This window comes from Oceanobacillus sp. FSL K6-0118, assembly GCF_038006665.1.
GTDB lineage: Bacteria > Bacillota > Bacilli > Bacillales > Amphibacillaceae > Oceanobacillus > Oceanobacillus caeni.
The window spans coordinates 1869900-1985242 of sequence record NZ_JBBOVR010000001.1 but is presented as its reverse complement, the minus strand read 5'-3'; the positions used below and the strand labels follow the sequence as shown (position 1 = coordinate 1985242).

Here is a 115343-nt window from a genome sequence, read left to right as displayed (position 1 = left end):
AGCTAACAAATGTGGTATTCCATTATATACGTTCAATTCCACTTTCTTCGGATCAATCATCATCATTTTAACCTCATGTGGTTTCGCCCGCATTAAAATGGTAGTAATAATACCATTTACGCAAACACTTTTACCACTTCCGGTAGCACCTGCGATGAGTAGGTGCGGCATCTTATTTAGTTCAGCAACAACAGCATCCCCTGAAATATCTCTTCCTAATGCAACTAGTAGTTTAGAAGATTTGTTGTTCCATGTACTATCTAACACTTCTCTAATCGACACCATTGCAACTTCTTGATTAGGAACTTCAATTCCGACAGCTGATTTTCCGGGAATTGGAGCTTCAATCCGTAAATCCTTAGCGGCTAGTGCTAGTGCTAAATCATCATGTAAACTTACAATCTTACTAACCTTTACACCTGCTTCAGGTGATATTTCATATTTTGTAACCGCAGGACCTACATTTACCTTCGTAACTCTTGCCCGAACTCCGAAGCTTTTAAATGTACGATCTAACTTTCTTACCGTTGCTTGGATTTGTGATTTTTCTTGATACTGCGAATTATGAGCAGGTTCCGCTAGTAAATCTGGAGATGGTAAAATATATTCATGGTTTTCCGTCTCAGTCATCGGTATCGACATGGAGTAATCCATTTCTTCTTCATCTGTATGGTTAAGTTGAGTCTCTTCTTTTTTACTCGGTTGATTTACTATTTCATCATTTGTTTCTTGGGGTTGATAAGCAACATCTGTAAAATCTGTTATTTCAGGTTCCTCTGTATTTACCTGTTGATTATCTACTATTTCTGCCTCTGTTACACTATCTTCTGCCTTCACTTCATCTCTTTTCAATTTAACATTTTTTATTCCTTCACCAAAACGTACAAACATATTCTTACATTTTCCTATTAATTTAGAAAAAATATCTCCTAAAGATATATCCGTTAAGAATACAATACCAATGATGATAGAGAAGACAGCAACAATTTTCGCCCCTACTAATGAAAATAAATAGTTTGTAAAAGTAAAGAGCAATCCACCTATCATTCCCCCACCTGTTTGCACGGCAGTCCCATTACCATTAATAAATTGTAAAAAATGATTCCAGGTTGAGCCAATTATAGAGACATTTTGCAGCATTAACTGCTCAAAAGTTTGTATATGCGTTATTAACAAGACCCCTGCAAATAAAATATAAAATCCAACGAATTTTTTATGAAATAAATATGGATACCTTCTTTTTACCATAAGAAAAATACCAATTATCAGTAAAAATACCGAAGCTAAAAAATACCAGATTCCTAGAAAGAATCGGAATAAATATTCTAATCCACCAGGAATGGCCCCATCACTAATTGCACTTGCTCCACTTCCGAAGATTGCTAAAGCAATAAACAATAATCCTAGCAACTCATTTTGCAATTTCTTTTTGCGATTTGAATTTTTCCGTTTCTTTCCCTTCTTTTTTTTCATTCTTTCACCTCACTATTTCCACCATACCAACTTCTCTAAAAAGAAGACTAACCATCAGTGGGGGATTTTCCTTCATCCCCCACTGATGGTTAGTCGCACTTATCGGACTTTTACAGGCAGTTGATCTCCCACCTACCTTCTTTGTTTCCCCAGAAGCTTGAGGTGGGAGCCTTATTGCCCGTTTAGGTGGGATAAAGGAAAACCTTGCCAAATTTGGCAAGGATTATATTAACTATATTATAACATAAAGTCTATTATCAGTGGAAAATTGAAAAACATGCTTTAAAAGGCTAGTGTAGAATAGATCCGGGTGAATATTTAAGGAAATCTTGCGGATCAGTGGATAACAATTGTACTAGTTGATAGGAACCATCCACGTTCTTTTCGGCTATCATCATTTTTCCTTCATATGAAATGCATTCCCTATTCTTAAAACTCTCATCTGAAGGTGGAAAGATGTCTGATTGCGATAAAGGTGTATACAAAATCACTGTATCACCTGACTTTCATTTCCCCGATTATTGTCGATGAGCTCGTTTAATTTTCTCATTGCGTTACTGACTCCTCCAACTTCATCAATCAACCCATATTCTACTGCATCAGCTCCAACAACGTTTGTTCCAATATCTCGAGTTAAATTCCCCTTGGCAAACATAAGATCTTTGAACACCTCTTCTTTAATATTAGAATGATTAACAACAAACTGAATCACTCTATCTTGCATTTTATCTAAGTATTCAAATGTTTGCGGAACACCGATAACGAGACCAGTCAACCTTACCGGATGGATAGTCATGGTTGCTGTTGGCACGATAAAGGTATAATCCGTGGAAACCGCAATTGGCACACCAATGGAATGACCGCCGCCCAAAACGATTGAAACGGTTGGTTTTGACATAGATGCTATCATTTCAGATAATGCCAAACCCGCTTCTACATCTCCTCCTACCGTATTCAATAAGATTACGACACCTTCTATCTTCGGATTTTGTTCAATCGCAATCAATTGGGGGATAATATGTTCATACTTCGTTGTTTTATTTTGTGGTGGAAGTTGAACATGACCTTCTATTTGACCAATAATAGATAAAACATGAATATTCGAATCAGGAGCCTGTGGAACGTTTGTTTGTCCTAATGACTGGATTTTTTGTACTAAAGACGAGGCATTCGATTGCTCATCCTTTTTTTCTTCTTGTTCTTTACTCATCTGTCAATCACTCCCTAAAGCTTATATTAACTTTAGTATGAACGAATTTTGTATTACAATGCAGAAATTTATAAGATAGAAAGTTTATGTACATATGCAAAAAAATATCGGCTTTTTATAAGCCGATATTTTCTATTCGTGTATTTAGTTCGTTTCTTTCTTCTTCATTTAATGGGACTAATGGTAATCGAACGCCACCAACCTCTATGTTTTTCATTTGTAAGGCTGCTTTAACCGGGGCTGGGGATGGAGACGTAAATAATCCATTCATTACCGACAATAATTTACGGTGCATGGTAGCTGCATGTGTTATATCACCATTAAAAAACCGATTAATCATTTCTTTCATTTCATTTCCTATAATATGGGATGCAACGGAAACAACACCAGTTGCCCCAATAGACAACATAGGTAAAGTTAAACTATCATTACCACTATAAACAGTAAAGTCATCATTTGTTTTTTCAATAATTTCGGAGATTTGATCTAAATCAGTTCCTGCTTCCTTAATGGAAACGATATTATCTATTTCACTTAACCTTACAACTGTATCTACGTCCATATTTACGATAGAACGTCCCGGAATATTATACAGCATGATAGGCAGTGTTGTTTCTTTTGCAATTTGGGAAAAGTGTTGAAACATACCTTCTTGGTTAGGTTTATTATAATACGGTGCTACAAGCAAGAAACCGTCAACCCCTAATGCTTCTGTTCGCTTCGTTAATTCGACTGATTCCTTCGTATTATAACTTCCGGTACCCGCAATAACAGGAACTCTTTTATTAACTATTTTTACTACATGACGAAATAATTTCATCTTTTCATCTACGGATAACGTAGGTGATTCACCAGTAGTTCCGCCAACAACCAATCCATCAGTACCATTTTCTAATAAATAGTTAATTAAATCCTCTAATTGGCCATAATCTAATTTACCATCCTTATCGAATGGCGTAACCATAGCAGTTAACACTTGACCGAAATTCATTTTTTCACCTTCTTAATAATATTGAAGAAGATCCTGTTGACTTTTACATATTATTAAAGACTAAAAACATCGTGTAAGGCATTCACAGCAGTTTTTAAATCTTTCTCATGAACAAGAACCCAAATTGTTGTGTAACTATCGGCAGACTGTAAAATCTGTACACCTGCATTGGTTAATGCTTGAACGATTTCAGCTGCAACCCCAGGTACTCCAGTCATGCCCGCGCCCACAGCCGAAACTTTGGCACAATTTCTTGTGATTTCCGGTTTAAACCCTAATGTTTCAAGTACATAAACTGCCTTATCTGCTAAATCATTTGGCACTGTATAAATTACCCCTGCTGGTGAAATATTGATGAAATCGACTGAGATTCCCGCTTCAGCCATCGCTTTAAATACATCCGATTGAAGTCTATATGCCTCTTCTTTGGTTTGAACCTTTAATTGAGTAATGGAAGACATATGGGCTATCCCTGTTACTAAACGATCTTGAATATCAACACCCATTTCCTTCACTCTAGATGAGGTTACTAATGTCCCAGGTTCAAGCGAGTAAGTTGATCTAACACGTAATGGGATTTTTGCTTGCATGGCGATTTCTACCGCCCTAGGATGAATTACTTTCGCACCTTGATAGGCAAGATTACAAATTTCTGAATAAGTAACGACATCTAAAGAATGTGCATTTTCAACTATTCTTGGATCTGCTGTCATAATACCCTCAACATCCGTAAATATTTCAACCATCTCTGCCTGTAATGCCGCTCCAAGGGCAGCCGCAGAAGTATCACTACCTCCACGGCCAATGGTAGTAATTTCTCCCATTTCTGTTTGTCCCTGAAAGCCTGCCACTACAACGACATCATTATTTTCTAACTCTTTATAAATTCTTTCTGGTTTTACTTCTTTAATCTTTGCTTGTGTAAAGTCCTCACTCGTAATAAAACCTGCTTGTGCGCCCGTTAATGCAATTGCATTAATATGTTGTTTTTTTAATTCATTGGATAAGACAACAGAAGAAATAATTTCCCCACAGGACATAAGTAAATCAATTTCACGATCTGAACTATTCGTTGCTGGAAAACCCACTAACTCTAAAAGTGAATCTGTTGCATATGGATCTGGCTTCCTTCCTAATGCAGAAACAACAACTACTAGTTTATAGTCTTTCACTAATGCATTTTTAATATGCTTGATAACATGTTTCCTATTTTCTTCAGACTGTACAGAAGTACCGCCAAATTTTTGTACTAAAATCTGCATCTTAACACCTCTAATAAACTACTTATAGCCAGTTATTTTTCACTAATGTTTGAGCTATTTGTACCGTATTCCAAGCAGCACCTTTAAGAAGATTGTCAGATACAATCCATAAATGGAATCCTTTATCATTGTCTAAGTCTTTTCTTACTCGACCAACGAAAACCTCTTCTTTATTTGCTGAACTTAAAGGAGTAGGATACGTTTGTGTAGAGGGATCATCTTGTAAAATAATTCCTTCTGCATTCTCAAAAGTTCTCCAAATATCTTGGACAGTTACTCCATCTTTTTCTACCTCAATATATACACTTTCGGCATGAGACGTGAAAAATGGTAATCGCACGCATGTAGCTGCTACTGATAAGTTAGGTTCATGCATAATTTTTTTAGTTTCATTTATCATTTTCATCTCTTCAAATGTATATCCATTATCTTGGAAAAGGTCTATTTGTGGTAATGCATTAAATGCGATTGGATAGTGCTTTTTGTCACTACCAGCAGGTAATATATTTGCTTCCATTTCTTCATTGTTCAGATATTGTTTTGCTTGATGTTCTAATTCAGCCACTGCTTTTGCACCTGCTCCAGAAACAGCTTGATAGGTGGAAACAATAACTCTAGATAATCCAAAATGGTCTTTAATTGGTTTCAAACCTGCTACCATTTGAATAGTGGAGCAGTTCGGATTTGCGATAATTCCTTTGTGTTCTTTAATGTCTTCTGCATTCACCTCTGGTACAACTAGTGGTACATTTTCGTCCATGCGGTATGCACTAGTATTGTCTACTACCACTGCTCCTCTTTTAACAGCTTCTGGAGCTAATTGTTTCGAAACAGATCCCCCTGCAGAGAATAACGCTATATCTATTCCTTCAAAGCTCTCCGGTTTTGCCTCTTCTACTATAATTGTTTTACCAGCAAATGTAAGTTCTTTCCCAGCTGAGTTTTTGGAAGACAAAAGCTTTAATTTATTTAAAGGAAACTTTTTTTCTTCTAATATTTTCATTATTTTTTGACCTACTGCACCGGTTGCTCCAACTACTGCTACATTATATGCTGTTTTTTCTGACATTTAAAACTCTCCCCTTAATCTTATTAGAAAACTCGGCACGACAAGATTTTGGCGATGCCTTCGTTATACTCATGAAGATAAAAAGTTTGCAGTTTTTTTACTGCTAAAAATTAAATCTCTTAATTTATTATTTTAACATATTTTTTTATTAAAAAGGAATAATAATAGGTTGAAGTTGTTCACGATCTAAAGCGGATTTGATTGTATCCTCTAATAAGTCAAGGTTCGCTACTAAGGAGTTTGGTTTTTTCATAGGATTATCTTGACCAAATGGCACAAAATAAATAAATTTACTATTTAATAATCGCGCCAAATTGATACCATTTAATCCGAGGGCATCATTTGTAGTAACGGATAGAACGACAGGATTTTGATTTCTGATAGTGGATTTTGCTGCCATTAATACGGGATTATCAGTAATCCCATTCGCAAGTTTTGCCATGGAGTTTCCGGTAAGTGGTGCAATCACCATACAATCTAGTGGTTTATCCGGTCCTAATGGCTCTGCATCGGGCATAGAAGTAATTACTTTTTGACCAGTTAATTCCTCTAATTTATTTAAATGGTCCTCTCCTCTACCAAATTTAGTTTCAGTACTCTGTACGGTATAGGATGCAATTGGAATGACTTCAACACCTTTATTTACTAAGTTTTCAATTTGCAAAAACACTTTACTAAATGTGTGATGTGAACCAGTTAATCCAATACCGATACGTTTCCCTTTTAAATTCATGATAAACTCCCCTCGTTTAATAATATTTGTTTAATAACATCTGCCAGAATTCTTCCAGCTGTTTTCGGAGCTACAATACTAGGCAAACTTCCAGTTAAAATTGCTTGAATACCACGTTTTGTTGCATATTCAAAATCTGTTCCTCCTGGATTTGACGCAAGATCTATAATAATTGCATGAGAAGGTAATTGCTGTATTACCTTTTGATCAACGACCAATGCCGGTACAGTATTTATTATTATGTCACAATTATTAGTGTGTTCATGGAGTTTATCAATTGGAATTGCCGTTAAGCCCATTTCTGTTATTCTTGCTAATTCTCTAATATTATTGGCACTAACCGAAACTTTCGCACCAAATGCAGAAAATCGATTTGCTACAGTTTGACCAACCCTACCAAACCCTGTTACGAGTACACGTGAGGAATGAATCGTATAGTCTGTATTCTCAATCGCCATCATGATTGCACCTTCTGCTGTAGGTATTGAATTATAGATAGCGACATCATCTCTATTAAACAATGGAAAAAGCTCTATCCCAGCTTCTTTTGTAACATGATTCAAATATTCATTTGTAATTCCGGTAAATACTTTTGTTGTTTTTTGTAGCTGTCCGAACCATTCAGGAGTTAACTTTATTTTTTGATCAGAAAAAACTGTTTCAATGTTTCCTTTAGAATCCGTTCCAGTTATTGGTAAAATAACACTATCCAATGTATTTAATTCTAATTCATCAAATTGAGTTTGTTTTAAGCCTGTGAAACTTTGATTTAAATTATCGAAACCCACAAGAATAATAGTTGTTTCTGGCATTAGTTCTAATTGCCTAATTAATTCTATATATCTTGCATCCCCACCAATTACAGCAATTATTCGACTCATGATTATTTCTACCCTCCATACATAACTAATCCTAAATCTGTTCTTTATAGCTTATGTCTTTCTGCAATGAGAGTGATTCGTCCATAGCTAAAAAACCAAAAAAAGACCATAATCTCCTTTTGATTATGGACCATAACAATTATATTTTTATTTTCCATTAAAACTTATCATTTTTCATTTCAACCATGATCATATCTTCGCCAATTTTTTTTACTTCATTCCAATGAATTTTTGTTGTTTCCCCTTCTTTTTTCAATCCAAACCATTTATAAGTTGGTATAATGAAAGCTTCAATCTGACCGGTTTTTTCATTGATTTCCAAATCAGTTTGCCCAAGTATTCCTAACCTTTCCCCTTCGTTAATACTAACTATTTCCTTACTGCTAATATCTTTAAAGCGCATATAAATAACCTCCATACGATGATATATAGTAAATTTATATGTATCATCGGATGGTCGTATGTCCTTTTTATGTAAGCAAAACACATATTATAAGGCTGAATGAATCCATTTCCACATAAATACAACGAAGGCATTCGCAGCCTAATAGCGAATGCCTTCGTTTTCTATGAAATTTCCGGTGCAATTAATGCGACTGATTGAGAATTACGAAACGTATAATCAATCACTTTTCTTATCGACTCATGACTTACTGCATCAATTTCTTTAATCATGTCGTCTAAACTTCTATGTCTTCCAAGTAATAATTCATTTCTTCCATTTCTACTCATTTTGCTATTGGTACTTTCTAAACTTAACATTAAGCTTCCTTTTAGCTGCTCTTTACTATTTCTTAACTCTTTATCAGTTAAACCATCTTTAATTAATAACTCTAACGTATTATTGATTGTATCTTGCAGTAATGGTAGCTGTTCTTTTCCAGTACCTGCATAAATGGTTAGAAGTCCATTATCTAAATAGGTTGAATGGTAAGAGAAGACAGAATAAGCAAGACCTTGTTTTTCTCTAACATCTTGGAATAGCCTAGAACTCATACTACCACCAAGAACATTATTCATGACAACTAAGCTGTACGTATTTTCATCACCTAATTTTAATCCATTAAATCCTAAGCATAAATGTGCCTGCTCCGTATCTTTATTTCTTTCAATCCGATTAGCTAAAAAAGTTGGTGTTTCAAGCGATTCTTTCCCTACATTACGTTCAAATTTACCAAAATAAGAAGCTATATTGTTAATAAAGCTTTCATCCACATTACCGGCTACAGAAATTACTACATTATCAGGTGTATATCGTTGTTCTACATAATTTCGTAAATCTTCAGGTGAAAAAGATTTTAAATGCTCCTCTGTACCAAGAATAGGGTACCCTAATGAGTGGTCTCCAAATGACGCTCGAGCTAATAAATCATGTACGATATCATCGGGAGTATCCTCATACATTTTTATTTCTTCATAAACGACTTTCTTTTCCCTTTCCATTTCTTCTTCATCAAATGAAGAATTGAAGAACATATCCGCTAATATTTCTAATGCGTAATCCTTATGTGTGTCTAGAACCTTCGCATAAAAGCAAGTATATTCTTTAGAAGTAAAGGCATTGATTTGACCGCCTATAGAGTCAAAAGCTTCTGCTATTTCTTGCGCAGATCTTGTATCCGTTCCTTTAAAAAACATATGTTCCAAGAAATGTGAGATGCCATTATTCATCTTCGTTTCATTTCTCGAACCAGTTAATACCCATATTCCAATTGTCACAGAACGTACGGAAGGTATATTTTCTAGAACAATTCTTAATCCATTTCTACATGTATGTCTTTGTATCAAAGTTCGTCCTCCTAATGCGTTTTGATTACCTTTCTTCACTTAATAATTTCTCAATAGTACCTATACGATACTCTTTCTCTTTAATCACTTTAATTAAATCATCTAGTCCATTTGCGATTACAGATGTCGGATGCATCAAAATGGTTGCCCCTGGATGAATTTTACTATTTACTCGGTTAATCATAACATTTACAGAAGGATTCTTCCAATCAATCGTATCTACTGTCCATAGAATTGTTTCCATTTTTAGGTTAAAGGCACTTTGTACAACTTGATCATTAAAGCTTCCACTTGGTGGGGCGAACCATTTTGGTGTTTTATCTGTGATTGCTGTTAGGATTTCATTTGTTTGTGTTATTTGCTCCACTATTTTCTGATTAGACAGTGTCGCCATATCTGGATGATTATAGGCATGATTACCAATGATATGTCCCTGCTCATCAATCATTTTAACCAATTCAGGGTTTTCTTTTGCCCACTTTCCTTCAATAAAAAAGGTTGCTTTCACTTTATGATCATTTAACGTTTTTAAAATATCTGGAATATATTCCGTTCCCCATGAAACATTTATCAAAAATGAGACCATTTCTTTCTCAGGATGGCCTCTATAAATTGGAGATGCTTGTAAATCTGCCAATTTAACTTTAGGAGGAATTTCTTTATAAACCAAAAGTGATTCATCGAAGACACCTTTATCCTTCATTTTTTCATATGATTTATCTATATTCACCTTAATCCCGTTTCTACCTGGGGTCTTTTTCCACACGTCATCTATATATGCATCAACTGGTGGTTGCTCAAATTCTTTGCTTTTTTCTTCAATCTCCATATATAAGGAATCTTCTTTTTTTATTGCATGAGAGAGAGTTGTTGTCACCTCTTCATTTATTTCAATTGGATTATTAATGCTGTTGTAAGATAACGCCACTATAATAATGAATAGACATAAATTTATGTATTTTCGGTATCGGTACATCGTCCTTGCCCTCCTTCTTATACAAATGTATGCATAAGGGGGACAAGGTATGATTAAGTTACAAGATGATATTTAAAGCATAAAAAAAGAAACTGCTCATACAGCTTCTTTCTCTTACTATTATTGATTCGCCTTTTCTTTTCTTTCCCTTTCTTCTTTTAAAACTGCTTTCCTGGAAAGATTAATTCTGCCTTGACGATCAATTTCTTTTACTTTTACTAATATTTTATCACCAACGGACACTGCATCCTCTACCTTATTCGTTCTTTCTTCCGCAAGTTCGGATATATGAACCAATCCATCTTTTCCTTTGAATAGTTCAACAAACGCACCGAATTTCTCAATTCGTCTTACAGTTCCTAAATAAATTTGTCCGACTTCAACTTCTCGAACTAAATCTTCTATAATTTTCTTAGCTTTTTCATTCATTTCAGGATCAGTAGAGGAAATAAAGATATTTCCATCTTGCTCAATATCAATCTTAACACCTGTTTCATCAATGATTTCATTGATTTGTTTTCCGCTAGGACCTATAACCGTACGAATTTTATCCGGATTGATAGACATAGTAAGAATTTTAGGTGCATATCGAGAAAGTCCTTCTCTTGGTTGATTAATAGTGGCGAGCATAGATTCTAGAATCTGCATTCTACCCTTTTTAGCTTGAGTTAAAGCTTCTTCCAAGATTTCTTTGGACAATCCGTCAATCTTAATATCCATTTGTAATGCAGTTACACCATCTTTTGTTCCTGCTACTTTAAAATCCATATCTCCAAGTGCATCTTCCATCCCTTGAATATCAGTAAGAATCGTATAATCCTCACCTGATTTCACGAGCCCCATAGCAATACCTGCAACTGGTGATTTGATTGGTACACCTGCATCCATCATCGCTAATGTACTTGCACAAATACTCGCTTGTGACGTAGAACCATTGGATTCAAGTACTTCCGATACTAAACGAATCGTATAAGGAAATTCTTTTTCAGATGGGACAACTTTCTCCAATGCTCTTTCACCTAATGCACCATGTCCAATTTCACGACGACCTGGTCCACGAATTGGTCCTGTTTCCCCTACACTATATTGTGGGAAATTATAATGATGCATAAAGCGTTTGGATTCTTCCAAATCCAACCCATCTAATATTTGAACATCACCTAAAGCCCCAAGAGTACATACACTTAGCGCCTGTGTTTGTCCACGTGTAAATAATCCAGAACCATGCGTTCTAGGTAAAACACCAACACGTGAAGAAAGTGGACGAATTTCATCAATCATTCTTCCATCTGGTCGAACTTTTTCAACCGTAATTAGGCGTCTAACTTCAGCTTTAACTAATTTATCTAGAATTGTTTTAACTTGATTATAAATTTCAGGTTCATCTTCATCATAACCCTCAAGAATACTATCTTTAACCTGTTTTATTGCTTCTTCTCGAGCATGTTTTTCTTTTACTTGAATTGCTTGTAATAGGCTTTCCTTTGCTTCTGCCTCTACTTTAGCACTTAGTTCTTCATCGGTATCAAATAATTTAACCTCAAATTTTTCTGTACCAACTGCTTGAATAATTTCTTCTTGAAATGCAACTAATCGTTTGATTTCTTCATGACCAAACATAATTGCATCTAGCATTACTTCTTCTGGTACTTCATCTGCACCAGCTTCTACCATATTAATCGCGTCTTTTGTTCCCGCAACTGTTAAATCTATATCGCTCTTCGCATCTTGTTCTACTGTTGGGTTAATAATGAATTCACCATCGACACGTCCAACATGGACACCAGCGATTGGTTGTTCAAATGGGATATCGGAAACACATAGTGCAATAGATGACCCTAACATAGCTGCAATCTCTGATGAACAATCTTGATCAACACTCATAACCGTACTTATTACCTGTACCTCGTTCCTAAAACCATCAGGAAACATAGGGCGGATTGGACGATCAATTAGTCTAGAAGCAAGAATTGCCTTTTCACTCGGTCTTCCTTCACGTTTGATAAAACCACCTGGAATTTTACCGACTGCATATAAACGTTCCTCATAGTTAACCGTTAATGGAAAGAACGGTAAATCTTTTGGTTCATTTGATGCTGTAGCAACAGCTAATACGGAAGTATCGCCATAATGAACCATACAAGCTCCATTTGCTTGTTTCGCCAGTTCTCCTACTTCAACGGTAAACTTTTTACCCGAAATTTCAGTGGAGAACACATATTTTTCATCTGTCATTTCATATAGTACTCCTTTCATTGCTCATTCTACCTTCATTTTATAGTTTATAAACATAAATGTAAATTTTATCCCCTATTAAAAGTTGTTCAAAAAAGTCTGATGAAAATAACACTTTGACGTTTCTAGTTCGTAATAGTGTCGGTGTTGCAACAAGTGTTTTTACAGTAGGGGCGAGTAATCGGAGCCCCAGGACGTTGCACTCTTGGCCGACTTTGGTCCTTTTATCTTCCTTTTTGAACGCATTATTAAATAATAGGCGTTTACAGGTTCTGTTTATATTATGTAAATGTTAGAAAACTTGGCGTTCGACAAGCTTTTGGTCGACGCCTTAGTTGCACTTATGCAAACGGGAAAGATTTTATACTTTCCTACTTGCTAAAAAAGTCGTGGATAATAGAAGAAGCAGGATTGCTCCTGCTTCTGTAAATTCATTATCGACGTAAACCGAGTCTTTTAATTAATTCACGGTAACGAGTAACGTCTTTATTTCTTAGGTAGTTTAATAAATTACGACGTTTACCAACCATTTTAAGTAAACCACGACGTGAATGGTGATCTTTTTTATGAATACGTAAATGTTCGTTTAACGTGTTAATTTCTTCAGTTAGTACAGCGATTTGCACTTCTGGAGATCCTGTATCAGTTTCATGAACTTTGTATTCATTGATGATCTCATTTTTACGAGCTTGTGTAATTGCCATTTGGGCACCTCCTAAATATTTATTTCATATCCCCAATCTCCTAGCAAACGTCGGAGTTACGATTTGCCAAGGGATGGTTCACGTTCTTAAGCATAACGTCTTTCATTAAAAATTGCAAGGGAAAAAATCATTAAATAGAGAAAAAACGTCGAATATTAACCTCATCCAATTTGATTTGTTCTATTAACGCTTCTACACTATCGAATTTCTCTTCCTCCCGCATATACTTGTACCATTCTACTGTTAATTCTTGACCGTATAAATTATTATTATAATCTAAAATATTAACTTCTATAGACAAATCTTCCCTTTCAGCTGTAAACGTTGGGTTTGTGCCTATACTAGCCATGCCAAAATAGGTTTCATTCTTATATAGCACCTTTACAGCATAAATGCCCGGTTTAGGCAACAATGCTTGCTTATCAACTTGTAAATTCGCTGTAGGAAAGCCAATTTCCCTACCACGTTGATCTCCCCTAATTACAATCCCTCTTAATTTAAAAGGACGTGTAAGTAATTCATTAGCCTCTTCAATATTGCCTTCTCTTAACAGTTTTCTAATTCTAGTAGAACTGACTTTTTCATGATCTAAAGAAACTTTTTCCACAGTAGTATAGGAAAATTTATCCCGCGTATATTCCGAAATATTCTCCATATTCCCTTTACCCTTATGGCCAAAAGTATAATCAAATCCTGCTACAAGATGTTTAATATTTAAACCAATAATAAACTGATCGACAAACTCTTGTGGCGATAACTTGGAAAACTCCTTATTAAAATCGATAATATATAATCGATCCACACCTAACCCTTTCATAATTTCAATTTTTTCTTTCAATGGTGTTATATAGTTAACATGATGTTCACCTTTTAAAACAACTAAAGGATGTGGATGAAACGTTATAACAGCGCTTTCCATATTATTTTCTTCTGCTCGCCTGATTGCTTCATTTATTACTTTTTGATGTCCCCTATGTATACCATCAAAAAAGCCAATCGCAGATACTGTATCTGGAATATCATCCTTTATTAAAGAATGGGGAAAACTCAATTCATAGATATTCATATTCTTCACCTGCACTTATTACCCATTAAAAACACGGATGGGTTTAATTTGATTTTTGTTTTCAGGGTGTATTTGATAGATTGCGAGTAATTTATTCTTATGTATTACCATAAAAGGATTGGTCTTTGGTAGGACTTCCGGAATCGGAAGTTTTTGTCCATTTTTCACTTTATTCTCCAACGTTTCATCCACATAAAGTGTGTCTAGGTGATCTAATCCCTTTACTATTGGAAATAGTAGATTACTTTCTTCATTTTTCATTACTGCTTCTTCTATAATAGCAAAATCAACTGAATTTTTCTCTGAAAAAGATCCCGTTTTTATTCTAGTTAAATCTGACATATGTGCAGGGTATCCTAATTTCTTACCTATATCAACACATAAAGTACGGATATATGTACCTTTTGAACAAATTACTTTTATTTTAAAAGAGTCATGCTTCTTGTCTAATAATTCAATATCAAATATGGTGATCTTTCTCTTAGGTCGTTCCACCGTCTTGTTTTCTCTTGCATATTCGTATAGCTTTTTTCCGTTTACCTTAACTGCTGAATACATTGGAGGAACTTGTGTAATAGAACCTTGAAATGAAAGCAAGACATTACGAACGCTTTCTGTACTTGGTGATTCGGATACTTCCATTTCTTCCAGTACTGTTCCTTGGGCATCTTCTGTATCCGTGGCTATTCCTAACTTTACTTCAGCTATGTATGTTTTCTTTGTATCGGTTAAAAAAGGCACAATTTTTGTAGCGTTGCCAATACATATGGGTAAAACACCATCCACCTCCGGATCCAAAGTCCCAGTATGTCCTACTTTTTTTGTTTTAAAAAGTTTTCTGCATCTCATGACACAATCATGTGATGTCATTCCTCGCGGTTTCCATAATGATAAGATACCATCCACGTCATCAACTCCATTCATGTTGAATATCAAAGGTTTTGTTATTGGGTAAAAATTAAAATTTATCTTATTAAATCTTGTCATAAGGAAGGCCACGTCCAGCTCCAGCACCCAGCGACTAGCGAGACTTCCTTCACCTCATGACACGATAAAGAAGACTTGCCGATGGATGAAACCAGAGGCTTAGTCGCACTTATACCCTTGTGGTGAAAGTCAACATCGACTCAAAGTATTAAAGGAAGGCCGACTAAGTGCGGCCTTTGCGGCCAACGTCGGCATACCCCTATGAAGGGGCATGTTTCCTTTATCTCCTACGGCTCAGTCCAGTCCGTACGTCGCTAAACTGGCGCTTTCGCTTTTGATCTTCCTATGGAAAAATCTGACTCATTTCCCGAGTCAGATTTCCAATAGTTAAAAATCTACTATTTATTTAAATCACGTAATAATTTTTCAATATGATTACCATAGGCGTATGCTTCATCGAATTCAAAAGAAATTTCCGGTGTTTTTCTTAATCGAATTCGTTTACCGATTTCAGAACGAATAAATCCTTTCGCCTTAGCAAGTCCTAGTAAAGTATCTTTTTTTTGTTTTTCGTCCCCTAAAACAGATATATATACTTTTGCCTGCTGAAGATCTCCGGTTACTTCTACATCGGTCACTGTAACAAAACCTACTCTTGGGTCTTTAATTTTCCTTGTAAGAATTTCACCTAATTCTTTTTTCATTTGTTCCGCAATACGATTTGCTCGTAATTCAGCCATTAAATTCACCTCGTGAAAAACCCATTATTAAAGAAGTGACTTAAAAGAGATTGTTCCAAAAGTCAGGTAAAAATGACATGCCACTAAAAAGGGGGAGGCGTAAGTTGGACGCAAAGCTCATCTTTAGTCGGCCTTCCTTTAAAGAAAATCATTGGCAATAGTGGAGTCGGTGTTGCAACAAATCTTTACGGTAGGGCTAATCATCGAAGCTCCAGAAAGTTGCAACTTTTATCCGACTCGGTCCTTTTGCCCTCCTTTTGAACACATACTTAAACTCTTTCTACATTCGTAATCGTTCGTTCCAACTCTGGAAACGTGTCAATTACACGTAGCACTTCTTGAATGATTTGTTCCGCGTTTGTCAAACTTGTTGAAATAGTAACTATTCCTAATTTAGTGCGCTGCCACAAATCATGATAATCTAATTCTGTAACAGCGACATTAAAATCTTTTTTAAGTTTAGCAATTATTTTTTTAATAATTGACCGTTTATGTTTCAGTGAATGTCCGTCATACATGATACATTCGACTTCCGCATATAAAATCATGAACGTTTAATTTCCTCCATTACAAAAGCTTCCATAGTATCCCCAACCTTAATATCGTTAAAATTGGTGACTGTTATTCCACATTCATAATTTTTTGCAACTTCTTTAACATCATCTTTAAATCGTCTTAATGTATCAATTTCACCTTCATATAGGACAACTCCATCACGAATAATTCGAACACCAGCATCTCTAGTAACTTTACCATCTGTCACGTAACATCCTGCAATTGTTCCAACTTTTGAAACCTTATATGTTTCTCGGACTTCTACTTGGCCAATTATTTTCTCTTCAAATTCTGGATCGAGTAAACCTTTCATAGCAGATTCAATTTCTTCGATTGCTTTGTAAATGACGCGATGCAATCGAACATCCACTTTTTCTCTTTCCGCTGAGCCTTTTGCGTTCGCGTCAGGACGAACATTAAAACCAATTACAATCGCATTCGATGCTGAAGCTAAGATGATATCTGATTCCGTAATAGCACCAACACCAGTATGGATGATATTAATTTTAACACCTTCTACATCAATTTTTTGTAGTGAAGAAGAAAGTGCTTCTGCAGAACCCTGAACATCAGCTTTTATAATGATATTCAATTCTTTCATTTCACCTTGTTTGATTTGTTCAAACAAGTCATCTAGACTAACTTTAGTCTGTTCATTACGGTTAGCTGCAATAGCTTCCTGTTGACGCGCTTCTCCAATTTGACGAGATTTTTTCTCATCATCAAATACTACGAATCTGTCCCCAGCTTGTGGTACATCTTGTAAACCTGTAATTTCTACCGGCATAGAAGGACCAGCTACTTCTACACGTTTACCAGTATCGTTAATCATGGCACGAACTCTACCAAAAGTATTCCCTACAACTAGTGAATCTCCAACATGGAGGGTACCATTTTGAACAAGTAAAGTTGCAACACTTCCACGACCTTTATCTAGCTCCGCTTCGATTACCGTTCCTGTAGCATTAGCTTTCGGATTAGCCTTTAATTCTTCAACTTCCGATACTAAAAGAACCATCTCTAACAAATCATCGATACCCTCATTCTTCAACGCAGAGATATTAACAAAGATCGTACTACCGCCCCAGTCTTCAGGTATTAATTCATACTCTGTTAATTCTTGCATGACACGATCAGGGTTTGCTGATTCCTTATCCATTTTATTAACTGCAACAATAATTGGTACTTCGGCTGCCTTGGCATGATTAATTGCTTCTACCGTTTGTGGCATGACACCATCATCTGCAGCTACAACCAAAATAGCGATATCCGTAACCTGTGCACCTCTTGAACGCATGCTAGTAAAGGCGGCATGACCAGGTGTATCTAAAAATGTTATCTTTTTACCCCCAACCTCTACTTGGTATGCACCAATATGTTGTGTAATACCCCCAGCTTCTCCAGCGGTCACTTTTGTATTTCGTATGGAATCTAGTGTTGTTGTTTTTCCGTGGTCAACATGTCCCATAATTGTAACAACAGGAGGCCTTTCCATTAAATCTTCTTCTTTATCTTCCATGATGTATTTATCAAGATCTGTATCTTCTAAAATAACTACCTTTTCAGCTTCAACATTAAATTCACTACAAATAAGTTCTACTGCATCATCATCTAAATCTTGATTTTTAGTCGCCATTACACCTAAAAACATTAATTTTTTAATGATTTCCGCTGGTTCTTTATTAAGCTTATCAGCTAAATCACTTACAGTTAACGTGTCACTATAAGTAATTTTTTCAGGAGTTTCCTTTTTGACAGGTTCCTGATAATTTGCTGGCTTATTGTTCTTATTCCCCTTCTTAGGACCTTTAAAATTCTTATTTTTAGGCTTATTATTATGATGATTTTTGGCTTTCTGTTTGTCTGACTTATTATGATCAGATTGTTTTTTATTTCCTGAATTCATTCCTTCAGATTTTTGCTTAGGAGCTTCCTTTTGTTGTTTCCCTTGATTTTGTTTCGATCCAAATTTCTTATCCAATTGTGTCACAGTATCTAGCGAAATAGTAGACATATGGTTCGTTACGTCCACATTTAACTCTTTTAGATAATTGATAACATCCTTACTAGTTGTATTATTTTGTTTAGCATATTCATATACACGAATTTTGCTCATACGTTCACCCCCGAAATTAATTACCCGAGCAACGATTTAATTTTATTGGCAAAACCTTTATCTAAAATTGCAATTGCTACTCTTTGGGATTTTCCAATTGCATTGGATAATGTTTCTCGATTATCCACCAATTCATATGGTACCTTGTAAAATTTACATTTATCTGTTATTTTTTTCCTCGTTTGGGGACCGATATCATTTGCAAGTAAAACTAACTTTACCCGATTGCTTTGAATATCTTTAATAATTGTTTCCTCACCTATTGATAATTTCCTTGCACGATATGCTAGCCCAAGTATGTTTAAATAATTACTTTTCATTGCTCTTTACCATTTTTTTAAGTTCTACAAACACAGATGAATCTACTTCTGCGTTTAAGTGTCTGTTTAAAACATTTGATTTTTCTGCCTCTATAATCACATCTAAATCCTTTGTTAAGTAAGCTCCTCGGCCATTCTTTTTCCCTGTAGGATCCACAAAAACTTCCCCATCTTTATTTCGAACGACACGAATGAGTTCCTTCTTTGGCTTCATTTCATTAGTTACAACACATTTTCTTTCTGGTATTTTTCTTTTTTTCACCGAGTGTCCCCTCCTTATTCAAACAAATCTTCATCATCGTTGGAATAAGCGTCTTCTACTTCCGACAAAATACCTTCTTCTCTAGCCTCTGATTCACTCTTAATATCGATTTTCCAACCGGTTAATTTAGCTGCAAGCCTTGCGTTTTGGCCACGTTTCCCTATAGCTAGTGACAATTGATAATCGGGAACAATCACTGTCGTGGCTTTTTCCTCTTCGTCAACTAACACTTCTATCACTTTGGAAGGACTTAATGCATTTGATACATACACCTTAGGATCTTCTGACCATTGCACAATATCAATCTTTTCACCTTTTAATTCGTCAACGATTGCTTGAACACGTTGCCCTTTTTGACCTACACATGACCCTACAGGATCTACTTCCGGATCTTGTGCATGAACTGATATTTTCGATCTGTCTCCTGCTTCTCTAGCTACAGACTTAATTTCAACCGTTCCATCGTATATTTCGGGCACTTCCATCTCAAATAACCTTTTTAATAGCCCGGGATGAGATCTAGAAATAAAAATTTGTGGACCTTTACTTGTATTTTCAACTTTTGTCACAAACACTTTTATCCGATCGTGAATATTATATTCCTCGTTAGGTATCTGTTCCGTTTCAGCCAATTTAGCTTCAATCTTACCCAAATTCACATAAATAAAGCGTGAATCTTTTCTTTGTATAATACCTGTCATAACATCCTCTTCACGATCGACAAATTCAGAAAAGATGACACCACGTTCTGCTTCTCTTACTCTTTGTGTAACAACTTGTTTTGCTGCCTGTGCCGCGATTCTGCCAAAATCTTTTGGAGTAACTTCAACTTCGATAATATCGTCCACTTCATGATTAGGATCGATTTCTCTGGCAACCTCTAATGAAACTTCTTGTTGTGGGTCTTCAACCTCTTCTACAACTGTTTTCCTAGAGAAAACGGCCATTTTTCCTGTATTTTCATTTAGTTCGACTCTCACATTGGAAGCGGATTTGAAATTTTTCTTATATGCAGAAATAAGAGCAGCTTCTAGTGCTTCTAACAGAATTTCTTTATCAATTCCTTTTTCCTCGGACAAACTATTCAATGCGTCAAACAATTGACTGCTCACTTTACTAATCCCCCTTTAAAAAACTACTGCAAGCCTAGCTTTAGCAACTTTTTCATATGGTATTTCTACCTGTTTTTTTCTTGTCTTTACTTTGTACTCAATGGTTAAAATATCATTAGTGAAAGCTTTTAAGGTGCCTTCATATTCTTTCTCTCCATCAATCTGTTCATAAAGTTTAACATTTATATTTTGATTAATGTTGTTCTCAAAGTCCTCTTTCTTCTTTAATGGTCTTTCTACACCTGGAGAAGAAACTTCTAAGAAATAAGGATCTTTTATAGGATCTACTTCATCCAATTTCTCACTTAATTGTTCAGATACTTCTCCACATTCAGTAATGTCTACCCCACCAGGTTTATCAACATATATGCGAAGGAACCAATTCTTTCCCTCTTTGACGTATTCTATATCAACTAATTCTAAACCCTTATTACGGAGAATTGGCAATACTAATTCTTCTGTTGTTTGAATGACCTTTGAACTCATCGTAATCCTCCTTTACGCTGAACTGTTTATTTCTTATTATGAACGATTCACCCGAATACTATCTATTCAATATAAAACCCCTGCCCAAAAGTGCTTGGCAAGGGGGAATCGAGTTCATGTGGAATGGGTATGAAGAAAGAGTGAGCATTCGCCCACTCTTTTAACATTTCGTATCATTACTTACCAATAAAAATATATCATAAAAATAACATTCATGCAAGAATTAGCATTTCCTTACATTTTTTGGTACTTTTACACCAACTGTAAATATCTTTAGAATAAGGATAATTGGTTTTTTTCTGCCATACCTTCTAAACATCCTTGATTATCAAGATATTCCAAAACCGTTTTAGAGATTTTACTCCTTTCCCTAAGGTCTTCTTTAGAAAGAAACTCTCCCTCTTCTCTTGCTTTAACGATATTAATTGCTGCGTTGGTTCCTAAACCGTCAACCGCATTAAATGGAGGAATTAAACTATCCCCGTCTACTAAAAAGTCTGTAGCACTAGATTTATACAAATCTACCTTCTTAAAGGATAATCCTCTTTCACACATTTCAAGCGCCACTTCCAGTACTGTCATTAAGTTTTTCTCTTTCGGGGATGCGTCATTGCCCTTTGCAGCAATTTCATCAATTCTACTTTTAATAGCAGTTGATCCTTTGGCCATCGTTTCTAAATCAAAATCATCTGCTCTAACCGTAAAATAAGCAGCATAAAATAAAATCGGATGGTGTACTTTAAAATAGGCAATTCGAATCGCCATTAAAACATAAGCTGCCGCATGGGCTTTCGGGAACATATATTTTATCTTTTTACAAGAATCAATATACCAATCCGGCACATTATGTTTTTTCATTTCAACAATCCAATCATCCTGCAAACCTTTCCCTTTACGAACAAATTCCATAATTTTAAACGCTAAAGAAGGCTCTAACCCTTTGTGCATTAAATAAACCATGATGTCATCACGACATCCTATTACGTCAGATAGTTCACAAATACCTTCATTAATTAAATCTTGCGCATTACCTAACCACACGTCTGTACCATGGGATAAACCAGATATAATTAATAGTTCTGAGAAAGTAGATGGTTTCGTATCTTCAAGCATTTGTCGAACAAATTTTGTACCAAATTCGGGAACACCTAGTGTACCAGTTTTACAATTAATCTGTTCAGGAGTAACCCCTAATGATTCTGTACCTGAGAATATTTTCATTACTTCCTTATCATCAGTTGGGATTGTTTTCGGATCAATTCCACTTAAGTCCTGCAGCATTCTGATAACGGTCGGATCATCGTGCCCTAGTATATCTAATTTTAATAAGTTATCATGAATGGAATGGAAATCAAAGTGTGTCGTCCTCCATTCACTATTTCGGTCATCTGCCGGATATTGAATAGGCGTAAAATCATAAATCTCTTTATCATCAGGAACTACGATAATCCCACCTGGATGCTGTCCAGTTGTTCGTTTTACACCTGTACAGCCTTTAACAAGACGATCGACTTCCGTATTCTTATAAACAATATTATTATCTGAAGCATAACCTTTCACATATCCATAGGCAGTTTTTTCTGCTACCGTTCCTATTGTCCCCGCACGATAAACATAATCTACACCAAATAATTCTTTTGTATAGTTATGTGCCCTTGGTTGATAATCACCTGAGAAGTTCAAATCAATATCTGGAACTTTATCCCCTTTGAAACCTAAAAATGTCTCAAATGGAATATCTTGTCCATCTTTTGTTAAAGAACGTCCACAGTTTGGGCAAGCTTTATCCGGTAGGTCAAAACCACTACCAACGGTTCCGTCATTAATAAATTCGTTGTAATGACATTCCAAACAAACATAATGTGGAGGAAGTGGATTAACTTCAGTAATTTCAGTCATAGTTGCTACGAAAGAAGACCCTACAGACCCACGGGAACCTACTAAATATCCATCTTCCAAGGATTTTTTAACTAGCTTTTGAGAAATCAAATAAATAACAGCAAATCCGTTACCAATAATACTATCCAATTCTTTTTCTAATCGATCACTAACAATTTTTGGAACCGGATCGCCGTATATTTTCTTTGCACGCCCATAGGAAAGTTCTCTTATTTCTTCTTCCGCTCCTTGAATAGTTGGTGTAAATAAACCATCTTTTATAGGAGAAATTTCTTCAATAAGATCCGCAATCGCGTTCGTATTTGTTATAACGATTTCTTTCGCTTTTTCCTCCCCTAAAAATCGAAAACAATCTAACATTTCGACGGTTGTACGGAAAGGAGTATCTGGCAGTGTTTGCCTATTAAGGGGATTTCCCGCTTGGGCTTTAATTAAAATTTGTCTATATATTTTATCATGCTCATCCATATAATGAACGTTCCCTGTTGCAACAACAGGTTTATCCATTCGTTCTCCTAATTTTACTAACTTCGATATAATATCGAGAATTTGTGCCTCGTTTTGTACTAATTCTTTTTCAATTAGATGAATATAATTCGTAGGTGGTTGAACTTCTATATAATCATAAAACTTAGCAACATTTTCTGCCTCTTCTTCTGATTTCTGCATCATGGTTTCAAAGACTTCCCCTTTATCACATGCAGTTCCAATTAAAAGGCCTTCCCGATATTTTTGTAACACAGATCTAGGTATTCTAGGAACACGATAGAAATAATCAATGTGAGCGAATGAAACTAATTTATAAAGATTTTTTAACCCTAACTCATTTTTAGCTAAAATCGTGCAGTGAAATGGCCTTGAACGTTGATAAGCATTTCCTTCACCCATATGGTTATTTAACTGATTATGATTAACAATCTCTTTATTAAGTAATTTTTTAACTAGTTTCCAAAGAATGTAGCCTGTTGCTTCAGCATCATAAATTGCTCGGTGATGCTGTGTTAATTCAACATCTAAATGTTTACTAATCGTGTTTAACCGGTGATTCTTTAATTCCGGTAATAGAAATCTAGCAAGTTCTAATGTATCTATAACAGGGTTTTCTGCTTCATCATATCCGATCTTTTTAAGTCCTTGATTTAAAAAGCCCATATCGAAGCTAGCATTGTGCGCAACTAAAATGGCATCACCCATCCATTCATAATAGTCTTTCAATACTTCATCAATATCAGGAGCGTTTTGAACCATTTCATCTGTGATACCTGTTAGATTTATGGTCGTTTCGGATAAAGGATGATGTGGATTTGCAAAAGCTTCAAAACGATCTATAACTTCCCCGTCTTTTATTTTCACCGCTGCAAGCTCTATAATAGTGTCATAGACCGCCGAGAGTCCTGTTGTTTCTACGTCAAAAACTACATAAGTTGCTGATTCTAAGTCAATATCTTTCTCGTTATATGCAATTGGAACCCCATCATCAACTAAATTAGCTTCTACCCCATATAATACTTTTATATTATTTTTCTTTCCGGCTGCGAATGCTTCTGGGAATCCTTGTACACCGGCATGGTCTGTTATAGCTACCGCTTTATGACCCCATTTAGCCGCTTGAGATATTAAGGCTTGCGGTGAAACAACAGCATCCATTTGACTCATCATCGTATGAGCATGAAGTTCAACACGTTTCTCTCCTTCAGCAGATAAATCCTTCCTCGGTTCTACCGTAATTTCATGTATATCATTTGCCATCATCCCTAGCTCATTTGTATACATATCCGTTTGAATACTACCTCTTGCTTTAACCCACATTCCCTCTTTTACAGTTTTAAACTTATCTACATCTTCGTCCCCTTTAGAAAACATTTTAATCGTTAGAGAATCTGTATAATCAGTCGCTTTAACAATTAAAAGACTTCGTCCTGAACGTAATTCACGTATTTCGGTTGAAAAGATATACCCTTGAACAGCTACCCTGCGCTCCTCTTCAAGAATACTTTCCATTGGAATAGGGTCGTCTTGAATTTTATACCCAATCATTAAAGGTAAAGCTTCCTCTTGATTTCCCTTTTCTTTATCCCGCTTTTCTTTTTCTTTTACGGTTTTTAAAACTAACTGCTGATCTTCTAATGCTTTTTGCTCTTTAAATTTTTCAATGTCGGCCAAATTCGTTTTTACTTCTATTTCAATTGTATACATGGCCATTCCTATTTTTTTACAATAAGATTTGAAACTATCATCTAATCGTTTTTTTAATGCGTGAGCTTCCGCATCATTCCTTGCAGTTAACATAATCTTATTATTGTTTACTGTTGGCGTTTGATTTTGGACTAGGTCTTTGTAAGCAGGAGATAAATTCGTTATAGATGTAATGAAATATTCCCAGTAGCCAATAACTATATTTTCATCACAAGTTTTGTTTTCTGTATTAATTGATAATTCGACTTCAGCTATTGGTTGGAATGTTTGTTTTAGTTTTGCAATAAATACTTGATATATATAAGGAGGCAAAATATGATTTAAATGAACATAGAAATGCCATATTTTTGACTTTTTATATACTTCTAATTTCTCTAAATAACTATTAGAGAAATAATTTAACATTTTCTCATCAGTTATCTGTATTTGCTTTAATAATAAGTTCATTTTTTCTTGTTTGGATATATCCATTTTTATCCCCCTAAAAACAGGTGTTGGTAAGAAGTTGTACAAATTTAAACTGGTGATTTATTCCAAAATAGCTTGTAAATTATGCGGAACCCTTGCCAAATTCTAGACAAGGGTTCCGTTCACCATTTATTAAAGATGTCTAGCTCCAGCGCTAAAGCCGTAGTGAGACTTCCTTCACCTTATTATACGATAAAGAAGACTTGCCGACTGGTGTAACCATCGACTACCTAGCATGACCAGGCGCAGTCCATACGCTCGCTATGAAAGGACGTCGCGTTCTTAGCCTTTATGGGCGCTTACGCTTTTAAAGAAATAATCGTTGTATATCGTTCCAGGTTACTACAATCATTAGTAACATTAAGAGAGCAAATCCAATAAAGTGGAAAACTCCTTCTTTCTCCGGTGGAACAGGCTTCCCTCGAAGTTTTTCGATTCCTACAAACAATAAACGTCCACCATCAAGTGCTGGAAGTGGAACTAAGTTAACAATACCTAAGTTCACACTTAGCATAGCTGTCCACATAATTAAACTGATAAATCCACTTTGAACAACTTGATCTGTAGCGTCATAGATTCCTACCGGCCCTGAAAGAATTTCTAAAGGAACTTGACCAGTAATTAACATACCTAAATTGGTTAATACCATTTTAGTAATTGTATATGTTTGTTCAAAGCCATATTTAACCGTTCCAATCATGGATTTCTCAAAAGCTTGACGAACCCCTATTTGACCTATAGTGATAGTTTCACCTTTTTCATTTATGGCCTCTCCTTCTTTAGGTACAATATTAAGAGTCTTTTCTTCTCCATTACGAAGAACAGTCATAGATAGTTCTTCACCAGGATTTTCTCTAACTATAGTTGTAAACTCTTCCCATGTAGTAATCGTGGTATCTTCAATTTTAATAATTTCATCATTGGCCATTAAGCCCGCCTGTTCCGCGGGTGTATTAGGCTGGATTTCACCCATTTTGGCTTCGTCTACCGGAACACCATGAACTAGTCCGATGATTAAGAAAAGAATAATGGCAAGTATAAAGTTCATCATTGGACCAGCAAATAATTGCATCGCTTTTTGACCAGCACTTTTTGAAGCAAACTGGCGATCATAAGGTGCAATCTGCGTTTTTCTTTCATCCATGATAAAAAATGCCTTCCGATCAACCTTAAATACAAGTCTTTCGTCCTCGTCCATTTCGTAACCTTCGATAATTAATTCATGGTCTAGATCAATACGCTCAACTTCAATAACTCGCGCATTGGGGTGCTTTGATTTATTGTTAACGATTATTTTGTCAACTTTACCATACTCATTAAATTCAAGTCCTATATGGTGACCTGGTTTTAATTCAATAATTTCTGGATCTTCTCCAGCAACACGTACATATCCACCTGCTGGAATCAAACGGATTGTATATAATGTTTCATTTTTTGTAAATGAAAATATTTTTGGACCAAAACCGATTGCAAATTCTCGAACAAGCATTCCTGCACGCTTAGCAAAAATCATATGTCCCCACTCATGTACAAACACAAGTAAGCCAAACATAAAGATAAACGCAATAACAGTGGTCAAAAAAAGCACATCCTTTTCCAGTCTAAATGACTTATCTTTATCTAAATAAGTTTAACTGTTTATAGAGGTTTGTTCAAGTTTAAGAAAGAGCAAAGGCGTAAGCGCCCGTTTAGCGACGTACGGACTGGACTGAGCCGTAGGAGATAAAGGAAACATGCCCCTTCATAGGGGTATGCCGACGTTGGCCGCAAAGGCCGCACTTAGTCGGCCTTCCTTTAATACTTTGAGTCGATGTTGACTTATCGTACGGAGGTGAAGGAAGTCTCGCTAGTCGCTGGGCGCTGGAGCCGGACGTGGCCTATTCTGAATAATTATCCACATGCAGCAAATTTTGTAATTTCCTAAACCATGAAACAAGCAATTTGTTGAATCTTTTGCCCTTAAAAAAATTGGATGATATGTAACAGAGGAATAACAAAAAGTAAGCTATCAAAACGATCTAATATTCCACCATGCCCTGGTAAAATTTTACCGGAATCTTTTACTCCATAAATTCGTTTCAAGGCCGATTCAACTAAATCCCCAATTTGACCGAAAATAGAAGCGATAATGGTTACCAAAATAACAGCAAGTAATGAATGTGGAAATGGTGTTATTAGGTGAAAAATAACGGAAATCACAATAGCAAGTACGATTCCTCCAAGTGCACCTTCAATAGTCTTATTCGGGCTAATGGTTGGCCATAACTTTCTTTTACCAAATGCTCGTCCAAATAAATAAGCTCCAGTATCTGTAGACCAAACAATTAAAAAGGCATAGAAAATATTTTTTAATCCAACTATACCAGAACCGTCCCTAGTTTCAATCAAGTAGTAGAATCCAATTCCAACATAGAAAGTGGCCAAAAGAATAAAGCCTGCATGATCAAATGTAAATTTATTCTTTACTAATACAGTATAAGCAAGTAATAGTAAAATAATGATTGTTACCCATTCAAATTTCGAAAAATCTGTTAACAAAAAGAGGGAGTCGCGTAATAATAAGATCCATAATAGTAGCACTGCTAATATGGATGGAACCATATATCCCCCAATTTTTCGCATTCTTACTAATTCAAACAATGCAATTGTAGCGAGTAGATAAACAAAAAGTTCGAATGCGAAACCACCTATAATAATAAATGGGATAAAAACTATTAGTGCTAATATTGCTGTAATTGTTCGTTGCTTCATCTATTAGTCACCATCCTACAATCCACCGTATCTTCTTTGACGCTGTCGGTATTCATTTAACGCTTCGTGAAAAACTTGCTCATCAAAGTCTGGCCAAAGTACATCAGTAAACCAAAGTTCAGTGTATGCACACTGCCATAATAAGAAATTACTCAAACGTTTTTCTCCGCTAGTTCTAATTAATAAATCAGGATCACGAAAATCATTTGTGTATAAGTATCGTGAAAATATTTTTTCGTCTAAAGCTTCACTTGAGATTTTAGAAGTTTCCATATCATTTACTAAATGTTTGATTGCTTGAAGAATTTCAAACCGGCCACCATAATTTAATGCAAAATTTAATATCATGCCATCATTATTTTTTGTTTTCTCCATTGCATACTCAAAAGCATTTTTTGCATGCTTAGGTAATTCTTCTATATCGCCAATTGTGTTAATTTTCACGTTATTCTCCATAATTTCAGGTAAATATACATGTAAAAATTCTTTTGGAAGCTTCATTAAGAAATCAACTTCGCTTTTTGGTCTTTTCCAGTTTTCAGTAGAAAATGCAAATAAGGTAAGAACTTCTATGTTTGCATTTGATGCAGCCCTTACTATTTTATTAACTACATGTACGCCTTCTTTATGACCGGCAACACGCGGAAGACCTTTTTTTTCAGCCCAACGACCATTCCCATCCATAATTATAGCAACATGTTTTGGTACATTTTCTATTTTATCCTGTTTTTCATTTTTTTGTTTCTTTTTTAAAAAAGGAATTCTCATAGACATGGTTAGTCCTCCGAATATTGTTATTGCATACATCCCTTTTACTATTGTTATGAGGAAAAAAGGAAATATATTACGTACCATTAGGATATAAAATATGATAAAGGAGACTACTTCCATCAGTGGCGGTTTCCTTCATCCCCACTGATGGTTAGTCGCACTTATCGGACCTTTCCAGGCAGTAAGACTCTCACCTACCTTCTTTGTTTCCCCAGAAGCTTGAGGCGAGAGTCTTACTGCCCGTTTAGGTGGGGTAAATGGATAGTAGCTATAACTTTCTATAGTATTAACCAAAAGCAACTCGAATACAAAAGCCCCCTTATAAAAGAGGGCTTTAATTTATTTTACACTTTTTTACAAGGTTATGAAAGATTCATAACGAAAGATTTAAACTTCCATTATTTCATCTTCTTTTTCTTTAGTAAGCTGATCTATTCGTTTGATTTGATTATCTGTTTCTTTTTGAACATTATCTTGTAGACCTCTTAATTCGTCTTCAGTAAGTTCACCATTTTTTTCAAGCTTTTTCAATTGATCGTTCGTATCTCTACGTATATTTCTTACTTGAATACGGTATTCTTCTGCGTATTTTCCAACTACTTTCACTAAGTCCTTACGACGTTCTTCCGTTAATGGCGGGATACTAATTCGAATAATATTTCCATCATTTGATGGAGATAAACCTAAATCAGCTTTTTGAATAGCTTTTTCAATATCGGATAGTGCAGATTTATCATATGGAGTAATAACAAGCATTCTTGCTTCAGGTGCCGATATATTTGCTAGCTGATTAAGTGGTGTTGAGGCACCATAATAATCAACAAAAACATTGTCAAGTAGACTTGGGTTTGCTCTCCCTGCTCTTACTGTAGCTAAGCTTTTTGAGTAAGATTGAACTGCTTGATTCATTTTTTCACGCATTGTGCTCATAATCGTATCTGACATACTTATTTCCCCCTTATTATTGTTCCGATTGTTTCACCTTGAACAACTTTTTTAATATTTCCTTCTTCCGTAATAGAAAATACAATTAATGGGATATCGTTATCCATACATAATGAAGAAGCTGTAGAGTCCATTACCCCAAGGCCTTCATTTAACATTTCTAAATAAGAAAGGGTGTCATATTTCTTTGCATCCTTATTAATTTTAGGATCATCTGTGTATACACCATCAACATTGTTTTTTGCCATTAAAATAACTTCTGCTTCAACTTCTGCAGCTCTAAGTGCTGCAGTAGTATCTGTTGAAAAATAAGGATTTCCGGTACCTGCCGCAAAAATGACAACACGTTTTTTCTCGAGATGGCGAATTGCTTTTCTTCGTATGTATGGTTCAGCGACTTGACGCATTTCAATGGATGTTTGTACGCGGGTTGGAATTCCAATTGTTTCTAATCCATCCTGTAATGCAAGTGAATTCATTACTGTAGCTAACATTCCCATATAATCAGCAGTAGCACGATCCATTCCCATTTCACTACCTACTTTTCCACGCCAAATGTTTCCACCACCAACAACAACAACTACTTCTACACCTAATTCAACCACATCTTTGACTTGGCTAGCAATAGATTGAATTACTTTAGGATCTATTCCATACCCCTGTTCTCCACTTAATGCTTCACCACTCAGTTTTAATACTATTCTTCGGTATCGTGCTGTTGTCATAATAACCTCCAAGAAAACATTTATTATATTTTATTAAACATGGTGAAATAGGGAACTTCTAAGTTCCCTATTTTTATTTTATTTTAGATGATAATCATTAACTTTGTTATTAGTCACGTCCAGCTCCAGCGCCCAGGGACTAGCGGACTTCCCTCACCTTCGTACGATAAAGAAGACTTGCCGATTGGTGAAACCAGAGGCTTAGTCGCACTTATACCCTTGCGGTGAAAGTCAACATCGGCTCAGTCCAGTCCGTACGTCCCTAACCGGGCGCTTGCGCTTTTGTTCATTATTTTTTCATTTGATTCATTACTTCTTCAGCGAAGTTTTCTTCACGTTTTTCAATACCTTCGCCCACTTCGTAACGTACAAACTCTTTAACGGTAGCACCTTTGTCAGCAACATATTTCTTCACTTTTTGATCTGGGTCTTTAACAAAATCTTGTTCTAACAAGCAAATTTCTTGGAAGAATTTGCCAAGGCGTCCTTCTACCATCTTTTCAACAATGTTTTCTGGTTTTCCTTCATTTAATGCTTGTTGTTTTAATACTTCGCGTTCATGATTAACTTCTTCTTTGTTAACATCATCACGTGATACATAACGAGGGCTAACCGCCGCAACGTGCATAGCGATGTCTTTCCCTACTTGTTCATCATTTGTTCCTTCAAGAACAGTTAATACACCGATGCGTCCACCCATATGTAGATATGCACCAAATACATCATTATCTGATTTAGTAAAGATAGTGAAGCGTCTTAGAGTAATCTTCTCACCAATTTTAGATACTGCAGTATTGATATAAGTTTCTAAAGTTTCGCCTTCACCATGAAGTTTTTGTCCAAGTGCTTCTTCAACACTAGATGGTTGTTGTTTAACTATATGTTTACCAAGTTCTGATAAAAGATCTTTGAATTGATCGTTTTTTGTAACGAAGTCTGTTTCACAGTTCACTTCTAGAAGAACTGCGGTATTATTTTCCACTTCAATATGTGTTAACCCTTCAGCAGCAATACGGTCTGACTTTTTAGCAGCTTTAGCAATCCCTTTTTCACGTAGAAAGTCAATTGCTTTATCCATATTTCCATCTGTTTCTTGTAGTGCTTTTTTACAATCCATCATGCCAGCACCAGTTTTTTCACGTAATTCTTTAACCATTTTCGCAGTAATTGCCATGATTATTCCTCCATAATTATATTATTTTTTCTTTTAAGTGCATGTTCAAAAAGGTGGATGAAAAGGGCCGAGGCCAGCTAAGAGCGCAACGTCCTAAGAAAGGCCGAAGTGTCATTTTCACCGGACTTTTTGAACAACCTTTTTAAAAAAGGTGATAAAAGGCTCTTATTCCTCTTATCACCCTCACCTTTTAAAATTACTCTTGATTTGCTACAGCTTCTTCTGCCTTTTCAACAGTTTCCGCTACTTCTGCTTCCTCTGTAACTTCACCTTGTTTCACTTCTAAGATAGCATCAGCCATTTTTGAAGTTAATAGTTTTACAGCACGGATTGCATCATCGTTTGCTGGAATTACATAATCAATTTCATCAGGATCACAGTTAGTATCTACAATTCCGATAATTGGAATGTTTAACTTATGTGCTTCAGCGATTGCAATACGTTCTTTACGAGGATCGATTACAAATAGAGCGTCTGGAAGACTCTTCATCTCTTTAATTCCACCTAGGAATTTAACAAGACGTTCTTTTTCTTTTAATAAATTTACAACTTCTTTTTTAGGTAGTACTTCAAATGTACCATCTTCTTCCATTTTCTCAATATCTTTCAAACGGTTAATACGTTTGCGGATTGTTTGGAAGTTAGTAAGCGTTCCACCTAACCAACGGTGGTTAACATAGAACATTCCTGAGCGAATAGCTTCATCGCGTACAGAATCTTGAGCTTGTTTTTTCGTACCAACAAATAAAATTGTACCGCCATTTGCTGCGATATCTTTTACGAAATTGTAAGCTTCATCAACCTTTTTAACAGTTTTTTGTAGGTCAATGATATAAATACCGTTACGTTCTGTGAAAATGTATTTTTTCATTTTCGGGTTCCAACGGCGTGTCTGATGTCCGAAATGTACACCAGCTTCTAATAATTGCTTCATAGATATTGCTGACATATAAATTTCCTCCTAATGGTTTTTTCCTCCGTTTAGATCATCTTCACATAAACACCACACAGTTGATGTGGCACCATTTATATGAATTACTAAACGTGTGTTTTTTTACTCAATATTTTTTCAACAAAACATGAGCATTTACACCAAAAATTAATATACCATATCATTCCTGCGTTATCAAGACTAATCCTATTTTTTTCGTTAGAAAGTATAAAGAAGACTTCCATCAATGGGGTTTTCCTTCATCCCACACTGATAGTTAGTCGCACTTATCGGATCTTTACGGGCAGTTTCCTCAGAAGCTTTGAGCTGGGATATAAGTCTTTTCCACCTGTATAAGTGAACTAAGGCATTCTAGGGGAAGCCATTTTTTCTAATCGTGAAAACGAATAATAAGTTCAGCCTCTGTTATCCCACAATCCAATTTTTTGGCTATATCGGCTATCGATAAACCTTGGTGATACAACTGTAATACTTTACCTTCCAATGAAGACTCTACAGAATCATTTACCTCATTAACATTCTTCAGCCATTTATCTTCTGCATCGTTCATTACAAGATTACCAACCTTTTTTTCTTTCTCAACTGTTTCAATCGGTTTATCACTCTTATTATGAGTGTACCTTATTAGATCATTTTGTAAACGGTCATTTTCCTTTTTTATCTCTTGTAAATACTCTTCAAATAATTGTGCAATTTCAATTGTATCTTCTTTTTTTTGTAACTGTTTATTTAACATATAAATTGCATAGATTGATATGATATGAAGTAAAAAGCTAATAATTAGCAAAAATGAAACCATAAAAATCCCTTTCTATTAACACATTTTGAGTCAATTCAAGAACCTATTACAATAAAGCAGACTTCCATCAGTGCAATCTTCCACCTATCTTCCTTACTTCCCTAGAAACTTTTTTGGGGGAAGTCTTACTGCCCATTTACATGGGATAAATATTTTAATTTATTTAACGTTTTTCGTAATTTAACTATTGCTTTTTTGTGAATTTGGGATATACGAGAAGTCGTTAACTCAAGAACCTGTCCGATTTCAGTTAATGATAATTCGTCAAAATAAAATAGACTAATTACTAGCTGCTCTTTTTCATTTAATTCTTTTATTCCTTCTTTTAACTCTTTTTCTAATTCCTTTTGTAAAATTTTAGACTCGGGTGATTGTGAAGAATCATCTGCAATTGAATACCCAATCCCCGTTTCTTGAACATAATCTGTTTTTGATTTTTCCTCAATAGATAAAATATTAGAAAACAGTGAGTCTTTTATCGTATTTTCTACTTCCTCAACAGTTAATCCTGAATACTTAGCAATTTCCTCTGGATTCGGAGATCGTTGGTACTTTTGTTCGAGACTTTGAGTAGCTTGATCTACTTTCTTAACTTTATCTCTTAACGATCTAGGTAGCCAGTCCTCTTTTCTTAATCCATCGATAATAGATCCGCGAATCCGAATAGAGGCATATGTATCGAATTTCAAATCCCGATTTGGTTCAAACTTCTTTAAAGCATCGTATAATCCAATGAAACCAAGGCTTTTAATATCTTCTTTATTAATACTTTTAGGAAGATGAATACACATTCTCTCAACATGAAAATGAACTAAATACTCGTAGTGATGAATCAACTCATTTGCGTTCTTACTATTTTTATCGTTTATCCAGTTATTCCATAAATCTTGTTCAAGAGAAGATGGATTATGATACATAGTTTTAAACTCCCCTTTTACGAGTTCCCCTTTATCTTTTAATTATATAAACACTGTTTCCTGATTCACTTTTCGGACTTTCAACTGACAACTAACTAGGTCAAACTCTATCGTTCTTCCAACATTTCCACCAACATCAGATGAAATAATGGGTATGTTAAAATGAGTAAGTTGTTCTTTAACCGCTTCGATATTTCGTGCGCCAATCCTCATTGTTTTGGAATTACTTGCGAATTGAAACATTTGTGCTCCTCCGGCCATTTTTGCTTTAAGGGCATATTTTCGAGCCCCATTAGCTAGTAATTTCTCAATTAATATAGGAACAGCAGTATCTGCATACTTATATTTATTGAAATCACTTTGCTGCGTTAAACTTGATTCTGGCAACAGTACGTGTGCAAGACCGGCTATTTTTTTAGAACTATCATATATAACGACACCAACACAAGAACCTAATCCAGCTGTACGGATAATATCCGGTGGTGTGACGATATTTAAATCAGCAATCCCAACTTTAACTATTTTCTTCTCTTTAATCATTTTCAATACCTAAAGCTTCGAATAATTTACTTAATGATTCGGGTTCTGGTAATAGAAAAAAATGACCCTGAATATTTTCTGAAGCATCACTTAAAATGCTAGTATTAATGACAATGGCATAATCAGAAACCTCAGAAATCTCTAGTAATCCTGCGGTTAATACTGCACCAGCCATATCGAAACTTAAATAAGGGATGGAGGGATGCATGTTATATTTAATAAAGTCTGATAATGCGGATAGATAAGAACCGATTACAATATTTCCAGTTTCTTTAAGTGCAGACATCGCTAATTCATTATGATACAGGTCGTTCATTAGGGTGAAATCCTTGTTACCTGTCAAATCTTGAATTAAATGTTCCGCTTCATCGACAGAAAGTATAAAATAAACTGTACACGGAAATTCATCCTTAATTTGAAAAACAATCGCAACTATTAATTCCTCTGGGCCGCCTATTATTTCCATCATGTCATTGTAATCCACTATGCTAACTGATGGAACATTCATATCAATTTTTCTATCAAGTAAGATAGACATAGATGTAGCAGCATTTCCAGCTCCTATATTTCCAACTTCACGTAGAGCGTCTAATTGCATTCCTGATAAATTTGAATACTCCATACTTACTACCCTTCCACTATTTCTTCTAGTGCTTCAAGACTTAATACTTTATGTAAATCCAATAATATAAATAAACGATTATCTATTTTTGCTACTCCTTCAATATAATTCACATCAATAGAACCAATAACCTCTGGATTTACCTCTATCATATTTTCAGGAATGTCTATTACATCATTTGCAGAATCCACAATTAGACCTACTTCCATTCCGTTTATGTAAACTATAAGAATCCGAGTCGCATCAGTGATTTCTGCCTCTTCAAAACCAAATCTTAAACGCAAATCTATAATTGGAGTAACGACACCTCGTAAATTGATAACACCTTTCACATGTTCGGGAGTTTGTGGAACTCTAGTAATAGGAATCATCCTTTCAATCGAACCTATCCCTTGAACACTAACCGCATATTCCTCTTCTTTTAACTGAAATACAATCATTTTTCTTACCTTTGAATTAGTCACGCTAAATTTCCCCTTTTATACATATATAATTTTATATAAAACTAGCAAACTTCCTAAAGGCTGCTTTATTCCATTCCATTTTGTAAGTCTAGTAATTTCTTCCCAATTTCATTTATTGGTAAAATAAAATTCGCCTTTTTCGAATGGACAACCGCTTTTGGCATTCCATAAATAATTGCTGTTTCTTCTGATTCTGCAATAACTACAGTATTTTCGTTCACTTCTTTTAATTTTAGAATTCCTTTCGTTCCGTCACTTCCCATCCCAGTCAAAATAACTGCAATTTTAGCGATATCTTCTATTTCAGCAAGTGATTCAAATAAAATATCAACGGATGGGCGATGTCCATTTCTTGGAGAATCCTCAGACAATTGAATAGTTAATATTTCTCCTCTTTTTCTGATTCTCATATGTTGGTTACCAGGTGCAATATATACTGTTTTTGACCTTACTTGTTCCCCATCTTCTGCTTCTTTGACATAGATATCGTTATTCATATTAAGTCTATTAGCAAGCGACTTAGTAAAACCCGCTGGCATATGCTGTACAATAAAAATAGGAAAAGAATAATTACCTGGTAGATTACTTATTACTTGCGCCAATGCCCTTGGACCCCCGGTAGATGAACCGATAGCAACAACGGTCTTTTTATCAAAGTACTTATTTGGTTTTTTTTCTATAGTTGGAACCTTTTTTTCAATTTCTATTTTCTTAATATCTATTTTTCTGATGGATGCAGCAGCAACTACTTTCGAGATTATTTCATTTTTGATAGAGTCCATATTTAAAGAAATAGGACCTGAGGGCTTTGTAATGAAATCCACAGCACCTTTTGCCATTGCCTCTAAGACGCGAGATCGATTATCTTCTGTCTCCCCACTTAACATAATGACTGGTATGGGTTTTTTTTCCATTAATACTTCCAAAGTCTGAATTCCATCCATGATTGGCATTTGGACATCCATTGTGACAACATCTGGAGAAAATTGTTCAATTTTCTTAATCCCATCTGTACCGTTCCTTGCAGTAGATATAACATCGATTCTTTCATCACTTGATAAAATATCTGTAATCATTTTTCTCATAAATGCAGAATCATCAATAACAATGACTCGAATCTGCTCCATTTATTCTACCTCTCTATCAGTAGTTGTTTTAACTTTTGTATAAATTTTGGTTGTATCGAATTTAATGTAAAAGTGTTATTTAAATAATTAGCCGTTATTTGCTTTAATGCTTTCGTAATTGGTAATTTTTCATTAAAAATATAAGGCTCTTGATGGAATACAGCTAATGTCACAGCTTTATCTTCTGGTAGAATCCCCATTTTTGAGATGTCTACTTGCAAAAATTGTTGAATTACTTTCCTAAATTGCTCTAACATTTGTTCTCCATTTTTTTGCGATGGACATCGATTCATAATAACTCTTATTGGCATCCTACCCCGATTATTGATGATTTGTTTAACCATACTGTAAGCATCCGTAATAGAGGTGGGCTCGGGAGTTGTAACAACAATACACTCATCCGCTGCCAAAATAAAAAACAAACTATCTGAATGTATTCCTGCCCCCATATCAAAAATGATATAATCATAACTATGAATAAGTTCGTTATATTGATTAATAAAAAATTGTTTCTTTTGATCGTTTAATGTGAAAAGCTCATTTAATCCAGATCCCCCTGCAATAAATGCTAGACCATTTTTGTAGACCTCGATAATACTATGAATGGAGTCATTTCCATTAAACATATCATTGATATTCTTTTTTGCTGATTTTCCCAATAATATTTCAATATTTCCCATGCCTACATCTAAATCAAATATTAATACTTTTTTTCCGTTATAAATTAAATCCAATGCAAAGTTAACAGCAAAATTAGATTTGCCTACTCCACCTTTACCACTTATGATACAAATAGTCTTTGCCTGCCTAGGATTATTTAACTTTTCTATTTTTCTTCTTAGTTGAGTAGCTTGGTCATTCTTCATTGTATTCTCCAACAATCCATTCAGCTATTCTTTGCGGTTTTCCTTCTAAAATATCATTTGGAACATCCTGACCATTCGTCATGTATGCAATCCCAACTTCTTTTTCCATACAAATATTCAAAAGACTTCCAAATTGCCTTGTCTCGTCTAATTTTGTGAAAATGACTTCTTTCATTGGTATATGTTGAAATTGATCATATATTTCTAATATATCCTTTGGTTTAGCCGTTAACGACAAGACTAAAAAAGTATCCATTTCTATATTGGCATCTAGATTATTTAATAAATCCTTCACATATTTTTCTTCTCTGAAATTTCTACCAGCTGTATCGACTAGAATCGTATCATAAGAATCAAACTTATTAATTGCATGTTTATAATCTTCCGCTGTATAAGCTACCTCTAAAGGAACATGAAGAATTTGTGCATATGTTTTTAATTGTTCTACTGCCGCAATCCGATACGTATCCATCGTAATGAATGCAACCTTTTTCTTTTCCTTTAAAACGAGGTTGGAGGCAATCTTAGCTAAGGTTGTAGTCTTACCTACACCGGTTGGGCCAATAAATTGAATTATTTTTTTACCTGTAGTTATCCCATTAAATGAATACTTTTGAAGTGACTTCGTTATGATTCTTTTAAACTCTTCTAAGATTTGGTTATTTGTTAAGTTTTTATCTTGATGTTGATCTAACATGGTATTGATTATATTTTTTGCAAATTGGGCCTTGACCTCTTGATTAAGTAAATGTTGGTAAAGTAGTTCATATTCGATTGGATAGCTGTCGGCGTTTTGATTTCTAGATTGTAATTCAACAAACTTCCTTACCTGTTGGATTTCATGTAAAACATCCTGACCCGAAGAATTCTTCCTGTTATTAGCAGATTCTTGTTGTGTCGTTGAAGGCATTTCTATCTTTACTTGATTCGGCTGATTCGTTATTGGATTAGGATCTAGTCCTACAATGACTTCTATCTTCTTTTTTTTAAAGAAGCCTAAAAATCCACCCTGAAGTACTTCCCTAGAATTTAAAATAACAGCATCTGTACCTAATTCTTTTCGTATTTGTTTCATTGCTTCTGCTATATTTGGCGCGATATATTTTCTTATTTTCATGCGACATTCACCACTCCAACACTTTGAACTTGAACATTCGGTTCTAATTCGTTATAAGATAATATTACGACATGAGGTAGATATCGATCTAATAATTGTTTAAGATACATACGTATGGCTGGTGAGCAAAGGACAATAGCTGTTTCTTCCTGAAGTAATAATTTCTCCACTTGTTCATGAATGGAAGAAATAATATTCTGTTGTGTTTCAGGATCTAACGATAAATAATTTCCATGCTCTGTTTGTTTGATATGCTCGGCAATTGTTTTTTCTACTTTTCCAGATACAGTAACAACATTTAACGACATATCTTCTTTTGTATATTGTTTTGTAATTTGAACGGAAAGAGATTGTCTGACATATTCTCCTAATAATTCCGTATCATTCGTCATTTTAGAGAAATCTGCCAGTGTTTCAAATATAATAGGTAAATTCCGTATCGAAATATTTTCCCTTAATAATTTAGCAAGAACCTTTTGCACTTCCCCTACTGATAGTGGGTCTGGTGTAACTTCCTCCACCAATATTGGATAACTTTCTTTCAAATGATCGATTAATTGTTTTGTTTCTTGTCTTCCAAGCAATATATGAGCATGTTGTTTGATTACTTCTGTAATATGTGTGGACACAACGGAAGGAGGATCTACGACTGTATAACCCGATAATTCAGCCTCATCTTTTAACTCTTCACTAATCCATTTTGCTGGAAGACCAAATGCAGGCTCTTTTGTATCAATTCCTTCCAGGCCATCTTCCTCATCAATTCCGGGTGCCATTGCCAAGTAATGATCCAATAATACTTCGCCAGTTGCCACTTCATTCCCCTTAATTTTCAATCGATATTCATTCGGTGCTAATTGAATATTGTCACGTATCCGAACAACCGGGATAACAATTCCTAACTCCAAAGCAAGTTGTTTACGAATCATGACAATTCGATCAAGTAAATCTCCACCTTGATTTGCATCAGCTAAAGGAATGAGGGCATAACCAAATTCAAATTCAATTTGATCCATACTTAACAGATTCATTACATTCTCTGGGGTTTTCATCTCGTTACTTTCTACTTGAACATCTTCTTCTACATCTGGAATTTCCATTTCCTTTGTTTGATTTTCTAAAACATATCCACTACCAGCTAACAAAATTGCAATGATTGTTGTCAGAAAAAAGTTAATTGGAGTCAAACCTAATAAAAAGATAGCTCCAGCTGCTATGTATAATAATTTCGGATATTGAAATAACTGAGTTGTTACCTCTGAACCTAAATTATCTTTCCCTCCAGAACGGGTCACTATAATTCCTGTTGCGGTAGATATTAATAATGCAGGTATTTGACTAACTAATCCATCCCCAACAGTAAGACGCGTAAATGTATTGATCGCTTCGTCGAATGGCATACCCATTTGAACGATTCCAATAATAATACCGAATAAGATATTTATAATAACGATAATAATTCCAGCAATTGCGTCCCCTTTTACAAATTTACTAGCTCCATCCATGGATCCATGGAAGTCTGCTTCTTTTTCTACTTGTTCCCGTCTCTCTTTTGCTTCTTTTTCCGAAATGAGCCCGGCATTTAAGTCTGCATCAATACTCATTTGTTTTCCCGGCATAGCATCAAGAGAAAAACGTGCAGCAACCTCTGAAACACGTTCAGATCCTTTTGTAATAACTAAAAAATTAATAATTACTAAGATAATGAAAACAACGAAACCGACGAGAGGATTACCCCCAATAACGAATGACCCAAACGTATCGACAACTCCTCCTGCTTCACCTTCAGATAGGATAGATCTAGTTGTAGAAACATTCAAAGCTAAACGAAATAAGGTTAATAATAAGAGTAATGTTGGAAAGACAGAAAACTCTAACGTGGACTTTGTATTCATAGCAACTAATATGACAATTAGGGATAATGAAATATTTAATAGAAGAAGTACACTTAATAGACCACCAGGTAAAGGTACTACTAACATAACAATAATAACTATTACACCTATTAATACAGATAAATCTCTAACTTTCACGATGGTCTCTCCTCAAATTAAACATTTTTTTCTACTCGATACACATAAGCTAATATTTCTGCAATAGCTTGATAGAACGCTTCGGGTATGACATCCCCAACATCAATCACTTTATATAAGGATCGTGCTAATGGTTTGTTTTCAACCATATGTATATTATTTTCCTTCGCGATTTCTTTAATTTTTAATGCCGTTTGATCTGTTCCTTTTGCTAAAACATATGGTGCTGTTGCAATTTTTTCGTCATACTTAATTGCAATTGCAAAATGAGTTGGGTTCGTAATAATTACATCCGCGTTTGGTACTTCACTCATCATTCTTCGGGTCGCCATCTCTCTTTGAATGGCTTTCCTTTTAGATTTAATCAAAGGGTCCCCTTCCATATTTTTATACTCGTCCTTAATATCTTGTTTTGACATTCTCATATTTTTTTCGTAATCAAATCTTTGGTATGCATAGTCAAATATGGACAAAAACAGTAATGTAATAATTGCTGCAATCGCCATTGTCATCGTAACTTTAGAGAAAAAAGTTAATGCACCATGAGCATTTAAAAATGCGGTCATTAGCATATCATCTTTATAAATCCAAATGATAAAAAAAGTAATAGAACCAATGAATGTTATTTTCAATAATGATTTTAGTAATTCGACTAGTGCTCTAATGGAAAAGATACGTTTTGCCCCTTGAACAGGGTCTATTTTTTTCAGGTCAAATTTCAGTGGCTCTGTTGTAAATAAAAACCCAACTTGTGATAGGTTTGCAACTAATCCACCTATTAAACCTAGTACCATTATAGGAGCAACTATTTTTCCTGCTTCTAGAACGACACCAGTAAATAATCGTTGTGTCGTTCCTTCTGTAATATTCCAATTGATTAATTCTGTAAAAGTATACTCGTATAAATTCAACATTTGACCTAACATGTAATTACCAAAAACAATTAAACCAATTATACAAAACAACAATAGTAGGGCTGTGTTAACGTCCTGACTTTTAGAAACTTTACCTTTTTTTCTTTGATCTTGTCTTTTTTTCGGAGTGGCTTTTTCTGTTTTTTCTCCTGCAAAAAATTGTAAGTCTAATCTCATTTGCAAACTAGCCACCCCCAAATAATTTCATGAGATTCCTCATGGTAATGAACATTAATTCGAATAATTTTTTAGCAAGTGTGTAATATAAGCTTAAAAACACAAAAATAGCAATAAAACTAACAAGAATTTTTAATGGAAGTCCGACTACAAATACATTAAGCTGCGGCACAGCTCTTGCAACAATTCCCAATGCTATATCTACTAAAAATAAACAACCAACGATGGGAATAGCCATTTGGAAGGCAATGAGAAACATTGTATTAAAACTATCAATTACAAAATCGGCTATCGATTTATTAGCAAATGGAATAAATTGATCGATACCGATAAATTCATAACTATTTACTATCCCATCAATAATCAGATAATGACCATTTACGGATAATAAAAAAAGGAGTGATACAATATTTAAAAATTGCCCGGTTAAAGGACTCTGAGCACCTGTCTGTGGATCCATCACATTGGCAATAGCGAATCCCATTTGAAAATCAATAAATCCCCCAGCAACCTGTACAGCAGAAATAATAATAAAAGCAATAAGACCAATTAATAAACCGACCATAACCTCTTTCATTAATAAAAATACATACGTATGATTCATTATGATAGTAGGACTATCTACTGTATAAGACATAATTAACGCTAAAAAGAAACTAAATCCAAGCTTAAATGGGAAAGGTATGGTTCGGTAAGAAAATAATGGCATCGTTACAAAAAAAGAAAAAACACGTGCAAATAAAAGCAATAATATTGGGAAACTAACTATAGATTCTCCTAACATACATTACCCTGCAAACTGATTTAAATTTTGAAAAATATTAACAGTAAAATCAACGATTAAATTAAGCATCCATGGTCCCAAAAAAACTAACCCTACTAATACTGCTATGATTTTTGGAACGAATGCCAAGGTTTGTTCTTGAATTTGCGTTGTTGCTTGAAAAATACTTATGATTAATCCAACTGCAACAGCCAAAATCAATAACGGTCCTGCGATTAGTAATAATGTATAAATTGCATTTTCCGCCAATGATATTACATGTTCACTGCTCATTCTTCTGTGCCTCTTTCAATGTAAATTACTTTTAAAAACTTTGTAGCAATGAATTCGTAATTAAATACCATCCATCTACAAGTACAAATAATAAGATTTTAAACGGTAAGGAAATCATTACTGGTGGTAGCATCATCATTCCCATCGACATTAAAATACTAGCTACTGCCATATCAATAATTAGAAATGGAATAAAAATCATAAAGCCCATTTGAAAAGCTGTTTTTAACTCACTGATGGCAAACGCCGGTACTAAAGTCGTAAGAGGAATCTCCTTTATACTTTCAGGTCTTTCTGCATTTGTATAATTTAAAAATAATGCTAAATCTTTCTGCCTTGTCTGTTTTGCCATAAATTCCTTTAATGGGATACTAGCTTTCGTGTAAGCTTCATCTAATGTTATTTCCTCATCAAATAAAGGTTCTAAAGCATCTTCATAAACTACATGAAAAGTCGGTGCCATAATAAAAAAAGTTAAAAATAATGCAATCCCAATTAATACTTGATTTGGTGGCATTTGTTGGGTCGCAAGTGATGTTCGGACAAAGGACAAAACAATAATGATTCTAGTAAAACTAGTCATTAATATTAATATTGCCGGTGCTAGGGACAAAACAGTTAATAATAAAATTAGCTTTACAGATGTAGCGACATTCGTCGGGTCAGAACTTGAAAACATATCTATAAAATTACTCATGTTTATCTTCCTTTTGATTATGAATCAAGTCATTTCGATTTTGTTTCAATTTTTCAAGTTCATTTGAAAATAATCTTTTAAAATCTTTTTTATGATTGGTATTGGCCCCGTTAGATTTGAATGATGGTAACAACGAACGAGCCATAGTGTCGTTCGTCACATTCATATTGTTTATTAATTCTTGTTTTACTTCTTCATCTGTAATTTCTTCTAACAAGTTAATATCGTCACCTACACCAATTACATATACTTTAGGTCCTACCCGAATAATTTGGATTGATTTACTCTGTCCTAACGATATACCACCTAAGTTTTCTACCATTTTTCCTTTTGGAGTTAATTTGTTCCGCTGATTTAAAAACTTTAACACAATGTAAATAAGGGCTATTACAAGAATTAATGCAAAAACCATTTTTATTAAATCAAACAGAACTAATCCCTGATTAGAATCCTCCGAAAATATCTTTTCATTTTCTGGAGGTTCTACGTTTCTATTCTCTTCATCACAATTCTCTTCAGCTATACAGTCCATTACGCTATCAGGAGATGCGATAACATCCATTGGAGATGCAGTAGTAAAATATATAAAACAAACTAGAAAACCATATAGGAAATTTTTACCCAACTTGCTCACTCTCTTTTAACCTATCACTTTTTGAATTGCTTCCATTACACGATCTGCCTGAAACGGTTTTACAATAAAGTCTTTGGCACCAGCCTGAATTGCATCAATAACCATTGCCTGTTGCCCCATTGCGGAACACATAATAACTTTTGCTTCTGGATTAACTTCTTTAATTTGTTTTAGAGCAGTAATACCGTCCATTTCCGGCATTGTAATATCCATTGTAACTAGATCTGGAGATAATTCTTTATATTTTTCTACAGCCTGTGCTCCATCTTGAGCTTCTCCCACTACTTCAAAACCATTTTTCGTTAAGATATCTTTAATCATCATACGCATAAACGCTGCATCGTCAACGATCAGTACTTTTTTACTCATTATTTTTTCCTCCTAATTATTATCTTAAAAGATGTCTAGCTCCTGCGCCCAGCGACTAGCGAGACTTCCTTCACCTCCGTACGATAAGTCAACATCGACTCACTTCGTTCGTCGTGTTTCCTTTATCTCCTACGGCTCAGTACAGCCCGTACGTCGCTAAACGGGCGCTTCCGCTTTTCCTATTTTAATTTCATTAATCGATCCGTTTTGCTTACAATATCTGTAACTCTTACACCAAAATTCTCGTCTATTACAACAACTTCCCCTGTCGCAATTAGCTTATTATTAACAAGTATATCTACTGGTTCTCCAGCCAATTTATCTAGTTCAATGATGGATCCTTTACTAAATTCAATTATATCCCTTATGGCACGCTTTGTTCTTCCCAGTTCAACTGTTACATTTAACGGAATATCCATAAGCATATCCAAGTTTCGATGTTCATTTTGATTCAAATCAACTTTTTCAAGTTCTGAAAAAGAAGCTCCTTGAACTTGAGATTGTTCAGGTACCATACTATTTCCTATAAATTGCGGATTATGTTGTTGTACCGATTGATTCGAAGCTGGTTCTGAATAATGATTCTGATTGGGTTGTTCCTTATGAACTAATTCATTATGATCTAATTCATTATTTTCAAGTACAGGTAAGTCAGCACTTTCCGGTTCAGCTTCATTAGAATCATTTAATAGCTGCGATACGGTTTGTTTTGCAAAACTAATAGGCATTAACTGCATCATATTAGAATCAATTAAATCCCCAATCTTTAATGTAAATGAAATCTTCACATAGGATTCTTCTTGAAAAATATCTTTCTGATCCACTGTATCATCTATTACAGACGGTGGTGATATGTCTACCTTCGTATTAAATATGGTCGACATACTAGTAGCTGCAGTACCCATCATTTGATTCATCGCTTCTTGTACCGCACTTAAATGGATTTCATTCAATTCAGTTTCTGGATTTAAACCATCCCCACCTAGCATTACATCAGCAATAATAGCTGCATCAAGTGCTTTAATAATGAATACATTTTTTCCTGTTAATCCTTCTATATAGTTCACCTGAACACTAACAGGTTCAAACGTTATAGAATTGGCTAAATCCGTTTTATTTATAATGGAAACCTCAGGTACAGTAATTTCTACTTTCTGATTTAGGAGTGTAGATAAAGTAGTAGCAGAACTTCCAAATGAAATATTTCCTATTTCTCCTAACGTGTCAATCTCAATATTTGATAGTTTTTCTTCTGTTTTATTTTCAAGAGAATCTTGTGCTTCATCTTGTGAACCAATGTTTAAAAGCGCGTCAATTTCCTCTTGTGTTAACATTCCATCATCATTGGGCACCCTTATTCACCCCTTATCATTTCATCTAATATTTGCACAGACATTTTGTTCTTATGTTTTCCAGGTTGAACATAATATTTAGGTTGGTTATTTATAATTAAAGTTAAAGGATCATCAATAGCTGTATTCAACGCTATGACATCTCCCTTCTTTAATTTTAAAAACTCATCAATTGTAATATTTGCATTTCCTAAAATGGAAGTAATTAATACCTCCGCTTCCTGTACTTGTTTTGACAATAAATGGTACGCCTCATCGTCTCTCGTATTTTGATGAGATTGCATCCAATAATGTTCCGATAATTTCGGAATGATTGGTTCTAAAATAACATGAGGAATACAAATATTAATAACACCACTTGATTCCCCAACAGTAGTTGTTAAGGAAACAACCACCACCGTTTCATTTGGTGCAACCATTTGAATAAACTGGGGGTTCTCTTCAAAATCTTCCAGTACTGGATCGATTTCTGCAATGGAATTCCAAGCTTCAGCAAGACAGTATACCCCTTTTTCAAATAATTGGGTAAGTAGTAGTTTTTCTATTTCAGTAAAACTACTATTTTTATTCGAAGCCGTTCCTTTTCCACCTAAAATTCGTTCGATTAACGCATATGCTATGTTAGGATTTATTTCAACAATTAATTTACCATCAAGTGGTGCTACACTGTAAATATTCAAAACTGTCAATCTTGGTATCGACCTAACAAATTCCTCATATGGTACCTGATCAACGGATGTAACAGAGATATTTACATACGTTCTCAACTGAGTTGTGAAAAAAGTGGTCAGTAATCTAGCGTAATTTTCATGGATTCGTGAAATACTTCGGATTTGATCTTTTGAAAAGCGTAATGCCCTTTTAAAATCATAGGCCCTTACTTTCTTTTCCTTCTCTTCTTTTTTTAATTGTTCTGCATCCATTTCACCTGATGTTATGGCTGAAAGTAGTGCATCAATTTCATTTTGCGATAGAATTTCTTCCATAATGACACTCACCTCCAAAGTGGAGTTATTGCAAGATCTTGTTTATTGTGTATACGTCAATAACTTCTCCTTCAGTCATTACTTCATTTAATTTAGTTTTTAGTTGTAATTCTATATCTGTCAAATTAGATTTAAAGTCTTTCTCTGTTTTTGTTGCGAGCTCCTTGATTAATATATTTTTTAATTGAAAGTCGCGTTTTTCTATTTCTTCTTTGGCGTCTTTATTGTTTGTTACGATTTGAAATTGCACTCTTACAAAACTACCATCTGATAAATCTGTTGTAATCTCAGGTGTTTGATAGGAATATTCAACCATTTTATCGATACCCAACTCTTCAGATTGATCATTAGCATCTGTTACATTTATTACGACAACAAAACCTGCAATCACAACTATCAATAATATAGCTAAAGATGTTAGCATCGTTTTCACTAATTTACTCATTTCTATCACCTGTTTTCGCGGGAAATTGAAATCCTATCGTCTGGTAAAAAGAAGTTACCTTTTGGACAATATCGGTTTTATTATTTTTTACAACTAATTTTTTACCATTAATTAGTGTAATGGTCGTACTGTCAGGTAACGATTCTACTTGTTCAATTAGCATGGCATTCAGATTAAATGAATCCCCATTTAAACGTATTAATTCAATCATATACGGTGGTAGAGACATAGTTTAATAGTCTCTACCTACCTCCTTATTATCGTTTTAAGTTAACAAGTTCTTGTAAAATTTCATCTGATGTTGTAATAATTCTAGTATTTGCTTGGAAAGCACGTTGAGCCGTAATCATTTCTGTAAATTCTTCAGCGAGATCAACGTTGGACATTTCTAATGAACCACTTATGATAGATGCGGTTCCTTCTGTTTCAGGTGTCGCTATACCATTAAACCCAGCATTTGGTGTATTTAGATAAAGATTGCTCCCAGCTTTTTCTAACCCTGCCGGATTGGAAAAATTCGCAATTCCTATCGTGTCAGCAGTCTCTGTTCCACCTTGTGCATTGATAAAATTAACTACCCCATTTTTTTGAATACTAAAGCTTTGTGCATCATTTGGTATTTGAATATTATTCCCGTCCACACTTTGTAAATAATTTCCATTCGCATCAACAATAAATCCCTCGTCATCCAAATAAAAATTTCCTGCACGTGTGTAGTAAGTAGTACCATTGCCTTCAACTACAAACATTCCATCCCCTTCCAAGGCAAGGTCTAATGGATTGCTCGTAATTTGACGGAACCCCTGAGTTTGGATATTATCAATTGATCCTAGTTGCCCACCTAATCCAACTTGCGATGCATTAATACCACCCTTTGCACCAGTTGGGCCCTCGGCTCCTTTTGTTGTTTGACTTAACATATCTTGAAACGCCACTCTTCCTTTTTTAAATCCAACAGTGTTTACATTGGCGATATTGTTACCTATCACATCTAATTTAGTTTGAAAGTTTTTCGTCCCTGAAATTCCAGCATACATTGAACGTAACATTTTTTATTTTCCCCTTTCAAAATTAGCTGTATCTGTCATTCAACAGCTATTGGCCCCCCATATGGGTCCAGCCTATCCATTTATTAAAATCGTTCCATTAATATTAGTAAATATTTTATGATTTGCTTCTTCTCTGTTCATTGCGGTAACTACCGTATTATTCTTTGTACTAACTAGTAAAGCAGCTTGGTTCGTTACCACCAATGAATCGGTTATTCCTTTTTTTCTTGCTTCTGCCACTTTCGTTTCTATCAATTGCCACTCTTTGTCTTCTATATTGATATTTCGCTCCGTTAATCGTTGACTGGCATGTTTACTAATTTTTAATTTTTGTTCATTCGCTAAAATATCCTTAAAAGAATGAATAGCATTATTTGATACTTTCTTTTCTCCTACTGGAAAATGTAGGGCATAATGTGATGGTACTTGATGAACTCGATGATCCAGTTTTATCACTTCCCCTATTACTTGTTTATCATCTGTTACATCAATTTAAACTAACTTTTGAAACTTTAGTTACTTCAACTTTTTCTTTATTATCTAACTCCAATATTGCAATACCATCACGTTGGCTCACTGCAATAACTTTTCCAGTTTCTTCGCGGGAAGTTTCAGAATCCTCTCCGCTAGAAAGGTAGGTTACATCTTTGCCAATCAAGTGACTATATTGGGTAACCGGTGATTCGACCTGACTATTAACAAGTAACTCAATGGATTTAGACATATTCATCATTTGTTCCAATGAAGTCAGTGTAGCCATTTGTTGAACCATTTCATTTTCATTCATTGGAGCTGTTGGATCTTGATTTTGTAATTGTGTCATCAGTATTTTTAAAAAGCCATCTTTATCTATAGTAGGTTTTGGTTCCCTACTTGTATTTTGGTTAGATAGGTATAATGATGGGTCGATTTTATTCATTATTTAAGTCCCCTATACTTTGACATTCATTAAAAGGTCTTGAAAGGTTAACTCCTTGTCGTCTTCGGAAGTATGGTTTCTTTCTTGATTCGAGTGATTAGATTGTTGTTCACCGTTTCCTTCCCATTGATGATTGGAGCTAGATTCCCTTTGCATCATATTTCCTTGTGTATGTAACTCTTGTTTTTCTATCATTACCTGATGCGGAAGAAACATATTCCTTAACTGATTCATATTAGATTCAAGCATTTCCTTAGCAACTTGAGTAGAAACAACAATTTTAACAGTCATTTCTCCATTCATTTGCATCAGTCTTACTCTCAGTTCCCCTAAGTTTTCAGGGTTTAATCTAATAGATAGCTGATTCGTCCCATTTGGAGTAGCTAAAAATCGACTTGATTTCATAATGGATTCAAATTGTTTGAGTAACTGTTGATTTACAGTTGTTTTATCTTGATTATTGTTTAAATGAATCACATGCTGCTCTATTTTCGATAAGGGGGTACCAGTATGAATTTGATTCGTTGAAACCTGCTCTAGCAGATTATGTTTCTCAAACGATTTTACCAACCATTTTGTTACATCTTTACTCGTAACTTCCGAGTGATCATTGTACTTCTGTTTCATTGATTCCCTTTTAGAAAATGAATCGATTAAATCTTTCCAAATGATTTGTTCTTCATTGTCGACGTTACTTTGTTGAAGAATAGTATTTAAGTTTTCGCCTGATTTATCCAGTTTCAAATAGTCCTTTAAAAGTTCTAACACTTTAGGTGAAATTTTTGGTAAATCATCTGGATTTTTAATTTGTTTTATTAAACTATCAAAATCCAAAATAATATCTTTCAAAGTACCTTTGTTTTCTACTAGTGTTTCTTTATTCATACCATTGGTTATCAGTGGGCTACTTTCAGTTTGCATGATAAAGGCACCATCTGTAGTTAAATGTGTATAGTCACTTTGGAAACCATTATTTGTCTCTTGCGTTTGTTCTTCTAGTTTATTAATGAATTGAAGTACATCTCTTATCAATACATGATCAACTGTTTCAGGTTTTTCCAAAATTTGATCTATCAACATAGCAAGCTGGTTATGTATGATTTGATTTTGTTCTTCTATTTCGTTCATGTTCTGTAAAAAATCCATTAGCTCTTCTTGATTCACTGGTTGTTTTTCATTCTCCTGCGAAACTTCCTCTTGATTATCCCGCTCATAAGAAGATTGTTCGTCTGTTAACACGTTATCTTCTTGTTCTAACTTTAATCCATTAACATTTGTATTATCCAAATCACCTATATCGGGACCTTGATTGTTTAGAATTTGTTCAAAAGAAGGATTTTCCGTAACGGTAAACTTCCCCTGATTCATCGGTTCCATAACTTTATCCAACAAAGGAATAGAAGTGCCAACGGTATTCATTACTTCACCTCCTTTCAATAGGGAAATTATTAATTTTCCATTAAATTCTTGGTAACTTCTGCAGCTTTTTTAGGGTCCATCTCTTGTAATATCTCGCCACGAGAATCATTAGACATTGCATTTAAAATGGATACAACACTAGATCGATCACTCATGTTTTCCAATATTTCAGCCGCTTTTTCCGGTGCCATTTTCTCATATGATTTTGCCACTGTTTTTACTTTTTTATTGGAGTCTTCCTCTTCCAATTCCTTTGTTTCTTGGATATTTTTAGTATCCGAATCATTCTTTTCTAATCGAGTAATTTCTCTTTCTAACTCTTGGATTTGTGCTTCCTGATCATCCATACTTTGATTTAGATCTTCAATTTTTTTATCTTTTTCTTCAATTACTTTTTGTAAATGCATTTCTGTGGATTGTTGTGGTTCCTCATCATCTTTACTTATCATATTAGAAACAATGGGGACATTATTGCCTTTTTCTTTTAACCAGTCAAATGTATTAAATCCAGCTATATTTAGAATAACTAGTACTATAGAAATAACTACGGCAACTGGTATAACTACTGCAAATAAGAACCAAAGAAATGGATTTATCTTTCTATTTTTATCTTTTTCTTTTTTCGCCATGAACTCACCTATTTTTACTGTTCATAAATTGATTTAATGAAATTTCATCCATAAACGCATTTTCTACTTTTTTAAGATAATGACGTTCCTCGTTTGTTCGACGTTCTATTAACTTTTCAAACTTTTTCACTTCAATATGAGCGTCTGTTAATTCAGCTTGTTTTAATTCCATTTCGTTTCTTGCTTTATTGACCTTTTGTTGAAAGGCAAGAATGTCATCTTTTATAGAATCGATATAAAAGGAAATCTGTTTAATCTGGTGCAAAGGTACACTAGCGTTTATGTAATCTTCATACATTTTTTCAGCATTCTCTTTTTTCTTCAATAAACGATATAAATCCATAGCTACGGATTCAAATTTTTCCGTTGACTGGGTATAATCTTTCTGAACCATTTTCTTTTCATTTTCTCTAAGTTGTAAAATTTTAGTGAGAACCATTGTATTAGCCATTTATTCATCCTCCGTTTAACAAGCTATCCATAGAATGAATGGTTTCTTCTAAAGAAATGACTTCTTCGACATCTTGTTTTAAAAATGCTTGAATTTTTGGATATAAAGATATTGCACGATCGATATCTTTATTTGTGCCCGGTTTATATGCACCAATGTTGATTAATTCTACATTATCTTCATAACTTGATATGAAAGTTCTTAATAGATTTGCATTTCTTTGGTGTTCTTTCGTAGTAACTTGATTCATCACCCGGCTAACAGATTTCAAAACGTTTATTGCTGGGTATTGACCACGTTCAGCAATTTTTCTATCCATTACAAAGTGGCCATCTAAAATACCTCTCACCGTGTCAGCGATTGGTTCATTCATGTCATCTCCATCAACTAGTACCGTATAAAAGGCGGTAATCGTGCCCGAAGCGTTTGTCCCAGTCCGTTCTAAGAGTTTTGGTAGAATGGAAAAAACAGAAGGTGTATATCCTTTCGTCGTTGGAGGTTCACCGACTGCAAGCCCAATTTCTCTTTGGGCCATCGCTACACGTGTTACAGAATCCATCATTAAATTAACTTGGTAACCAAGATCCCTAAAATATTCACTAATTGCTGTAGCAGTATAAGCCCCCTTGATCCTCATTAACGCAGGTTGATCAGAAGTGGCTACTACAACAATAGATCGTTTTAATCCTTCTGGGCCTAAATCCTTCTCAATAAATTCCCTAACTTCTCTCCCACGCTCCCCAATTAGAGCAATGACATTAATATCTGCCTTACTATTTCTAGCTATCATACCTAGTAATGTACTTTTCCCAACTCCACTTCCTGCAAATATACCGATTCTTTGTCCTTTACCTACTGTCAGTAAAGAATCTATCACTTTAACTCCTACCTGTATTGGTTCAGAAATAGGAGGGCGAAGCATGGGATTAGGAGGGGTCTGATCGGTTGATATACTAGTTAACCCTTTGGGAAGCGGAGTTTGATCTAAAGGATATCCTAATGGGTCAACAACGGAACCAATTAAATCACTTCCTGCTTTAACTGTTAATGACTTTCCAGTTGATTCTACTAAACAACCAGGGCCAATTTCATTTACTTCGGAATAAGGCATTAAAATAATCTTCTCATTATTAAACCCCACTACCTCTGAAAGTATAGGAGCTTTCCCCTTCATCACATGGATATGACAAACATCACCAATATTAGCATGCGGTCCCTGTGATTCTATCATTAGCCCAACGACACGTAACACCTTTCCATAAAATTTATATGGAACGGCCTGATCAATTGCTGAGTAAAGTTGAGCCTCATTCATGACCATTCTCCTGTACAACATCTTGTAATATTTGCTTTATTTGACTTAATTGCGTATCAATACTTGCATCGATTTGACCAAAGGGATGCTCAACAATACATGCATTTACATCCAATTCCTCTTTAACATAAATAGATAGTTTCAAATTGTTTTCTAAAAGCTGAGTTAATTCCTGCTTATGATCTAAAACAAATGAATATTTATTTGGATGCAAATAAATAGAAATATCCGATTGGTCCTGCAATTCTTTTATTGCGATTTTGATAATATCAAAAAATGCATTTGAGTCTTCTTCTATCTTCTGATTTAATATTTTTTCCGCTACATAAATAGCTAAATTTAGAATAGATTCGTCACTTTTCGCAACTATTGCATGATATTCCTCATTTGCACGTTTGATAACAGAATTTGTCTGGTCAATTAAATCCCGATATTCTCGTAAAGCCTGTTCTTCACCTGCGGAATAGCCGCTCTTATATCCTTCTTCTTTTGCTTTTTCAATCCACTCATTTTTCTCTTGTTGCCAATTGTTTTTTTCGGTTTCAATTTCCTTTTTTGTCGTTTCTATTTGTTTAGCTTGTTGGGTCTTTAACAAATTTAGTTGCTCCATGGCTGAACGAATTTCATTTTGAATGTTATCCAGCTCATCTTGTTTTGAGAGCCCACTATTCACGTGTTCTTCCGTCTTAAAAAATTCATGTGATTTGATTTTAATTACCCGTTTTTGTGCTGGCGAATGATTCATTTTCTGTGAATCAAACAATGATATCATCTCCTCCACCACGTGCAATAACAATTTCGCCAATATCCTCTAGTTTTCTAATAGTAGAGACTATTCTAGTTTGTGCTTCTTCTACATCAAGTAATCGAACAGGACCCATGTATTCCATTTCCTCTTTAAATGTTTCCACCATACGTTGGGACATATTAGAAAAGATTAGATTTTTCACTTCTTCACTAGAAACTTTCAATGCCAATCTTAAATCCTCATCATCTACTTCACGAATCACACGTTGGATTGCGCGGTTATCAAGTATAACAATGTCTTCAAAAATGAACATCCGTTTCTTAATTTCATCAACAAGTTCTGGTTCTTGTGTCTCCAAAGCATCGAGAATTGTTTTTTCAGTACTTCTGTCTACTTCATTCAATACATCTACAACAGCTTGAATTCCACCAGTTTGTGTATAATCTTCTGTAATAGTACTGGATAAATTTCTCTCTAGGACTTGTTCAACTTGGTTAATGATCTCAGGTGAGGTAGAATCCATCGTTGCAATTCGTTTCGCCACATCAGCCTGCATTTCCTGCGGTAATGCGGATAGTATTTGACCCGCTTGTTCCGAATCTAAATAGGAAAGAACCAATGCTATAGTCTGCGGATGTTCACCCTGGATATAGTTTAAAAGTTGTTGTGGGTCAGCCTTCCTTGCAAAATCAAAAGGTCTGACCTGTAACGATGATGTTAGCCTATTAATGATGTTTGAAGCTTCCTGTTTACCAAATGCTTTTTCCAGTACAGTTTTTGCATAGCCAATCCCACCTTGCGAAATATAATCCTGAGCAACAACTATTTGGTGAAATTGTTCGATTATGTCCTCTTTAACATTCGGATCTACTTTTTTTACAGAAGAAATTTCCAAACTTAACCTTTCAATTTCTTCGTCTGTTAAGTATTTATAAACCTGAGCAGACACATCAGGACCGAGTGCGATTAAAAGAATTGCAGCTTTCTGTTTTCCTGTTAATACAACGTCTTTTGATCTAACCATAATCTCCCTCCTAATCTTCACCGATCCAACTTCTCAACAATTTAGCAAACTCTTCAGGGTTTTCTTTTGCAACTTTTTCTAATTGTTTCCTTCTAACGACTGAATCTGATTCCACTTCATGTTCCAAATCTGGTATTTCATTTATACTTTGAGAGATAACTGTATCTTCTACTTCTTCTTCAAATTCATCTTTCGTTTTTCTATTTTTAAATAACATAAAAACTAGGATTAAAATAATAATCAGTAATATAGCTCCAGCGATATACATCCATATAGGAATGGTTGGTTTCACAGCATCTTCAGTTGTTGACCCATCGGTAAATTCCTGAAATACTATTGAAACTTTCTCATCTGGATCAATTTCCCCGTATTCTTCATCAATAGATGTCGATACAATGGAATCTAATATGGATGAAATCCCATCCTGAACAGCATTCTGTTCTTGTTGGGATAAATATTCAGGCTTACCTGTGACGTTTTTCACACTGTCTACCGCAACTTGAACACCTAAATCTCTTACTTTGTATGGACTTTCTACAATCTCTTTGCGAATACGATTAAACTCATAATTAATTGTTTCCTTGTCCATCTCGTAGTCGCCATTTCCATCTTCTTCATTTGCTTGATAATTGGTTACATCTTCATCCCCGGTTCCGGCAACACCACCTTGTGCACCATCACCTGAATAAGATTCTTTAATGGTCTCCATACTAACAGGAAGGCCTTCCATATCATCAATGTTTACTGGCTCTACTAATTCCTCAGTTCTATTTTCTTGAGTAAAATCTATATTGGCGGTCACCGAAACTATTACATTTTCCATCCCAACCATATTACCGAGCATTTGTTGTAGACGTTTTTGTATATCACGTTCAACATCATGTTTCACTTTCTGCTGATATGTATGTGCATCTTGTGCTAGATATTGACTTTGTGATTCTTGATCATAATACTCAAAATACTGATTCATAATAACGATGTTTTCCTGTGGTAAATTAGGAACAGCCTGTGAAACGAGATTATATAGTGCATTTATTTGGTTTCCTTGAAATTGATAACCTGGTTTTGTATTTAAAACTATAGATGCACTAGCTTCACCAACTGTATCACTTGCAAAAATAGGTTCTTTCGGAATATTAATCATAACCTTAGCGTCATTAATTCCTTCAATACTTTTCATTAAATTAGCAAGTTCCGTTTGCATTGCATCAAGTTTCATAATATCAAACTCATTATCCGTAATACCCCAAGAAGATTTTTCACTGAAAAAGGAATAATCTATATTCCCACTATTAGGTATCCCTTGCCCGGCTAAATCAACTAGTAATGAATCACCTTGTTCTTCTGGAACCGAAATGGTGGTCCCACCATTTGACAATTCATATGGAATACTTCTTGAATCCAATTCTGTTTTAATTTGATCCACTTCTTGTAATGACAAATCACTATATAATGTTACGTACTTTGTCTTAGAAGTTAGCAACACCGTTCCAACAATAATAATAATCAGCAATAGTATCGAACTAATAAAGATTATCTTTTGTTTTTTAGAACGGTTTGTCCAAAAAGAAACAGTTGAATCCTTCCATTTTAATAACTTCTCTTTCATTCATAATATCCCCTAACTAAAGCGCAAAAAAAATTAACTAGTAGTGCGTGTTCAAAAAGGAGGATGAAAAGGACCAAGGTCGGCTAAAGTCGTAACGCTCTGGGACTCCGACTACTCGTCTCACCGTAAAAATTTGTTGCAACGCTGCCCCTACATAGTGGCATGTTATTCTCACCGGACTTTTTGAACATCCTCTAGAAATAAATTAGACTTGCATTCTCATAATCTCGTTATAAGCATCTATCACTTTTTTTTGAATTTGCACTGTAGTTTCTAAAGTGATACTCGCCTTTTGTGCTGTGATCATCACATCATGTAGGTCATCGATATTTCCACTTGCGAGAGCTTCCGTTTTCTTGTCTGATTCAATTTGAATTTTGTTCAAACTATCGACTGCACCTTTTAATACATTTGCAAAGTTTTGTTTTGATTCTACAGATGAACCTACTTTTTTTGTTGGTATTGAATTTACATTCATACCAATTGAATCAATTCCCGGATTCATACCATAATCTCCTTATTTCTTATTTTCCGATTTCTAAAGCTTTCATTAACATGCTTTTACTAGAATTAACGGCTGTTATATTTGCTTCATAAGATCTTGTTGCACTCATTAAATCGACCATTTCTTGAAGTGGATCAACATTTGGCAACCGTACATAACCATTTTCGTCCGCATCAGGATGATTTGGATTAAACTCTAATTTAAACGGTTTTTCATCTTCAACTATTTTGGAAACTTTTACACCTAAGGAAGAATTGTTATTTCTTGATGCTTTCTCAAGGTATTGTTGAAAACTTTTCTTATCTGATTCAAGTACGACCATTTTCCTTCTATAAGGGTCATATTCCCCATTTTCATTTATTTTTGCACGAGTTGTTTGCGCATTAGCGATATTAGATGAAACAACATCCATCCGTAATCTTTGTGCCGTTAATGCACTTGCACTCGTATTCAAAGCATCAAAAATCGACATAATTAATTTCCACCTCTTACTACGGTTCTAATACTATTAAACTTGCCATTCATACGGTCAACTAAACTATTATAATAGATCTGATTTTTGGCTAAGTCACTCATCTGTTTATCTATATCCACATTATTACCATTGTGATTATAAATAGTGTTATTTTTTGTTATGACACGATATGTAGAATTACTTTCCGAATGAAACGAAAGGTGTTTATCATTTGTCTTTTTAGCTTCTAAATTTGATTGAACGGCATCGTCTAATATATTTTTAAAAACTACATCTTTTGCTTTATAGTTAGGCGTATCGACATTTGCAATATTATTAGAAATGACTCGATTTTTGGTTGATGCATAATCAAGTGAATTTTCTAACGTACGAATAGTACTTCCAAATAAATCCACCGGTATCCCCCCTATTACTTATAAATATATTTTACAAATATGTTACTAAATGATTACACTAGAACATTTTAATTTATTCAGAGGTCAAAGTCACTACATTTCGACATTTTTTGCTCCAAAGTGAAAAAATTTATTTGTATTAATTACCATTAGTTGGGAGTTTAATCACAAAATAGATAACGGACTTCCATCGGTAGGGGCTTTCCTTCATCCCTCACCTACCTTATTTGTTTCGCCGGAAGCTTGAGGTGGGTCTTACAGCCCGTTTAGATGTGATAAACTTTTAAAACACCTGATGTAAAGTAATAATTTTTCACTAATACTTATTACCTATATCATTTTAACTTATTTAATTAAAAAACGATACATAAAATGTCGAAATTTGCATGAACAGAAATGTGACTTTTATGTGAATAATAATAACAATAACAACACAGAGGTTTAAAATTGGGGTATCATTTTAAATTCCTTGGAGATTATAAACAGAAGGGTATTGGAAAATTTCAAAAACAAAGGCGCAAGCGCCCGTTTAGCGACGTACGGACTGGACTGAGCCGTAGGAGATAAAGGAAACATGCCCCTTCATAGGGGTATGCCGACGTTGGCCGCAAAGGCCGCACTTAGTCGGCCTTCCTTTAATACTTTGAGTCGATGTTGACTTTCACCACAAGGGTATAAGTGCGACTAAGCCTCTGGTTTCATCCATCGGCAAGTCTTCTTTATCGTGTCATGAGGTGAAGGAAGTCTCGCTAGTCGCTGGGCGCTGGAGCCGGACGTGGCTATTTCTGTATCTAAGTTATCCATAGCCATACAAATTTTCTAATTTCCTGACGAAAAAAAGCCAGGTTGGAAACCTAGCTTTTATCTTGAACGTAATTTATCGAGCTCAACTAAGAATTTATCATTTAATACTTTAATATAAGTACCTTTCATTCCTAATGAACGTGACTCAATGACACCAGCACTTTCTAATTTTCTTAGTGCGTTAACTATTACAGATCTAGTAATACCTACTCTGTCAGCAATTTTACTTGCAACTAAAAGTCCTTCCATACCATTTAATTCTTCAAAGATATGATCAATTGCTTCTAACTCACTATAGGATAATGAGCTAATAGCCATTTGTACAACAGCTTTACTCCTTGCTTCCATTTCAATTTCTTCAGTCTTTTCATGAAGAATTTCCATACCAACAACTGTTGCTCCGTATTCAGCTAGCAATAAATCATCATCATTAAAGCTCTCATTTACTCTACCTAGAATTAATGTGCCTAAACGATCTCCACCACCAATAATAGGAACAATTGTTGTCAATGCATCTTTAAATAATTCCTTATTTTCTTCAGGGAATACAGAAAGTTGACTATTCACATCTAAGTTTGCTGTTGTTTCATGAATACTGAAAAGTCCTTGAGTGTATTCTTCAGGAAATCTTCTTTCTTCTAGCATATTTTTCATTCGGTCATTAGCCATTTCTTGGTTTACTGCATATCCAAGTAATTTCCCACGTCTACTTAAGATATAAACATTCCCACCAATTACATCTCTTAAAGATGCGGACATGTCATTAAAATTAACAGATTTTCCAGTTGCTTTTTGTAACATTGCATTGATTTTTCTTGCTCGATCTAATAGTTTCATGTTGTAAATCCTCCATTTCATTCTTTAAACTATAATATAAATTGACTAAGATCTCTATTTTCAGCTATTGTTTTAAGTTTTTCATCAACATAACTAGGTGTAATCTTAATTTCTTCCATCGTTATATCTGGTGCTTCAAAAGATAAATCTTCTAGTAATTTTTCCAAGATTGTATGAAGTCTTCTTGCTCCAATATTATCGGTTTCTTGGTTTACTTGAAATGCAATTTCTGCCAGTCTAATAATAGCATCGTCAGTAAATATTACATTTATACCTTCCGTTTTCAATAAAGATTGATATTGCTTGATTAATGCATTGGATGGCTCGGTAAGGATACGTCTAAAATCTTCAACAGACAATTTCTCTAATTCTACTCTTATCGGAAATCTTCCTTGTAACTCTGGTATTAAATCGGATGGCTTTGCCATATGAAAAGCACCTGCAGCTATAAAAAGAATATGATCAGTCTTTACCGCGCCATGTTTTGTGATCACAGTAGACCCTTCGACAATTGGTAGAATATCGCGTTGAACCCCTTCTCTTGAAACATTTGCTGAACTATTGTCCTTACCAACAACTTTATCAATTTCATCGATAAAAACAATTCCAGACTGCTCTGCTAGTTCAATTGCCTCTTGTGCCGCTTCTTCCATATCAACCAATTTTTGTGCTTCTTGATTCGTTAATACTTTTCTTGCTTCAGACACAGGGAGTTTTCGTTTCTTTTTCTTGGTAGGCATAAATTGCCCAAACATATCTTGCATGTTCATTCCCATATGCTCCATCCCCGAACCTTGAAGCATATCAAACATGGAAGGCGGCATTTCATCGATTTCCACCGTTACTATATGATCCTCTAATTCACCGAGCGCTAGTTTCTGTTCTATTTGTGTTCTTTTATGATTAAACTCTTCATCTTTCTCGCTATTATCACTTTCTTCTTCCGATGATTGTGTTGAAAAAAACATTTCAAGAGGATTTTTTATTGTATTTTGTTTTTTAGCTTGTGGTAAAAGTAATTTAACAAGTTTGCGATTAGCCTCTCTTTCGGCTTGATCTTTAACTTCATTCATTTTTTCTTCTTTTACCATTCTAATAGACATTTCAACTAAATCCCGAATCATAGATTCAACATCTCTTCCAACATACCCAACCTCTGTGAATTTAGTCGCTTCTACTTTAACAAAAGGTGCACCGACAAGTTTAGCAAGTCTTCTTGCAATTTCTGTTTTACCAACCCCGGTAGGACCCATCATCAAAATATTTTTTGGCACAATCTCATCTTTTATCGAATCTTCTAATTGCATTCGTCTAAAACGATTCCTTAAGGCGACTGCTACAGATTTCTTAGCATTTTTTTGTCCTACAATATACTTATCTAATTGGTCCACTATTTCTCTAGGAGTATAACGGATACTCATACTTTAGATGGCCCCCTTCTATTCAAGTACTTCTAAAGTGATTTGATCATTCGTAAACACACAGATTTCTCCAGCAATTTCAAGTGCTGCTTGAGCAATTTCTCTTGCTGTTAACCCTTCAGAATACTTAATTAAAGCTCTTCCAGCACTAAGGGCATAATTACCACCTGAACCAATTGCAAGAATCCCGTCATCTGGTTCAATAACTTCACCAGTACCAGATACTAAATACATTTGATCCTTATTCATGACAATGAGCATTGCTTCCAATTTTCTTAATACCTTGTCGCTACGCCACTCCTTAGCTAGCTCTACCGCAGCACGTGTTAAGTTTCCATTATATGTTTGTAATTTCTCTTCAAACTTTTCAAATAACGTAAAGGCATCAGCTACAGAACCTGCAAATCCTGCTAAGACTTGCCCATTAAATAATCTTCTTACCTTTTTAGCTTTATGTTTCATCACAACTGCATTACCTAATGTCACTTGGCCATCTCCACTCATGGCGCATTGACCATTATGCTTAATTGCAAAAATTGTTGTTGCGTGCATTTCAATAGTCACTCATCTCACCTCTTTTAATCTTTTGCTCGCGGATGACTTTTCATATAAACATCTCGCAAGTAATTTTTTGTGACATGAGTATATATCTGTGTTGACGATAAACTCTCATGTCCTAAAAGTTCCTGAACAATTCGTAAATCTGCACCTTCGTTCAACATATGTGTTGCGAATGTGTGTCTGAGTTTATGAGGATGAACATGAACCGTCAATGCAGCATCATCAACCATTTTATTTAATATAACTCTTATTCCTCTTGCAGTTAAGGGAGTTCCTTTTGCATTTAAAAATAGAGCATCAAATTCATTTTTCGACTTTTCTTGCAAAATCTTCCTACCTTCGTTCAAGTATGTTTCAAGGGCAATTTCTGCAAATCTTCCAAATGGAACGTAACGTTCTTTATTTCCCTTTCCTCTAATAAAGATGGTTCCAATAGAAAAATCAATGTCTTTCAATGAAATCCCTTGACACTCACTTACACGGATACCTGTTCCGTATAATATTTCGATTAATGCCTGGTTGCGTTGGCCCAGCGGTGTTGTTAAATCACTTACCTCAAATAATTTTTCCATTTCTTCCTTATATAAAAAGGTAGGAACAGCTTTCTTATCTTTTGGTAATGTAATGAGTGAAAATGGATTACCCGTGTTTAACCCTTCTCTTTCTAGGAATTTAAAAAAACTTCTTAATGAAGAAATTTTCCTAGAAACTGATTTCCTACTTAGTTGTTCTTCATAAAGTTGGGTAAGAAATAGTCGAATGACAGTTGAGTCGACCTGTTCCAATTCATGTATGGATTCTCTTTTTAAAAAGGCAAAAAAAATTTCAATGTCTTTTTGGTAAAACATAATAGTGTAGGGGGAAACATTCTTCTCAATTTGTAAATATTCCATAAAAGCTTTGGAGTATTTCACAAAATTCTGTTCCGGCATTCCATTCACCCCATTTGGCTTTAAAAGCATATCATAAGTACTTTTTGATTGCAACCAATTTAACTGAATTGAAGTAAAATTCTGAATGGTTTAACACAAATTGATTATAACACAATTATTTGATTTGTCATGCAATTTGTTTATTTATGCAATCAACAATTGATAATTATAGCATTCTTTTTCACATAGTCAATAAAATACAATTCAATCTTTTTAGAAAGATGAGGAAAATGAAAATTATGTGAATTAATATCCTTTATAGCCAAAAACGTAAAAAATTATTCCTTTTTTAGGAATTTAATTTATTACAATGTTAAAGGCCATTCACTTGTAGTGAACAGCCTGAATACTAACTCTGAACTTCTTCTTTATAATCACAATTTGTACATTGTACTTGTGTTTCCTTTTTATTTTTCTTTTCCACTAATAGTGATTCACATTTTGGACACGGTCTCTGTATTGGTTTATCCCAAGATACAAAATCACATTCAGGAAAACGATCGCACCCATAAAAAGTTCTTCGTTTTTTAGATTTTCGTTCTACTATATTTCCTTCCTCGCATTTCGGACACTTAACACCAATTTCTTTCAATATTGGTTTTGTATTCCTACAATCCGGGAAATTCGAACATGCTAAGAATTTTCCATATCTCCCCATCTTATATACCATTGGGTGACCACATTCTTCGCAATCTATTCCAGCTGGTTCATCTTTTATCTCTATTTTTTCCATTTCTTTTTCGGCTTTTTCTAATCTCTTACTAAAATCTTTATAAAATTCATCAATAGTAGAAACCCAGTTACGTTTTCCTTCCTCGATGGAATCTAGGTCACCTTCCATTTTTACTGTAAAATCAACATCGATTATTTCGGGAAAAAATTCTTCCATTAATTCATTAACGATTGTACCAAGTTCTGTCGGGATAAATCGTTTATTATCTAACGTAACATATCCACGACGTTGTATGGTATCTAGTGTTGGTGCATATGTGGAAGGTCTACCAATACCGAGCTCTTCCATTGTTCTCACCAATCTCGCCTCTGTATAACGTGGAGGGGGCTGAGTAAAGTGCTGATTTGGTATGATTTCCTTCGAATCCACAACCATGCCTTCCGATAAATCTGGTAGAAATTTCTCTTCTACTTTTTTATTATCGTCTGTTCCTTCAACATATACTTTCATAAAACCTTTAAATTTAACTTTTGAACCTGTTGCACGGAACTCTATTTTATTATTGAATAAATGAACCGTCATTGTATCCATGATAGCAGGAGCCATTTGACTTGCTAAAAAGCGTTCCCAAATCAACTTATATAATCTGTATTGATCTCTTGATAGTATTTCTTTTAATGATTTTGGATCTCTATTTACTGAAGTCGGACGAATAGCTTCATGGGCATCTTGTGCACCTTCATTATTTTTTTTAGGTTTATTTCCTCCATGATATTCCTTCCCAAACTTCTCTATTATATAATCATAGGCTTCCGACTTTGCAGTATCCGAAATTCTAGTAGAATCAGTACGCATATACGTAATTAAACCAGTGATTCCTCCAGATTTCTTACCTAAATCTATCCCTTCATATAATTGTTGAGCTATCATCATTGTTTTCTTTGCCCTGAAATTCAACTTTCTCGCTGCTTCCTGTTGTAGGGATGAAGTAATAAAAGGTTGAGCTGGATTGCGCTTTCTCTCTCGTTTTGTAACCTTTTCAATTGTAAATTTCTTATCTAATTTGTTTATAATTTCTTTTACATCGGCTTCCGTTTTTAATTCCTGTTTCTTACCATTTTCACCATAAAATTGGCCTTCAAACACTGTCTCATTTTTTAAAAATTCAGCCTCAATCGACCAATATTCTTCAGGCTCGAATGTTTCAATTTCTTTCTCACGATCTACGATTAGTTTCATTGCTACTGATTGTACACGGCCTGCGCTTAACCCTTTCTTTACTTTTTTCCAAAGTATTGGGCTGATATTATAACCAACTAATCGGTCTAAAATACGTCGAGCCTGTTGCGCATTGACTAGATCAATATCAATCGAACGTGGATGTTTGAATGATTCTTTAATAGCATCTTTTGTAATTTCATTAAATACGACTCGACAATCTGAGTTTTCATCTACATTTAAGATATGTGCTAAATGCCAAGCAATTGCTTCTCCCTCTCTATCCGGGTCGGCTGCTAAATATATTTTTTTAGCCTTTTTTGCTGACTTTCGTAAATCTTTTAACACATCACCTTTACCACGTATTGTAATATATTTTGGTTTAAAATTTTCTTCTACGTCTACACCCATTTGACTTTTTGGCAAATCGCGGACATGGCCCATAGAAGCTTTAACTTCATATTTTTTTCCTAAATAGCGTTCAATTGTTTTCGCTTTTGCAGGTGACTCTACAATAACAAGATAATCTTTCATCTATGATCCTCCTAAGATGAGGTTGGCAATATCTTTGAATTTTTCTCTTTATGGAGCCTTATAGAAGTATGTGAAATATACTTTTACTTAGTAATCTTATTTTATATACTTCAAGGGAATTATATTACCTTACAAAATAATTTTAAATCCTCACTAATACTAAATAGTTATAATGAATTTGTCAAACAAACTGTTACTGTTTTTTCTTTTTTAATCATAATTTTTTGATAAAGAAGACTTCCATTGATGGGGGTACTTCATCCCCGCTGAAGGTTAGTCGCGCCTATCGTACCTTTACAGGTTGGGAGTCTTACTTCCCGTTTAGGTGAGATAAATAGTCCCAATCCTCTTGAATATCATCAGGGGATTGAACTAACTTAGCACCGTCTTGAATCATTTGATTACAACCCTTTGTCTGGGGAACGGTTGGAGACCCTGGTACAGCATACACTTCTCTTCCTTGATCTAGAGCTTGGTCTACAGTAATTAAGGTTCCACTTCTTTCCATTGCCTCAATTACTAAAGTCCCAAAACTAAGTCCACTTATAATCCGATTTCGTTCTGGAAAGTGGTACTTAGCAGGTGGAATATTTGGTGGATACTCAGTTAAAACTAATCCGTATTTGGCAATTTGATGGAATAGGTTTGTATTCTGTTTTGGATATATATGATGAAATCCACTTCCTAATACCGCAATTGTTTTACCATGATTAACTAAAGCAGTTTGATGAGCTAAACTATCTATGCCTTTTGCTAAACCACTAACAATTAACCAATTATCCTTAACCAATGGCTTGACGATATGTTCTAATTTAAGCATAGCCTTATTAGATGGATTTCTAGTACCTATCACACTCAACTTTTGATTATATTGTAGTAAGGATAAATCTCCTTTAGCATATAAAACGAGCGGTGCATCTTTTATTGTATTTAACATAGCAGGATAAATTTCGTCAACTATCGTAATAATGTTATATAATCTTAAATCTTCTATTAACTGTTTTCTTACTATATTTTGATGAAGATCATGGTAAAATAATGTCGCATTTTTAAGAGGGATTCGAAGTTGTTTTGATATATCATGAGGGGTTAATTGGTAGACGCCACTTAACGTGGAATCGATATGAAGAAGTCTGCGGATTATTCTTCTTGTTATGCCGCGACATCTGGAGATATGAATCAATCGGAGTCGAACATTATTCAATTCATCACGTCCTGTATGTAATTTTTTTAATAGTTAATAGAACCTAAAAGAATATTCTTTTAGGTTCTATTATATTAATACCACTTTTCTTGTCTAGCTTAAGTAGCCAGCGACTAGCGTGACTTGGCATGGCCAGGCGCAGTCCGTACGTCGCTAAACGGCTACTTTCGCTTTTCTAGTGTGTCTTACATTTTTGATCTAGGCCTTTTTCCTTTAGGACTTTAATCATTGTTTCACCAATTACAGCAGGTGTATCGGCTACAGCAATTCCACATTCGTTCATAACACGGATTTTTTCTTCTGCGGTACCTTTACCTCCAGAAATAATCGCTCCAGCATGTCCCATGCGTTTCCCTGGGGGAGCTGTTGCACCGCCAATGAAGCCTACTACAGGTTTTGTCATATTTGCCTTAACCCACTCTGCAGCTTCTTCCTCTGCAGTACCACCAATTTCACCAATCATAACAACCGCTTCCGTTTCTGGATCTTCATTAAACGCTTTTAGCACATCGATGAAGTTTGTACCATTTACAGGGTCTCCACCAATTCCAACCGCAGAGGTTTGTCCATAACCAGCTTGAGATAATTGATGCACTGCTTCATATGTTAATGTTCCAGAACGTGAAACTACACCAATATGTCCTTTTGTATGAATATATCCTGGCATTATTCCAACTTTACATTCATCAGAAGTAATTACACCTGGACAATTTGGTCCAATTAATCTAGTTTTCTTACCTTCCATATAACGCTTAACTTTTACCATATCCAATACTGGAATATGCTCTGTAATACAGATTACTAAATCTAATTCTGCATCAACCGCTTCCATAATTGCGTCTGCAGCAAATGGTGCTGGTACATAAACAACAGATACTGTTGCTCCAGTTTTATCAACCGCTTCTTGTAATGTATTAAAAACTGGTACACCGTCTACCTCTGAACCACCTTTTTTAGGGGTTACACCACCAACAATTTTCGTACCGTATTCAAGCATTTGTTTTGTATGGAATCTAGCAGTACCACCAGTAATTCCTTGGACAATTACTTTCGTGTCTTTATTTAAATATACGCCCATTTTTGTACGTCCTTTCTATCAAATTTATTTCACCATTGCTACAATTTTTTGCGCACCATCAGCCATGGAATCTGCTGAAGTAATATTCAAACCGGATTCATTTAATATTTTCTGCCCTAAATCAACATTTGTACCTTCTAAACGAACTACTAAAGGAATCTCTAAACCTACTTGTTTTGTTGCTTCTACAACACCTTCAGCAATAACGTCACATTTCATAATTCCACCAAAGATATTTACAAAAATACCTTTAACATTAGGATCAGATAAAATTATCTTAAATGCTTCTGTTACTTTTTCAGCAGTTGCCCCGCCCCCAACATCAAGGAAGTTTGCCGGTTCGCCGCCAAAATATTTAATAATATCCATCGTTGACATAGCAAGTCCAGCACCATTTACCATACAACCGATATTTCCATCTAAAGCTACATAACTTAAATCATATTTAGAAGCTTCGATTTCCTTTTCATCTTCTTCCTCTAAGTCACGTAATTCCATAATTTCAGGCTGACGATATAAAGCATTATCATCGAAGTTTAATTTAGCATCTAATGCAAGTACCTCGCCATCACCAGTTGTAACTAATGGGTTAATTTCCGCAATGGAGCAATCTTTTGCTATAAATGCATCATACAAACCCGTCATGAATTTAACAGCTTTCCCAACTAGTTCATCTGGAATATTTATGTTAAATGCTAGTCTACGAGCTTGATAAGGTGCTAGTCCAACAACTGGGTCGATTACCTCTTTAAAAATCTTTTCAGGGGTTTCTGCAGCAACTTCTTCAATTTCCGTTCCACCCTCTTCAGACGCCATCATAACGACACGAGAAGTAGCACGATCTAAAACAACACCAACATAGTATTCTTTTTTGATATCGCATCCTTCCTCAATAAGAAGGCGCTTAACCTCTTTTCCTTCTGGTCCGGTTTGGTGAGTAACTAATGTCTTTCCTAAAATTTCATTTGCATATGTACGAACTTCATCCAAATTTTTAGCTACTTTAACTCCACCAGCTTTTCCGCGGCCTCCAGCATGAATTTGTGCCTTGACAACGGTTACAGCACTGCCCAATTTTTCTGCTGCTTCTACAGCTTCATCCACTGTATAAGCTACGTGTCCATTGGGAACTTTTACACCGAATTCACGTAAAACTTGTTTACCTTGGTACTCGTGAATGTTCATTGTTCATCCTCCTAATATAATTACTGCTATTTCATTGTATATAAAAATTATAATTTAAACAAGAAAAACAATCTTAAGTTATCACAAAATTGTCATTTATTTTGTTTAATACTTTGTTCAGTATTGTATATAAACGCAAAAACCTCTGCCACTGCTTCATACAATTCTTCTGGAATTGTCTCATTTATATTAAGTTTTGACAGTAATTCTACTAATGCGATGTCTTCTACTACTGGAATTTGATTATTAGTTGCAATTTCAAGAATTTCATCTGCAATTGCCCCCTTTCCAGCTGCGGTAACTACAGGAGCCGAATGCTCTATTCGATTATATTTTAAGGATACTGCTTTTTTATTCGTCATATTCGAAAATCAACTCCTGTAAAATTGGAAATATTATAATCTTTATTAAGAGCAGTACTTGAAATATTAGATTCAAATGGTATTGGTTTAAATAAAACATTCGTTAAATGATAATTTAACTTTTCTAATCCAGATTTTAATCGTTTTTGTAAAGGGATAGTTTCCTGTTTTAGACCTTCTACATTATTATACACCGTAATAGTTACATTTCTTTGCTGTATATGCATATCGATTATGGTTTCTTGTAGATATTCTAGTTCTAAATAAAAATAGATTCTACAGTAATTTGGATCAATCGTTCCCTTTTCAGACTTTTTACTTTTTAGTTCTAAATTTAAATCTTCATTCAAGCCTAATACTTCACCAGGCAAATTAAAATTAACTTGGATGAAATTGTCTGTTTCATGTATGGTGTTTAATTGCATTCCATTCAAATAATGAAGAAGCTTTTCAGCATGGATTTGATGCTCCCCGTCCACTGATAACATTTGTAATAAATAACTCTTAATAGATGGTTGTGTAATGTCGCCTTGATTTCTTATCGTATATTCATAGTCTAATCCACTATTTGCTAAAAACTGATGAAGATGACGAAGGAAAAGCTCTTTAGGTTCGGCTTCAAAATAGTTGTTACTTTGCATTGGACCTGGTTTGATAAAATTTCGTAACATGGTATAAGTATCGGTAAAGTTTTCTTGTTTTTGAAGTTCATTTATTAAATTACTAATAAGCTTGGATTGACTCTCTGTATTCTTAGAATAGATCGCTTTAAATATGGAATCCGTTAAAGGCAATCTACGTTGAATTAATTCTTTTAATACATCTTGCACTTGTTCATTATTCTTATATGTATCTAGTAATTTTAGTGCTTGCATCAATTGTGTCTTTTCAAACGGGACTCCGCCTACCATCAATTTTTGTAAAAATAATCGGTTAGCTTCTGAATTTTTTACACCTAAACTTTTCAATAAAGCGGGGATATCTAATTTAGATTGATTTTTTAACTTTTTACCAATTACCTTTAAGTAAAGCACTTGATTAGAGAGATGAACTTGAAAATGATAATGGTCCCCAATCGCTAATGGTATTTCAAGTTTCGCTATAACAGTTTGATTCTTTAATTGAATTTGGGCCATATTGTTCGGAAACAATTTGGCAACTTTCCCTCTTACTATCTGGCCTTGATTTAATTCCGGGTTATTAAACGAAGACTGTGAAAAAGGTTTTCCTAATACTTTATTTATATTCAGCTGTAACTCCCTCCTTCACATTGAGCGCATTCCGCACTGGTCCAAATGTATAACGATGAAATGGAGTTGCGCCGAATTCCTTTAATTTTTCCATATGAATTTTAGTACCATACCCCATATTTGATGCAAAGTCATACTCGGGATATTCTCTATGTATTTCTTTCATAATTCGATCACGCGTTACTTTTGCTATAATACTTGCTGCAGCAATAGATACACTTTTTGCATCCCCTTTTATGATTGATTCATACGTATACGTGAGATTTTTCAAATTTACTGCATCGATTAATACATGATCAGGAGAAACATGAAGATTTTTTATAGCTTCCGTCATCGCTAATTTGGTAGCTTCAAAAATATTAATTTCATCAATTTTTCTATTATCCACGATCCCAACACCATAACTTATCGCTTTTTCAATTATTATTTTATAGTATTTTTCCCTAGTTACTTCATTAAGTTGTTTGGAATCGTTTAGGCCAAGTAATTTAAAATCCAATGGTAGTATAACAGCCGCAGCAACGACCGGACCCGCCAATGGGCCTCTTCCAGCTTCATCAACACCCGCTATATATTGTTTTCCAAGTGATCGAGCTCTATTTTCTATTTGACACATTTCATTATACTTTACTTCTAATTCCATTTCCTTACGTTTCTGTTTTTCATAACCCTTTATTAAATTTTGAACACCTTTTCGTTCATCTAATCTTAATTCGCTCACTAACTCCTCAGTTATTAAACCTTGTCTAAATAAGCTTTGAAGCTTTGAAATAGGTTGTTTTTTCATGAATACACCTTACTCTCTCGTTATCTATGTTGTTTTTTAGAATACCGGCTCGGCGAATAACTTAGTTTACAAATCTTTACGGTGGGTCGAGTATTGAAGACCCCAGATGAGAAGGATTTATCTCACCAAATATTTCCCTACCCGCAAAATAAAACATCCATCAAATCTAGATGGATGTCATTTTCAAATAGATTACTTAAATGTTTATAGCCGTTCAAGCGTTATTTTACCAAGTCTTCCTGTTCTTAAATCCCTTAAAACAAGATCAGATACTTTGTCAAAATTTACATTTCCACCGCTTTCTAATGCTCCGCGAAGTTTGCCAATTTTAACAAAGATATCCCACATATCATCCATATCCTGTTCAATTTGATATCTTTCCATAAGTCGATTCGGGTAGTGCTCTTGCATAAAGGTAATAACAAAAGCAACTATATCCTGTAGAGATAATAATTGATCTTTAATCGTCCCAATTGCCGCCAGACGATAGCCAACTGTTTGATCTTCAAATTTAGGCCAGAGAATTCCTGGAGTGTCTAAGAGCTCAAAGTCTTTCTTAACTTTAATCCATAATTGATGTTTCGTAATGCCGGGTCGATCTCCTGTTTTCGCGACCTTTTTGTTCGCAAGTCGATTAATGAGTGTCGACTTCCCTACATTTGGAATTCCTACAATCATCGCTCTTGCCGGCCTAGGCTTAATTCCCTTTTTTTCTAATTTTTTTATTTTTTCTTGCCCTAATTGTTTGGCAAGTTGAATAACATTTTTTATATCCTCTTTCTCATTTACATCCACGGCTACTGCTGGTATATCTTGTTCTTGAAAATAAGATAAGAATTGTTCTGTAATTTTCGTATCAGCTAAATCCTTTTTCATCATAACAATCATTTTAGATTTATTTTGCAATACCTGTCGAAGCATTGGATTTTGTGAAGACAATGGTGCTCTAGCATCAACCAATTCTATTACAAAATCAACTAGTTTTAATTTTTCCTCTACTTCCCGTTTCGCTTTTGCCATGTGTCCTGGAAACCATTGTATAGTCATAAAAGTCCTACTCTCCTACGATTCGCATTCTATCCAGAGGCCAATAAATTAAACTTGCTTTTCCTACAATTTGATCCATCGAAATAACCCCTAACATTCGGCTATCTGTTGAGTTACCCCGATTATCCCCTAACACGAGCACGTGACCTTCTGGAATAGTTGTAAACTCTCCTGGTAACTCTTCCAATGTAAAATCATTTGTTAAGGTTTGATATGGTCCCAAATTTCTTTTTTGTTCACTTAAAAATGGTTCTTCAACAGGCTCACCATTTATATATAAAACCTCATCCTTAACAGCAACGTGTTCACCAGGTAAACCAATTACCCTTTTAATAAAGTCTTTTTGAGCAGACGCATGAAATACTACAATATCAAAACGTTCTGGTTCTCCGATTTTATACCCTATTTTATTGACTATCATTTGATCTTTGTCATGTAGGGTTGGCAACATCGACGGTCCATCGACAACTATTGGAGAGAATAAAAACATACGTACAACAAGTGCCAAGCCCAATGCAAGTAATAATGCTTTTAACCAATCAAACCATTCTTTCTTTTTATTCGCCATGCGTTCTCCTCCACGTCACGCAATCTCTTTATACTATATTTTATCATAATCCACGTAATTTAATGAACTAAATAATAAAAACCATTCATTGTTTTTAATAAAGAAGACTTCCATCAGTGGGGGGTATCCTTCATCCCTCATTGATGGTTAGTAGCACTTATCGGACCTTTACGGGCAGTTGATCTCCTACCTACCTTCTTTGTTTCCCCAAAAGCTTAAGGCGGGAGTCTTACTGCCCTTTCAGGTGGGATAAAAAAAGAACTTGGTTAAGTACTCAAGTTCTTTTTTTATTACTGGTATACAGTTTTTAGATGTTTAGCTCCAGCGCTAAAGCCTGTGGGCGCGTGGGCTTATCTTTATTATCGGCGTTCTTTAATACGTGCAGCTTTACCACGTAAATTACGTAGGTAGTAAAGTTTAGCACGGCGTACTACACCACGACGAACTACTTCAATTTTATCAACACGAGGTGAATGTACTGGGAATGTACGTTCTACACCAACACCGTAAGAAATCTTTCTTACTGTAAATGTTTCACTGATTCCACCGTTTTGACGTTTAATAACAACACCTTCAAAAACCTGGATACGTTCACGAGTTCCTTCAACAACTTTAACGTGAACCTTAACAGTATCTCCAGGACGGAAATCAGGATGGTCTGTACGTAATTGATCTTTCGTAATGTCTGCAATTAATTGTTGCATTCTAAACTCTCCTTCCAAACTAATGTTCATCATTCTCTAAGAACAGCGGAACATCGTTTTACGGCTTAAACGAACTTAAGCACAATCATTAATATAACATAAAGCAACCATTTGTTCAACTATATTTAAAGTCTTGTTTTAACTATCTTCATTTTTTATTTTATTTAATAGTTTCCTATCTTCATCAGACAACTGAATAGACTCCAGCATATCTTTTCTTCGTTCATACGTTCTTTTCAATGATTGTTCTTTACGCCATTTTTCAATCTTTGCATGATTACCTGATAATAAAATATCAGGGACTTCCAAACCGCGGAAATTCGCTGGACGTGTATAATGTGGATGCTCCAACAAACCAGAAGAAAATGAATCTTGAACTGCCGACTTTTCATTTCCTAATACTTCAGGTAATAAACGAACTACACTGTCCACTACTACCATTGCGCCTAGTTCTCCACCTGTTAATACATAATCCCCTATCGATATTTCATCTGTGACAAGATGTGTTCTAATTCTTTCGTCATACCCTTCATAATGCCCACAAATAAATATTAGATGATCTTCGTTCGCAAATTCTTCCGCTTTTTTTTGGTTATAAGGTTCGCCTTGGGGACACATTAATATAATACGTGGTTTTTTTCCCTCTGTAGCTATTGAGAGTGATTCAACCGCATCAAAAACAGGTTGTGGAGATAGAACCATCCCAGCGCCACCACCATATGGATAATCATCTACTTTATTATGCTTGTTTTTCGTATAATCCCTAAAATTCACCAATTGATAGCTGAACTGACCTCGTTCACTTGCTCTTTTGAGAATGGAACTCTGAAAAACCCCTGTAAACATTTCGGGAAATAATGTGAGAATATCGATGTGCATTAATCTAGCAATCCTTCCATTAGTTCTATCCTAACGTTTTTTTCTTCTATGTCGACAGACTTCACTACTTCTTTTATATAAGGTACTAAAATATCCTTTCCTTTTGGCTGTTTCACAACCCATACGTCATTTGCTCCAGGTGATAAGATTTCTTTTATCTTACCAATATACTGATTATCTGTAGTATGCACATCACAGCCAATAATCTCATGATAGTAAAATTCATTATCATCTAACTCTGTCAATTGCTCTTCAGATATTTTCAAATATAACCCCTTAAAGTTCTCCACATCATTGATATTGTGATACCCTTCGAATTGTAAAAGATCATACCCTTTATGTATACGATGTCCATCAATGACTAATTCTAATGGTTCCCCATCCTTTTTATCTAAGTAGACAGTACTACCTATTTGAAAGCGGTCATCAAAATCACTAATCCGCAAAACTTTTACTTCCCCACGGATACCATGAGTATTTAGAATTTTTCCAACGTTAAACATGTTTATTGTCATATTATCACTCTTCTTTCTCTATTTATCAATACGAACAATTATGCCATCTTTTATCACAATGGATTGCTCGCTCATTATTTCTTCCCAATTCATTCCTTTTGTAACCTCAACAAGAGCTTCAACTTCGTCTTCTACTATTTCTACACCTAGTTCAAGCATCTCCATTTGTTCTATTTTAAAATCAATTAGGTCCATTTTTTCCCTGCGTTTCGTAATTTCATTTTGAAATCTACGTGTTACATCTTGTTTGGAAACGCCGGGTTTATTTTGTAATTTCTTTTTTTCAAACAGAAGTTGTTGACACTCTTGTTCAAGTCGCATTTTTTGCTTATTAAACTGGTTCAATAATTTTTTTCTACTTTTCTCAGTGACTATTTGTTTGACTAGGACTTTTTTTATTATCTTCATTATTTTCCTCACTCTCACAAAAGGTCTCTTACAATACGCGTTAAAAAAGGGGGATAAAAAGGGCCGATTCTACACAAGTTGCAACGCTGCCCCTACATTTAGGTATGCCGACATTAGTCACAAAGGCTGTTTTTATTCGGCCTTCCTTTAATCCATGATCACCAACAAAGAAATTCAAAGTGTCATTTTTACCGGACTTTTAGAACATCCTCTTAAAAATAATACAGAAAAGGGAAAGTAAAACCAACAGGTTCCTTTCCCTTCGATTACATAATATCTAAGTAAATGCGTTTTTTCCCATCTGTTTTAGCTGCATATACAACTGTTCGAATCGCCTTTGCAATACGCCCGTTCTTGCCAATAACCTTACCAACATCGTCTTTGTGAACAGTAAGATGGTATACAATCTTACTATCTTCTTCTGTTTTTGTAACAACAATATCTTCAGGGCTATCAACAAGCGGAGTAACAATCGATTCTATTAGGGCTTTCATGATATCACACTACTTTACTATTAGTTTTTTTGTTCGTGGAATTTTTTCATGATGCCTTGTTGTGAGAATAGATTACGAACTGTGTCACTTGGTTTAGCGCCTTTTTTCATCCAATCAAGTGCTTTATCCTCATCTATTTTAATTTCAGCTGGGTTAGCAACCGGATTGTAAGTTCCAACCTGTTCAATATTACGTCCGTCACGAGGAGAACGTGAATCTGCTACAACAATACGATAGAAAGGATTTCTTTTAGATCCCATACGTTTTAAACGAATTCTTACTGCCATTTTTTATAGCACCTCCATTAATGTTATTCACAAGATATGATTCTAACAGATAATTTTTTGTCTGTAAAGTGTTTTTCCATTACATTATATAAAGTAACAATCCATAAATCAAATTTCCGAGCGCGTCTGCTTTTTCTAATCTAGCTCCAGCGCTAAAGCCGTAGCGAGACTTCCTTTACCTCATGACACGATAAAGAAGACTTTCCGACTGGTGAAACCATAGGCTTAGTCGTACTTATACCCTTGTGGTGAAAGTCAACATCGACTCAAAGTAATAAAGGAAGGCCAACTAAATGCGACCTTTCCCGGCCAACGTCGGCATATGCTTTTTCTACATAAACGGAAGGTTAAATCCTTTGCCTTTTTTGCCTTTTTGCATGTTGGTCATTTGTTTCATCATTTTCTTCATTTCATTAAACTGTTTTAAAAGACGATTAACTTGAGATACGGTAGTTCCGGATCCTTTAGCTATTCTTTTTTTACGACTAGCATTAATAATGCTAGGTTCTTGCCTTTCTTTTTTTGTCATAGATTGAATAATAGCTTCTACTTGCGAGAGCTGTTTCTCATCTATTTGGGCATTTTTAAGACCTTTCATCTTATTTACACCTGGGATCATGTTAATAAGTTCATCTAATGGCCCCATATTTCTTACTTGCCCCATTTGTTCTAGAAAGTCGTCAAAAGTAAATGACATGGTACGCATTTTTTCTTCTAATTCTTTTGCCTGCTTTTCATCAACATTTGCTTGTGCTTTTTCGATAAGGGAAAGTACATCCCCCATTCCCAAAATCCTAGAAGCCATTCGTTCAGGATGGAATGGTTCTAACTGATCTAATTTTTCACCCATACCGGCAAATTTAATTGATTTATCGGTAACAGCTTTAATAGATAAGGCCGCACCACCACGAGTATCCCCATCTAATTTCGTTAATACTACACCAGTTATGTCCAACTGTTCATTAAAGCTTTCTGCAACGTTAACCGCATCTTGTCCAGTCATGGCATCTACTACCAAGAAAATTTCATCTGGTTTGACATTTTCTTTGATTTGTTGCAGTTCATCCATTAAATCAGTATCGACATGAAGACGGCCAGCAGTATCAATAATGACATAATCATTATGTTCTTCTTTCGCTTTTTCAATTGCTTTTGTAGCAATATCTACAGGATTAGCTTCTGTTCCCATAGAAAAAACTGGCATACTTAATTGTTGACCAAGCGTCTCTAATTGATTAATCGCTGCTGGACGGTACACATCACATGCTACGAGCAGCGGAGAACGGTTATGTTTTTTACGAAGATGGTTAGCTAACTTTCCTGTAGTGGTTGTTTTACCAGCCCCCTGTAAACCTACCATCATAATAACAGTTGGCGGACGGTCGCTTACTGCAATCTTACTTTGTTCTCCACCCATTAAATTCGTTAATTCTTCTTTAACAACTTTAATAACCTGTTGCCCAGGAGTTAAACTTTCCATCACTTCCTGTCCAACAGCACGTTCTTTAATTCGTTTAATTAAGTCTTTCACAACCTTAAAGTTAACGTCTGCTTCTAACAATGCAAGGCGTACCTCGCGAGTCATTTCTTTAACATCTTGTTCTGAAACCTTACCTTTACCGGTAATTTTTTTCATCGTACTTTGCAGACGGTCGGCTAATCCTTCAAATGCCATAGAAGGTTTCCCCCTAATCTAATTCTTTTAATTGCTGAATGAAAGATAGTATATTTTCATCCGAAGTATATTCTTCCATTTTTTCTAATATAGAAGCCCGTTTTAAAAAACGTTCGTATAAGTGAAGTTTCTCTTCATAGGACTCAAGCATTGATTCAGTTCGCTTAATATTATCATAAACTGCTTGTCTAGAAACTTGATGTAGTTCAGAAATTTCACCTAGAGAATAATCTTCCAAATAGTATAGTTCCATATAGTTTCGTTGTTTTGAAGTTAATAAAGTTTGATAAAAATCATATAAATAATTTACCCGGGTTGTTTTCTCTATCAAAACGTCACCCCTTTGTTAAGTGAATCTCCTTAACATAATATCATACTTTAACAAGGTTGTCTGTCAAGGATTATATTCCGTATGTGTCAAGTTTTTCTCGGTGTGTCTTTCACACCAATATTTCCGGCACTCTATTTTTGTACACTTTTTCGGCTACCGCGCGACCCTTGTCGCTTGCTGTCCCCAATTTTTAGGTAACGTTCTAAAAACCAAGAACCTTACCTAAAAATCAGGGTGTTATCTAAAACTTTTTATTAACTGTCCAATAGCTGATGAATGAGCTGTATTTAGGCTTATTTTACCTTGTTTTGCTCCAATTGACGGCTGGGTTTCCTGGCGTAGAAATTCAGTCATACGAACCACTTTTTTCACGTCTCGTTGTTTTCTTACACTTCGCCTTTGGTCTCTCAAATAGACGGATCGTAATGTTTTATTTAGAATCCCTTGTTTGATCTTCACCATTGCCTCACTACCTTCTAAACTCCAATGCATTCCACGCTTTTTCATTCGGAATGAAATATGTCGTTGGTTGGATTCCATTGCACCCATGCCCCTTGCCTCTTTTGGTGGATTCTCAACTTTTTCTCTCCAATCAAAAATTCGATCCCAATTACCGCCAATATATCTACGAAAATCCTCGGCCTTTTCTAACTGCTTATCCGTTTCTAAAGTGCTCTCCAATGTATCCATCCAACGTATGAAATCATCCAGTTCGTGTTCTTTGATTGCCTTTTGTACACCTTCTTTAAACTCGCTCTTTTTAACTCCAAAAGTTCGATTCAGTGCTTTAGAAATGTGAAAGGAATCCAATTGATTTAAAACAGGATAACTAGACTGTGAGAAAGCCTCTTGAAAACGTTCTGCCGTATAACCGGGACCACCATCACTATTGGTGACAACTTGTGTATTTTCTAAGGAATAATGACTAGCTGTAAACGCCTGGACTTCTTTCCAAAAATCATTTGTTGGTTTGGTTGTCATAATAACTTGTGGATTCTTTAGGGATACGCGCTTTCCATTTTTAATCCAACCTTCATGGATCACTGCATGATGTACTTCATGACTTGTTTTTTCCTTAGTCCCACGCACAAATACACCATCTGCCTCGGCAAATAAAAATTCCAATTCTTTCCCCTTTGGTAAATAGGCAGCTTCCTCTAATTCAGCTAACAATTCTTCATCAGCTTGCGCTTGTGCTTTTCCTACACGCTTCACCATACTTCCCACTGTCGTATGACTAAGATTCACGGCAGTCCATTCACTTAATATGCGTGCAGTTTCTCGGTACGTACTCTCACTAGCCAACTCCGCCACTTTTACTTCAACTAAAGGACTATGTCGCTGATATTTTCTAAATCCAACCCACTCATCAAAAGGATAATGCGCTTTCCCATTGATATCGTGCATTAATGTATGCGTAAAACGAACTGCCCCAAAGATAAACTGAATTGTCTTTTCATCTTCTCGTTCAACCGTCCAACCCTTACTTTGCATTCTTCTTTTTATCGTTTGATTAAGTTGTGTAAATACGCTCCCCATCAGTTTAGTAAGGAGATCATATACATAAATTTGAACATGTTCCTCAAAGTCAATTAAATCATTTGTATCCTTTAATAATTCGCTGATTTTTGATATAATTGTATTCATGAAAAGGCCTCTTTCAAATGTATTTGCCGGTCAGCATACATTTATGATAGAGCGCCTTTTCTTTTTTTTCTAGAATTTTGTTTCAAATCCCCGAGAACTATTTTACACATAGTTATATTCCTACCTAGTTATTCCTCTTCTTCCTCTTCTTCTAACATATCTGCGAATAACCCGTAGACAAATGCATTAGCATCAAATTGCTGAAGGTCATCCACTTTTTCTCCAAGTCCAACATATTTTACTGGAATGTTTAGTTCATTACGGATTGCAAGTACAATACCACCTTTTGCAGTACCATCTAATTTCGTTAAAACTATTCCAGTTACATCTGTTGCTTCAGAAAATGTTTTCGCTTGATTTAACGCGTTTTGACCTGTAGTTGCATCTAAAACTAATAACACTTCATGTGGAGCACCAGGAATTTCACGTTCTATTACGCGTTTAACTTTAGAAAGCTCGTTCATTAAGTTAACTTTATTTTGAAGCCGCCCAGCAGTATCACAAATTAAAACATCTGCATTTCTTGATTTGGCAGCTTTTATACCATCAAAAACGACAGCGGCAGGATCACTTCCCGCACTGTGTTTAATGACATCAACACCAGCACGTTCTCCCCAAACCTCAAGCTGTTCAATAGCACCAGCTCTAAAAGTGTCCCCTGCTGCAAGCACAACTTTTTTCCCTTGCTGTTTTAATTGATTTGCTAATTTCCCTATAGAAGTTGTTTTTCCTACACCATTTACACCAACTACTAAAATTACGGATAAGCCTTCTTCTTGAATGTTTAATGTTTTTATTTCTTCATCATCGTCGCCATGATAGATCTCAACTAATTTTTCTGAAATGACATTCTTCACTTCACTTGTATCTTTTATATTTTGACGTTTCACTTCCATTTTCAATTCGTCAATTAGATCCATTACTGTCATAACTCCTACGTCTGCAGTAATAAGCACTTCTTCCAATTCTTCAAAAAAGTCTTCATCTACCTTCCGATATCTCGCAATTAGGTCGTTAATCTTACCGGAAAAAGTATTTCTACTTTTTTTCATACCTTCTTTATATTTTTCACTTACTTTTTTGGTTTCTTTATTTTGTGTAAACTTAGTTTTCAACTTATCCATAAAACCCATTGTGAACTACCTCCTTAAGAATTAATTAATTCCTTCGTGTCTTCAAGTCTTACAGAAACCAATCGAGAAACCCCTGATTCCTGCATTGTTACTCCGTAAAGGACATCCGCTTCTTCCATCGTTCCTTTACGATGAGTGATAACAATAAATTGTGTATTTTCACTATACAATTTAATATATTTTGCAAAACGAGTAACGTTAGCTTCGTCTAAAGCAGCTTCTACTTCATCCAGTATACAAAAAGGGACTGGACGTACTCGTAATATAGCAAATAATAAAGCTATAGCAGTTAAAGATCGCTCTCCACCAGATAAAAGCCCTAAGTTTTGTAGTTTTTTCCCTGGTGGTTGGGCGATAATATCCACACCTGTATCCAATAAATGTTTGGGATCGGTTAATTTTAATTCCGCATGACCACCACCAAATAATTGCTGGAAAACAACCGCAAATTCTTCTTTTATTTTAGAAAATGTATCATCAAATCGTTTTATCATTTCTTCGTCCATTTCCGAAATAACAGAATATAACGTTTCTTTTGCCTCTACAAGATCATTCCTTTGGCCAGATAAAAACTCATATCGTTCAGAAATCCTATCGTACTCGTCAATTGCCCCTAAATTCACCGTTCCTAATCTTTCTATTCTTGCCTTTAAATCAGTTACAAGGGCTTTTGACTCCGTCACATCTGTTACTTTTTCATAAAGTTGTGATGCTTTTTCAAAAGTAATCGTATATTCGGTTTGTAGATGGTTTAACCTATTTTCCAAATCGACGTCTAGACGATTTGCTTGAACCTCTTTTTGTTGTATCTCTTGAGCAAAAGTTTGGTGCCTTTTATTTTCTTCTTTTAATTCTTTTTCCTCATCTTGGATAATCTGTGTTAATTGTGCGCGTTGTAAACGTCTTTCCTGAATAAGATTGGTTAATCCTTCTTTTTTCTTGCGATTTAATTCCAGCTTTTGATCAATTTCTTCTTCCGTTTCCTCAATATAAGCCATTTCGTATAAATTATCTAGGTCCTTTTTATAAGAACGTAGCAAATTATTAGACTCCGTTATCCTTGTTTCTACAGATTTTACCTTTTCTTTCTGGTTTTTTATCCTTTCTTCCTGTTCTGCTAAAGAAATTTGACATTGATGTAATTCTTGTTGCATTACCTCTTTACTATCTCTAAGTTGTGTTTCTTCTTCACTTAATTGATCCATCTTCTTTTGAATTTCTTCCAATTCCTGTTTAATATCATGCAATTTTTTTGTCAGTTCTTTATCCCTTTTTTCTAGCCGTTCACTCTCATGAATATATTGTTTATGATCCTGATCGTATATAGAGAGATTGTTATTTAAGGAATCCAATTTCAGTTCTAATTCTTTACAATAGGACTGAAGTTTTTGCAATGATTGTTGTTCTTGTACTAATGATTCTTCATTGGTCTTGAATTGGTTTTCTAGATCGGAAATTTTTTCTTTTTGATTAGCCAATTTTTGTTCAAACAAGGTAATTTTTTGTTGAAATTGATTTATCTTTTCATTTAATTCTTTTATATCTTTATCTCTAGAAAATAAAGATTGATTCGTTTTCTTAAGCGCACCGCCTGACATCGAACCTCCAGGATTCACAACATCGCCATCTAACGTTACAACCCGAAATCTCCGCCCGATCATTCGAGCAATTTCATTGGCATCTTTTAATGTTTTCGATATGATTACATGCCCCATTAAATGATTAACGGCTTTACGATAAAGAGATTCTACTTGAACGAGATTAGCAGCAACACCGATAAATCCGGGGTGTTTGTTAATTTGTAAAAGCACGTCATTCGTTATGAAACGTTCTTGAATTGACTCTAGTGGGAGAAAAGTAGCACGACCATTATTCGTTTGTTTTAACCACTGAATTGCATTTCTAGCTGCAAGATCATGTTGCACAACAATATGTTGAGCTTGACCACCAAGCACGGTCTCAATAGCTGTAATGTAATTCTTTGGAACATCAATTAATTCAATGACTGCACCATGGATATTTTCTAACTGTTTTTGTTCACGTGCTTTTAAAATTGCCTTTACGCCTTGGAAAAAACCTTGGAAGTCCTCCTTCATTTCTTCAAGCATTTCTTTTTGGGATTTCAACTTTTCTATATATTGATAACCTTGATAAAGCTTTGTTTGTGATTCCTGAAATAAATTCCTTTCTTTTTCCAACTTCGATTTAATATCGGTCGTTTCTTCTTGAATGGTTGTCCATAATTTCTCTTGTTGAATTAATTTGGCTTCCGTTTCTTCTTTCTTTAGCGAAAGTTCTTCTCTTTGCCTCAATGAATCTTTAAACCTTGAGGCTTGTCTATCCTTCCTCCCAAATATTTGTTGTTTTTGTTGTTTAATGGATTGCTTTTCATTTCTGATAGCTGCTTGTTTATTTAGAAACTCAATATAATCTGACTTCAAACCTTCAATCTGATCAGAAATGGACTCTTCACTTATTGCCAATTTTTCCTGTAACTGTTGTATTTGTTGCTTCGCTTTTTTCCTGGAATCTGAAAGGTTAGTTAATTTCCCTTGTTCTTCTAATAATTCCTTTTCTAGATTCTTAATACTTTCTGCTGTTTCTTCTTTTAATCGTTCTAACTTTTGCTTATTTTCATCAAAGTGTTTCGAACGTTCGTTAAATAATTGCTTTTTCCCTTCATATTTTTCGAGCAACTCTGAAGTCTGGAGTAATTCATCTTGCTTATTTTCAATTTCTTTATCTAATTTATTTATTTGTAGTCTTTGTTTTTCAATTTGGGATTCTTTTTGACGAATGGAGGTTTTCATCTTTATTTCTTCATTTTTTTTCTCATTGATTATATCCAACAATGCTTTCCATTCATTATGTAGCTTTTCAATTTCGGTAATTAAAAGAGATATCTCCTCTTGCTTCAGTTCTTCTTTTAATTTCATGTAATTTTTTGCTTTTTCAGCTTGTTCCCATAAGGGCTCTTTCTGTTGTTCAATCTCATAAATAATATCTTCCACACGATTTAAATTTTCTTGGGTCTCAGCTAATTTATATTCTGCTTTCTTTTTTCTCTGTTTATATTTCAAGACCCCGGCAGCCTCTTCGAAAATAGTTCGTCTTTCTTCCGCTTTGGAACTTAAAATTTCTTCTACCTTTCCTTGGCTAATAATGGAAAAAGCATCACGGCCAAGACCAGAATCCATAAATAAGTCTATAATATCTTTTAAACGACATGATTGTTTATTTATATAAAATTCACTATCACCCGATCGATATACCCTTCTTGTTACACTAACTTCATCATAATCTAATGGCAATGAATGATTTTGATTGTCTAAAACTAATGTTACTTCAGCTACATTTAACGGTTTTCTTGAATCACTACCTTGGAAAATAATATCCTCCATCTTGGATCCACGTAACGTTTTTGCCGATTGTTCTCCAAGCACCCATCTGATTGCATCTGTTATATTGCTTTTACCACTACCGTTAGGACCAACGACAGCAGTAACACCTGGAACAAAATCAACACTGATACGTTCAGCAAATGATTTGAATCCAACACTTTCTAACCGTTTTAAATACATAATCATTCTCCTATATCTAAATAAAAAGAACCTTTTTTCGTTCTTTCACATAAGTCATTGGCTTTTTACCGCATTTATTTTACCATAAACATATGAATTAGGCATATTTGTATTGTACTCTATTACTATATTCCTCTAAAAGTAAAAAAAGCCTCTCGTATTTCGAGAAGCTTTTTAATCATATTACTTATATTTTTAATCCCTACTTGGGAATAAGTTTCGCTTTTTAATACCTATTTCAAGAAATCTTCATTTTTATAAGCTGGGTTTGGATATTTGTAGAAGCCTTCACCTGATTCAACACCAAGTTTACCCTTGTCCAAATAATTTACCTTTAAATATTCAGCAACTTTCTTGGCATTTTCGTCTCCTGCTTCACCTTTTGCTTTAGATAGGTTATATGGTGTACGAATCCCAATGATATCAAGAGTAGCAAATGGTCCATTCGGTGCACCTGTTGCAACCATCCACGTTTTGTCAATTGTTTCAACATCTGCTATTTCATTGACTAGCAATTGTTGAGCTGCATCCAAGAATGGTACCAATAGGGAGTTCAAGATATAGCCAGGCTGCTCCTTGTAAATTGGAAGTGGAATCATACCAATCTCTTTTGCAAAATCCACTAAATCCTGAAATACCTTCATGTCCGTTCCTTCATGCTTCATAATTTCAGCGGTATTATTTTTCCAAATTTCATTTGCAAAGTGCAGCATTAAAAATTTCTCTGGACGACCTGTTGCATCAGCGAATTGGCTCGGAAGCATTGTCGAAGAATTTGATGCAAAGATCGTATGCTTTGGAGCAACCTCTGCTAATTGATGGTAGAAATTTATTTTAATATCCGTTAGTTCCGGAACAGCCTCAATTACCAAATCCGCCTGTTCAACAGCTTTTCCTAAATCCGAATAAAAGTTCATACTTTTATATGCTTGATTTACCTGCTCATCAGTGGCACCAAGATCTTCTTTGTAACGATCTTTAAGCTTTTCAATTCGTCCCTTTGCTGTCTCTATAGCCTTATCATTAATGTCATATACGCTTACGTTAAAACCTTTAAAGGCAATTTGATAAGCAATTTGACTACCTAGTACGCCACTACCAGCGACAGTTACATTTTTAAATACCATAAAAACCCTTCTCTCATGAATGTGTGCAAATTTCTTAGGGTAGATACCACCCTATATGTTATATTCTAGACCTGTTTTTTTAAGTGGTCTACTTTGTTGCTTTAGGGAGTAGTATTGGTATGGAAGTATATAACTATGTAGTAATTTCTCACTATTGTCGTTGAATCTTATTCATAACGGCTTTGGTAAAAGAAGTTGTCGTCTCCTTTCCATTCAAATCAACCGTCTTTATTCCTTCTTCCATAACTGTAAATATACTTTGTTCTATTAGATTGGCAATTTCAATTAACTTATCATCTTTATGTCGGCCACCAAGCCATTGAAGCAACATTACGGTTGATAGGATTATTCCGACAGGGTTGGCTTTATTTTGACCAGCTATATCTGGTGCAGATCCATGAGCAGCTTGAGCCATTACCTGTTGGCTATTCGTGTTAATGGATGGTGCCAACCCCAAACTACCTGCAAGTTCTCCCGCTAAATCTGATAAAATATCTCCAAACATATTCTCTGTTACAATAACATCAAACTGATAAATATTTCTTACAAGGTGAGCCGTCATTGCATCAATATGATAATCATCCACTTGAACATCTGGATAATCTTTTGCAACCTCCAAACAAATATCTTTAAACATACCGGTTCCTAATCTAATTACATTCGCTTTATGTACAATCGTCACTTTTTTCCTTCTACTCATAGCCGCTTCAAAGGCTGCCTTCGCAATTCTTGTAATAGCCTTTCTTGTGAAGACCCCGGTGGACACAGCTACATCCGGCGTTATTTTCCACTCCCCAACTCCTGAATACATGTTGCGATCTGGATAAAACCCTTCCGTATTTTCTCGATAAATAACTAGATTTGCATTTTCTACCAAACCTTTTACACCTGGAATTGATTTCGAAGGTCTAATATTCGCATACAAATCAAAGGAATGACGTAATTCTCCACTAGGGTTTCTTATCTCTTTAAATTTATCAGGATAGGAAGCTGAATCATGGGGACCCATAATCCAACCATCTAGCTCAGCTAATGCTTCTTTTGTCGAAGATGGTACCGGATGACCTAATTTATCAATAGATTCCCAGCCAATAGGGAGGTATTGAAACTTCAAAACATTCAGCTTTAACTGCCTGCAAGCTGCGTTAACTATCTCAACAGTTGAATCTACAATTTCTGGACCGATTCCGTCACCATATAGAACGCCAATTTTGTACTGACTCATTTTTTAATCTACTCCTTTTAAATCACCCTATTTTCACCAATAAAAAATGTTGCCAGGATAGCGACAAACGTTAAAAACACACTTGATACTAGGCCAATTGAACTAGTGCGATACCTATTAATTCAGACTACGACATAGCTATTAGAAAAATAACCCATAGATATATAGCAAAAGCCAATAGTCCTAAAGTTAATTGCTGATTGGTTGTAAAGTTAGCTAAATAATTATCTTTTAAAGTAAAGAACACTAATTAAATTGGTTATTTTTAGTTTACTGCAAGCGTAGCCATAATTGAAATAACAATTTTTTATAATTAAACATAAATAAAAGGAATAACACCAAGTTATAATTATAATAGAGGGTTCAGATAACTAAGGCGGATTTTTTATCGTACTTGATAAAAAGTCATTGGCTTTTTGTCGCATTTATCTTATCATAAAATTAGTGACATAAAGAAGTATGGAATCAATACATAACGCAGATTAGCAATTGTATCTAAAATGGGGGGATTGCAAATGGATTTAAAAGTAGCATCACAAGAGAATCTTAAAATTCTTCTTGATGAATTAGCAGATAAATTAAATGTGGTAAATCGAGGGTTACTAGATGCTGAGGATTATGATATTAATAAATATGATGATCTGAAACTAATGTACGATATCATTAAGAAAAAAGGACAACTTAGTACGTTAGAGACGCAAGCATTTGTCGAAGAATTGGGCTCTATAAGAAAGAAATAAGAAATAGCAAAAAGCTGTTATTCCCAGAATAACAGCTTTTCTACTAAGCATTAAAAGTATCCAGTGCAATCTTTGCTGCTCTTTGCTCTGCTTCTTTTTTGGTTCTACCAATTCCTTCGCCAACAACTTCATTATTAATGAATACATTAGCAATAAACTCTTTATTATGTGAGGGTCCTTTTTCATTCACTATTTTGTACTCAATAACTCTGTTTTTATATTGCTGAATATATTCTTGTAATTGGCTTTTATAATCCATCGCATGCGAAAAAGTACCAGCTTTTATTTTCGGAAAAACATGTTCTTTTAGAAAATCTAAAGCTATATCAAATCCCTGATCGAGATATAACGCGCCAAGAAAGGCTTCAAATACATCGGCTAAAATTGCTGGGCGTTCTCTTCCACCAGTTTGCTCTTCCCCTTTACCTAGTAGCAAATAATCCCCAAAATGAAGATCTTGTGCAAATCCTACTAAAGATGGTTCACACACAATCGCAGCTCTTAGCTTCGTCATTTCACCTTCTGGCATTTGTTCATGATTTCGATACAAGTATTGAGACACACCTAGTTCAAGAACAGCATCCCCTAAAAACTCCAACCGTTCATTATCCGAAAATACTTCCTTCCGATGCTCATTCACATACGATGAATGTGTAAAAGCCTGCCTGATTAAATCATGATCATGAAAGGACAGGTTTAATTGCTTTTCCAGTTGTTCCATATTTTCACCTCTGAGAAGTAGATACGGAAAGTCTCGCAATAATTTGCGAGACTTTCCTATTATTAGGATTGTTTACTGTTGACTATTTATGTAATTAACAGCATCCCCTACTGTATTAATTTTTTCAGCTTCTTCATCAGCAATTTCCATATCAAACTCATCTTCAAGTTCCATTACTAACTCAACAACGTCTAGTGAATCTGCCTCTAGGTCATCTTTAAAAGATGCTTCTAGCGTGATTTTTTCTTCATCTACATCAAGACGATCGATAATAATTGCTTTAACTCTGTCAAACACATCTGCCATTACTATTCACCTCCCTTCAAATAGTATCAATTAATTTAGCAAAACTTATTCTTAGCTAAATTTTTAATTTCAAAAGACTTTCTTAAAATTGTATAATATCATATCCATAAAATAAATTACTAGTAAAAACTCAAGAAATTTACATAACCATTCCGCCATCAATATGAAGCGTTTGACCTGTCATATAATTTGCATCATCTGAAGCAAGGAATCGAACTACTTTCGCAACATCTTCAGGTTGTCCTAATTTATGTAAAGGAATTAACCCTAACATTCCTTCTTTTTGTTCATCTGTTAATTGATCTGTCATATCTGTTGCAATAAATCCAGGTGCTACAGCATTCACTAGAATATTACGTGAAGCAAATTCCTTCGCAGTTGTTTTTGTTAAACCGATGACTCCTGCTTTAGCAGCCACGTAATTAGCTTGTCCAGGGTTACCAGATACACCAACAATCGAAGCAACATTAATAATTTTACCAGATCTTTGCTTCATCATTTGTCTAGCTACGGCTTTCGTACATAAGAATACCCCTTTTAAGTTTGTAGTAATGACATCATCAAATTCTTCTTCTTTCATTCGCATTAAAAGATTATCCCTTGTTATACCAGCATTATTTACAAGTATATCTAGGCTACCAAATTGGCTGGTAACTTCTTTTATCATGCCTTTAACTTCCGATTCATTCGCAACATTCGCTTGGATTTTGAATGCTTTTACACCGTAGCTTTCAATTTCTTCCACAACTTGTTGCGCTTTTTCTTCACTGCCAGCATAATTCACAGCAACATTTGCACCTTTCCTCGCTAGTTCAAGTGCAATTGCTCTTCCAATACCTCGAGATGCACCGGTTACTAAAGCATTTTTGCCTTTTAACATTAGTTATCCTCCTTATACCATGAGATAAATTTATTCATTGAATCGATATCTTGTATTGAGAAAGTTGGTATCTTCCGGTCGATTTTTTTCAAAAGGCCGCTTAAAACCTTGCCATTTCCAACTTCCACAAATGCATCTATTCCTTCCTCCATCATGTTACGTATGGACTCTTCAAATCTCACAGGAGAATACAATTGTTTAATAAGAAGATCTTTTATTTCATTTTTTTTTGAAACTGGTTTAGCAGAAACGTTAGCGTAAACTGGAATTTTAGAATCATTAAATTCTATTTGATTTAAATAGTTAGAGAATTCCTCGTTCGCGGATTTCATTAATCTGGAGTGGAATGGACCACTAACATTTAAAGGTAAAACTCTCTTCGCACCATTTTCCTTTAATAATTTACTTGCCTCTTCAATTCCTTCCTTCGAACCAGAAATAACTATTTGTCCTGGACAATTTAAATTTGCAATATCCACTACTTCATCTGTAATAGATTGTATTGCCTTTGCGATTTCCTGCTCGTTTAAGCCCAATACAGCTGCCATGGTACCCTTGCCTTTTGGAAAGGCATTTTCCATTAATTTCCCTCGGGTGGCAACAAGTGGTAATGCATTATCAAAACTTATTGCTCCTGCAGCAACTAATGCACTATATTCCCCTAAACTATGTCCAACTGTCATAACAGGTTCAATTTCCTCTTTAATAAGCAGTTGATGTACAGCAATACTTGAAAGCAATAATGAAGGTTGAGCATTTTCCGTTTCCGTTAACGTCTCTTTCGGTCCTTCAAACATTAATTTGGTAATATCTTTATTTAATAATTCATTTCCTTTATGAAAAAGTTCTTGAACTTCTGGATATGTATCATAAAATTCTTTTCCCATCCCAATATCTTGGGAACCTTGACCTGGAAACATAAAAGCAACACGTTTCATTTTTTTCACTCCTTCTCAAATTCCATTGATTCCACCGTTGTTTTGATAGTATCTGTTACATGATGATCCACCATATGTTTCGCTTGTTTTACAGCACTTACAATTGCTCTATGTTTAGAAGAACCATGAGCTTTTATAACTGGAGCTGCTAGGCCAAATAAACCTGCACCACCATATTCAGAGTAATCTAATTTACCTTTCAAACCACGTAAATCATTTTTTAGAATTGCTGCACCTAGTTTTGTTTTAAAAGAAGACATCATCGTATCTTTTAATATTGTAAAAAGACTATTTGCTGTTCCCTCGATTGTTTTTAAGGCGATATTCCCACTGAACCCATCTGTAACTACAACATCTGCTACCCCGTCAAGTAAATCACGTGCTTCCACGTTTCCAATAAAATTGACAGGTGCGTTCTTTAATTGTTCAAATGCTTTTTTAGTTAAATCATTGCCTTTTCCATCTTCCGTACCAACATTTAATAATCCAATAGTGGGGTTAGTAATGGAACGCACTTTTTCAGCATAAACGGAACCCATAATAGCATATTGTACAAGGTGTTGTGGCTTAGCATCTACATTTGCACCTACATCTAATAGTAGAAATCCTTTACCATCTATAGTTGGTAATGTTGGTGACAATGCAGGTCTATCAATTCCAGGTATTCTTCCTACGACAAACAACCCCGCACTCATTAATGCACCAGTATTTCCAGCAGAAATACATGCATCAGCACGTCCTTCTTTTACTTCCTTTGCAGCTAAAACAAGAGAAGCATTTTTCTTTCGTCTTACCGCTCTCACTGGTTCGTCATTTCCAGTAATAACTTCTTCTGTATGGATAATATCAAGATTCTCACGATTCGTTAATAGTGGATTGATTTGTTTTTCATCCCCTATTAATGTGATATGTAGATCTTTTATTTCAGAGACAGCTTCCATAGCTCCTAAAACTATTTCTTTCGGAGCGTGGTCTCCTCCCATGGCGTCAATTGCTAATCTCATGATCGTCTTCTCCTTTATCCGTAGATCTGTACATATGAAATATTCCAGTAAATACTTTTTCATTTCCTACAAAACTATTTACTTTAACTTTTGTTAGCCCTTTTTGGTTCCCCTCTACCATTGCTTTTGCCACTACTCGTTCGCCTTCTTTTACTTGCCTAGTAAATCTTATATCAGCCTTTGCAGTGAGTGCTAGTTCATCATTAATTAGTGCAACAGCAAGAGAATTGGCTTGAGCAAATAAATGGTGACCACGGGCTATTTTATTTCTTGAGAATACTAAATCTTTATTTATATCTAATATAGATATAGCTCTTCTGTCTAATTCTAGATCAATTACTTCTCCGATGACTTCCTCAAGTGGTAGTGCTTTTACAGTCTCATTCCATTGATTCGTTGCTACATTTCTTATCCTTTCTCTTAATTCCGGAATCGAAAGCTCCATCCGATCTAGCCGGATGGTTTGTATGCTAACTGAGAAGTAATTCGCCAATTGCTCGTCCGTTATAAATGGTGTTTTCTCTATCTTTTCTTTTAATAATTTTTGTCGTTCTGACTTTGATCGCTTCATCCTATCACGCACCGTTCAATCTATTAGCTTTATTCCCTCCGGCTACAACGGCCAGCAAACTTCACATTTCCGACTCATTCTATGACTTGGTACTAATAGTAATATATTATACCATTAACATTTATGCAAGTAATGTTATTAATCTAATATATTTGCAAATGAGGGGTCTTTTTCTAATAGTTGTCTTAAATAATAATATTCCTCATCAGCATATAGAAGATTATTCTCAATAATTTCTTGTGCATCGGAGCGTGCTGTTTCAAGGGCTTTAAAGTCATGTACCATATCCGCTACTTTAAATTCGGGCATACCACTTTGTTTTTTACCAAAAAAGTCACCTGGTCCCCTTAATTTAAGATCTTGCTCTGATAATTCAAAACCATTCGATGTCTCGGTCATAATTTTCATTCTTTCCTTACCGACTTCTCCTTTTGGATCAGCAATTAAAATGCAATAGCTTTGTTTATCTCCTCTACCAACCCTTCCGCGTAATTGGTGTAATTGCGATAAGCCAAAACGTTCTGCATCATAAATTACCATGATCGTAGCATTAGGAACATTCACACCTACCTCAACAACTGTAGTCGATACCAATACCTGTACTTCATTGTCGGCAAATTGTTTCATTACTTCTTCTTTTTCAGCCGATTTTAATCGTCCATGCATCAGCCCTACTTTAACTTCAGGTGGAAAAAATTCCGTTAATTGCTCATATAAGTCGACCGCATCTTGAATATCTAACTTATCCGATTCCTCAATAAGTGGACAAATAACATATGCTTGTTCTCCCAATGCTACATGTTTCTCAATCATACGTAACACTCGCTCGAACATATTGTCTTTCGCCCAGTATGTTTCAATTTCCTTTCTTCCTTTTGGCATTTCATTAATAGTGGAGACATCCATATCCCCAAAAGCCGTTATGGCTAACGTGCGAGGAATTGGTGTAGCAGTCATGAAAAGAACATCAGGTTTAAGTCCTTTATCTCGTAACATTCTACGTTGCTCCACGCCAAAACGATGTTGTTCATCAACAATAACAAATCCTAAATCAGAAAAATTTACATCCTCTTGAATTAACGCATGTGTCCCTATTAAAATATCTATCTTATGCTCTTCTAATGCAGATATTATTTCCTTCCTTCTCTTACCTTTAACGGATCCCGTTAGCAACGCAATATTGGCTTTATCCTTAAATAATTCAAGTAAGGATTCATAATGCTGCTCCGCTAAAATTTCTGTCGGTACCATGAGAGCTCCTTGTTTTCCCGCTGTCTTTGCTGCGTATAATCCGATAGCTGCGACAGCCGTTTTTCCTGACCCTACATCTCCCTGTAATAAACGATTCATACGGTACGGGGATTTCATATCTTTTAATATCTCTTTTAAAGACTTCCTTTGTGCATTTGTTAAGGTAAAAGGGAAACCTTGAATAAATTGTTCAACTTCCTTTTCATCGTAACTTTGTGCGTTTCCTATAGAAGCTTCACGATTGATTTTACGTAATAATTGCATTTTTAATTGAAAAAGTAAAAATTCCTCAAATATAAATCTTCTTCTCGCATGTTTTAAAGCTATTCGATTCGGTGGGAAATGCATTGTTTTAATCGCAGTTTTTCGTTCAGGAAGTTTATAGGAAGTTAAATATCTCTCTGGAATAAATTCTGTTATTTCATTCCATTTATAATCCATTGCAGATTGAATGGTTTTTCTTATTCTTGCATTCGTAAGCTTCCCTCTTAGTGAATACATAGGTTGAATGGTTGCATCTTGATTAGCTGGTCCGATTTTATAATTGCTGACAGTTATTTGAAGCCTGTGGGCATCCCATTTTCCCGTTAACGTCACAGTGGCATCTGAATGTATTTGTTTCTTGGCAAAAGCTCTATTAAACATTACTGCCTTAACCGCTACACCTTCTACTTCAACAGTAAACGTAAGTCGTGATTTTTTTCTGCCATAAACTTGAAGTCTTGGTTCATGTATGACGGTACCTTCAATCGTCACTTTGTCCTCATGAATGAGTTCAATAAGCGGTTTAATTTCAAATACATCATATCGATAAGGGAAATATTCTAATAAATCTCTTATGGTATAAATATTTAATAATGCCAATTCCTCAGCGTATTTTTCACCTATTCCAGTTAGTTCTGTAATAGACTCATCAAGCAAATTAATCACTCTTTCTATTAATAACTATTAAAATCGTTTTTAACTTTAGATTAAATTATAACAAAAAGTAGCAGAATCACCATGTAGAGATTCAAAAATAAAAAACACCAAACCGACGAACCCAAAACTATAGTTTCGGGTTCGTACAAAAATTTGGTGTTTTATTTATTCAACTGATAAAATATAGGAATAGATAGGTTGATCCCCTTTGTGCACTTCCACTTCAATATCCTCATATTCACTTTCAATATATGCCACAAGCTTCTCGACTTCAGACGATTGAACATCTTCCCCATATAACACGGTTACTATTTCATCATCATCTGATATCATTTCTTTTAACAATAGTTTTAGTGCTTCTTCTCTATTAGGATGAGAAGATTTAATATCTCCGTCAATGATACCCATAAAGTTATCTTTTTCAATTGTAATGCCATTAATTTGAGTATCTCGAACTGCATAAGTAATTTGACCGGTCTTTACTTGCTGTCTAGCAGAATCCATTGTTTGTTGGTTTGTTTCGATATCTGATTCGGGATGAAATGCAAGTATGGCGCTAATACCTTGCGGGATCGTTGTTGTCGGTACAACCGCAACCGTTTCTTCTACTAATTCAGCAGCCTGATCCGCAGCCATTCTAATATTTTTGTTATTCGGTAAGACTATAACGTTCCGAGCATTTGCTTGTTTAATCGCATCAGCTATATCCTGGGTACTAGGGTTCATCGTTTGTCCACCTTCAATAACAACGGTAGCACCAAGGCTTTCTAAAAGTTCCTTAATCCCTTTACCCATTGCAACGGTTACGATAGCATACTTTTTCTTTTCTTCTTCTGCAACCTTTTTCTTATGCGTATCTCCAACAATTGCACTATGCTGCTCACGCATGTTCTCAATTTTCATGTTGATGAGGCTACCATATCGTTGACCTAACGTAAGACAAGTCCCCGGAGTTTCAGAATGTACATGGACTTTTACAATATCTTCATCAGAAACAACTAATAAAGAGTCACCAATTTCACTTAATTCTTTTCGAAATTCATCTTCATTGTATGGATTTTCAGCTAACTTTTCTTCTTCAAACTTCACCATAAATTCCGTGCAATAACCAAATTTAATATCAGAAGTATCCATAAAATCTTGTGTCACTTTATGATGCTCTGCATTAACCATTTCTTCCATATCGATATTAGAAAGTCCTTCGGGTAATTCTTCACCCTTAAGTGCGGCTAAAAATCCCTCGTAAATAGTTACCAAACCTTGTCCACCTGAATCAACAACACCAACTTCTTTTAATACAGGCAAGAGTTCTGGAGTTCGCTTTAAGGAAGCCTTAGCCTCCTCCAAAATAACTTCCATTAATTGGATAATATCTGTTTCGGTTTTTGCTGTCTCTACTGCCTTTTTTCCAGCATCTTTAACTACCGTTAAAATGGTACCCTCTACAGGCTTCATCACTGCCTTATAAGCAGTTTTCACTCCAAAGTCAACTGCCATTGCAAAATCCTCAGCAGTAAGGGTTTCCTTTTTTTCCATCCCTTTTGCAAAGCCCCGGAAAATTTGAGATAAAATTACCCCAGAATTTCCTCTAGCACCCATTAATAACCCTTTGGAAAATGCATTCGCAACTTCTGAGGCATTGGAACTATTTAATTTTTTCACTTCATTTGCACCCGAAGTCATGGATAAATTCATGTTTGTTCCAGTGTCACCATCCGGTACTGGAAATACATTTAATGCATCAATCATTTTGGCGTTATTGGCTAAATGATGTGCTCCAGTTAAAATCATATTTGTTAACATAACGCCATCTATTTTTTCAAATGTCACAATACTTCCTCCTACTTAAAGAACCTAATCTCGGGCTACCCGGACTCCTTGAATGTAAATATTCACAGAGTCAATGGATAGACCAAGCGACTGATTCAATGCGTATTTTACCTGAGACTGTACATTACTAGCAACTTCGGATATTTTGGTTCCGTAGCTAACTATAATATACATATCTATATGTAATTTTTCGTTTTCTTGACGAACGATTATACCTTTAGAATAATTTTCTTTCCTAAGTATTTCAGCTATTCCGTCTCTAATTTGACTTTTTGAGGCCATGCCGACAATACCATAACATTCTTCGGCGGTTCCCCCAGCAATTGTCGCAATTACCTCATTCGTAATCGTAACTTGACCATCATTCGTATTTAGCTCTATGGACATAAAAATCCTCCTTAAACCCTGCTAATATATGAAAAGTATACTATATATTAGCCTATTTTAAAAGAATGACTCTAACTATTCTAAAATAACCAATTGCAATCTTTTCTTACTTATGATAAATTGTATAAGTATTAATGTCACATGTTATAGAGTAAGGAGGGAATAACATGGCTAGAAAATGTGTAGTAACTGGACGTAAAACTAGCACAGGGAACCTACGTTCTCACGCTATGAATTCCAATAAGCGTAAATGGAAAGCTAATGTACAAAAAGTACGTATTATGGTAGATGGAAAACCTAAAAAAGTTTATGTATCTGCTCGCGCACTTAAATCAGGTAAAGTTGAACGCGTTTAATATACGTTTTACATTAGTGAAATAAAAAGCACCCATCCATAGGGTGCTTTTTATTTTACCTTTTATGATTAATCATCACAACACACAAAAAAAGAGCCCTTGCCTTTTAAGGCAAAAGCAATCCTTATAATTAATCTTTTTTAAAAATACCTATGACTACTTTCACAATTCCACTAATGAATTTCGGGAGTTTTATAGTATAAAATTTCATAAGTGCCCTCCTCTAATGACAATTCCATTTTATTCAGGAATTGCACTGCGACTCTTTACAACTAATAATATGCCTTTCTCATAAAAAAAAGTACCAGAATTTGAAATAAGCTCATTAGAAATACATAGAGTCGAACCCCAATGGATTGTTTTATTTTGAAGAGGATAGTAGAAATTGGTTAGTGTTAACCCTTCTACTTCTTGAGAAAATGGAATAAAAGATATATATCGATATCTTAGATCCTTTTTTATACTATGTTCTCCCGGAAATGTTAATTCCATTTCATTTAAATAATCAATTAACATTGCCCGAATTCCCTTTTTTCGGATTCTATATAATAATTGAATGTTTATTAATTCATGATCCAATCTTCCACCAGTAAATCCAAATAAATAAATAGTAGACGGATCTTTATCAAAGGCTTTTTGTATTGCTAACTCTAAATCTGTTTCATCCTTCCTAGCAGGATATTCTTCATAAACAATCGCATTCGCCTTGATTTTTAATTTTTCTTCCTCATTAACGGAATCAAAATCACCAACTGCATAATATGCCTTTATACCATGATTTAATATATAGAGAGCTCCACGATCGGCACCAATCCACACATCCACGTCGTCCTTATATTGTTTTAAATCTGGTAATGTTTCGATTGGACCGTTTCCTACAATTCCTATCTTAGCAGTCATGTTCATTAACCTTTAGTTACTTGAAGAATATTTTGAATGGCTTCTTTTCGGTTTTGATGATTAAAAACAGCACTTCCAGCTACAAGTACATCTGCTCCAGCATCTGTACATAATTTTGCTGTTTCAACATTGACACCACCATCAACCTCAATTTCAAAGTTAAGATTTAATTCAGCTCTCCATTTAGCAATTTGTTCAATTTTACTTAATGTGTTAGTAATAAATGATTGCCCACCAAACCCAGGGTTAACTGTCATAACTAAAACTAAATCCACATCAGGAAGAATAGGATAAATAACATCAGCTGGAGTTGCGGGATTGATTACAACCCCTGCTTTCACGCCTTGATCTTTTATTAATTGGATTGTACGGTGTAGATGTACGCATGCTTCTTGATGCACCGTAATAATCGATGCACCACTTTTTGCGAAAGATGGAATATACAAATCCGGATTTTCGATCATTAGATGGACATCTAGTGGTAGATTTGTTATAGGTTTAATAGCATCTACCACTAATGGACCAATTGTAATATTAGGCACAAAGTGACCGTCCATTACATCTACATGGATATAGTCAGCTCCTCCTTGTTCCACCTCTTTTATTTCTTCTCCTAATTTTGAAAAGTCCGCTGATAATATGGATGGAGCAATTTTTGTCATAATTAATACCTCGGCTTTCTCGTTTGTATTTCTTTTAAAAAGTCTAAATAATGTTCATATCGAAATTCTTCAATTTCACCATTGCTTAATGCTTCTTTAATAGCACATTTTGGTTCCCTATGATGTAAGCAACCACGGAATTTACAATTACTTCTTCGTTCTCTCATTTCTGGAAATAGTTCTGGTAATTCTTCAAGCTCAATTTCATTAAAGTCAAGAGCGGAAAAGCCTGGGGTATCTGCAACTAATCCGCCTTCTACTTCTAATAATTCCACATGCCTAGTTGTATGTTTACCTCTTCCTAAACTTTCCGATATTTCACCAGTAGCTAACAATAAACTTGAATCTAATAAATTGATTAATGAGGTTTTACCCACACCAGATTGCCCTGCAATAACAGTTATATGGTTCTTCAAATATAATCCAATATTGGGGGAATAGTTGGAGTCCTTTGTTGAAAGTAATTCCACTTGGTAGCCTATGTTTTCATAAACTTTCTTATATTTTTTTAGTTCTTCCAACTTTTCCTCGGACAATAAATCTATCTTTGTAATAAAGATAACCGGTTTTATATTTTTAAATTCAATTAGTACTAGAAACCGATCTAAAAGTTTAGTACTAAATTCCGGTGCTATGGCAGAGCTAACGATAATAGCTTGGTTTATATTCGCAATTGGCGGACGAACAAGTTCATTTTTTCTGGGCTTAATTTCCATAATATATCCTTCGTTAGGACCATTTATTTCAAATTCTACCATGTCGCCAACTAGAGGGGTGATTTTTTTATTTCTAAATACCCCTCTTCCCCTACATTGGTAAAGATTATCGTTCGATTTAACATAGTAAAATCCACTTAAAGCTTTAATAATTCTGCCTTCTGCCATTTATTCACCATCCTCATAGTTTAATTTTTCTTCTTTAATTAATTCATCTTCTAACATCACTTTGTATTCCGCTGAACTATCCGGTGCTATCGTTACTGTAAATGATACTTCATCATCACCAGTTATTACTTTATCCTCATATAAATCTGAAATATTATGTTCCGCGTCACCAATGTAGATTCTTACAACCTTTTCTGAAGGCTCTTCTTTTTCTTTTTCCTTTTCTTCTTTTTCTTCTTCTTCCGATTCAGAATCAGCGTCTTCTGACTCGGAATGGCTGTACTCTATTGGTACCTTAACTGAAACTGTTTTTGGTGGTTTTGGTTCTGGTCCAGTAGAAATATATACATTTACCGTATCACCATGCTGTAAACTTGTTCCCTTACTCGGTTCTTGACTTATTACATAACCGGCTTCAACTGTATCGGAATTTTTTTCAACCTTATTCATTTGTAAGTTATTATCCTCTAATTCTTGTTTTGCTTCCGCTTCCGTTAATCCTGTTAGATTACCTAAGTATACAGGTTCGGGACCTAAACTTACCTCAAACCTCACCGTTGTATCACTAGGTACTACTTCACTATCTGGATTAGGGAATATTTGTGTGATTATTTGGCCTTGAGGTAAACTTGAGTATTCTTCATATGGAATAAAATTTTCAAATCCAGCTACTTCAAGCTCTCGTTTAACCTGACTATAATCTTTTCCAACATAGTCTTCAAAAGTAAATTTTTCTTTACCAGTACTTATATAAAGTGTAACATTAGAACCTTCATTTACAGTTCTTCCAGCACTAGGACTTGTTTTTACAACAAGATCTTCATCTATGTCTTCTGAACTAACCATTTCTTCTTCGACTACCAGATTCAAATTTTCTAATAAATCCTTCGCTTCATCTGATTCCATTTCTTTTACCTCAGGTACATCGACTTGCTTTGGTTGAAATAGACCTGGGATGAAAAACAAACCAATGACACCAATTAAAAGGATTATAAATATAGAAAGAAATATGGGCCATTTTCTTCTCTTTTTCTTTTGTTTCGTCTTTTTCTTTTTCTTTCCTTTGGCTTTTTTATCTCCCTTTTTTAACTTTTTCTTTGGAGTATCTTCCGGATGATTTTTCGTTAAACCGTTTGTATGGATGATTGTTTCATCATCATTATTACCTTGAATGTGGTCATCTGTAATAATCGGTATCGCTTTTGTTTCATCTCCTGCCTCTACGGGTGGAGTATAGGGAGCTTCATTCATTTTATCCGGATCAAGTGCAGTCTCTACTGCCGTTTCCAAATCGTAAATCGTCTCATACCGATGAAAGGAATCTTTGGCAGTTGCTTTTAACACTATATTTTCAACGCTTTGAGGGATATCTGGATTAAACCTCCTAACAGAAGGTGTATCACTCTGTAAATGTTTCAAAGCTATCGATACGGGAGACTGTCCAGAAAATGGTAATCTCCCTGTTAACATTTCGAACATTACTATTCCTAATGAGTAGATATCCGACTTTTTAGTAGCCATACCACCACGTGCTTGCTCGGGAGATAAATAATGTACCGAACCTAGTATGGAATTAGTCTGGGTAAGTGATGTCGCACTTAATGCGATTGCAATTCCGAAATCAGTTACTTTCACCTTGCCAAAATTATCGATTAATATATTTTGTGGTTTAATATCTCGATGGACTATATTATTTGCATGGGCATGAGCAATTGCAGACGTAATTTGTTTCATAATATCCAATGTTTCCGTTACGTCGAGTGAACCATTGCGCTGTATGTATTCTTTCAATGTCATCCCATCTATGTATTCCATTACCATGTATAATAAATGATCTTCTTCCCCTACATCATAAATACTTACGATATTTTCATGAGAAAGACTGGTGGCAGATTGAGCCTCCCTATCAAAACGAGCGATAAATTCTTGATCATTGGCATATTCTAAACGTAAAGATTTTATGGCTACATCACGTTCCAGAATAGTATCCCTAGCTAAATATACATCGGCCATTCCACCAGCACCAATTTTATTTTTTATTTCATACCGCTCATTTAAAAGGTGACCACTTCTCATTCATTCTCACCTTCTTTCAAAGATGTATGATTTGAAAGAAGAATTAGAGAAATATTATCCTCGCCACCTCTATTATTAGCCAAGTCAATTAATTCTTGGCAAGCCAAATGGATATCGTCATGTTTGTTAATAATTTCAAACAGTTCTTCATCAAGAATCTTATCAGTTAGTCCATCTGTCGCAAGTAAAATTTTTTCATTTTCGTCAATCGAAATCGTCTTTATGTCAGCATCAACCTGTAATTCTGAACCTAGCGCTCTTAACACAACATTTTTTCTCGGGTGATGTTTAGCATCATCTCTCGATATTTGACCAGACTGAACTAGAGCATTGACTAGTGAATGGTCTTCTGTTACTTGTTTTAGTTTATGTTGATTAAGCAGATAACATCTACTATCACCAATATGAGCAACCGTTAAAAACTCGTCAATGTGAACTACGATAACAAGAGTTGTCCCCATTCCTTCACACTCTTGGTTGTTCTGTGCATGCTCATAAATAGCTTTATTAATTTCTTGAATCGTATTTTGTAACCATTCCTCGATTTCATTAGGTTTTTCGAATTTCTTTGTATTCTTCCACTGTTTATCTATTTGGGTTATAGCCATTTTACTAGCGACATCACCAGCCTGATGCCCACCCATTCCATCAGCAATAACTGCTAATAGTTGATTTGTAGAATTATAATATATTCCACCGGCATCTTCATTGTGACTTCTTACCCTACCCCTGTCAGTTAAGAATGTTCCTCTCATAAAATACCCCCAAGCATAAAGAGTTAAAAACGTTCCGATTAAAGGTTGTTCAAAAAGTCCGATAAAAATGACATGCGACTAAAAAAGGGGAGGCGTGAATTAGGCGCAAAGCTCATCTTTAGTCGGCCTTCCTTTAAGAAGTTCGTTGGCAAAAGCGGAACTTCTATTAAGACCGCCCACATCCAGTGGGCAACGTAGAAGTCCTTTTTATCCCCTTTTTGAACACTCTATTACTCCAAGTATTACACAAATCCCAACATAAAAGAACAAAATTAATTAATTTTTTTAAGACGAGTGAGGAAAAATCCGTCTGTTTGGAAATCTTGTGGAAACAACTGAAATCCATACTCGGAAATTCCGGTTAAGCCTTTTGATTCATCTGGTAAATCATCGAAAAATGTTTCGTCTACTTTAAAGTTAGGATGGTTTTCTAGAAATACTTTAACAACATTTTCATTTTCACTTGTATCCACTGTGCATGTACTGTAGATCAATAATCCTCCAATTTTCAACAATGGAGAAACACTATCTAGAATCTCACGTTGTACTTTAGAGAGATTGGTTATATCTTCTTCCTTTTTATTATATTTAATTTCTGGTTTACCACGCATAACACCTAAACCAGAACATGGTGCATCCACTAAAATCCGATCAAAACTTTCCGGTTCATGAACTTCACCTAATTTTTTGGCATCAGCCTGATTTGCATTAATAATGGAAAGACCAAGAGTAGATGCTTTCTCATCTATTAAATTAACTTTTTTCTTATGCAAATCATAAGCATAAACGATTCCTTCATTTTCCATCTTTTCAGCAATATGTGTCGCTTTTCCACCTGGTGCACTACAAGCATCTAATACGTTCATATTTGGTTTGACATCGAGCATTTCTCCAACAAGCATCGAGCTCTGATCTTGTATCGTTAAATAGCCGTCTTTGAATAAATCGGTAGTTAATACATTACCTTTCTTCACAATGATTCCTTGTTTAGATAAAATGGAAGGTTCCACTACAAGGCCAAATTCACTTAGCGTTTCAATGGCCTTTTCTCGTGTTATTTTTAATGGTTGTATGCGAACAGATTGTGGGCGTTTTGCAACATTTTCTTGACACATTTTCTCCGTAGTTTCGTACCCATACTCTGAAATCCAGCGTTTAACAAGCCATTCAGGATGGCTTGTTTCTATCGAAAGTCTTTTTGCATGATCTTGAATGTCAGTAGTATCAGGTATACCGTTTCTCTGGATATTTCTAAGAATACCATTCACAAAACCGGCTACCCCCTTATGACCACGTTTTTTCGCAATTTCCACTGCCTCATGTATAACAGCGTGATCTGGAACTTTATCTAAATAAACCATTTGATAAATAGACATTCGTAAAAGCATTCTTACCCATAGATCCAGTTTTTTCTTTGAATTTATATAGTGATCTATAAAATAATCTAGAGATATTTTTCTTTGTAACGTTCCATATACAACTTCCGTTAGTAACTTTTCATCTTTCGGATTCATTCGTTTAGATTTAATCTCATGATCAATTAATAAATGACTAAATCCTTGGTCTTTTTCAGTCCGAATTAGTAAGTCTAAAATAGAATTTCTAAGTAGATAATTTTTCATTTAATCACCTAAAATGATCCCTGTTTTTATTCGATCACTTGCACCACGAAGATAGTCTTTCACTAGCATACGTTTTTTTCCAGCTGGTTGAATTTCCGTAATTCGTATACCACGACCATCACCACTAACAACAGTAAAGTAATCTTCTTCTACTTTCACTATTTCACCAGGTTCACCATTATATTCAGTACGATCTGGTTCTCCCCACCAAATTTTCATGTTTTCATCTTGATACGTCGTAAAAGCTACTGGCCATGGATGTAAACCACGAATTTGATTATAAATTTCGATGCTTGGTTTATTCCAATCAATTTTTTCTTGTTCTCGTTTTATATTAGAAGCAAACGTAGCTTTCGTATCATCTTGTTTAATTGGATGAATACTTCTTGAAAAAATATTAGGTAAAGTCTGCATTAATAATTGAGAACCTGCTTCAGAAAGCTTATTATGTAAAGTTCCGACATGATCCTTATATTCTATTGGAACTTTCACTTGAGAAATAATATCACCGGCATCTAGTTTTTCTACCATATACATAATGGTTATTCCTGTCTCTTGTTTTCCCAGGATGATGGAATAGTGAATCGGTGCTCCGCCTCGCAACTCTGGTAGTAAAGATGCATGTACATTAATGCAACCGAATGGTGGTGTTTCTAATAATTCATTTGGTAATATTTGGCCATATGCTGCTGTCACTATAAGATCAGGCTCATAAGATAAAATCTTCTTAAATTCTTCTTTAAGTTTTTCCGGTTGAAATACGGGGATATGATGCATCTCTGCCTCAACCTTTACAGGCGGAGGAGTAATGACTCGCTTTCTCCCTTTAGGCCGATCCGGTTGGGTTACGACTAAAACTACTTCATATTCTGATTCTACTAAAGACCTTAATACTGGTACCGAAAAATCAGGAGTACCCATAAATACAATTCGTTTCATTGTTAAACCTTCTTTCTCTAATCCTACTTTTTAAACACGCATTTAAGGGAATCTACATAAAATGATACGGTTCTAAATCAACTGTAATCAAAAGATTATTTTTTCTTACATCGTCCGAAAAATATTCCATTATTTTATTTAATAACGGTCGTAGATTTGGTTCATTTTTGTATTTTATCATGCATTGATATCGATATCTATCTTTGATACGTGGGATTGGTGATGGTGTCGGTCCTAACACGACTGTATTTCTTTTCACAGACTTCATCAACATCTGAACGATTGTTTGCGTCCTTTGTACTGCTAACACGTTATTTTCATGCGAGACCGTAATTAACACGAGATAAAAATACGGTGGATACTTGAATTTCCTTCTCATCGACATTTCCTTTTTATAAAAATCATGGAAATTGTAAACACTCGCAAGTTCTATACTATAATGATCAGGAGTATACGTTTGGACAAGAACCTCACCTGTTAATTCATGCCTTCCAGCCCTACCACTAACTTGAGTGAGAAGTTGAAAAGTTCTTTCACTGGATCGGAAATCTGGTAAATGAAGCATAGAATCCGCCGTAAGAACACCAACTAATGTAACATTTTCGAAATCTAATCCCTTAGCAATCATTTGTGTACCTAATAAAATATCAGCTTTTCGATCGCCAAATTGTTTTAACAATCTTTCATGTGATCCTTTTCTTCTCGTTGTATCAACATCCATCCTCAGAATTCTTGCTTCTGGTAACAATTTACCTAATGCTTCCTCTACTCTTTGTGTGCCTGTTCCAAAATAACGGATGGAATCACTTGTACACTCTGGGCAACTTGCAGGAAGATTTGTCTCATAGGAGCAATAATGACATTTTAGCCGATTGGAGTTTTTATGATAAGTCAACGCAATGTCACAATGTGGGCATTCCATAACATGTCCGCAATCACGACACATAACAAAGGTAGAATAACCTCTTCGATTCAATAGAAGCACGACTTGTTCTCCTTTTTGAATACATTGTTCCATTTTTTGCATTAGCTTTCTAGAAAACATCGTACGGTTTCCGGCATGAAGCTCTTTACGCATATCGATAATATCAACATTTGGCATCGGCTGATCATTTGTACGTTTACTAAGTGTAGCTAATTGATATACCCCTTTACTAGCTCTAGCATAGGATTCTAATGTCGGTGTTGCACTTCCTAAGACAACTGGACATTGATGATACTTTCCTCTCTCAATTGCAACATCCCTTGCATGATAGCGGGGTTGATCTTCCTGCTTATACGTTGTTTCATGTTCTTCATCAATGATGATAATTCCAAGATTTTCAAATGGAGCAAAAATCGCGGACCTAGCACCGACTACAACCTGTACTTCTTTCCGATGAATTCTTCGCCATTCATCATATTTTTCCCCAGCGGATAAAGCACTGTGCATGACAGCTACATTTTTACCAAAGCGTCCTTTAAAACGCTCTACCATTTGCGGAGTTAATGATATTTCAGGAACAAGTACAATCGCTTCTTTCCCTTTACTTATTACGTTTTGAATAGCTTGTAAATATACTTCTGTTTTACCACTACCAGTTACCCCATGCAGTAAAAATACTTCATGTTGATGTTCATTAATAGACGCCTGAATAGGTTCAATCGCATTTTGTTGTTCTTCTGTTAATGGTAATGGTGTTGTATGTTTAATCGCATCATCATTATATGGGTTACGAAAAATTTCTTGTTTATATGTTTCTAAAATTCCTTTATCAACTAAATTTTTTATCGTACTAGAAGTGGTCTTTACTTTATTTATTAATTCTTTTTGTGAAACGGCTTTTGGATATTCTAAAAAATACGAAATAACTTGTTTTTGCTTGTTTGCATTTTTAGGAATGTCCATGATAGCTTCTTCTAGTAAATAAGATTCTTTGGAAGGTTTTACCATTACTATTTGTTTTTTTGTTATCTTTGACTCAACAAGATATTCAATGGATATGTCCCCTTCTTGAATGGCTTTTTGCAATTGATAATAACTAATATTAGCATGTTCAAATTCTTCGTAGTCAATAAAGCCTCTGCCAGCAAATAAATGTTCCAGTTCTGGAGTTAAGACTTCATCTGTTTCTCGAATTAATTGTTTTCTATACTTTGACTTTAATACCTGTGGTAACATTGCCTGTAATGCAGTAATGGAAAGACTTAATGTATTATTAGCAACCCATTTCCCTAAATCAAGTAATTCTTTCGTTAATACAGGAGTTATGTCTAGTACATCAACAATATCTTTCAATTTATCAAATGATGATTCCGATACACGTTCAACTACGAAACCCATAATTTTCCTAGGTCCAAATGGTACAATCACTCGCATACCTGGTTTTATTACTTCTTGAAACCTTTTTGGAATAGAATAATCAAAAGTTTGATTGATGGCGCTCGATGGTACATCTACTATCACTTTCGCTATATTCACTAGTTATCAGCCCTTAAATCACGATCGATCAAAATAAATAACTTTCTTGCTATTTCTGTTTTCGAAGCTATACTTAGTTCTTCTTTTTCTTGAAATCTGTTTACATAGGTAACAATATTCGTATCCGCCCCGAAACCTGCACCCTCTTCTGCTACATTATTGATGACGATAGCATCTAAATTTTTCTTTTCTAATTTATTTAAACCATATTCTAGAGGGGTGTTCGTTTCGGCGGCAAAGCCAACTAAAAATTGATTCGTTTTCCGTTCTCCTAAGGATTTTAAAATATCTTTTGTTCTTTCCATTTCCATATTCCATTCACCGGGTTGCTTTTTCATTTTTTGACTGTATACTGTTTTCGGTCGATAGTCTGCAACTGCTGCTGCTTTAATGACGATATCACTTTCTGAAAAAAACTCATGCATTCTTTGATACATTTCTTCTGCAGTTTCGATATCTACTCTCGTTATTCGGTTATTTTTCACTTTTTGCTCAGTAGGTCCAGTAACTAGTGTTACTTCAGCTCCCATTTCAGCTGCTACATGCGCAATAGCAAAACCCATTTTTCCTGTTGAACGATTTGTAAAAAAGCGAACAGGGTCAATTTTTTCTCTTGTTGGACCTGCTGATACTAGAACTCTCTTTCCGGATAATAATAGGTTATGGCTTTGATGTTCTTCCAAAACCTTTATTATCGTTTCAGGCTCTTCTAATCTACCTTTCCCAACATAGCCACAAGCGAGGTAACCGGCACCAGGCTCAATAAAATGATATCCCCATTCTTCTAATCTTCTCATGTTCTCCATTACAGCTGGGTGCTGATACATATGTACATTCATTGCCGGTGCAACATAAATCGGTGAATGAGATGCTAATAATGTTGTGGTTAACATATCATCTGCTATACCATTAGCTATTTTCCCAATTATGTTTGCAGTAGCGGGTGCAACAAGAATCAAATCTGCCCAATCAGCTAAATCAATATGAGCGATTTTTTCTGAATCCTTTTCATCAAAGGTGTCTGTATAAACTGGATTTCTAGATAGTGCTTGAAACGTTAACGGTGAAACAAATTTACTCGCACTTTCCGTCATAATTACCTTCACATTAGCACCTTTTTGCGTTAACTTACTTGTAAGTGCACATGCCTTATATACAGCTATTCCGCCTGATACACATAATAAAATATTCTTTTGATTCACCATATAATTCTCCCCTCTAAAGCGTTCAATTCGACATTCTCTACCTTATTTATACCATAAGAGATAAATTATTTGAACAAAAGCGTAAGCGCCCGTTTAGCGACGTACGGACTGCGCCTGGCCATGCCAGGTGGTCCGATGTTGCCGCGCAAAGCGGCGGTTTTAATCGGACATTCCACTTCCGTAGGAGATAAAGGAAACACGGTGAGCGTAAGCGAGCCGATGTTGACTTTCACCACAAGGGTATAAGTGCGACTAAGCCTCTGGTTTCACCAGTCGGCAAGTCTTCTTTATCGTACGGAGGTGAAGGAAGTCTCGCTAGTCGCTGGGCGCTGGAGCTGGACGTGATCCTGATAAACGAACATGTTGAAAGTTTTCCGTTCCTCGCTGCAAATAATAGAAAACCCTCGCAAATTTGCGAGGGCTATCTATATTAATCATTACCTTCTTCTAGGTATAACTTTCCTGCAACAACTTCCTCAAGCGCCATTCCAACATACTTATCAGATTTAGGATTTTCTACTTGTAGGTCCTTCGTTTCGCTTACTTGTCTAGCACGTTTTGCTGATAAAATGACAAGTTTATATTTTGATTTTATTTTTTCCTGTAAAACATCGATAGACGGTTCTAACATCATATTTGATCATCCTCCAGTATTTTTTTGTATTGTTTCGCAATTCGTTCTCTTTTTAAATGTTCACTTTGAATAATAGACTTGATTTTTTCCACAGCATGATCAACTTGGTCGTTTACAACAACGTAATCATACGCATCCATCATCTCAATTTCTTTCCTGGCTTCCTTTAATCGATTTAACACTAGGTCATTGGATTCTGTACCACGACCGAGTATACGATTCTTTAATTCATCTAAACTTGGTGGGAAAAGAAAGATGAAAACACCTTCTGGGAAATTCTTTTTAACTTGTAAGGCACCTTGAACTTCAATTTCAAGAAAAACATCGAAGCCCTTTTCTAACGTTTCCTCTACATACTTACGCGGTGTTCCATAATAGTTATCAACATATTTAGCATATTCTAAAAGCTCATTTTGTTCAATTAAACTTTCAAATTCTTCCTTTGTTTTATAGAAGTAATCAACACCATCAAATTCTCCTGGTCTTTTTTCTCTTGTTGTCATGGAAATAGAATATTTAAGGTCTGTTGCCTTCTCAAATAGTCTTTTTCTTACTGTTCCCTTCCCAACTCCAGATGGGCCTGAAAGAATAAATAAAATTCCTCTCTCATCTTTCAAAACATTTCCTCCTATTAATGAGTATTCAAAAAGAAGGATGAAAAGGACCAAGGTCAGCTAAAAGCGCAACGTCCTATTGCAATGCTGCCCCTACACAGGGGTATGTCATTTTCACCGGGCTCTTTGAACATCCTCTAGTATATCAAATACAGAAATTATTCCTCAGTAATTTCATCATTACTTATCACACGTTGTCCAACCGTTTCGGGTTGAACGGCAGATAACACTACATGGTCACTATCGGTAATAATAACTGCTCTCGTTCTACGACCATACGTAGCATCAATTAGCTTATTGTTTTCTCTTGCTACCGTAATAATTCGTTTAATGGGTGCAGATTCAGGTGAGACTATCGAAATAATTCGATTTGCCGAAACTACATTTCCAAATCCAATATTAATCAAGCTTAAACTCAAAACTTTTCCCCCTATATCCTTCTATGTAGATACCCAGCCAGTCAAAACGTGATAATTTATTATACAATAGTTAATAAAAAAATAAATAAAATATGTATCGTACATTTTTAAATTATTTCACTCTCAATTATTATAGCATAATGCAGAATAAATATGAAAACAGGATATTTGTATTCAATAGAAAAGGTTCGAGAAAATAATAGATTTCTCGAACCCTTCTTTTATTCTTTATTTGATCTTTTGAAAGCAAATAACACAGTCGGTATTGCACTAAGTGCACCGATTAATAACCAATCTTTTAACGGTAAGCTTGTAGTGTGGAAAATAGGTTGTAATGGTTCCCAATAAATAACAACTAATAGTAGTAAAATAGATGATAGTACCGCCACAACAAGGTATATATTACCAAAGGGATTCCTATCAAAAATAGAATTCTCCGCTCTACAATCAAATACATGGATTAATTGTGCCATAACTAAAGTTGTAAATGCAACGGTTTGTGCGTATACCAGATTTTCAGGAGTATTTTGATACGTAACCATAAAGGCTATCAATGTAACCAAACCAATTAATATCCCTCGGCTAATTATTTTGAAACCTAATCCCCTTGAAAAAACTCCTTCTTTTGGATTTCGTGGCGGTTGTTTCATTGCATTTTCTTCCGCTTTATCTAGTCCAAGCGCCATCGCCGGAAGTCCATCTGTCACTAAATTCACCCATAAAATTTGCACCGGTACTAAAGGTAGTGGTAATGCGAGTAACATAGCAAATAACATCACTAATATTTCCCCGACGTTGGAAGCTAATAAATAACGGATAAACTTCCTTATGTTTTCATAAATATTTCTACCTTCTTTAATGGCTGATTTAATAGTAGCAAAGTTGTCATCCATTAAAACAAGGGAGGATGCTTCTTTTGTTACATCCGTACCATTGATCCCCATACTAATGCCAATATCACTAGCTTTAATTGCTGGTGCGTCATTTACGCCATCACCAGTCATAGCTACAATATGACCTTTCTCTTGAAAGGCTTTAACAATTTTTAATTTATGCTCAGGGGTTACTCTAGCAAATACATACGTATCATCGATAATATCTTCTAATTCTTCTACAGACATTTGATTTAATTGATGCCCTTCTAAAACTAGTCCATTTTCTGGTAACAAATTTAAATTTCTAGCAATAGCACTTGCTGTATTTACATGATCTCCAGTAATCATAACTGTCTTAATTCCGGCTTGTCTACATTCTTCAATCGCAGCTTTCACTTCTTTTCTTGGTGGATCAATCATTCCATAAAGACCAATAAATGTTAATTCCTTTTCTAAAAACGCATCATCTAGTGTATCTTTTGTGGTTAAGGGTCGGATACCAATAGCTATTGTTCTTAATGCGTTATTCGCCATATCTTTAATGGCCATTTCAATTTTCACTTTATCTTCTTTTTTTAGAACTTCTCTATTTTTATCTTTTAATTGAAAAGAAGTTCGAGGTAGCAATACATCTGGTGCACCTTTTGTAATTAATAATCGCTTTCCATTCTCATCTTCCACAATGACACTCATTCTTTTTCTATCGGAATCAAAGGGAATTTCCTTTATAATTTTAAATTTTTCCTCATCAATTGGTTTTAACCCTATTTTTCTAGCAGCAACTAATAATGCTCCGTCTGTAGGATCACCATCTATAAAATATTTCCCCTTTTTAACCATTAAAGAAGAATTATTACACAGTGTTCCATATAATAGCATTTTTCTTAAATTCGGATAATCATTTTCTACCTTTTTATTATTTAAAAAGAAATCTCCATGGATATCATAACCGTCACCACTTACATATATATGTTTCCCATTTAAGAATAATTCTTTTACAGTCATTTGGTTCTCTGTCATCGTTCCTGTTTTATCAGAACATATAACGGAGGCTGTACCTAGAGTCTCTACAGCAGATAATTTTCTTACGATAGCTTTTTTTCTAATCATTCTTTGTACACCTAATGACAGAGCAACCGTCACAATTGCAGGTAAACCTTCTGGGATAGCTGCAACTGCAAGGGATACACCGGCTAAGAACATATCATATGTTGGTTTTCCTTCAAGAACCCCTAATACAACAACTAATGCGGTTAACAATAGTGCTACCACTATGAGTATTTTACCTAATTCCGCTAGTCTTCTTTCTAATGGGGTTGGGGTTTTCTTCGTATTGGCCATTAATGAAGCAATTTGACCCATAACGGTGTTCATACCTGTACCAACAACAACACCGATTCCCGACCCTCTAGTTACAAGCGTTCCCATGAATCCCATATTTGTTTGGTCTTGAGCGTCTAAGTGGTCTTTCCGAATGGCTGTGGCATGCTTAACAACTGGGAGTGATTCCCCAGTAAGAGCAGATTCTTCTGTTTCCATGCTATTTGACTTCGTAATTCGTACATCTGCAGGAACCCGATCCCCACTATTCATTCGAACAATATCTCCAACTACTACCTCTCTTGAAGGAATCTTCTCCCATTTTCCTTCCCTTAGAACATTTGCCATTGGTGCAGATAATTCCTTGAGTTTTTCCAATGATTTTTCTGCTTTTTGCTCTTGGAAATAGCCTATTAGCCCATTTACTAATACAATGATCATAATCGCAATAGCATCGACGTATTCACCAAGTAAACCAGCGATCAATGTCGCCGCAAGCAATACAATGACCATAAAATCTTGAAACTGCTTTAAGAAAATAAGCCATCTTGGTGTATGTTTTTGTGATTTAAGCTCGTTCTCACCATATTGTTTCCGACGTTCCTCAACTTGTTTTTTGTTTAATCCTTTACTTGATAAAACATGTAACTTCTGTTCTACCTTTTCTACATCTAATTGATACCACTTCATCCTCATTCCTCCGCGATCATTATAGTACATGAAATTCATCCATTTGTTCATAGTTCTATCAATGTGTGTTCGAACAACCTCTATTTGATATCTATGCATACTTGTCCCAAAAAATGCTATAATTGCTGAGGGAGGTGAATGAAATGCCATTTGATGGTATTGTCACTAGAGCTGTAACAGAGGAACTTAAAAAGGATCTTATTCCTGGAAGGATTACGAAAATATATCAACCAACTCCAACCGAACTTGTTTTCACCGTTCGTAGTAAGGGTAAAAATCATTCATTATTATTATCCATTCACCCTACTTATGCTCGCTTTCATATTACGGAAGATATTTACAAAAATCCTAAAGAAGCACCCATGTTTTGTATGATATTAAGGAAATATTTATCGGGAGCAATCATTGAAGCAATAGAACAAAAAGGTATGGAAAGAATTATAACGTTTACCATACAATCTAAAAATGAAATTGGCGATATTAGTCAAAAATTACTCATCTTTGAGCTAATGGGTAAGCATAGTAATGTGATGCTTGTCGATAAAGAAAAAGGACATATCTTGGATAGTTTGAAACATATCCCTATCTCACAAAATAGACACCGAATCATTTTGCCAGGACAAAAATATATATTACCTCCTGATCAAAATAAAATGAATCCATTAGAGATTAGTAGTGAAGATTTCATAAAACGTTTAGATTTTAATGCTGGAAAAATGGATATGCAATTTGTTCAAACACTAGAAGGGTTTTCACCTTTTATAGCTAAAGAGCTACTACACCGAATTGGCTTTGGTTCCACTTCAGTTTATACGGATAAATTTAACGAGATCAAAGAACAATTAATTGAGAACAAATATGTACCTGCCATTTATCGAAACAATAAAGAAGACTTTCACGTTATCCCTATCTCGTCATTTTCGGGAGATGTAGAGTATTTTAAAGATGTAAACAAAATGCTCGATGCCTTTTACTCCGGTAAAGCAGAGCGAGACCGAGTAAAACAACAAGCAAAGGATTTATATCGATTTATCCATAATGAAAAAAACAAAAATGAGAGAAAATTAAAGAAGCATGAAAAGACCATTAAAAAAGCAGAGAATGCTGAAGAGTATCAACGACTAGGAGAATTACTTACAGCCCACATGCATCTTATTTCTAAAGGGGATAAAGAAGTAAAAGTTTTAGATTATTATGATCCTGAACAAAAGGAACGGATAATTCCCCTAAATCCTAATAAAACACCTAGTGAAAATGCGCAGAATTACTTCAAGACCTATCATAAATTAAAAACATCTAAACATGTTGTAGAAAAAGAAATTGAAAAAACGAAAGAGGAAATTTCTTACTTCGATCAATTACTTCAGCAGATGGATGTTGCAGGTGTAGAAGATATTGAAGAGATACGAGAGGAATTAAGAGAAGAAGGTTATTTAAAGAAACAAAAGAAAGATAAGAAGAAAAACAAGCCGTCTAAACCAGTTCCTGAAAAATATATATCTTCCGACGGTACGGAAATCCTTGTAGGGAAAAATAATAAACAGAATGAATACTTAACAATAAGACTAGCACGACGCGATGAGATTTGGCTTCACACGAAAGACATCCCTGGTTCCCATGTGATTATTCGTTCATCTGAACCTAGTCAAAAAACGTTGGAAGAAGCAGCCGTCATTGCAGCATTTTTCAGTAAATCTCAGAATTCCTCTACCGTCCCTGTAGATTATACGAAGGTAAGACATGTTAAAAAACCAAACGGAGCCAAACCAGGCTTTGTTATATATGAAAATCAGAAAACGTTATTCGTAACACCATCGAAGGATATTGTTAATGGGTTAAGAGCTTGATAAGCAAGCATTCTAATAAAGAATGCTTGCTTATTTATTAGAATGCTATGGCAAGAAGAAAGTTTTACACTTCCCGATCTACAAAAAATTTGTAGACGTTAAGGCAGTAATAAAACGATCCACTTGTGGTAATTTCCTTACCCCTTCTTGAAAACAGATCCATGTATCACGTGTAACCGGCTTCCCGTCTACTTCCAATGGGACATGCGGATACTCATCTTTCATTGAATCCGAAACACTCTCTGGTAATACGGCCATTCCAATACCTTGTTTCATAAACTGTTTACACGTTTCAATTTGATCCACTGTCATCATTTTCAATGGCTTAATTTTATCTTGATGAAAATATAACCAATTATCCACTTGATCATGCATACTATCATCACTATTAAATGAGATTAACGGGCGTTCCTTTAATTTGTCTTTCGGGAATTCTTCCGTATCAAAAATATAAAGTGGGTCAGAAAACAAATGAATACAAGTACTATTTTTTAACTTTTCACCTCGAATAATGCTTACATGGTATTTTTTAAAGTTTCGCATAATGTCTTCACTAATCCCTGTGACTAGATCAATCGTTACTTTTGGATACTTTGTTATGTATTCTCCTAAAATAGCCGGTAAAAA

Annotated in this window: 115 protein-coding genes (2 of these 115 cut by a window edge); 3 read left to right on the top strand and 112 right to left on the bottom strand. The window is 35.0% G+C overall.

The window, feature by feature from the left end; genetic code table 11:
• The 88 genes from MHI02_RS10240 to MHI02_RS09805 form a co-directional block, all read right to left on the bottom strand.
• On the bottom strand, positions 1 to 1473 hold the 5' portion of the coding sequence (locus MHI02_RS10240; RefSeq protein ID WP_047186097.1) for an FtsK/SpoIIIE family DNA translocase. 813 nt of this gene lie to the left of the window's left edge; the window shows 1473 of its 2286 coding nt (coding positions 1-1473); the start codon lies at positions 1471 to 1473; its stop codon lies off the left edge, out of view.
• A 290-nt stretch (positions 1474 to 1763) separates the two neighbouring features.
• Positions 1764 to 1964 (bottom strand): YlzJ-like family protein, encoded by a 201-nt coding sequence (locus MHI02_RS10235; RefSeq protein ID WP_047186096.1) that lies wholly within the window; start codon positions 1962 to 1964, stop codon positions 1764 to 1766.
• On the bottom strand, positions 1961 to 2683 hold the full coding sequence (locus MHI02_RS10230) for a ClpP family protease (protein WP_047186095.1): 723 nt from the start codon (positions 2681 to 2683) through the stop codon (positions 1961 to 1963). Before MHI02_RS10230 ends, MHI02_RS10235 begins: the two co-directional genes overlap by 4 nt.
• Before the next feature lie 115 nt (positions 2684 to 2798).
• Positions 2799 to 3674 carry a 4-hydroxy-tetrahydrodipicolinate synthase gene (gene dapA, locus MHI02_RS10225; protein ID WP_204798230.1) on the bottom strand — a complete coding sequence of 292 codons (876 nt, stop codon included), beginning with the start codon at positions 3672 to 3674 and terminating at the stop codon, positions 2799 to 2801.
• A 53-nt stretch (positions 3675 to 3727) separates the two neighbouring features.
• A complete protein-coding gene (dapG, locus tag MHI02_RS10220) occupies positions 3728 to 4936 on the bottom strand; it encodes an aspartate kinase (RefSeq protein WP_047186093.1) in 1209 nt (402 codons plus the stop codon).
• A 22-nt stretch (positions 4937 to 4958) separates the two neighbouring features.
• Positions 4959 to 6005 (bottom strand): aspartate-semialdehyde dehydrogenase, encoded by a 1047-nt coding sequence (gene asd, locus MHI02_RS10215; protein WP_047186092.1) that lies wholly within the window; start codon positions 6003 to 6005, stop codon positions 4959 to 4961.
• 148 nt (positions 6006 to 6153) lie between these two features.
• Positions 6154 to 6738: a dipicolinate synthase subunit B gene (gene dpaB / locus MHI02_RS10210; protein ID WP_047186091.1), complete on the bottom strand. Its 585-nt coding sequence runs from the start codon at positions 6736 to 6738 to the stop codon at positions 6154 to 6156.
• Complete coding sequence (gene dpaA / locus MHI02_RS10205) at positions 6735 to 7619, bottom strand: dipicolinic acid synthetase subunit A (protein WP_047186090.1); 885 nt, start codon at positions 7617 to 7619, stop codon at positions 6735 to 6737. Before dpaA ends, dpaB begins: the two co-directional genes overlap by 4 nt.
• A 157-nt stretch (positions 7620 to 7776) precedes the next feature.
• On the bottom strand, positions 7777 to 8022 hold the full coding sequence (locus tag MHI02_RS10200) for a YlmC/YmxH family sporulation protein (RefSeq protein ID WP_204798231.1): 246 nt from the start codon (positions 8020 to 8022) through the stop codon (positions 7777 to 7779).
• Between the two features lie 164 nt (positions 8023 to 8186).
• Positions 8187 to 9407 (bottom strand): insulinase family protein, encoded by a 1221-nt coding sequence (locus MHI02_RS10195; RefSeq protein WP_204798232.1) that lies wholly within the window; start codon positions 9405 to 9407, stop codon positions 8187 to 8189.
• 25 nt (positions 9408 to 9432) lie between these two features.
• The gene (locus MHI02_RS10190) at positions 9433 to 10383 is read right to left on the bottom strand and encodes a polysaccharide deacetylase family protein (RefSeq protein WP_204798233.1); all 951 of its coding nucleotides are present in this window, start codon (positions 10381 to 10383) and stop codon (positions 9433 to 9435) included.
• A 120-nt stretch (positions 10384 to 10503) separates the two neighbouring features.
• Positions 10504 to 12618, bottom strand: coding sequence for a polyribonucleotide nucleotidyltransferase (gene pnp, locus MHI02_RS10185; protein ID WP_204798234.1), 2115 nt, complete (start codon positions 12616 to 12618; stop codon positions 10504 to 10506).
• Between the two features lie 434 nt (positions 12619 to 13052).
• Positions 13053 to 13322: a 30S ribosomal protein S15 gene (rpsO, locus tag MHI02_RS10180; RefSeq protein ID WP_047186087.1), complete on the bottom strand. Its 270-nt coding sequence runs from the start codon at positions 13320 to 13322 to the stop codon at positions 13053 to 13055.
• Between the two features lie 130 nt (positions 13323 to 13452).
• A complete protein-coding gene (locus MHI02_RS10175) occupies positions 13453 to 14388 on the bottom strand; it encodes a bifunctional riboflavin kinase/FAD synthetase (RefSeq protein WP_047186086.1) in 936 nt (311 codons plus the stop codon).
• A gap of 18 nt (positions 14389 to 14406) precedes the next feature.
• Complete coding sequence (gene truB / locus MHI02_RS10170; RefSeq protein WP_047186085.1) at positions 14407 to 15294, bottom strand: tRNA pseudouridine(55) synthase TruB; 888 nt, start codon at positions 15292 to 15294, stop codon at positions 14407 to 14409.
• A gap of 419 nt (positions 15295 to 15713) precedes the next feature.
• Positions 15714 to 16055: a 30S ribosome-binding factor RbfA gene (rbfA, locus tag MHI02_RS10165; RefSeq protein WP_047186084.1), complete on the bottom strand. Its 342-nt coding sequence runs from the start codon at positions 16053 to 16055 to the stop codon at positions 15714 to 15716.
• 269 nt (positions 16056 to 16324) lie between these two features.
• A complete protein-coding gene (locus tag MHI02_RS10160) occupies positions 16325 to 16603 on the bottom strand; it encodes a DUF503 family protein (RefSeq protein WP_047186083.1) in 279 nt (92 codons plus the stop codon).
• The gene (gene infB / locus MHI02_RS10155; protein ID WP_341165877.1) at positions 16600 to 18726 is read right to left on the bottom strand and encodes a translation initiation factor IF-2; all 2127 of its coding nucleotides are present in this window, start codon (positions 18724 to 18726) and stop codon (positions 16600 to 16602) included. The genes MHI02_RS10160 and infB overlap by 4 nt, the downstream gene beginning before the upstream one ends.
• A gap of 20 nt (positions 18727 to 18746) precedes the next feature.
• Positions 18747 to 19046 (bottom strand): YlxQ family RNA-binding protein, encoded by a 300-nt coding sequence (locus MHI02_RS10150; RefSeq protein WP_047186081.1) that lies wholly within the window; start codon positions 19044 to 19046, stop codon positions 18747 to 18749.
• Entirely contained in the window at positions 19036 to 19308 is a 273-nt protein-coding gene (rnpM, locus tag MHI02_RS10145; protein WP_225344082.1) for an RNase P modulator RnpM, read from the bottom strand. Before rnpM ends, MHI02_RS10150 begins: the two co-directional genes overlap by 11 nt.
• 14 nt (positions 19309 to 19322) lie before the next feature.
• Positions 19323 to 20420 carry a transcription termination factor NusA gene (nusA, locus tag MHI02_RS10140; protein ID WP_047186080.1) on the bottom strand — a complete coding sequence of 366 codons (1098 nt, stop codon included), beginning with the start codon at positions 20418 to 20420 and terminating at the stop codon, positions 19323 to 19325.
• Positions 20421 to 20435: 15 nt separating this feature from the next.
• Positions 20436 to 20906 (bottom strand): ribosome maturation factor RimP, encoded by a 471-nt coding sequence (rimP, locus tag MHI02_RS10135; protein ID WP_047186079.1) that lies wholly within the window; start codon positions 20904 to 20906, stop codon positions 20436 to 20438.
• 273 nt (positions 20907 to 21179) lie between these two features.
• Positions 21180 to 25472 (bottom strand): PolC-type DNA polymerase III, encoded by a 4293-nt coding sequence (locus tag MHI02_RS10130; protein WP_341165876.1) that lies wholly within the window; start codon positions 25470 to 25472, stop codon positions 21180 to 21182.
• Between the two features lie 304 nt (positions 25473 to 25776).
• Positions 25777 to 27048, bottom strand: a complete 1272-nt coding sequence (gene rseP, locus MHI02_RS10125) for an RIP metalloprotease RseP (protein ID WP_341165875.1) — start codon at positions 27046 to 27048, stop codon at positions 25777 to 25779.
• 380 nt (positions 27049 to 27428) lie between these two features.
• On the bottom strand, positions 27429 to 28220 hold the full coding sequence (locus MHI02_RS10120) for a phosphatidate cytidylyltransferase (RefSeq protein WP_257455126.1): 792 nt from the start codon (positions 28218 to 28220) through the stop codon (positions 27429 to 27431).
• A gap of 15 nt (positions 28221 to 28235) precedes the next feature.
• Positions 28236 to 28994, bottom strand: coding sequence for an isoprenyl transferase (locus MHI02_RS10115; RefSeq protein ID WP_047186075.1), 759 nt, complete (start codon positions 28992 to 28994; stop codon positions 28236 to 28238).
• Between the two features lie 384 nt (positions 28995 to 29378).
• Positions 29379 to 29936, bottom strand: coding sequence for a ribosome recycling factor (gene frr, locus MHI02_RS10110; RefSeq protein WP_341165874.1), 558 nt, complete (start codon positions 29934 to 29936; stop codon positions 29379 to 29381).
• Between the two features lie 2 nt (positions 29937 to 29938).
• The gene (pyrH, locus tag MHI02_RS10105) at positions 29939 to 30661 is read right to left on the bottom strand and encodes a UMP kinase (protein ID WP_216883616.1); all 723 of its coding nucleotides are present in this window, start codon (positions 30659 to 30661) and stop codon (positions 29939 to 29941) included.
• Between the two features lie 289 nt (positions 30662 to 30950).
• Positions 30951 to 31835 (bottom strand): translation elongation factor Ts, encoded by an 885-nt coding sequence (tsf, locus tag MHI02_RS10100; RefSeq protein ID WP_341165873.1) that lies wholly within the window; start codon positions 31833 to 31835, stop codon positions 30951 to 30953.
• A gap of 196 nt (positions 31836 to 32031) precedes the next feature.
• Positions 32032 to 32784 (bottom strand): 30S ribosomal protein S2, encoded by a 753-nt coding sequence (gene rpsB, locus MHI02_RS10095; protein WP_047186071.1) that lies wholly within the window; start codon positions 32782 to 32784, stop codon positions 32032 to 32034.
• A 373-nt stretch (positions 32785 to 33157) separates the two neighbouring features.
• Entirely contained in the window at positions 33158 to 33586 is a 429-nt protein-coding gene (locus tag MHI02_RS10090) for a DUF6115 domain-containing protein (protein ID WP_341165872.1), read from the bottom strand.
• A gap of 125 nt (positions 33587 to 33711) precedes the next feature.
• Complete coding sequence (locus tag MHI02_RS10085; RefSeq protein WP_047186069.1) at positions 33712 to 34503, bottom strand: FliA/WhiG family RNA polymerase sigma factor; 792 nt, start codon at positions 34501 to 34503, stop codon at positions 33712 to 33714.
• 42 nt (positions 34504 to 34545) lie between these two features.
• Positions 34546 to 35043 carry a chemotaxis protein CheD gene (locus tag MHI02_RS10080; RefSeq protein WP_047186068.1) on the bottom strand — a complete coding sequence of 166 codons (498 nt, stop codon included), beginning with the start codon at positions 35041 to 35043 and terminating at the stop codon, positions 34546 to 34548.
• On the bottom strand, positions 35036 to 35665 hold the full coding sequence (locus tag MHI02_RS10075) for a chemotaxis protein CheC (RefSeq protein WP_047186067.1): 630 nt from the start codon (positions 35663 to 35665) through the stop codon (positions 35036 to 35038). Before MHI02_RS10075 ends, MHI02_RS10080 begins: the two co-directional genes overlap by 8 nt.
• Positions 35666 to 35670: 5 nt before the next feature.
• Positions 35671 to 36105 carry a chemotaxis protein CheW gene (locus tag MHI02_RS10070; protein ID WP_047186135.1) on the bottom strand — a complete coding sequence of 145 codons (435 nt, stop codon included), beginning with the start codon at positions 36103 to 36105 and terminating at the stop codon, positions 35671 to 35673.
• An 89-nt stretch (positions 36106 to 36194) separates the two neighbouring features.
• The gene (locus tag MHI02_RS10065; RefSeq protein ID WP_341165871.1) at positions 36195 to 37256 is read right to left on the bottom strand and encodes a protein-glutamate methylesterase/protein-glutamine glutaminase; all 1062 of its coding nucleotides are present in this window, start codon (positions 37254 to 37256) and stop codon (positions 36195 to 36197) included.
• A gap of 5 nt (positions 37257 to 37261) precedes the next feature.
• Positions 37262 to 38122, bottom strand: coding sequence for a MinD/ParA family protein (locus MHI02_RS10060; protein WP_341165870.1), 861 nt, complete (start codon positions 38120 to 38122; stop codon positions 37262 to 37264).
• Positions 38112 to 39239, bottom strand: coding sequence for a flagellar biosynthesis protein FlhF (flhF, locus tag MHI02_RS10055; protein ID WP_047186064.1), 1128 nt, complete (start codon positions 39237 to 39239; stop codon positions 38112 to 38114). Before flhF ends, MHI02_RS10060 begins: the two co-directional genes overlap by 11 nt.
• Positions 39236 to 41272: a flagellar biosynthesis protein FlhA gene (gene flhA / locus MHI02_RS10050; RefSeq protein WP_047186063.1), complete on the bottom strand. Its 2037-nt coding sequence runs from the start codon at positions 41270 to 41272 to the stop codon at positions 39236 to 39238. Before flhA ends, flhF begins: the two co-directional genes overlap by 4 nt.
• Before the next feature lie 17 nt (positions 41273 to 41289).
• Positions 41290 to 42363 (bottom strand): flagellar biosynthesis protein FlhB, encoded by a 1074-nt coding sequence (gene flhB / locus MHI02_RS10045; RefSeq protein WP_370447400.1) that lies wholly within the window; start codon positions 42361 to 42363, stop codon positions 41290 to 41292.
• A 7-nt stretch (positions 42364 to 42370) separates the two neighbouring features.
• Positions 42371 to 43147, bottom strand: coding sequence for a flagellar biosynthetic protein FliR (gene fliR, locus MHI02_RS10040; protein WP_216883619.1), 777 nt, complete (start codon positions 43145 to 43147; stop codon positions 42371 to 42373).
• A 3-nt stretch (positions 43148 to 43150) separates the two neighbouring features.
• The gene (gene fliQ / locus MHI02_RS10035) at positions 43151 to 43420 is read right to left on the bottom strand and encodes a flagellar biosynthesis protein FliQ (protein WP_341165869.1); all 270 of its coding nucleotides are present in this window, start codon (positions 43418 to 43420) and stop codon (positions 43151 to 43153) included.
• Between the two features lie 31 nt (positions 43421 to 43451).
• A complete protein-coding gene (gene fliP / locus MHI02_RS10030) occupies positions 43452 to 44117 on the bottom strand; it encodes a flagellar type III secretion system pore protein FliP (RefSeq protein ID WP_047186059.1) in 666 nt (221 codons plus the stop codon).
• Positions 44110 to 44742, bottom strand: a complete 633-nt coding sequence (locus MHI02_RS10025) for a flagellar biosynthetic protein FliO (RefSeq protein ID WP_047186058.1) — start codon at positions 44740 to 44742, stop codon at positions 44110 to 44112. The genes fliP and MHI02_RS10025 overlap by 8 nt, the downstream gene beginning before the upstream one ends.
• 15 nt (positions 44743 to 44757) lie before the next feature.
• Entirely contained in the window at positions 44758 to 45120 is a 363-nt protein-coding gene (locus MHI02_RS10020) for a response regulator (RefSeq protein ID WP_047186057.1), read from the bottom strand.
• Between the two features lie 179 nt (positions 45121 to 45299).
• The gene (gene fliY, locus MHI02_RS10015) at positions 45300 to 46454 is read right to left on the bottom strand and encodes a flagellar motor switch phosphatase FliY (RefSeq protein ID WP_047186134.1); all 1155 of its coding nucleotides are present in this window, start codon (positions 46452 to 46454) and stop codon (positions 45300 to 45302) included.
• A 20-nt stretch (positions 46455 to 46474) separates the two neighbouring features.
• Positions 46475 to 47458 (bottom strand): flagellar motor switch protein FliM, encoded by a 984-nt coding sequence (fliM, locus tag MHI02_RS10010; RefSeq protein WP_047186056.1) that lies wholly within the window; start codon positions 47456 to 47458, stop codon positions 46475 to 46477.
• Positions 47459 to 47483: 25 nt separating this feature from the next.
• A complete protein-coding gene (gene fliL / locus MHI02_RS10005; protein ID WP_047186055.1) occupies positions 47484 to 47903 on the bottom strand; it encodes a flagellar basal body-associated protein FliL in 420 nt (139 codons plus the stop codon).
• On the bottom strand, positions 47896 to 48132 hold the full coding sequence (locus MHI02_RS10000) for a flagellar FlbD family protein (RefSeq protein ID WP_370447399.1): 237 nt from the start codon (positions 48130 to 48132) through the stop codon (positions 47896 to 47898). The genes fliL and MHI02_RS10000 overlap by 8 nt, the downstream gene beginning before the upstream one ends.
• A gap of 28 nt (positions 48133 to 48160) precedes the next feature.
• Positions 48161 to 48952: a flagellar basal body rod protein FlgG gene (flgG, locus tag MHI02_RS09995; protein WP_047186054.1), complete on the bottom strand. Its 792-nt coding sequence runs from the start codon at positions 48950 to 48952 to the stop codon at positions 48161 to 48163.
• Positions 48953 to 49024: 72 nt separating this feature from the next.
• On the bottom strand, positions 49025 to 49399 hold the full coding sequence (locus tag MHI02_RS09990) for a TIGR02530 family flagellar biosynthesis protein (RefSeq protein WP_047186132.1): 375 nt from the start codon (positions 49397 to 49399) through the stop codon (positions 49025 to 49027).
• A 40-nt stretch (positions 49400 to 49439) separates the two neighbouring features.
• A complete protein-coding gene (gene flgD, locus MHI02_RS09985) occupies positions 49440 to 49871 on the bottom strand; it encodes a flagellar hook assembly protein FlgD (RefSeq protein ID WP_216883622.1) in 432 nt (143 codons plus the stop codon).
• 12 nt (positions 49872 to 49883) lie between these two features.
• Complete coding sequence (locus tag MHI02_RS09980) at positions 49884 to 51290, bottom strand: flagellar hook-length control protein FliK (protein ID WP_047186052.1); 1407 nt, start codon at positions 51288 to 51290, stop codon at positions 49884 to 49886.
• 29 nt (positions 51291 to 51319) lie between these two features.
• The gene (locus MHI02_RS09975) at positions 51320 to 51919 is read right to left on the bottom strand and encodes a MotE family protein (protein WP_047186051.1); all 600 of its coding nucleotides are present in this window, start codon (positions 51917 to 51919) and stop codon (positions 51320 to 51322) included.
• A 4-nt stretch (positions 51920 to 51923) separates the two neighbouring features.
• Complete coding sequence (gene fliJ, locus MHI02_RS09970; RefSeq protein WP_047186050.1) at positions 51924 to 52370, bottom strand: flagellar export protein FliJ; 447 nt, start codon at positions 52368 to 52370, stop codon at positions 51924 to 51926.
• A 4-nt stretch (positions 52371 to 52374) separates the two neighbouring features.
• Positions 52375 to 53685: a flagellar protein export ATPase FliI gene (gene fliI, locus MHI02_RS09965; protein ID WP_047186049.1), complete on the bottom strand. Its 1311-nt coding sequence runs from the start codon at positions 53683 to 53685 to the stop codon at positions 52375 to 52377.
• The gene (gene fliH, locus MHI02_RS09960; protein WP_341165868.1) at positions 53678 to 54448 is read right to left on the bottom strand and encodes a flagellar assembly protein FliH; all 771 of its coding nucleotides are present in this window, start codon (positions 54446 to 54448) and stop codon (positions 53678 to 53680) included. The genes fliI and fliH overlap by 8 nt, the downstream gene beginning before the upstream one ends.
• Entirely contained in the window at positions 54441 to 55457 is a 1017-nt protein-coding gene (gene fliG, locus MHI02_RS09955; protein ID WP_047186047.1) for a flagellar motor switch protein FliG, read from the bottom strand. The genes fliH and fliG overlap by 8 nt, the downstream gene beginning before the upstream one ends.
• Before the next feature lie 10 nt (positions 55458 to 55467).
• Entirely contained in the window at positions 55468 to 57066 is a 1599-nt protein-coding gene (fliF, locus tag MHI02_RS09950) for a flagellar basal-body MS-ring/collar protein FliF (protein ID WP_047186046.1), read from the bottom strand.
• 205 nt (positions 57067 to 57271) lie between these two features.
• Positions 57272 to 57571 carry a flagellar hook-basal body complex protein FliE gene (gene fliE, locus MHI02_RS09945; protein WP_047186045.1) on the bottom strand — a complete coding sequence of 100 codons (300 nt, stop codon included), beginning with the start codon at positions 57569 to 57571 and terminating at the stop codon, positions 57272 to 57274.
• 19 nt (positions 57572 to 57590) lie between these two features.
• On the bottom strand, positions 57591 to 58043 hold the full coding sequence (flgC, locus tag MHI02_RS09940; RefSeq protein WP_341165867.1) for a flagellar basal body rod protein FlgC: 453 nt from the start codon (positions 58041 to 58043) through the stop codon (positions 57591 to 57593).
• Positions 58044 to 58045: 2 nt separating this feature from the next.
• Positions 58046 to 58441 carry a flagellar basal body rod protein FlgB gene (flgB, locus tag MHI02_RS09935; protein ID WP_341165866.1) on the bottom strand — a complete coding sequence of 132 codons (396 nt, stop codon included), beginning with the start codon at positions 58439 to 58441 and terminating at the stop codon, positions 58046 to 58048.
• Positions 58442 to 59302: 861 nt separating this feature from the next.
• Complete coding sequence (gene codY, locus MHI02_RS09930) at positions 59303 to 60082, bottom strand: GTP-sensing pleiotropic transcriptional regulator CodY (RefSeq protein WP_047186042.1); 780 nt, start codon at positions 60080 to 60082, stop codon at positions 59303 to 59305.
• Between the two features lie 29 nt (positions 60083 to 60111).
• A complete protein-coding gene (gene hslU, locus MHI02_RS09925) occupies positions 60112 to 61503 on the bottom strand; it encodes an HslU--HslV peptidase ATPase subunit (protein WP_047186041.1) in 1392 nt (463 codons plus the stop codon).
• A gap of 18 nt (positions 61504 to 61521) precedes the next feature.
• A complete protein-coding gene (gene hslV, locus MHI02_RS09920; protein ID WP_047186040.1) occupies positions 61522 to 62067 on the bottom strand; it encodes an ATP-dependent protease subunit HslV in 546 nt (181 codons plus the stop codon).
• A 14-nt stretch (positions 62068 to 62081) separates the two neighbouring features.
• Positions 62082 to 62996: a tyrosine recombinase XerC gene (xerC, locus tag MHI02_RS09915; RefSeq protein ID WP_047186039.1), complete on the bottom strand. Its 915-nt coding sequence runs from the start codon at positions 62994 to 62996 to the stop codon at positions 62082 to 62084.
• Between the two features lie 349 nt (positions 62997 to 63345).
• A complete protein-coding gene (gene topA / locus MHI02_RS09910) occupies positions 63346 to 65421 on the bottom strand; it encodes a type I DNA topoisomerase (RefSeq protein ID WP_047186038.1) in 2076 nt (691 codons plus the stop codon).
• A gap of 310 nt (positions 65422 to 65731) precedes the next feature.
• The gene (gene dprA / locus MHI02_RS09905; RefSeq protein ID WP_047186037.1) at positions 65732 to 66625 is read right to left on the bottom strand and encodes a DNA-processing protein DprA; all 894 of its coding nucleotides are present in this window, start codon (positions 66623 to 66625) and stop codon (positions 65732 to 65734) included.
• Positions 66626 to 66800: 175 nt separating this feature from the next.
• Positions 66801 to 67703, bottom strand: coding sequence for a succinate--CoA ligase subunit alpha (gene sucD, locus MHI02_RS09900; protein ID WP_047186036.1), 903 nt, complete (start codon positions 67701 to 67703; stop codon positions 66801 to 66803).
• Positions 67704 to 67727: 24 nt separating this feature from the next.
• A complete protein-coding gene (gene sucC / locus MHI02_RS09895; RefSeq protein ID WP_060667977.1) occupies positions 67728 to 68888 on the bottom strand; it encodes an ADP-forming succinate--CoA ligase subunit beta in 1161 nt (386 codons plus the stop codon).
• A 92-nt stretch (positions 68889 to 68980) separates the two neighbouring features.
• The gene (locus tag MHI02_RS09890) at positions 68981 to 69250 is read right to left on the bottom strand and encodes an EscU/YscU/HrcU family type III secretion system export apparatus switch protein (protein WP_047186034.1); all 270 of its coding nucleotides are present in this window, start codon (positions 69248 to 69250) and stop codon (positions 68981 to 68983) included.
• A complete protein-coding gene (locus MHI02_RS09885; protein ID WP_128723432.1) occupies positions 69247 to 70401 on the bottom strand; it encodes a hypothetical protein in 1155 nt (384 codons plus the stop codon). Before MHI02_RS09885 ends, MHI02_RS09890 begins: the two co-directional genes overlap by 4 nt.
• A gap of 85 nt (positions 70402 to 70486) precedes the next feature.
• Positions 70487 to 71287: a ribonuclease HII gene (locus MHI02_RS09880; protein ID WP_047186032.1), complete on the bottom strand. Its 801-nt coding sequence runs from the start codon at positions 71285 to 71287 to the stop codon at positions 70487 to 70489.
• 204 nt (positions 71288 to 71491) lie between these two features.
• The gene (ylqF, locus tag MHI02_RS09875; protein WP_047186031.1) at positions 71492 to 72334 is read right to left on the bottom strand and encodes a ribosome biogenesis GTPase YlqF; all 843 of its coding nucleotides are present in this window, start codon (positions 72332 to 72334) and stop codon (positions 71492 to 71494) included.
• A gap of 7 nt (positions 72335 to 72341) precedes the next feature.
• Complete coding sequence (lepB, locus tag MHI02_RS09870; protein WP_060667979.1) at positions 72342 to 72902, bottom strand: signal peptidase I; 561 nt, start codon at positions 72900 to 72902, stop codon at positions 72342 to 72344.
• Positions 72903 to 73261: 359 nt separating this feature from the next.
• A complete protein-coding gene (gene rplS, locus MHI02_RS09865; RefSeq protein WP_047186029.1) occupies positions 73262 to 73606 on the bottom strand; it encodes a 50S ribosomal protein L19 in 345 nt (114 codons plus the stop codon).
• 138 nt (positions 73607 to 73744) lie between these two features.
• The gene (gene trmD, locus MHI02_RS09860) at positions 73745 to 74485 is read right to left on the bottom strand and encodes a tRNA (guanosine(37)-N1)-methyltransferase TrmD (protein ID WP_047186028.1); all 741 of its coding nucleotides are present in this window, start codon (positions 74483 to 74485) and stop codon (positions 73745 to 73747) included.
• Positions 74485 to 75000 (bottom strand): ribosome maturation factor RimM, encoded by a 516-nt coding sequence (gene rimM / locus MHI02_RS09855; protein WP_047186027.1) that lies wholly within the window; start codon positions 74998 to 75000, stop codon positions 74485 to 74487. The genes trmD and rimM overlap by 1 nt, the downstream gene beginning before the upstream one ends.
• 18 nt (positions 75001 to 75018) lie before the next feature.
• Positions 75019 to 75408: a YlqD family protein gene (locus tag MHI02_RS09850; protein WP_047186026.1), complete on the bottom strand. Its 390-nt coding sequence runs from the start codon at positions 75406 to 75408 to the stop codon at positions 75019 to 75021.
• Positions 75409 to 75674: 266 nt separating this feature from the next.
• Complete coding sequence (locus tag MHI02_RS09845; RefSeq protein ID WP_047186025.1) at positions 75675 to 75902, bottom strand: KH domain-containing protein; 228 nt, start codon at positions 75900 to 75902, stop codon at positions 75675 to 75677.
• Positions 75903 to 75922: 20 nt separating this feature from the next.
• Complete coding sequence (gene rpsP, locus MHI02_RS09840; protein ID WP_047186024.1) at positions 75923 to 76189, bottom strand: 30S ribosomal protein S16; 267 nt, start codon at positions 76187 to 76189, stop codon at positions 75923 to 75925.
• A 331-nt stretch (positions 76190 to 76520) separates the two neighbouring features.
• Positions 76521 to 77864 carry a signal recognition particle protein gene (gene ffh, locus MHI02_RS09835; RefSeq protein WP_145542839.1) on the bottom strand — a complete coding sequence of 448 codons (1344 nt, stop codon included), beginning with the start codon at positions 77862 to 77864 and terminating at the stop codon, positions 76521 to 76523.
• Positions 77865 to 77877: 13 nt separating this feature from the next.
• Positions 77878 to 78195, bottom strand: a complete 318-nt coding sequence (locus tag MHI02_RS09830) for a putative DNA-binding protein (protein ID WP_047186022.1) — start codon at positions 78193 to 78195, stop codon at positions 77878 to 77880.
• A 237-nt stretch (positions 78196 to 78432) separates the two neighbouring features.
• Entirely contained in the window at positions 78433 to 79842 is a 1410-nt protein-coding gene (locus MHI02_RS09825; protein WP_047183902.1) for an ISLre2 family transposase, read from the bottom strand.
• A 128-nt stretch (positions 79843 to 79970) separates the two neighbouring features.
• Complete coding sequence (gene ftsY / locus MHI02_RS09820) at positions 79971 to 80975, bottom strand: signal recognition particle-docking protein FtsY (RefSeq protein ID WP_341165865.1); 1005 nt, start codon at positions 80973 to 80975, stop codon at positions 79971 to 79973.
• Positions 80976 to 80989: 14 nt separating this feature from the next.
• Positions 80990 to 84556, bottom strand: coding sequence for a chromosome segregation protein SMC (gene smc / locus MHI02_RS09815; RefSeq protein WP_145523425.1), 3567 nt, complete (start codon positions 84554 to 84556; stop codon positions 80990 to 80992).
• 233 nt (positions 84557 to 84789) lie between these two features.
• A complete protein-coding gene (locus tag MHI02_RS09810; RefSeq protein WP_216883627.1) occupies positions 84790 to 85683 on the bottom strand; it encodes a 3-hydroxyacyl-CoA dehydrogenase in 894 nt (297 codons plus the stop codon).
• A gap of 151 nt (positions 85684 to 85834) precedes the next feature.
• Positions 85835 to 86908 carry an isocitrate/isopropylmalate dehydrogenase family protein gene (locus tag MHI02_RS09805; RefSeq protein WP_060667889.1) on the bottom strand — a complete coding sequence of 358 codons (1074 nt, stop codon included), beginning with the start codon at positions 86906 to 86908 and terminating at the stop codon, positions 85835 to 85837.
• A 515-nt stretch (positions 86909 to 87423) separates the two neighbouring features.
• Between MHI02_RS09805 and MHI02_RS09800 the strand changes: the two genes are divergently transcribed.
• Complete coding sequence (locus MHI02_RS09800; protein ID WP_047186017.1) at positions 87424 to 87648, top strand: DUF1128 domain-containing protein; 225 nt, start codon at positions 87424 to 87426, stop codon at positions 87646 to 87648.
• Between the two features lie 43 nt (positions 87649 to 87691).
• On the opposite strand, the gene rnc is transcribed toward MHI02_RS09800, so the two are convergent.
• The 9 genes from rnc to MHI02_RS09755 form a co-directional block, all read right to left on the bottom strand.
• The gene (gene rnc / locus MHI02_RS09795) at positions 87692 to 88369 is read right to left on the bottom strand and encodes a ribonuclease III (protein WP_047186016.1); all 678 of its coding nucleotides are present in this window, start codon (positions 88367 to 88369) and stop codon (positions 87692 to 87694) included.
• Positions 88370 to 88441: 72 nt separating this feature from the next.
• A complete protein-coding gene (acpP, locus tag MHI02_RS09790) occupies positions 88442 to 88675 on the bottom strand; it encodes an acyl carrier protein (protein WP_047186015.1) in 234 nt (77 codons plus the stop codon).
• 139 nt (positions 88676 to 88814) lie between these two features.
• Positions 88815 to 89555, bottom strand: coding sequence for a 3-oxoacyl-[acyl-carrier-protein] reductase (gene fabG, locus MHI02_RS09785; RefSeq protein WP_047186014.1), 741 nt, complete (start codon positions 89553 to 89555; stop codon positions 88815 to 88817).
• Entirely contained in the window at positions 89555 to 90493 is a 939-nt protein-coding gene (gene fabD / locus MHI02_RS09780) for an ACP S-malonyltransferase (protein ID WP_216883628.1), read from the bottom strand. Before fabD ends, fabG begins: the two co-directional genes overlap by 1 nt.
• Before the next feature lie 5 nt (positions 90494 to 90498).
• Positions 90499 to 91497, bottom strand: coding sequence for a phosphate acyltransferase PlsX (gene plsX, locus MHI02_RS09775; protein ID WP_216883629.1), 999 nt, complete (start codon positions 91495 to 91497; stop codon positions 90499 to 90501).
• Positions 91481 to 92068, bottom strand: coding sequence for a transcription factor FapR (fapR, locus tag MHI02_RS09770; protein WP_216883630.1), 588 nt, complete (start codon positions 92066 to 92068; stop codon positions 91481 to 91483). Before fapR ends, plsX begins: the two co-directional genes overlap by 17 nt.
• Before the next feature lie 138 nt (positions 92069 to 92206).
• Entirely contained in the window at positions 92207 to 94240 is a 2034-nt protein-coding gene (gene recG, locus MHI02_RS09765; protein ID WP_145523415.1) for an ATP-dependent DNA helicase RecG, read from the bottom strand.
• A gap of 165 nt (positions 94241 to 94405) precedes the next feature.
• Positions 94406 to 96070, bottom strand: coding sequence for a DAK2 domain-containing protein (locus tag MHI02_RS09760; protein WP_204798256.1), 1665 nt, complete (start codon positions 96068 to 96070; stop codon positions 94406 to 94408).
• 24 nt (positions 96071 to 96094) lie between these two features.
• A complete protein-coding gene (locus MHI02_RS09755) occupies positions 96095 to 96457 on the bottom strand; it encodes an Asp23/Gls24 family envelope stress response protein (protein ID WP_047186009.1) in 363 nt (120 codons plus the stop codon).
• 167 nt (positions 96458 to 96624) lie between these two features.
• On the opposite strand from MHI02_RS09755, the gene rpmB reads away from it, so the two are divergent.
• Positions 96625 to 96813, top strand: a complete 189-nt coding sequence (gene rpmB, locus MHI02_RS09750) for a 50S ribosomal protein L28 (RefSeq protein WP_047186008.1) — start codon at positions 96625 to 96627, stop codon at positions 96811 to 96813.
• Positions 96814 to 96943: 130 nt separating this feature from the next.
• Here the strand turns inward: rpmB and spoVM are convergent, their stop codons facing one another.
• The 14 genes from spoVM to MHI02_RS09680 form a co-directional block, all read right to left on the bottom strand.
• Positions 96944 to 97024 (bottom strand): stage V sporulation protein SpoVM, encoded by an 81-nt coding sequence (gene spoVM / locus MHI02_RS09745; RefSeq protein WP_047186007.1) that lies wholly within the window; start codon positions 97022 to 97024, stop codon positions 96944 to 96946.
• A 29-nt stretch (positions 97025 to 97053) separates the two neighbouring features.
• The gene (locus tag MHI02_RS09740) at positions 97054 to 97713 is read right to left on the bottom strand and encodes a thiamine diphosphokinase (RefSeq protein WP_341165864.1); all 660 of its coding nucleotides are present in this window, start codon (positions 97711 to 97713) and stop codon (positions 97054 to 97056) included.
• 5 nt (positions 97714 to 97718) lie between these two features.
• Positions 97719 to 98375: a ribulose-phosphate 3-epimerase gene (rpe, locus tag MHI02_RS09735; protein ID WP_341165863.1), complete on the bottom strand. Its 657-nt coding sequence runs from the start codon at positions 98373 to 98375 to the stop codon at positions 97719 to 97721.
• 2 nt (positions 98376 to 98377) lie between these two features.
• On the bottom strand, positions 98378 to 99259 hold the full coding sequence (gene rsgA, locus MHI02_RS09730; protein ID WP_047186005.1) for a ribosome small subunit-dependent GTPase A: 882 nt from the start codon (positions 99257 to 99259) through the stop codon (positions 98378 to 98380).
• Positions 99260 to 101335 carry a Stk1 family PASTA domain-containing Ser/Thr kinase gene (gene pknB / locus MHI02_RS09725; protein ID WP_150874279.1) on the bottom strand — a complete coding sequence of 692 codons (2076 nt, stop codon included), beginning with the start codon at positions 101333 to 101335 and terminating at the stop codon, positions 99260 to 99262.
• Positions 101332 to 102090: a Stp1/IreP family PP2C-type Ser/Thr phosphatase gene (locus MHI02_RS09720; protein WP_047186003.1), complete on the bottom strand. Its 759-nt coding sequence runs from the start codon at positions 102088 to 102090 to the stop codon at positions 101332 to 101334. The genes pknB and MHI02_RS09720 overlap by 4 nt, the downstream gene beginning before the upstream one ends.
• 272 nt (positions 102091 to 102362) lie before the next feature.
• Positions 102363 to 103712, bottom strand: coding sequence for a 16S rRNA (cytosine(967)-C(5))-methyltransferase RsmB (gene rsmB / locus MHI02_RS09715; protein ID WP_341165862.1), 1350 nt, complete (start codon positions 103710 to 103712; stop codon positions 102363 to 102365).
• A complete protein-coding gene (fmt, locus tag MHI02_RS09710; RefSeq protein ID WP_341165861.1) occupies positions 103713 to 104651 on the bottom strand; it encodes a methionyl-tRNA formyltransferase in 939 nt (312 codons plus the stop codon).
• A gap of 52 nt (positions 104652 to 104703) precedes the next feature.
• Entirely contained in the window at positions 104704 to 107112 is a 2409-nt protein-coding gene (priA, locus tag MHI02_RS09705) for a primosomal protein N' (protein WP_216883633.1), read from the bottom strand.
• Complete coding sequence (coaBC, locus tag MHI02_RS09700) at positions 107112 to 108317, bottom strand: bifunctional phosphopantothenoylcysteine decarboxylase/phosphopantothenate--cysteine ligase CoaBC (protein WP_047185999.1); 1206 nt, start codon at positions 108315 to 108317, stop codon at positions 107112 to 107114. Before coaBC ends, priA begins: the two co-directional genes overlap by 1 nt.
• 430 nt (positions 108318 to 108747) lie before the next feature.
• Entirely contained in the window at positions 108748 to 108951 is a 204-nt protein-coding gene (gene rpoZ, locus MHI02_RS09695) for a DNA-directed RNA polymerase subunit omega (RefSeq protein WP_083452498.1), read from the bottom strand.
• Complete coding sequence (gene gmk, locus MHI02_RS09690) at positions 108948 to 109568, bottom strand: guanylate kinase (protein WP_047185998.1); 621 nt, start codon at positions 109566 to 109568, stop codon at positions 108948 to 108950. Before gmk ends, rpoZ begins: the two co-directional genes overlap by 4 nt.
• Before the next feature lie 155 nt (positions 109569 to 109723).
• Complete coding sequence (gene remA, locus MHI02_RS09685; protein WP_047185997.1) at positions 109724 to 109984, bottom strand: extracellular matrix/biofilm regulator RemA; 261 nt, start codon at positions 109982 to 109984, stop codon at positions 109724 to 109726.
• 221 nt (positions 109985 to 110205) lie between these two features.
• Positions 110206 to 112869, bottom strand: a complete 2664-nt coding sequence (locus tag MHI02_RS09680) for a calcium-translocating P-type ATPase, SERCA-type (protein ID WP_047185996.1) — start codon at positions 112867 to 112869, stop codon at positions 110206 to 110208.
• A 143-nt stretch (positions 112870 to 113012) separates the two neighbouring features.
• On the opposite strand from MHI02_RS09680, the gene MHI02_RS09675 reads away from it, so the two are divergent.
• A complete protein-coding gene (locus MHI02_RS09675; RefSeq protein WP_047185995.1) occupies positions 113013 to 114716 on the top strand; it encodes an Rqc2 family fibronectin-binding protein in 1704 nt (567 codons plus the stop codon).
• Positions 114717 to 114794: 78 nt separating this feature from the next.
• On the opposite strand, the gene MHI02_RS09670 is transcribed toward MHI02_RS09675, so the two are convergent.
• On the bottom strand, positions 114795 to 115343 hold the 3' portion of the coding sequence (locus tag MHI02_RS09670; protein WP_047185994.1) for a LysR family transcriptional regulator. It continues 312 nt past the right edge of the window; only the last 549 of its 861 coding nucleotides appear in the window; the start codon falls outside the window, past its right edge — the gene reads right to left on this strand; the stop codon is at positions 114795 to 114797.

Excerpts from the sequence above, each read along its gene's own strand:
- fliF (WP_047186046.1), bottom strand. The coding sequence starts at position 57,066 with ATGAAAGAGAAGTTATTAAAATGGAAGGATTCAACTGTTTCTTTTTGG.
- fliY (WP_047186134.1), bottom strand. The coding sequence starts at position 46,454 with ATGTTAACACAAGAGGAAATTGACGCGCTTTTAAACATTGGTTCACAA.
- MHI02_RS09720 (WP_047186003.1), bottom strand. The coding sequence starts at position 102,090 with ATGAGAGGAACATTCTTAACTGACAGGGGTAGGGTAAGAAGTCACAAT.
- lepB (WP_060667979.1), bottom strand. The coding sequence starts at position 72,902 with ATGGCGAATAAAAAGAAAGAATGGTTTGATTGGTTAAAAGCATTATTA.
- rplS (WP_047186029.1), bottom strand. The coding sequence starts at position 73,606 with ATGCAACAATTAATTGCAGACATTACGAAAGATCAATTACGTACAGAC.
- sucD (WP_047186036.1), bottom strand. The coding sequence starts at position 67,703 with ATGGGCGTATATTTAAATAAAGACACGAAAGTAATTGTCCAAGGAATT.
- rsgA (WP_047186005.1), bottom strand. The coding sequence starts at position 99,259 with ATGGCAGAAGGCAGAATTATTAAAGCTTTAAGTGGATTTTACTATGTT.
- MHI02_RS10060 (WP_341165870.1), bottom strand. The coding sequence starts at position 38,122 with ATGAAGAATGACCAAGCTACTCAACTAAGAAGAAAAATAGAAAAGTTA.
- fliL (WP_047186055.1), bottom strand. The coding sequence starts at position 47,903 with ATGAGTAAATTAGTGAAAACGATGCTAACATCTTTAGCTATATTATTG.
- dpaA (WP_047186090.1), bottom strand. The coding sequence starts at position 7,619 with ATGAGTCGAATAATTGCTGTAATTGGTGGGGATGCAAGATATATAGAA.
- ftsY (WP_341165865.1), bottom strand. The coding sequence starts at position 80,975 with ATGGGTTTTATGGATAAGTTGAAAACTAAGTTTACACAAAATAAAGAA.
- fliP (WP_047186059.1), bottom strand. The coding sequence starts at position 44,117 with ATGAGTAATTTTATAGATATGTTTTCAAGTTCTGACCCGACGAATGTC.
- plsX (WP_216883629.1), bottom strand. The coding sequence starts at position 91,497 with ATGAGATTAGCAATTGACGCCATGGGAGGAGACCACGCTCCGAAAGAA.
- frr (WP_341165874.1), bottom strand. The coding sequence starts at position 29,936 with ATGTCAGATACGATTATGAGCACAATGCGTGAAAAAATGAATCAAGCA.
- ffh (WP_145542839.1), bottom strand. The coding sequence starts at position 77,864 with ATGGCATTTGAAGGATTAGCCGACCGTCTGCAAAGTACGATGAAAAAA.
- MHI02_RS09810 (WP_216883627.1), bottom strand. The coding sequence starts at position 85,683 with ATGGTATTTAAAAATGTAACTGTCGCTGGTAGTGGCGTACTAGGTAGT.
- MHI02_RS09805 (WP_060667889.1), bottom strand. The coding sequence starts at position 86,908 with ATGAGTCAGTACAAAATTGGCGTTCTATATGGTGACGGAATCGGTCCA.
- MHI02_RS10085 (WP_047186069.1), bottom strand. The coding sequence starts at position 34,503 with ATGTATCATAATCCATCTTCTCTTGAACAAGATTTATGGAATAACTGG.
- MHI02_RS10080 (WP_047186068.1), bottom strand. The coding sequence starts at position 35,043 with ATGATTAAAGAGAAGAAAATAGTTAAAGTTGGGATTGCTGATTTAAAT.
- fapR (WP_216883630.1), bottom strand. The coding sequence starts at position 92,068 with ATGAAGCGATCAAAGTCAGAACGACAAAAATTATTAAAAGAAAAGATA.
- rsmB (WP_341165862.1), bottom strand. The coding sequence starts at position 103,712 with ATGAAAAATTATCTACTTAGAAATTCTATTTTAGACTTACTAATTCGG.
- MHI02_RS10070 (WP_047186135.1), bottom strand. The coding sequence starts at position 36,105 with ATGATTGTATTTCAGTTAAAAGAAGAGGAATATGCGGTTAGTGTTCAA.
- hslU (WP_047186041.1), bottom strand. The coding sequence starts at position 61,503 with ATGAGTATCCGTTATACTCCTAGAGAAATAGTGGACCAATTAGATAAG.
- rpoZ (WP_083452498.1), bottom strand. The coding sequence starts at position 108,951 with ATGATGTTAGAACCGTCTATCGATGTTTTACAGGAAAAAATAAAATCA.
- fliJ (WP_047186050.1), bottom strand. The coding sequence starts at position 52,370 with ATGGCTAATACAATGGTTCTCACTAAAATTTTACAACTTAGAGAAAAT.
- MHI02_RS10175 (WP_047186086.1), bottom strand. The coding sequence starts at position 14,388 with ATGAATATCTATGAATTGAGTTTTCCCCATTCTTTAATAAAGGATGAT.
- MHI02_RS10200 (WP_204798231.1), bottom strand. The coding sequence starts at position 8,022 with ATGCGCTTTAAAGATATTAGCAGTAAGGAAATAGTTAGTATTAACGAA.
- MHI02_RS10090 (WP_341165872.1), bottom strand. The coding sequence starts at position 33,586 with ATGGTTTCATTTTTGCTAATTATTAGCTTTTTACTTCATATCATATCA.
- flgG (WP_047186054.1), bottom strand. The coding sequence starts at position 48,952 with ATGTTACGTTCAATGTATGCTGGAATTTCAGGGACGAAAAACTTTCAA.
- infB (WP_341165877.1), bottom strand. The coding sequence starts at position 18,726 with ATGAGCAAAATTCGTGTATATGAATATGCTAAACAAAATAATACAACT.
- MHI02_RS09845 (WP_047186025.1), bottom strand. The coding sequence starts at position 75,902 with ATGAAAGCCCTAATAGAATCGATTGTTACTCCGCTTGTTGATAGCCCT.
- MHI02_RS10020 (WP_047186057.1), bottom strand. The coding sequence starts at position 45,120 with ATGAGTAAAAAAGTACTGATCGTTGACGATGCAGCGTTTATGCGTATG.
- flhF (WP_047186064.1), bottom strand. The coding sequence starts at position 39,239 with ATGAAAATAAGAAAATATATCGCGCCAAATATAGCAGAAGCAATGAAA.
- xerC (WP_047186039.1), bottom strand. The coding sequence starts at position 62,996 with ATGCCGGAACAGAATTTTGTGAAATACTCCAAAGCTTTTATGGAATAT.
- rbfA (WP_047186084.1), bottom strand. The coding sequence starts at position 16,055 with ATGGCTGAATTACGAGCAAATCGTATTGCGGAACAAATGAAAAAAGAA.
- rpsB (WP_047186071.1), bottom strand. The coding sequence starts at position 32,784 with ATGTCAGCAATATCTATGAAGCAATTATTAGAAGCTGGTGTACATTTC.
- acpP (WP_047186015.1), bottom strand. The coding sequence starts at position 88,675 with ATGGCAGATGTGTTTGACAGAGTTAAAGCAATTATTATCGATCGTCTT.
- MHI02_RS10230 (WP_047186095.1), bottom strand. The coding sequence starts at position 2,683 with ATGAGTAAAGAACAAGAAGAAAAAAAGGATGAGCAATCGAATGCCTCG.
- fabD (WP_216883628.1), bottom strand. The coding sequence starts at position 90,493 with ATGAAACGTGTTGCTTTTATGTTTCCAGGTCAAGGTTCCCAAGATATT.
- rpmB (WP_047186008.1), top strand. The coding sequence starts at position 96,625 with ATGGCTAGAAAATGTGTAGTAACTGGACGTAAAACTAGCACAGGGAAC.
- asd (WP_047186092.1), bottom strand. The coding sequence starts at position 6,005 with ATGTCAGAAAAAACAGCATATAATGTAGCAGTAGTTGGAGCAACCGGT.
- MHI02_RS09755 (WP_047186009.1), bottom strand. The coding sequence starts at position 96,457 with ATGTCCATAGAGCTAAATACGAATGATGGTCAAGTTACGATTACGAAT.
- MHI02_RS09740 (WP_341165864.1), bottom strand. The coding sequence starts at position 97,713 with ATGACTGCTAAGATAGGAATTGTAGGAAACGGTCCAATCGAAACATTA.
- MHI02_RS10160 (WP_047186083.1), bottom strand. The coding sequence starts at position 16,603 with ATGATTTTATATGCGGAAGTCGAATGTATCATGTATGACGGACATTCA.
- fliE (WP_047186045.1), bottom strand. The coding sequence starts at position 57,571 with ATGAATCCGGGAATTGATTCAATTGGTATGAATGTAAATTCAATACCA.
- trmD (WP_047186028.1), bottom strand. The coding sequence starts at position 74,485 with ATGCACATCGATATTCTCACATTATTTCCCGAAATGTTTACAGGGGTT.
- spoVM (WP_047186007.1), bottom strand. The coding sequence starts at position 97,024 with ATGAAATTTTATACTATAAAACTCCCGAAATTCATTAGTGGAATTGTG.
- MHI02_RS10130 (WP_341165876.1), bottom strand. The coding sequence starts at position 25,472 with ATGGATATATCCAAACAAGAAAAAATGAACTTATTATTAAAGCAAATA.
- flgC (WP_341165867.1), bottom strand. The coding sequence starts at position 58,043 with ATGTCGATTTTTGATGCTTTGAATACGAGTGCAAGTGCATTAACGGCA.
- ylqF (WP_047186031.1), bottom strand. The coding sequence starts at position 72,334 with ATGACTATACAATGGTTTCCAGGACACATGGCAAAAGCGAAACGGGAA.
- fabG (WP_047186014.1), bottom strand. The coding sequence starts at position 89,555 with ATGTTAAAAGGCAAAAATGCTTTAGTAACCGGTGCATCTCGAGGTATT.
- rimM (WP_047186027.1), bottom strand. The coding sequence starts at position 75,000 with ATGACAATAAACATGTTTAACGTTGGAAAAATTCTAAATACTCATGGT.
- pyrH (WP_216883616.1), bottom strand. The coding sequence starts at position 30,661 with ATGACAACAGCACGATACCGAAGAATAGTATTAAAACTGAGTGGTGAA.
- fliQ (WP_341165869.1), bottom strand. The coding sequence starts at position 43,420 with ATGAGCAGTGAACATGTAATATCATTGGCGGAAAATGCAATTTATACA.
- MHI02_RS09675 (WP_047185995.1), top strand. The coding sequence starts at position 113,013 with ATGCCATTTGATGGTATTGTCACTAGAGCTGTAACAGAGGAACTTAAA.
- codY (WP_047186042.1), bottom strand. The coding sequence starts at position 60,082 with ATGAAACTATTAGATCGAGCAAGAAAAATCAATGCAATGTTACAAAAA.
- flhB (WP_370447400.1), bottom strand. The coding sequence starts at position 42,363 with ATGAGATTAGACTTACAATTTTTTGCAGGAGAAAAAACAGAAAAAGCC.
- fliG (WP_047186047.1), bottom strand. The coding sequence starts at position 55,457 with ATGGTTAGATCAAAAGACGTTGTATTAACAGGAAAACAGAAAGCTGCA.
- fliM (WP_047186056.1), bottom strand. The coding sequence starts at position 47,458 with ATGGAAGAAATTCTATCGCAAAATGAAATTGATGCACTACTTTCAGCC.
- MHI02_RS10120 (WP_257455126.1), bottom strand. The coding sequence starts at position 28,220 with ATGAAGCAACGAACAATTACAGCAATATTAGCACTAATAGTTTTTATC.
- MHI02_RS10065 (WP_341165871.1), bottom strand. The coding sequence starts at position 37,256 with ATGGAGCAGATTCGAGTCATTGTTATTGATGATTCTGCATTTATGAGA.
- dapA (WP_204798230.1), bottom strand. The coding sequence starts at position 3,674 with ATGAATTTCGGTCAAGTGTTAACTGCTATGGTTACGCCATTCGATAAG.
- MHI02_RS09890 (WP_047186034.1), bottom strand. The coding sequence starts at position 69,250 with ATGACGAATAAAAAAGCAGTATCCTTAAAATATAATCGAATAGAGCAT.
- dapG (WP_047186093.1), bottom strand. The coding sequence starts at position 4,936 with ATGCAGATTTTAGTACAAAAATTTGGCGGTACTTCTGTACAGTCTGAA.
- MHI02_RS10115 (WP_047186075.1), bottom strand. The coding sequence starts at position 28,994 with ATGTCTATGAGAATTCCTTTTTTAAAAAAGAAACAAAAAAATGAAAAA.
- pknB (WP_150874279.1), bottom strand. The coding sequence starts at position 101,335 with ATGAGAAGTGGTCACCTTTTAAATGAGCGGTATGAAATAAAAAATAAA.
- MHI02_RS09825 (WP_047183902.1), bottom strand. The coding sequence starts at position 79,842 with ATGAATACAATTATATCAAAAATCAGCGAATTATTAAAGGATACAAAT.
- MHI02_RS09880 (WP_047186032.1), bottom strand. The coding sequence starts at position 71,287 with ATGAAAAAACAACCTATTTCAAAGCTTCAAAGCTTATTTAGACAAGGT.
- rpsO (WP_047186087.1), bottom strand. The coding sequence starts at position 13,322 with ATGGCAATTACACAAGCTCGTAAAAATGAGATCATCAATGAATACAAA.
- MHI02_RS09975 (WP_047186051.1), bottom strand. The coding sequence starts at position 51,919 with ATGGCGAAAAAAGAAAAAGATAAAAATAGAAAGATAAATCCATTTCTT.
- rpsP (WP_047186024.1), bottom strand. The coding sequence starts at position 76,189 with ATGGCAGTAAGAATTCGTTTAAAACGTATGGGATCTAAAAGAAATCCT.
- fliR (WP_216883619.1), bottom strand. The coding sequence starts at position 43,147 with ATGTTAGGAGAATCTATAGTTAGTTTCCCAATATTATTGCTTTTATTT.
- MHI02_RS09850 (WP_047186026.1), bottom strand. The coding sequence starts at position 75,408 with ATGAAGATAATAAAAAAAGTCCTAGTCAAACAAATAGTCACTGAGAAA.
- coaBC (WP_047185999.1), bottom strand. The coding sequence starts at position 108,317 with ATGGTGAATCAAAAGAATATTTTATTATGTGTATCAGGCGGAATAGCT.
- MHI02_RS09800 (WP_047186017.1), top strand. The coding sequence starts at position 87,424 with ATGGATTTAAAAGTAGCATCACAAGAGAATCTTAAAATTCTTCTTGAT.
- rnc (WP_047186016.1), bottom strand. The coding sequence starts at position 88,369 with ATGGAACAACTGGAAAAGCAATTAAACCTGTCCTTTCATGATCATGAT.
- MHI02_RS09980 (WP_047186052.1), bottom strand. The coding sequence starts at position 51,290 with ATGAATACCGTTGGCACTTCTATTCCTTTGTTGGATAAAGTTATGGAA.
- MHI02_RS09680 (WP_047185996.1), bottom strand. The coding sequence starts at position 112,869 with ATGAAGTGGTATCAATTAGATGTAGAAAAGGTAGAACAGAAGTTACAT.
- rimP (WP_047186079.1), bottom strand. The coding sequence starts at position 20,906 with ATGAGTTCAAAGGTCATTCAAACAACAGAAGAATTAGTATTGCCAATT.
- fliI (WP_047186049.1), bottom strand. The coding sequence starts at position 53,685 with ATGAATGAGGCTCAACTTTACTCAGCAATTGATCAGGCCGTTCCATAT.
- fmt (WP_341165861.1), bottom strand. The coding sequence starts at position 104,651 with ATGAAACGAATTGTATTTATGGGTACTCCTGATTTTTCGGTACCAGTA.
- rpe (WP_341165863.1), bottom strand. The coding sequence starts at position 98,375 with ATGACAAAAATTGCTCCATCCATATTATCAGCGGACTTTTCAAAATTA.
- flgD (WP_216883622.1), bottom strand. The coding sequence starts at position 49,871 with ATGAATAAAATCGACCCATCATTATACCTATCTAACCAAAATACAAGT.
- tsf (WP_341165873.1), bottom strand. The coding sequence starts at position 31,835 with ATGGCAATTACTGCGAAAATGGTTAAAGAATTACGTGAAAAAACTGGT.
- smc (WP_145523425.1), bottom strand. The coding sequence starts at position 84,556 with ATGTATTTAAAACGGTTAGAAAGTGTTGGATTCAAATCATTTGCTGAA.
- MHI02_RS10075 (WP_047186067.1), bottom strand. The coding sequence starts at position 35,665 with ATGGAGTATTCAAATTTATCAGGAATGCAATTAGACGCTCTACGTGAA.
- MHI02_RS10150 (WP_047186081.1), bottom strand. The coding sequence starts at position 19,046 with ATGAAAAGTAATTATTTAAACATACTTGGGCTAGCATATCGTGCAAGG.
- sucC (WP_060667977.1), bottom strand. The coding sequence starts at position 68,888 with ATGAACATTCACGAGTACCAAGGTAAACAAGTTTTACGTGAATTCGGT.
- MHI02_RS10000 (WP_370447399.1), bottom strand. The coding sequence starts at position 48,132 with ATGTCTCTACCACCGTATATGATTGAATTAATACGTTTAAATGGGGAT.
- dpaB (WP_047186091.1), bottom strand. The coding sequence starts at position 6,738 with ATGAATTTAAAAGGGAAACGTATCGGTATTGGATTAACTGGTTCACAT.
- MHI02_RS10190 (WP_204798233.1), bottom strand. The coding sequence starts at position 10,383 with ATGTACCGATACCGAAAATACATAAATTTATGTCTATTCATTATTATA.
- topA (WP_047186038.1), bottom strand. The coding sequence starts at position 65,421 with ATGAAAGATTATCTTGTTATTGTAGAGTCACCTGCAAAAGCGAAAACA.
- pnp (WP_204798234.1), bottom strand. The coding sequence starts at position 12,618 with ATGACAGATGAAAAATATGTGTTCTCCACTGAAATTTCGGGTAAAAAG.